Source organism: Marinobacter sp. SS21, assembly GCF_028369065.1.
In the GTDB taxonomy this organism is placed as follows: Bacteria; Pseudomonadota; Gammaproteobacteria; order Pseudomonadales; family Oleiphilaceae; genus Marinobacter.
Window position 1 is genome coordinate 173,015 of record NZ_JAQNDA010000007.1, and the last position, 85,074, is coordinate 258,088.

The window sequence follows — 85,074 nt, forward strand, 5'->3', positions numbered from 1 at the left end:
GGAACCGCTGATTGACGCCCCGGGCCTTAACGCTTTCAGGTTCACTGTAGACCCCACCACCGGGAGCGCCAATGGGTCCTTGGGTGGTGAAACATCCTCCCTTGGTCGTACACGGCCAAGGTTGGTCAGGCCAACGAAACAGGGCCGCAAACGCGGCCCCGATCACTCTGCTTACATCAGCGAACGCTGTGCCGACTTAGCCAGCATCAGTTGCCCGCTACCCGGTCGCTGGGCAGCTTGAAGGTCCAGACCATGCCACCCTGGTTGAAGTCCTTGACCACACGGGCCACTTCGCCGCCCCACAGCGGAACCGCGCCACCCCATCCGGAGGCAACGGAGACATACTGCTCACCGTCCATCTCCCAGGTGATGGGCGTGCCGACGACACCGGAACCGGTGTTGAAGCGGTACAATTCTTCGCCGGTTTTGGCATCGAACGCCTTCAGGTAGCCTTCCGGAGTACCGGTGAACACCAGATCACCGGCGGTGGTCATGACCCCGCCCCACAGCGGCGCGCGGTTCTCATGGCGCCAGACCTCTTCTCCGGTCTTGGGATCGATGGCCCGCAGTACGCCGATGTAATCGTCGTTGACTGGCCTGATGGTGAACCCGGCACCGAGGTAGGCGGCGCCTTTCTTGTAAGACACCGGCTCGTTCCAGATGTCCATCGCCCACTCGTTGGAGGGCACGTAGAACAGACCGGTTTCCTGGTTGAACGCCATCGGCATCCAGTTCTTGCCGCCCAGGAACGAGGGCTGGGCCAGTACCGGCTCGCCTTTGTCGGCGGAGACGTCGGCCGGGTTGCCCGGACGGCCGCCGTCGGCATAGATCGGCCGGCCATTGTCGTCCAGGCCCTCGGCCCAGGTGATCTTGTCAACGAACGGGAAGCCGCGAATAAAGTCGCCGGTCTCCCGGTTCAACACGTAGAAAAAGCCGTTACGGTCGGCGGTGGCCGCCGCATGAACGACATCGCCGTCGTCTTCGTAGTCGAACGAGATCAGCTCGTTGACGCCGTCGTAATCCCAGCCGTCATGAGGCGTGGTCTGGAAGTGCCATTTGATGCTGCCGTCATTGGGGTCGATGGCCAGACGGGAGGAGGAGAACAGGTTGTCGCCCGGACGCAGATGCGAATTCCAGGGCGCCGGGTTGCCGGTGCCGAAGAACAGACTGTCGGTGACCGGGTCGTAAGTGCCACCCAGCCAGGTGGCGGCGCCGCCGGTCTTCCACAGGTCACCCGGCCAGGTGCGACCGGCTTCGCCACCGGAAATGCCGTTCTCAATGGCTTCGCCGTCTTTATAGACATAGCCCATGTGGCCTTCCACGGTCGGCCGGGTCCACAGGATCTCGCCGGTGTTGGGGTCATAGGCCTCAACCTTGCCGACGATACCGAACTCACCACCGGAGACGCCGGTGATCAGCTTGCCATTGACGATGATCGGCGCAGCGGTGATGGAATAACCGGCCTGGTAATCCGCCACTTTCTTGATCCACACCACCTTGCCGGTGTCCTTGTTCAGGGCCACCAGCTTGGCGTCCAGGGTACCGAAGATGACTTTGTCGTCATACAGCGCCACGCCCCGGTTGATCACGTCACAGCAGGGCATGATGCCGTCCGGCAGCCGGGCGTCGTACTGCCACAGTTCCTCGCCGGTCTTGGCATCGATGGCGTAGACCCGGGAATAGGAGGCGGAGACGTACATTACGCCGTCCTTGACCATGGGCTGGGATTCCTGCCCCCGCATTTTCTCGCCGCCGAAGGCGAAGGCCCAGGCCGGCTGCAGGTTGCGGACGTTGTCGGTGTTCAGCGTATCCAGGGTGCTGAAGCGCTGGCCTTGCAGACCCATGCCGTAACTGACCACGTCATCGGTGGTCATATGATCATTCATGATGTCCTCGTCGGTGACTGCGTTAGCCCCGTACGAGACTGCCAGCGCCAGGGCGCTGGCAGTAAACTGCATACCGATCCGATTCGATCTCATGGTTGCGCTCTCCAATTCTCTTGTTGTCAGTTTCAGCAACGAACCGGGAAGTTTTCCCGCCTCTGCCCCAGATTCTTGGGGGAAGCGCCTCCAGCAACAATTACCCCCCAGCACTGGTTTTCTCATCACTTGGTAGTACGACCCCGACCCGCCGCGGCCAGCGGGAATAAATCCAGGTAACTCACTGTTCCGACAACAGCTCCAGCGCCGCCTTCTCATAGCGGGGATAGAGGTGCGTGGTGGTACGGATCAGCTCGTAGCGGCTGCCGGCAATGGCCTGGAAGCGATCCGGCAGCGGCAGGTTCATCACCTCGCTCGGGCTCAACCCCCTGGAGGCCGCCGCCATCAGTGTCTGGTACAGCAAGGTCAGGTAATCGCTCATCTGGCGGAACGCGGAGTCGTCGGCCAGCACCGGGCCATGACCGGGCACCACCAGGGTGTAGGGCAACTCCGCCAGCGCCACCAGTTCCTGCGCCCAGATCATCAACCCAGGACTCTGGGGCGTGGTCAGGGCGCGGTTATAGAACAGCATGTCGGAGGCAAACAGCACCCCGGTGGTTTCATCAAACACCACCAGATCGGAACCGGTATGGCCGCTGTATTCCAGTAACCGCAACCGGTGCCCGCCCACTGTCAGCACGCCGGGTTCGAGGGTATGACGCGGCACCACCACCTCGGTCCCGCGCATCCAGTCCCCCACCAGCCGGTACAGGTTGTCGGCAAAGGCCTCGCCTTCGCGGGCCAGCGCCTGGCGGCCCTGCGCCAGCATGTACAGGGTGTCCGGGTCGAAGGCCTGATTGCCGAACACATGGTCCGGATGATGGTGGGTGAGCAGGACATGGCTGATGGGCTCATTGGTGGTCCTGGCAATCAGCTCGCGTAAGGCCTCGCCATACAGTCGCGACGGCCCGGTATCGATCACCACCACGCCGGCACCGGTGGCGATAAAGGCGACATTCACGATGTTGCCGCCGTTGTCACGGGAGAAGTTGCCGGTGCTGCCTTCCACCACCCAGGTGTCGGCCGCCACCGGCGTCGCCTCCAGCTGGTAGCGCAGTTCGGCGGCCTGAGTACCCAGCGCCCAGCCCAACAGCCCCAACCAGAGCCACAGCCAGCCCAGAATTCGACGACTCATGATTCCGCCCCCGACGCTTCGCCCAGACGCCGCTCAAACACGTTGCCGTTGTTGTCCCGCATCCACAGCACCGTGTACGGCGGCTGCTGTTCCAGCTCGAACACGAACATCGGATTCTCGGCGGCGGACTGGGACAGGGTCATGGTCAGCAGCGGCGCATCGCCGCCCGGCCCGGTCAGGCGGACGGACTCGATGTGGAAGGCCGGCACATCCCCCACCATGCCGGAGTCCATCGGGTGCATGACGCTGAATTTGTAGCGCACCCCCGGCAGCCGCGCAAAGGCGCCGCCATGAATAGTTCCGAAGTGTTGCTCCCAGTCCGGGTTGGCGCCGGTCAGGCTGGGGGCGGTACAGCCGCCGCCGGCGGCATCCACATAGGCGCTGCCGATGTGCCAGACGCCGTCGGCGTCACGCACCGCCGCGCGCACGGTGGTGGCCTGCTGGACGCGAAAATTGAGGGACACCAGGCGAGCCTGGGTTGCCCCCGGCGTCAGGGTAAACAGATGGGGAATGGGGTTGAGGTCAACCCAGGTGATGATCTGTTGCACCGGCCCGGGGTAGGCGGACAGGTCGAGGGTCAGCGGCACCTGGGCAGAGTCTTCGGCAAATGGCGGCACCACCAGCTGTACCCGCTCATCATGGACCACCCGGCTGCCCTCCCCCAGGTAGCGGCTCAGGTTGTACTCCCACATGGGTGAGCCGAACGGGTCCTGTGGCACCGCCGCCAGCACCGGCGCCGCCATCAGCCCACACAGCATCCACACCAATCTCCCCATGACGTTACCCTCCCGTGGTTACATTGATGGTTTCGTTGACGGTGTCGTTGAGGATTTCCTGATAGAAGCCCGGCATGGTGTAACGCAGGCCATAACGGTCGAAAATCGCCGCCAGCTCACCGTTGCGCACCATGCGGTCGACAATGGCCTCGATGGCGTAACCCAGCTGACGGTGGGTGTGCTTGACCGCCATACCGACATCCCAAACCTGCTTGCTGATGCCGGGAAACCCGTTGCTCGCTGGCCGGAAGCCGTGTTCACCGCGCTGGGCCAGGGCGTAGTCGATTTCCGCCCGCATCCCCATCACCGCGCTGACATCACCGGCCACCATGGCGCCAAAGGCGTCGGAGACGTTGCGGTAGTGGTGGGTCTGGTCCCGCAGCCGCCCACGAAAAGCGGAGGTCAGGTAGGTATCCGGCAGTGTGTCGATCTCGACGCCGATGGGGTGATACTGGAACACCGCCATGGTCTGGACGGCATCAAGATCCTCGGGATCGAAGGCGATCTGCCACTGCTCCTGCTGGTAGGGCCCGAACAACACCACCTGCTCGTTGATCACCTCACCGGTGGAATCGCGCATGTAGGCATAGACCTTGTCGTAGGGCACCCGCAACATCACATCCGCCACCCGGGTGCGGGCCAGATAGTGGCCCTTCCAGACGTTGTTGCGCAGATCGTCTTCCAGGGTTTCGTCCGGCACCACCCAGTGCACGCGGAACTCCACCCCCAATTCCGCGGCGATACGACGACCCAGCTCGATATCGACGCCGGCCGGCTCGCCCTCCCGCAGGAACGAGTACGGCGGAAAGTTCTCGTACACGCCGACGTTGAGGTAGCCAGACTCGATCACGATGTCATAACTGCGCTCCGCCGGCCGATTGAGCACCAACTCGGCCCACACGGCGCCGCTGAACAAAACCAGGACGACAACCGTCAACCAACGCATGCTTGTCATACCAATCCCTCCGCCGGGTGGCGCGATGGCCAGTGCCAGGCCGGATTACTCCGGCTTCGGCAGCGATTCCAGATAGCTACGGATGGACCAGATCGCGGTCTGGTTCAGGCTGTTCTTGAACGACGGCATGCCCCGCTCGGTGCCGTTCATGACCCGGTTGATGAAGTACTCATCGTCCCACTCGGTCAGCTCCCGCAGATCCGGGGTCAGACCACCGGACATGGCTTCGATACCGTGGCAGCCGGCGCAGTTGCCGGCATAGCCACTCTGACCGACTTCGATGGCCTTGGCGTTCAGCCCACCATACTCATTGCCATCGCGGAACGGATTTTCCATCAGCGCATCGGTACCGAGATCCGGCAGGGCTCCAGTGTCCACCGGCTGCGGGGTCACATTACCATGCCCCCAGACCACGCTGGCGCCCGCCAGCAGGCCCACAGCAACCAGTGCCTTGAGAGAAGAAGAAACTGCCATAGCGTCGTACCTCTGTTGTTATCCACTTGCCAGGTGCCGCCGCAATGGACACCACCAGCTATCTGTGTCCAGTCTAAAAAGCCAGCACGGCGGTTCGAATCCCACTTTGGAGGCTTAGGAGTAGTTCCTTAGTAGTAGATCCAGAGGCATAACGTCGGCGCAGGGTTTGGCTTTTCGTTCTTTAGTACATAGTGATTGGTACTTTGTGAATATTTCCGGTGCCGGGACCGTTCTTTAAGCTCAAAAGAGAGTCGAGAACCCAATAAGGATGCTCCATGCGCACAACGATCCGCCTCCTGTTGCCCATTCTCCTGGCCATCATGCTTGGATTGTTCCTGTCGTCCGGGGCACAGGCCGCCGGCCTGGCCGTTCAAATCGGCTACATCCAGTGGTCGCCAGACCAGGGTCCGGTGCTGTCCAACGTGATCCCGGAGCCTGCGGATGCCGGCTTGCGCGGCGCCGAGTTGGCCATCGACGACAACAACACCACCGGCAGGTTTCTGGGCCAGACCTTCTCCCTGGACAGCGTCATCGCCGAGTCGGAGGAGCAGGCCCTGGCAGCCCTGGAACGCCAGTTGGCGGCGGGTATTGAACTGTTCGTGCTGCGGGTACCGGCGACCACCCTGACCGCCCTGGCGGATAAGGCCGGACCCGGGGTGCTGCTGTTCAACGCCGGCGCCCGCGACGACGCCCTGCGCACCGGTGATTGCCGGCCCCAGCTGCTGCACACCATCCCCAGCTACGCCATGCTCACCGACGCCCTGGCGCAATGGCTGAACCAGCGCCGCTGGCAGGACCTGCTGATGATCACCGGTCCCACCGAGGCAGACCAGCAGTGGGCCGACGCTTTCCGCCGCGCCAGCCAACGGTTCGGTTTGAACCTCGTCGCCGTCAAACCCTGGACCTTCGACGCCGACCTGCGTCGCACCGCCGCTCGCGAGCTGCCGCTGTTTACCCAGACCGACGACGAGTACGACGCCGTGGTGGTGGCCGATGTCCGCGGCGACTTCGGCGAATTCGTGCCCTTCAACACCTGGCTGCCGCGTCCGGTGGTGGGCACCCAGGGCATGACGCCGGAAGCCTGGCACCGGGTGGTGGAAAGCTGGGGCGCCGCCCAGCTGCAGAACCGCTTCCGCGAACTGGCCCAGCGCGACATGACCAGCGAGGATTACGCCGCCTGGGCGGCGGTGCGTTCGGTGGGGACCGCGGTGACCCGGCTCAACAGCGCCGACGCCGCCCAGGTGCGGGATTTCCTGTTCTCCGACAACTTCCAGCTAGCCGCCTTCAAGGGCCGCAAGCTCAGCTATCGCCCCTGGAACGGCCAGTTGCGCCAACCCATCCCGCTGGTACACCCCCGCGGCTTGGTGGCCCAGGCACCCGTCGAGGGTTTCCTGCACCCCCGCACCGACATGGACACGCTGGGGTTCGATCAGCCCGAGAGTCAATGTCGGATCCACTGATGCCGATGACATCCATCGTTCACCCACGGCCACCGCGCCGCCACAGAACAACAAGGAGCACACCATGAAAACTCTCTTCAACACCACAGCCCTGGCGGCGATGATCGGCCTGTCGGCCCCGGCGGCGGCCAGCCTGGCCTACGTCTCCAATGAGAAGGACAACTCCATTTCGGTGATCGACACCGAGACCCTGGCGGTGGTGGAAACCATCGAGGTGGGCCAGCGCCCCCGGGGCATCCTGCTGTCCAAGGACTACAGTAAGCTGTACATCTGCGCCAGCGACGACGACACCGTGCAGATCCTGGATCTGGCCAGCCGTCGTATCATCGACACCCTGCCCTCCGGCGAAGACCCGGAGCAGTTCTCGCTGCACCCCAACAACCGCCACCTCTACATCGCCAACGAGGACGACGCCATCGTCACCGTGGTGGACGTGGACACCAAAGACGTATTGGCACAGATCGACGTGGGCGTGGAGCCGGAAGGCATGGCGGTGAGCCCGGACGGCCGGTGGGCGGTGAACACCAGTGAGACCTCCAGCATGCTGCACTGGATCGACACCACCGACTTCCAGATCAAGAAGAACCTCGTGGTGGGCCAGCGCCCGCGGCATGTGGAGTTCAGCGACGACAGCAAGATCGCCTGGGCGTCGGCGGAAATTGGCGGCACCGTACACATCATCGACGTCGACAGCCTGGAGGAGATCAAGCAACTCACCTTCAGCATTCGCGGCGTCAACCAGGACAAGGTGCAGCCGGTGGGCATCGAACTCACCTCCGACGGCAAGTACGCCTTCGTCGCCCTGGGGCCGGCCAACCACGTCGCGGTGGTGGATGCCCAGACCTACGAGGTGCTGGACTACCTGCTGGTGGGCAGCCGGGTGTGGCAGCTGGATCTCAACAAAGACGAAAGCCAGCTCTACACCACCAACGGCGTCTCCGGTGATGTCTCGGTGATCGATGTGGAAGAGCTGAAGGTGATCAAGTCCATCAAGGTCGGACGCTACCCCTGGGGCGTCGTGATCGATCCCACCTCATGACCCTGACGGCCCGCAACCTCAGTTTCCGCTATGGCCGTCAGCCGGTGCTGTCCGAGGTCAGCTTCGAGCTGGCCCCGGGGGGCTTCCATGCGCTGCTGGGGCCCAACGGCGCCGGCAAGTCGACGCTGTTCGGATTGCTGACCCGGTTGCTGGCGATCCAGTGCGGCGACGTGCTGCTGGACGGCCGCTCGCTCAAGCGGCACCCCGCCGCAGCGCTGCGCCAGCTCGGCGTGGTGTTCCAGCAAAACGCCCTCGACCTGGACCTGACCGTGCGGCAGAACCTGATGTATCACGCCGGCCTGCACGGCCTGTCGTTGCGCCAGGCGCGACGGCTGTGCGATCAGGAGCTGGAGCGCTTTGGCCTGCTGGCGCGGGCCGGCGATGCAGTGCGCCTGCTCAACGGCGGCCACCGGCGGCGGGTGGAAATTGCCCGTGCGCTGCTGCATCAACCCAGCCTGCTGTTGCTGGACGAGCCCACCGTCGGCCTCGACGTGCCCAGCCGCCAGGCGCTGAACCAACACGTTCGTAGCCTGTGCCGCGATCGCGGCCTGACGGTGCTCTGGGCCACCCACCTGATCGAAGAGGTGGACAGCAATGACCCTGTGTTGATCCTGCATCGGGGCCAGCTGCTGGCCAACGGCGAGGGCCACGCCCTGTGCCAGGCCGAAGGCACCGCCACCCTTGCCGAAACCTTCCAGGCCCTGACCGGGGAGACCACGTCATGACACCGAGCCAATACCTCAACTGCTTCCTCGCCGTGCAGGCGCGGGAATGGCAGCGGTTCTGGCAGCAGCGCACCCGCTTCGCCAGCGCCCTGGTGCGACCGCTGTTGTGGCTGCTGGTGTTCGCCGCCGGCTTCCGCGCCGTGCTCGGCATCTCCATCATCGCGCCCTACCAGACCTACATCACCTACGAAACCTACATAGTCCCGGGACTGTGCGGCATGATCGTGCTGTTCAACAGCATGCAGGGGGCGCTGTCGATGGTCTATGACCGGGAGCTGGGCAGCATGCGGGTGCTGCTGATGAGCCCGCTGCCGCGACCGTTCCTGCTGATCACCAAGCTGCTGGCGATGGGACTGGTGGCCATCGGCCAGGTCTATGTCTTCCTGCTGATCGCCCGGCTGATCGATGTGGAAACGCCGGCCTGGGGCTACCTGGCGGTACTGCCCGCGCTGATGTTGACGGCGCTGATGCTGGGGGCCCTGGGCCTGCTGATCGCCACCTGGGTCAAACAGCTGGAGAATTTTGCCGGGGTGATGAACTTCGTGATCTTCCCCATGTTCTTCCTGTCGTCGGCGCTTTACCCACTGTGGAAGATGCAGGAAGCCTCGCCCTGGTTGTACTGGCTGTGCCAGGTCAACCCCTTCACCCACGCGGTGGAAACCATCCGCTTTGCGCTCTACCTGCAGTGGAACACCGAGGCCTACGCCATCACCGCCGGCGTCAGTTTGGTGCTGGCGACGCTGGCCACCGCCGCCTTCCGCCCCCAACGCACCCGCATCCTGGGCACCCGCCGCTGACGGCAGTAAAACCCATTTAATGGGGAACCTCGATGCGGGCGACATCCTGCCAGCCTCGAGGCTTGCCGGGTCAGCTCGACCGGCCACTGAGGCACCACAGCCCTGTAGGATGCGGTGAGCGCAGCGAACCGCATCATTGGCGGCGGTTCACCGGGCCGGGCCTTGATGCGGTTCGCTTTGCTCACCGCATCCTACCAATGAGGCGGCGCCACACGGCAATGAACCCCGTTTAATGGGGGAACCTTGGGCGCTGGCGACAGCGTCCCGGCCGCCCGCCTCTCCCGGGCCAACTGGGCCGGCCACTGAGGCACCACAGCCCTGTAGGATGTGGTGAGCGCAGCGAACCGCATCGTTGGCGGCGGTTCACCGGGCCGGGCCTTGATGCGGTTCGCTTTGCTCACCGCATCCTACCAATGAGGCGGCGCCACACGGCAATGAACCCCGTTTAATGGGGAACCTTGGGCGCTGGCGACAGCGTCCCGGCCGCCCGCCTCTCCCGGGCCAACTGGGCCGGCCACTGAGGCACCACAGCCCTGTAGGATGCGGTGAGCGCAGCGAACCGCATCGTTGGCGGCGGTTATCCGGGGCTGGGCCTTGATGCGGTTCGCTTTGCTCACCGCATCCTACCAATGAGGCGGCGCCACACGGCAATGAACCCCGTTTAATGGGGAACCTTGGGCGCTGGCGACAGCGTCCCGGCCGTCAGGCTTTCCCGGGTCAGTTGGGCTGGCCGGCCACTGAGGTACCACAGCTGGTTCGCCAGCTGGTGGGCGTCGCGGGCATCGTGGGTGACGCAGATCATCGCCATCTGGGGCCGCCGGTCCAGTAGCCCACAGATCAGCTGACGCAACTCATCCGCCCGGGGCCGGTCGAGGGAGGCGAAGGGCTCGTCCAGCAGCAGCACATCCGGTACCACCGCCAGGCAGCGCGCCAGGGCAGCGCGCCGGGCCATGCCCAGGGACAGCTGATCGGGGCGGTAGTGGCCGTAGCCGGTCAGGCCCACCTTAGCCAGCAGCTGGGCGGACCGCTCCCGGTTGGCGCCAACCAGCGCAAGGTTCTGGAACAGCGTACGCCAGGGCAACAGCCGGTGTTCCTGGAACAGGTAGCCCAGGCGCAAGCCCGCTTGCAGCCGGACCGCCTCGGGCGGCACCTGGGGATCGAGACCAACCAGGGCATTGAGTAGGGTGGTTTTACCCACGCCAGACGCCCCCAGCAGACAGATCCGGTCACCCGGCTTCACCGTCGCCCGCACCTGCCCCAGAATGGGGTGGCCACCGCCCGGCCATGGCATCGACACCTCAAGCACCGGACACCTCCGTGCGGCGCCAGCGCGACGCCCGTCGTTCGATCGGTTGCAGCAGCCCCAGTTCAATCAGTTGGACCACCGCAATGAACGCCAGGCTGTAAGCCAGGATGGTGGCGACATCGAACACCTGAAACGCCATGTGGAGCTGAAAGCCAATACCCTCGGAGCGACCCAGCAACTCCACCACCAGCACAATTTTCCAGATCAGCGCCAGCCCGCCCCGAGTCGCCGCCATGAGGTAGGGAAACAGTTGCGGCGTCCACACGTGCCAGCAGCGCTGCCAGCCGGAAAAGCGGTAGACCCGGGCCATCTGCTCCAGTTTGCCATCCAGGCTGCGGGCGCCTTCGCGCACGGTCACCGCCACGTTGGGAACCTTGTTGATCACCACCGCCAGAATGGCGGCCGGCTCCACCAGGCCCAGCCACACATACAGCAGGATGATAGTGACCAGCGCCGGTAAATTGAGGAACAGCACCAGCACCGGGTCAAGCACTGCGTTGGCCAGCGCCGATCGCCCCATCCACACCCCCAGCAGTGTACCCAGTGCCATCGCCAGCAGAAAACTCACCACCACCCGATAGAGGGTCACCCCCAGATGGCGCCACAGTTCGCCGGAGCCCGCCGCCTCAGCCAAGGTGGCCAGCACCGCCAGCGGCGACGGCAGCAACGTCGACTGCAGTAACACCGCCACCCCCGCCCACAGGGCAATCAACACCGGCAGCGCGATCCAGTAGGCCCAACGTGGCGGCGCGCCCCGGGTCATGGCTCGGCCCGGTAGAACAACCCGGCGTCGATCAGCCGGTGGCGGTCGGTCCCCACCAGGGTCAGCAACCGCTGCAGGTCCGCAATGCGGTCATCGTCGAGGAACGGCGGGATACCGTCCACGAAGCCGGTGCGCAGCTCGCGGAAGGTATTGTCGTCGGGATCCCGCATCAACAACCGCAGCGGCGACCAATAGGCCAGTTCGGTGGCCAGCTCCTGTTTGGCCTCGGTCAGTGCCAGCGCGAAGCGCTGCAACAGCTCTGGCCGGTCCGCCACCCAGCTTTCATCGAACACGTAGCCCAGCACCGGCAGGTCACGCCGCAACGACAGCTCGCCCAACAGCTCCGATAACCGGATCGCCGATCGCATCTCGCCCGCCCCGCGCAGGCGGGCGGCAAAGTGCCAGTAGGTCACGATGGCGTCGAGTTGGCCCCGCTTCAGGGCTTGGCTCAAGAGCGGGGGCGCGGCATACTGCACGCGGGCACCGGACAGGTCCACGCCCCGTTGCCGGGCAACCCGCTGCAACAGGATCCAGCCCTTGCTGTCGGCCCCACCCGCGACTCCGATGCGCTTGCCGGCCAAGTCCGCCAGGGTGGTGATGGCTGAATCCGCGGGCACCACCACATCACCAATATGGGATGAAAACGGCAGATAGACGTAGCGCGTGCCGGCCTCGAACCGGGACTGCACCCACAGCAGGTCCGCCACCGCGCCATCGACGGTGCCACTACTGAGCGCCAGCCGCGAGGCCGGCAGGTTGGCCACCAGGCGCAGGTCCAGATCAAAGCCGTGCGACGCATCCAGCCGTCGACGCTGCAGGTGGTCCAGCTCCCAGTGGGCGGTGCCAAATTGCAGGACACTGAGCGACAAGGTGGGTAGCGGGTCGGCCTTGGTGGCGACCGGCGCCAGCAGGCCCAGACTGCCGAGCCACAGCGCCAGGGCCGCCAGTACCCTCCAACAGGGGCTGCGACAGGGGCTGCAATGTACAAGCCGATCAATGGTATACATAGCTTCACGATACGAAGCACCGGCAGGCGCTAGAATAGTACTTTAGTGCTTCTTTTTTGCTGCGATGGTCTCATTCAACCCAAGACGGTGTTCACGTCTAATGGGATCAGCACAATAATAAAGGTGCCGCTGAATGACTCTGGATTATCTCTGGAGTTCAGCGGCCCCTAAACAGAGGTTTTTCAATATGGTCAGGCAACTGATCGGTCTCGCGTTCTTATCCCTGGGCGTTGGCGCAACCGCCGAGTCAACCGTCGCACCCTTGCCGGAATCCCAGGAGGCGCTGTTTTCCGACGATGGCTATCGCATCGACCGCTACCGCAGCCCGACCCCGGCCAGGGCCGTGGGTGCGGAAACCGTGTCCACCGAAGGCATGCAGGCTTTACTCCAGCGAGAACCGGCGCTGGTGCTGATCGACGTCATCAACCTGGATTACCGCGCCGACCGTTTCCTGCAAACCGAGCCCCACCTTTCACTGCCGTCCGCGGTCTGGCTACCGAATACCGGCCGTGGCCGCCTCGATGACGCCTGGCACAAGTACCTGATCAACAACGCCCTGGAGCTGACTCGCCACAACCGCAATCACCCGGTGGCGGTGCTGTGCAAATCCGACTGCTGGCTGTCCTGGAATGCGGTCAAGCGCCTGGCCGAGGCCGGTTTCCGCAATCTCTACTGGTACAAGGAGGGGGTCGATGGCTGGGCCAATGCCGGCTTGCCGATGCCGCCCGCCACGCCGGTCAGGCCGCGGTTTCATTCCGAATCATCGAGTGATTTGTGAGGTAACACCATGCTGACTGATGCCGACAATAGCAGCCCACGTAAAACGGGCTATGATGAGGTTGACGACACGCCTCAAACCAGCCCACAACAGGGAACCGACGCCATGGAATCTGCCTACAAGATTCTCATTGCCGACGACCACCCGCTGTTTCGCGAGGCCATCAGCAATGTGATTGCATCCGGTTTCAGTGGCAGCGAGATTCTGGAAACCGAGGATCTGGATACCGCCCTGGAGCTCACTCGCGAACACGACGACCTGGACCTGATCCTGCTGGACCTCAACATGCCCGGCATGCACGGGCTCAACGGTCTGATCTCGCTGCGCAACGAAGCCCCCACCATTCCGGTGGTGATCGTCTCCGCGGAGGAGGACAAACAGGTGGTGTTGCAGGCGATTACCTACGGTGCCGTCGGCTTTATCACCAAGTCGTCACCCCGCGAACAGATGACCGAGGCGATTACCCAGATCCTCAACGGCAACGTCTACCTGCCCTCCGACATCATTCGCACCAGCAAAGAATCCACTCGCCGCCACCGCCACGAAGACAACCCGATCTCACCGGAACTGCTCAACTCGCTGACCCGGCGCCAACTGCTGGTACTGGAACGCATGGCCAAGGGCGAGTCCAACAAACAGATTGCCTACAACCTCAACATCGCCGAAACCACGGTCAAGGCCCACGTCTCCGCCATCCTGCGCAAACTGGGGGTTCACAACCGGGTCCAGGCCATTCTCTCCGCTGGCGACGTGGATTTCAGCCAGTACCTGAAGCGTTGAGGCGCTGCGTTTCCTCAGGTCGCGCGGTATACCGCCGGCCTGACGTCAGACCTTGGCCCGCGGCGTCAACCAGTCGCCCGCCAGTCAGCTTCCCAGACTTCGCCCTCCCCGCGGCCTCCCCCTTTACAGGGGCGACAGCAGGTGATGGAGCGCGGATCGCAATTTCAGTGGCTTGACCGGCTTGTTCATCAGCAGGTAGCCGCGGTCGCGAATATCCTTCTTGAGCTCATTGGTGTAATTGGCGGTGATCATAAGGACCGGCACGATCTGGTGTCGCACCCGGTTAATGGCGGCCACCGCGTCCACGCCGGTCTCGTCGTTGTCGAGGTGGTAGTCCACCAGGATCAGGTCCACCGGGGCTGACACCAGGTCGACCCGGGCTTGCAGGTCCACCAGCGACACCGCCGTGAGCACCCGGCAACCCCAACCCTCCAGCAGGGTCTTCATGCCGTTGCAAATGGTCTGGTCATTGTCGATCACCCAGACCCGGGCGCCCCCCAAGCCATCGGCCGGCGGCTGGTGGACACTATCGTCCTGGTCCACACGGACTGGCAGTGTTCCCAACGGCACCCTGACGCTGAACACCGAGCCCCGCCCCTCCACCGACTCCACGGTGATCTCGTGCCCGAGGATGCGGGCAATCTTGTCCACAATCGCCAAGCCCAACCCCAAACCCTTGTCCGCCTGCCTGCCGACAGGTTGTATCCGTTTGAACTCCTGAAAGATTTCCGTGAGCTTGTCGTGCGGTACGCCGGGCCCGGTATCCCACACCTGCAACAGCACGTGGTTGCGCTGGCGGCGGCAGCCCAACAGGATCCGGCCCCGGCCGGTGTAGCGAATGGCGTTGGTGAGGAAGTTGCGCAGGATGCGGGCCAGCAACTGGGAATCGGAACTCACCACCGCCGAGGACGCCACGAAGTCCAGCTGCAAGCCTTCGGACATCGCCATCTGGCGGAACTCCCGGGCGATGTTGTTGAGCAGGTCGCGCAAATCGAAGGCGGTGACGTCCGGCTGAATCACCCCGGCATCCAGCTTGGAGATATCCACCAGGGTACCCAGCAGGTTCTCGACATCGTCCAGGGAGTGACTCACCGAGCGCACCAGGCTCTCCGCTTTCAGCCCGAACGACTGCTCCAGCAGGGCGCTGGTAAACAGGCGCGCGGCATTCAGTGGCTGCAGCAGGTCGTGGCTGACCGCCGCCAGGAACTTGGTCTTGGACAGGTTAGCCCGTTCCGCCTCCAGCTTGGCGTCCCGCAGCCGCGCCTCCACCGCCGCGCGTTCGCTGATTTCCAGGCGCAGCTTGTTGTTGAGCCCGGTCAGCGCCGCAGTACGCTCCTTCACCCGTCGCTCCAGGTTGTCGTAGGCCTGCTCCAGGGCCAGGGCGGTACGTCGGCGATCGGTGATGTCGCGAATCAGCACGAAGAAGCCGACCACCTCGCCACGGGCGTCCCGGTTGGGCACATAGGAGCGCAGCATGTAATGCAGTGAGCCCTGACGGTCCGCTTCCTCCAGCTCGAAGTTGACACTTTCCCCGGCCAGCGCCTGGCGTACCTGCGGCATCAGCCGATCGTACAGCGCCGGATCGTGCACCTCCGCCAGCGCCAGCCCCAACAGTGACTCGCGGCCGTTGCCGTACCAGGCCTCATACACCTTGTTGCAGAACTGGACGGTGAGGTCGGCGCCGACGTAGGCGATCAACGCGGGCACATGGTCGGTCACCACCCGAATCCAGCGCTCGCTCTGCTCCAGGGTTTCAGCGTAACGATAGCGTTCGGTAATGTCGGTGTAGGTATTGACGAAGCCGCCGTCGGGCATCAGGTGGGTCTTGATTTCGATGACGGTGCCGTCGGTTCGGCGGTGCACCTGCTCGACAAACTGCAGCCGGTCGCGGGCGCCGGTGTCCGGATGCAACAGCGGCAGATCGGAACCCGCCATCAATTCCATCAGACAGCGCTCGGTGGAAACGTGCCCCGGCGGCAGGCCGGTGAGCCGCAGGAACTGATCGTTCCAGATTTCGGGCTTGCCATCGGGGTTGACCAGCACCACCCCTTGGGACAGGTTGTCGACGGTGGCCTGCAGCAAGCGGGATTTATCCGCCAGCGCCTGCTCCCGGCGGGCGGTCTCGGAGTTCTTGACGTCAGTGATGTCGGAGTACAGCACCACCAAGCCGCCTTCACGGGTGGCGCGCTCGGTCATCTGTACCCAGCGCTGGTTGGACAGCAGGAACACCGAGCCCTCCGCGTCCGGATCGGTGTGCTCCTCGACGATGAGACCGGAGGTCAATGCCTTGGCGCGCACCTGCTCGATGGTGTCACCCGGGCGGGCACCGGCGTCGGTATTGCGCCAGTAGCTGTTGAAGCGGCTGTTACTGAGGATCAGCCGATGATCCTGGTCGAACAGCACGAAACCGTCAGCGATGCTCTCAATGGCATCCACCAGCCGCTGGCGGGTGGTTTCCGCCTCTTCCCGGGCTCGGTTCACCGCCTTGTTGCTCGCCTTCAGCTCTTCCATGGCCCGGTTCAGCGCCTCGGTCCGCTCCCGCACCTGTTCCGCCAGGATCACCGAATGCTCGAAGGCGGCATAGGGGTCCGGCTTGTGGGCAACGCCCGACTCCACCCGCTGGATCAGGGCGTCACGAATCTTGCGCAGGCGCTCATTTTCCGCCTCCAGCGTGGCGATGCGCTGATCCTTTGCCGACAACAGCGCAGTCTCAGCGGGGCTGTGGGACGCATTCAGGCTGGCCAATGACTACCCCCGTAAAGGTCTGATTGATGTGCATGCCGTCGAACTGTTCGCCGTAGGAATTGAAACCGATCACCCGGTGTCGCTGCAGGAACTGCGATACCTCCTGGTCGATGCCCGCCAGCTCCGCCTCCAGCCGGCGCAGAAAGCAGTCGCAGCCGATCGTTACCAGGGGCGGCCCCACCACCGCTTCGGCGGTCTGGAGCTGAACTTCCAGGCTGCGTTGCAGTGATTCCGGTTTCATGGCGGTCATGACAATGCCGGTTTCCACCGCGCAATAGAAGGTCAGACTGCGGTCCGGATTGACCCGCTGGACCGAGCGAATGAAATAGTGGCCACCGATGCGCACTGCCATCGGGCGCAGGGCAAAGGTGCGCCGGTCCAGCTCCTCCACCGTGACGCCGGCAATCCGGGCGTAAGCATCCGCAGCCGGTTCGGCATTGAGTTCGTAGACCGTGCGGCTGTCACTGTCGGCGGCGGTCACCACCAGCTTGTCATCCCGGGCTGCCATGTGGTGGGTGGAGAAAACCCGAAAATCCAGCGGCGTATTGACCAGCATCACAATCGCGGCCCGATTGTAGAACCGGCCCTTGTAGTAAACGTGGGTGTTGGTCAGCCGCTCGTCGTCACCGGCGGAGCCGCCAAACTGGGGAATGGTGCCCAGGGCTGCGTTGAGAGTGGCCAGCACCAGCTCCTCGCGACTGGACAGGCCGTCCAATAGGGTAATCGCGAAGGTGTTGCCTTTTACCGGCGCCAGCTGGGCGTCGCGGCAGGTCGCCAACAGCTGGTCGATGCAGCGCTGGGCGTCTTCGAGGCTGAATTGTTCCAGCTCCTGGATCAGCGCACAGTCAATGGCAAAGTAGCGACGATCGAAGCCGATGGCGGTGATGCAGCCGCGGCCGTAGCCGTCCGGGGTAATTTCACCGGCGGAGGTGCAGCCGCAGACCACTACCTGGGGAAACACCTGCTCCAACGCTGGCCCCAGACGCACCAGGTCGTATTCCGCGGAGCAGAAGAACAGCACACAGCCGAGGTGATCCTGATGCAGACTCTGGCCCAGCTGCCGCGCGGCCGTTACCGCGTCCCGCTCATGGGTACTGGCCACTGTCACAGCAGCGGGAGATAGGGCAGGCATCATCGGGGTGGGCTCCGGCTTTAACTGGCTCTCCACCGATTTTACGGCACCCCGCGACGACGCCAATTCGACTTCAGTACTTTTTATCGGCGCACCAAATCTATCGTAGGTCATTGATTGATAAGCCTCCATAATGAAAGCTGTCTAGGCACGCATGGCCGACTCGGCGGCAAGCCAGCACTTTAGTCGCAGACCGGCCCAGGCACGAGCCGGTCTGGATAGGGGCTTTCCGCCGGTCGCGCCGGCGAGGGTCGCCCGAAAGGTTAGAACATCACTACGGCACCCAGCGCGAGGGTGTCCGTCTCGGAGACGGCGGCCCCGGTGCTACGGCTGTTGTCTTCATACATGTTGTACTCAGCCACCAGCTTGAGGTTGCTGTTAACGTCATGGAAGAAAGCGATGGTGGTGTTTTCGGTTTCCAGGTCCAGAATCTCGGCATCGGTTTCACCGTAGGACAGCACCAGCTTGTTGGCGCCAAAGGCGTAGGAGCCCTGCACCAGATAGCCGTCCGCATCGTCTTCGGTCAGCGGGCCATTGACGATCAATACCGGGTTATCGCCCTCGGAGGTAAAGCCGGAAGCGGTCAGGGTCAGCCCCGCCACAGAGGCACGCAAACCGTAGCCAAGGCCGGTGGTGGTGACATCGTCGCCGGTGGCCACGGCTTCGGATTTCTGGTGACGGCCATTGACCCAGCCGGTCAAGGCCACACCGCCGAGATCGGCACTGTAGGTTGCTTCCGCCTCAAAACGCGGCGCAGACTGCTCATCCCCGGCGCCGGTTGCCGTGTTCGCGGGATCCAGCATAGCCAGCGCCAGGTTCAGGCCACCCAGGTCCGGCGAGCGGTAGGTAATCTGGGCACTGGGTGTCGGGTACGGATAGCCGGTGCGGATGTTACCGAAGGACACGCCACCGGGAGCACCCGGTGAGCCGAAGCCCAGCAGAATTTCGTCCAGGAAGATGTTGGAGCGGGCGTACAGACCAAAATCCTTACCGATCAACACCTGACCAAAGCCGCCGTCGACCGTGGCGTAGAACTGGCGCACGTCAATCGCGGTATCCGTCGGCGAATCCAGGCTGTCATTGATGGTGGTCCAGAACGAAGACCGCCCGCCCAGGGTCAGGTCACCGACTTCCTTGCTGAAGTTAAAGCCGATGGTGTTGGGCAGGAAGCCCATTTTAACGCGGGAATTCTGGGTGTCCGCCAGCTTGTCATCCCGGTTGACGTAGAAGGCGTTGAAGTAGCCATCCACGGATACTGAGGTGCCTTCCTTGCTGTAGACTTCCACAGCTGCGTTAGCCGATGCGCTCAAGCCAGCCGCTGCGGCAAGTGCCAAAGCCAGCCCTGACTTTTTGAAGTTGTTGTTGTTCATGCTTCCCCCGATTGGTTTTGTCTGGGATACAGGATTCACCGGTTACAGCGGGAGGCAGTCCCCCGCCCGTGATTCACTGAGGTCCAGGAAGTCCGGGAATCGTCCCCAGACATCCCTGGTTGCCTGGGGTTCATCATCAAGCAGTCCCGGAACGGGGAATATTCGTCGAGAGGGGTGGTTTTATGGTTATTTAGGAGGCGGGGGAATCAGGACTTTGGAATTACGACCCGAACCGGGCATCGCATCCGGTGCCGGCGGCAACAACAGCAACAGCAACAGCAACAGCAACAGCAACAGCAACAGCAACAGCAACAGCAACAGCAACAGCAACAGCAACAGCAAGGGTGACGCGGCGGGCTAGTCCAGTAAGGCTTCCAGCTCGCTCAGGCAGTCCTGGAGGAAGGCCTCCGGCTCGGCGAGAATGGCCTCGTCCGCCACCACCCCGAATTGCACCTGCCCGGCGTAGCTGACCACACTGATGCCCAGCCCGATGTTGCCTGCCTGGGGCACCCAGAACATTTGCTGGCGAATTCGACAGCCGGCCAGATAGCGCGGTTCCTGGGTTCCGGGCACGTTGGACACCACCGCGCTGGCCTTACGGTACATCAGCTCGGCAATGGACTGACGCCAGCTGGCCGGCAACAGGGAGGCGGTTCCCGTCAGTCCCCAGGAAATTCCCGGCTGCCAGCTTCGTTTCAGCCGACGGGTTTCGTGCTTGACCCGGAAGAGTCGTTCCAGGGAGCTGTCTCCATCCACCGGCAGCGGCACAAATACCGTGCCGAAATAATTACCCAGCTCCCCCGGCTGCGGCCGAACATCCGCTGGCAACCGTTCGCGGATATTGACCGGAACCGCGGCGTGCAGAATGGCGTCGTCGAGGTCGGTGACGCCATCGGACAGCCGTACCCGCACCGCCGAGGCCACACAGCTCAGCAGCACATCGTTGACGGTGCAGCCGGTACGTTCCGCGGCGCTGCGAAATCGGTCCAGCGCCACCGGTTCGGTCCAGGCACAGCCGCGCCGACCCAGCAACGGCTGTTTGAGGGGGGACGGCGAGTCCTCCGGCTCCACCAGGAACTGACTAATTTCATTAACCAACCGAGCACCCTGCAAGGCCAGGCGTTCGACCGGATGACGCGGTGCCTTATCCGGATGGACCCCGTCGCGGGCATCCAGCTCGCCACTGCCGACGGCCTGAAGCCAGCCTCCGGCGGCACGGCGCCAGCGTCCGAGATCGGCCTCCTCCCGCGCGCCATAGATCACCGGCGCCTGCTGCGGCGACGGCGGGCACACCCGCTCGAACACCCCCAGCAGCGAGAGGCCGTCGGCATAGCAGTGGTGAATTCGCAACAACAGCGCCGCGCCGCCCTCGGCGTCCGGCACCAACCAGAATTTCCAGCGCGGCCGATAGTCCGGGAGTGGCTCGTTGAGCCGAGCAGAGACCCATTGCCGCAATTCCAGGGCGGAGAGCCGCCCGTCCACCACACTCAGATGATGACTGAGCTCGAAGGTGGGATCGAGCTCCCACCACCACCCCGGCGCCCGCGCCACCGGCAGGTAGCGGAACCGCTCCCAGGCCAGCCAATAGTGCTGTAGAAACTCACGCAGGCGGCTCTCGGTCAGCTCCTCCACCCGCAGCATGACCGTAATGGTCATGGGATTGTCTGGGCGTTCGAGTGCCAGCCAGGCTGAATCCATTGGCAGTAAGAGATGCGATTCCTCGTGACTCAACGGCTGACGACCCCAGGATAGTGGTAGAGAAAAATCAAACAGCCCGGCATTGTGCCAGACAACCTGAGCTGGCTCCACAACGTCTCTGGCATCACGGATTTACAAAAATTTACATCCACCCTCTATACTCGTAGGAACGGATACTTAAAGGTATAAGGGAGACTTGATTGGCTCTGGCACAGCAAAACTTTTGTAATCTGCGCCAATACAACAGGTGAGCAGGCAAGATAAAACAAGCGCACTTGCTGAAATAAATTCTAATAAAGCGCAGAACAACTGCTGGTGGGAGAACGGTTATGAAAGCGAGCCACGTTCGCAAACTGATCAAACCGATTGAAGGCACCTATTCCGAAATGTTTTCCGGCCGGGTCTACCGGGTGGGCAAAGGTGCGGTGTCGGTCCGCAACCACAGCGGCAAGGCGGAGCAAACCGTCATTGGTGTCCACGGCTTCCTGGAGAACCACTGCTACTTCACCCAGGCCTATGAGGCGCCCACCACCGAACTGATCCTGCTCACTTGCTGCAACTACCATATCCCGGTCAACGGTGTGACCCCGGAAACCCCCGACTGGGAGGTGCCGATCAAGCATCTGGAAGCCACCATCGAGTACGATGCCTGCATCCTGATCCAGGCGCTGACCAATCTGCCGTCGACCGACAACATCCGAGTCCACGGTCACTCCCGTGGTGGCGCAGTCATTTTGGAGGCCGTCAGGCAGCGCCCGGAACTGTTCGAAAACGTCGAAGTGGTGCTGGAAGCGCCGGTACTGCCCCAGGGCAGACTGCACGCCCTGGTCACCACCTTGCTGGAACCGGTCAGTCATGGAATGTGGCCCTGGTTGATTCGCCTGATCGACAGCGCGCCATCTTCGGCCTACGGCCAAACCTTCTTCGGCAAGATGAATCCACGTAAGAAAGTGCTGCTGAGCCGATTGTTCACCGCCACCAAGGATCACCTGACCCTGGTGCGCAACATCGAGAACATCATGGACTGGATGGAGCGTACCGATACCTCCGTCTACCAGCACGTGCGCCACGGCACCTTCCTGATTTCACAGGTGGATCGAATCCTCGACCGGGGCGCCATGATCAACAGCGCCCGTCAGAGCCCCACCACCATGCGCATTGTCGAAACCAACGCCCCCAGCCACTTCATCACTCTGGACAGTGACGAGTGGGTACCGGGCTTTGAGACTCTGCCGGCGGCCGCCCAGCTCTGAATCGGCCTGCATTACCCAGCGGACTCCGGTAGACTGGCGACTCCAATCGCCAGCGCCGGAATCCGGCTCGCCCCGACATGTATCGCGACCGTCTCGTCAACACCCCTGTTCACAGCGACAACGCCCGCCAGCTCCAGCAACGACTGTTGGCGTACCACGACTTCCGACGCCGCAAGTCCGACCACCCGTTAGTGTCCCAGCTCGAGCCGCTGGGCCAATGGCAGGCCGAGCGCCTGAAGCACACCCATCAGGATCTATACTGCCATCCGGGCTACCACGACGGCCTCAACTTCCTGCTCACCGACCTGTACGCACCGGCCGGCCTGACCCGCCGGGACGACAACATCGACCGCATCTTTCCGAAAATGGTGAAATGGTTGCCCGACCCGGTGCTGGCGACGTTCGCGGGCCTGGTGGAACTGAACCTGATCACCCAACAGCTGGATCTGGCCCTGGCCGAGACCCTGGCGCGGCTCGGGCATCCGCTGTCGTCACTGACCGAGAGCCAGTATTGCGAGGCCTACCGCCATGCCGCCAACCCCGTCGAACGGCAGCGCCAAATCGAGCTGGTGTCGTCGGTGGGGCGCCAGCTCGACCGATACGTCCGCAACCGCACGCTGGGATGGCTGCTGAGCATGACCCGGGGCGCGGCCGAAATGGCCGATCTGGCGGATCTGCACGATTTCCTGCACCGGGGCTATCGGGCATTCCGGGCAATGGACGACGTCGACACCCTGATCGATCAGCTGGTGCATCGGGAACGGCGGGTGCTGGTGCGAATACTCGACGCCCATCCAACCCCGTTCCAGTTGACGGCGGAGCCGGTTCAGCCCTGAGTCAGCTGGTCCAGCTGACGGTGAATCTCCTGCTCGATGCGGTTCTTGAAGGGCCGCAGCAACAGGCTGAGTTCCAGATGGACGTGAATGTCCTGGGGCGTGATATCAAGCTGGCCCTTGACGCCGCTGCGCTTGAAACGCATCACATCGCCATCCCACTGGTAATGGACATCAAATTGCTTGGACAGATCCTGGGCCAGGGTTTCGGCGGCCTGGCGCGCATGCTCATGATCGAGGGAATGGGAACGGTGTACGTCAATGACAGCCATGAAGTAATCGGTCTCTGTAAATTTGGAATTTTGCAATTTTAGAATTTTGCAATTTTAGAATTTTGATAGTTTAAGGGGCCAATTCGCTTGTAGCCACCCCCCTAACCGTTAGAATACGGGGTTCAGATTTTGACAGGACATGCGCCATGACCCAACAACCGCCGTCGCCCGATCAGGAAAGCAGCGCCCCCGGCCAGGACGACACCACCCATTTCGGCTACAGCTCCGTGCCCAGGGACCAGAAGGCCGGACAGGTTGCCGAAGTGTTCCACTCCGTGGCCGGCAAGTACGACCTGATGAACGACCTGATGTCCATGGGCATCCATCGCCTCTGGAAACGGTTCACCATCGAGCTGAGCGGCGTCCGCCCGGGCCATCGGGTGCTGGACATCGCCGGCGGTACCGGCGACCTGACCATGAAATTCTCGGATCTGGTCGGCCCTTCGGGACAGGTGGTCCTGGCAGACATCAATGCCTCCATGCTGCAGGTTGGCCGCAGTCGACTGATCGACCGCGGCTATGCCGGCAACATCGAGTATGTCCAGGCCGATGCCGAGCGGCTGCCGTTCCCGGACAATCATTTCAACGCCGTCAGCATTGCCTTCGGGCTGCGCAACGTCACCGACAAGGACCAGGCACTGCGGGACATGACCCGCGTACTCAAGCCCGGCGGCAAGCTGATGGTGCTGGAGTTTTCCAAGCCCACCAACCCCCTGCTGAGCAAAATCTACGACAATTATTCGTTCAACGCGCTGCCGCTGATGGGGCAGCTGATTGCCGGTGATTCCGCCAGCTACCAGTACCTGGCGGAATCGATCCGCATGCACCCGGATCAGGAAACCCTGAAGGCCATGATGGATGCCGCCGGTCTGGTGAACACCAAGTACCACAACATGACCGGCGGCATCGTCGCCCTGCACGTGGGAATAAAGCCCTGATGTTTCCCGGCCCTACCCTGCAGGCGGCGGTTTCCGGCGTGATCGAGAGCGCGCTGAACCAGGCTCTGGCCCTGGACCCTGCAGGCCAGCAGGCGCTACTGGCCGCCTTGGCCGGGCCGGTCCAGTTCCGCATGACCGCGCCCCTGGCCCTGGCCCTGCACTTACAATCCCAGGGGGAGCAGATCCAGGTTGGCAGCGAGCCCCTCGAGACCCCGGCATTGGACATCAGCGGACGCCCATTAGCGTTCGTTGCCCTCGCCTTGGGTGACGACAAGGTCTTTCAGGAAGGCCGGCTGACGGTCGCCGGCGACATGGCCCAGGCACACCAGCTGCAGCGTGCGCTGGCACGACTCAATCCGGACTGGGAAGCGGCCCTCGCGCGGCATGTGGGGGACGTACCGGCCCACTTCTTGGGGCGCCGACTGCGCAACGCGGCCAAATGGAGCCGACAGGCCTCGACCACCCTTCACGCCAATATTGAAGAATACGTCCACGAGGAAAGCGGCACCTTGCCCGGCAAGCGGGAACTGGAGGCCACCTTCGCCGACATCGACGACCTCAATTTGCGGACCGAACGGCTATCTGCCCGTTTGGAACAGCTGGAAACACGGCTGGAGCCCACCCGCCACCACACACCGGAGTAACAGTGACGCGCCTGCAACGCCTGATTCGCATTGCCTGGGTCTTCTGCCGCTATCGGCTGGACACCTTTCTGCCCCTGGCAGAGTTGCCCGCCCCCCTGAAGGTTTTCTTTCTCCTGGCGCCCTGGCACCTGTTCCCTCAGCCCAAGCTGAGTCGGGGCGACCGGCTGCGGCTGGCGCTGGAAGAACTCGGACCGGTGTTCGTCAAATTCGGCCAGATTCTGTCCACCCGCCGCGACCTGCTGCCCGACGACATGGCCGAGTCCCTGCGCTACCTGCAGGACCGGGTACCGCCCTTCCCGGGCGCCCAGGCCCAGGCCATCATCGAGCGCTCACTGGGCGCGCCGGTGGACGACTGTTTCGCGGAATTCAGCCAGCAGCCGATGGCGTCGGCCTCGGTGGCCCAGGTTCATGCCGCCACCCTGGCCAATGGCCAGCGGGTGGTGGTCAAGGTGATCCGACCCGGCATCGAGAAGGTGATCCGCCAGGATCTGGCGCTGATGTACCTGATGGCCGGGCTATTGGAGCGCTACTGGTCCGAAGGCCAACGCCTGCATCCGGTGGAGGTGGTGGCCGATTACGACGCCACCATTCACGACGAACTCGACCTGCAACGTGAGGCCGCCAACGCCAGTCAGCTGCGCCGCAACTTCGAGGGCTCCGATCTCATCTATATCCCCGCCATTGACTGGGACTACACCCGCAACGAGGTGCTGGTGATGGAGCGCATCCACGGCATACCGGTGGCGGATGTCGAGGCCCTCAACGCGGCCGGCGTCAACATGAAGGTGCTGGCGGAAAAGGGCGTGGAAATCTTCTTCACCCAGGTCTTTCGCGACAGTTTTTTCCACGCCGACATGCACCCCGGCAACATCTTCGTGGACGCCAGCAACCCTCAGGACCCGAAGTACATTGCCATCGACTTCGGTATCGTCGGCACGCTGGCGCCGGACGATCAGAGCTACCTGGCCCGCAATCTGCTCGCCTTCTTCCGTCGCGACTACCGCCAGGTGGCCGAGCTGCATATCCAGTCCGGCTGGGTCCCGCCCCACACCCGGGTCAACGAGTTCGAGGCCGCCATCCGCACGGTGTGCGAACCGATCTTCGAAAAACCGCTGAAGGACATCTCGTTCGGCCACTTTCTGCTGCGGCTGTTCCAGACCGCCCGCCGCTTCAACATGGAAGTGCAGCCGCAACTGGTGCTGTTGCAGAAAACCCTGCTCAACGTTGAAGGTCTCGGCCGCCAGCTCTATCCGGACCTGGACCTATGGAACACGGCGCAACCGTTCCTGGAGCACTGGATGCGCCAACGCATCGGCCCCAGCGGCATGATCAAGGCGCTGCAATCACATCTGCCGGCGTGGATCGAGCAATCGCCGGACATGCCGCAACTGGTCCACGATGCCCTGCTGCAGATACGCAACAGCGGCGCCACGGCCCAGCCCAATAGCGATACACTGGAACAGATCAAGGCCCAGCAGGCCAGTCACGACCGCCGCTGGCGCCGCACCCTGGGGGCCCTGGCGCTGGCCGGAGGGGCCTGGCTCAGCATGGAGCACAATCTGACCGAGCTGGCCGCCAGCGTGCCGCCCTACGGTTGGGGCCTGCTGGCGGCCGCAGCCTGGCTGGTGGCCCGGGGGGGCCGCTGAGTCGCTGCAATTCATCATACGGGGTTCACAGAAATGCAAAACTCTTCACCTAATGTCGACCAGCCGGAGTGGTTGAACGAAGTTACCTTCAACGCCGACGGCCTGGTTCCGGCCATCGCCCAGGATGCCGTCAGCGGCGATATCCTGATGATGGCGTGGATGAACCCGCAGTCGCTGGCGCTCACCGCCAGCGAAGGCAAGGCGGTGTACTGGTCCCGTTCGCGGGGCAAGCTGTGGCGCAAGGGCGAATCCTCTGGCCATGAGCAGCTGGTGTCCGAGATCCGCTTCGACTGCGACGCCGATGTCATTCTGCTGAAGGTGGAACAACGGGGCGGGATCGCCTGTCACACCGGTCGCCGCAGCTGTTTCTACCGGAAACTGGAAAACGGCCGCTGGGTCAGCGTTGATCCGGTATTGCAGGATCCAGAACAAATTTACGGTTCCAAACAGGGAGATTGAGGCATGAGCGAAGTATTGGCACAGTTGGCACAGGTGCTGGATGCACGTAAACAGGCCGACCCGGATACCTCCTACGTCGCCAGCCTGCACGCCAAGGGCCTGAACAAGATCCTCGAGAAGGTGGGCGAGGAATGCACCGAGACCCTGCTGGCGGCCAAAGACGCCGAACACTCCGGCGACACCAGCAGCCTGGTCTATGAGACTGCGGACCTGTGGTTTCACTGCCTGGTGATGCTGTCGCGGCTGGGGCTGGGACCGGACGACATTCTCAACGAACTGGCCCGCCGTTTCGACCTGTCCGGCCTGGAAGAAAAGGCCTCTCGAGGCGAGTGATTCGGCGCCCCCGCTTCCCGGTTTCCGAATTGCAAGCCGAGTGGCGTACAATGGGCAAACTATCAGCATAGTGAGCGAGGACCCTCATCATGGGTATCAGTATTTGGCAGTTACTCATCGTACTCGGCATCGTGGTATTACTGTTCGGAACCAAGAAACTGCGCAACATCGGCAGCGACCTGGGCGGTGCCATTCGCGGCTTCAAGAAATCCATGAATGACGACGAAGCCGACCACAAGGACAGCCCCAAGCCCGTCGACGACCAGTCCGACCGCTCCGCATACCAGGCCCGATCCAACGATAAGGCCAACGAGAAGCACCACGGCTGAGTCTGGCTTGAATGTTTGATATTGGCTTCCTTGAGCTCCTGATCTGTGGCGTGATCGCGCTGCTGGTGCTGGGCCCCGAACGGCTGCCGACGGCCGCACGCACGGCCGGACGGTGGGTAGGTAATGCCCGTCGCCTGGCCAGCCAGTTCTCCACCGAACTGGACCGCCAGCTCAAGGCCGAGGAACTGCGCGAGCAACTTAGAAAAGCCGGTGATGTCGGTCTGGATGATGTCGAGCAGACGGTCCGTGACGCGCTGAACGAGGCCAAGAAATTCGAACATTTGGTGGTGAAAGACCCGGCTTCCCCGCGCCCACCGCCAGCGACGCCAGGGAAATCGCCCGCCGCCACGCCGACACCGCAGCCGCCACCATCCCCATCAGCAGTCGCGGGCAGCGATCCGCAGCCCCCGACATCGCCCCAGGACAGCGCCACGGAACACCGCTCATGAGCTCCACCCACCCCGGCCAACCACCGACGGGCAGTGCCGATGGCCCGCAGGATATGACGCTGATCGAACATCTGCTTGAGCTGCGCAACCGACTGCTGAAAATGGTGTTGGCGGTACTGCTCTGTTTCCTGGCCCTGTACCCGTTCGCCAACGACCTCTACCTGCTGCTGTCACAACCGCTGCGGGAACTGCTGCCGGTGGGCCAGACCATGATCGCCACCGACATCACCTCACCGTTCTTCGCGCCCCTCAAGCTGGCGCTGGTGCTGGCGGTGTTCGCGGCCATCCCGGTCATCCTCTACCAGCTCTGGAGCTTTATCGCCCCGGGCCTGTACGCCCATGAAAAGCGGCTGGCGTTTCCACTGCTGGCCACGTCGGTGGTGCTGTTTTACCTGGGTGCCAGCTTCGCTTACTTTGTGGTGTTTCCGCTGGTGTTCGGCTTCTTCACCGCCATTGGCCCGGAAGGCATCGTTGAGCTGCCAGACATCAGCAGTTACCTGAACTTCGTGCTGAAGATGTTCTTCGCCTTCGGCGTCGCCTTTGAAATTCCGATCGCCACCATTTTGCTGATCCTCTCCGGCGCCACCACGCCCGCCGATCTGGCCGCCAAGCGTCCCTACATCGTGGTGGGCTGCTTCATCATCGGCATGCTGCTCACCCCCCCGGACGTCATCTCCCAGACCCTGCTGGCCCTGCCCATGTGGCTGCTGTTTGAACTGGGCATCCTGTTCGGCCGCCTGGCCCAACGTCGCCCCGAAGAGCCGTCCGGCCAGGGTAGCCAGGGCGAATGAACCTGGCGCTGCTGCACGACAGCGATTTCATTGATCACGACCGGGTTCGCCTGACTGGGCGGCGCTTTGCGCACCTGGCCGGCATCCTCAAGGTGGAGCTGGGAGACCAGATTCCGGTGGGCCAGGTCAACGGCGATATCGGGGTCGGCCGCCTGGAGCGACTCGACAACGACAGCGCCGAACTGCGCGTGACACTGGACACGCCACCGCCGGCACCGCTGGCCCTGAGCCTGGTGCTGGCCATGCCACGGCCAAAGATGTTCCGGCGGGTGCTGCAGACCGTCTCGGCCCTGGGGGTCAAGGATATCTGGGTGATCAACGCCTATAAGGTGGAAAAGAGCTTCTGGCAGACGCCTTGGCTGGCGGACGAAGCGCTCAGCGAAAACCTGAGCCTGGGCCTGGAGCAGGCCCGGGACACCCTGATGCCGCAAGTACACCTGCGCAAACGCTTCAAACCCTTTGTGGAGGATGAACTGCCCGCGCTGCTGCAGGCCCGCCCCGGTATCGTAGCCCACCCCGGCACCAGCACGCCCTGCCCGAGCCACATCAACCGGCCGGCCACCTTGTGCATCGGTCCGGAGGGCGGCTTTACGGCCTACGAAGTGGACAAGCTGGTGGCCGCCGGCTGCCAGGCGGTGCATCTGGGCTCCCGGATTCTGCGGGTGGAAACCGCGGTACCGGTATTGATTGGGCGCCTGTACGACAGCTGCGCTAACTGAGTGCCAGCGCAGCCGCCTGGGGCGAAGATCGTCAGACCCCTTTGAGCGTCTTCCAGCCACGGCCCAGCAGGGTCACCACAGCCACCACAACGGCGCCGGCAAGAACGCCCACGACGCCATCCGCCAGCACCGGACCCAACACCGCCATCACCCCGCCCAGCGACTCCGTGAGCTGGTGGATCTGGTGGTACAGTGGCGGTACGCCATGGGCGATGATGCCCCCACCCACCAGGAACATGGCAGCGGTCCCGAGAATCGACAACCCCTTCATCAGGTACGGCGCCAGCCAGAGGATGCCCCGCCCCGTAGCCTGCTGGAGTGATGACCACCAGCCCAGGCCCGGACGCCGGCTGAGATAAAGGCCGCCGTCGTCCAACTTCACGATGCCCGCCACCAGGCCGTAAACGCCCAAGGTAATTAACACTGCCACCACCGACAGCACCAGGAACTGCATACCAATGGGCTGGTCGGCGACGGTGCCCAGAGTGATGGCAATGATTTCCGCCGACAGGATAAAGTCGGTGCGCACCGCACCACGAACCTTGTCCTGCTCCAGCGCCAGCAAGTCCCGCTCTGGATCCTGTAACGCCTGCTTCAACTCCTGCCGATGGCTCTCGTCCTCGGCAGCGGAATGCAGCCACTTATGGGCGAGCTTTTCGAAGCCTTCGTAACACAGAAAGGCACCGCCGAGCATCAGCAGCGGCGTTACCAGCCAGGGCACAAAAAAACTGATGGCCAGGGCAGCGGGCACCAAGACCAGCTTGTTCCGAAATGAGCCCTTGGCCACCGCCCAGACCACCGGAATTTCCCGCGCCGGTCGCACGCCGGCAACCTGCTGGGCATTGAGTGCGAGATCGTCCCCCAGCACCCCTGCGGTTTTCTGTGTGGCGACCTTGGTCATGGAGGCGACATCGTCGAGGATGGTGGCAATGTCATCAATCAGGGCGAGAAGACTGGCTGCAGCCATGTGGTTTCCTTGTCTTGCCGGTTGTGGTGATTAATCAGTGATGAAGGCCCATGGCCTCGGCGGCGATGCGCTGCTTCAGTGGGCCGGCCCGATCCAGCCAGCGCATGCCGGTGTTGCGGAGCCAGCGCAGCGGCAGTTCGTCACGGGCAAACAGCTGTTTGAAGCCCTCCATGGCCGCCATCATGGTGAGGTTATCGCCCTTGCGGCGACGCTGGTAACGCGCCAGCACCAAAGCGTCGCTGGCTGCCAGACCGTTACGCCGGGCTTGCGCCAGTTCGTCCAGCAGTACCCGGACGTCGCTGTAACCCAGGTTTGCGCCCTGACCCGCCAGCGGGTGGATCGTGTGGGCGGCGTCCCCCACCAGGACAAAGTGATCGCCAACGTAATCCTTGGCGTGCCGCTGACGCAGCGGAAACGCCGAGCGCCTGGACACCGCCTCGATAGCGCCCAGCTGTCGCTCGATCGCCGCCTCCAGCGCCTGGGTGAAGTCGGCATCGTTCAGGGTCAGCAGCCGTTTCGCCTCCAGGGTGTCCTGGGACCAGACGATGGAACAGAAATGGTCGTCACCGGCCTCGCCGCTCGCCAGCGGCAGGAAGGCCAACGGGCCGGTTGGCGAGAAGCGCTGCCAGGCGGTACGCTGATGACTTTGCGCGGTGCGCACGGTACAGACAATGGCTTGCTGATCGTAATCCCATTCCCGGGTGGGCAGGCCCGCCCATTGTCGCAGCCGGGAGTTGGCGCCATCCGCGGCCACCACCAGTGACGCGGTCAGACTGCGACCATCAGCCAACGTCAGGGTGCGGCCCTGGGGTGTTGCCGCCATGGCGGTGACCTGGACGCCATCCAGCACGGTGACGGGGCTGTCGGCCAGAGCCTGGAACAAGGCCCGGACCAGGATTCGGTTCTCCACAATGGTCCCCAGCTCCGGCACGTGCAGCTCATGGGCGTCGAAGTGGATTCGACCGGTGCCGTCACCGTCCCAGACGGTCATGCCTTGGTAATTGCAGTGGCGTTCCCTGGCCACACTGGACCAGACACCGAGCGCATCCAACACGCCTTTGCTGGCCGCTGAGATGGCACTCACCCGGGGTTCGTAATCATCGACCGAGGTCACCGCCTCGGGAGCGGCGGTTATCGCCGCCAACTGGCCGGCTTCCACCAGACCCACCAGCCAGCCCTGACGGGCCAGCCCCAGGGCCAGGGCGCTGCCGGTCATGCCCCCCCCCACCACCAAGATGTCGAAATGGCCCGACTCAGTCATCACGGTTCCTCGCCTGCTGCGGTTCGTTAGGGAAGGCCGGCCGCCGCGCGCCGAGCCCCATCGCACTGCGGGCAAACATGCGTTTAACGCCAGGCAATAGGTCCAGCCCCACCAAGCCGGCATCGCGGGCCAGCGCCAGAGCCGGCTGACGATCACCGAAAATGCGAATCAGGGAATCGGAAAACCGGACGGTTTGCTGCCAATCCCGACGGTGGTGCGCCTGGTAGCGGCCAAGCAGGGCCAGATCCCCCAGGGCCAAGCCTTGGGCCAGCCCCTGCTGGAACTGCTCCACCAGCGCCATGATGCCCCGCAAGGCGAGGTTGAAGCCCTGCCCCGCCACCGGATGCAGAGTGTGGGCGGCGTTACCGATCAGCACCACGCCGGGACGAATCGCTTCGTCCACCGTCGACAGCGCCAAGGGGTAGTGATTACACTGGCCAATCTGGTTAATCCGCCCCAGTCGCCAGCCAAACCGCTGCTGGAGACGCCGGCACTGATCGGCGGCATCCAATGCCAGTACCTGCTCGAGATCGGCTTGTGCCAGGGTCCAGACCAGAGCGCTGGTATTGCCGGCACCGGCGCCCCCCTGGGGCAACAACGCCATGGGCCCGGCCGGGGTGAAACGCTCGTACGCCGTGAAGCCATGACTCTGGCCGGTCGACACGTTGGCAATCAGCGCATGCTGATCGTAACCGCTGTGGGCAACCCGAAATCCCAGCCGCTCGCGCAGTCCAGATCGACCACCATCGGCGATGACCAGACACTGGGCGGTCAGGTGCTCGAGACTATCGCCCTCAGCCACCGCCACCGAGACGCCATCCCGCCAGCGGCTGACATCCCGAACCTGGGCCGGCGCCCGCCAACTCACCTGGGGGCAGTCCCGCAGCGCTGCCATCAGGCACAGGCCCAGCCAGCGGTTATCCACCACATAGCCGAGGGCTTCCTGGCCGTGCTCGCTGGCTGCCAGCCGGGTGGCACCAAACCGGCCCCGATCGGAGACATGGATGTGACGAATGGGTGTCGCTTGTGCCGACAGCCGAGGCCACAGTCCCAGCTGCTCGTAGATCAGCCGGGAGCCCCAGGCCAGGGCGGTGGAGCGGGCATCAAAACTGGGCTGGTAGTGGTCCGGTAACGGCTCCCGGGACAGAGGAAAGGCCTCGACCACGGTCACTCGCAGCTGAGGCACGGCCCGGGCCAGCGCCAGCGCCAGCGTCGCCCCGGCCAGTCCGCCGCCGGCGATGACAAGATCGGTATCCAGCTTTTGTTCGCTCAGGCTCACGGTTACCCTGCCATTAACGCTTCAATCTCGGCGACGGTTTTGGGGACACCGTCGGTCAACACCCGGCAGCCATCGCGGGTCACCACCACGTCGTCTTCGATCCGGATACCCAGGCCACGCCACCGTGGCTCCACCTCGGTGTTGTCCGGAGCCACGTACAGCCCCGGCTCCACCGTCAGCGCCATACCCGGCTCCAGTACCCGCCAGGCATCCCCCACCTTGTAGTCTCCGACATCGTGGACATCGAGCCCCAACCAGTGACCGGTCCGGTGCATGTAGAACGGCTTATAGGCCTCCGTGTCGAGCACCTGTGCCAGCGTGCCACGCAACAGCCCCAGGTCAATCAGCCCCTGGCACAACACCTCGAGGGCCGCCTCATGGGGATGGTTCCAGTGATTGCCGGGACGCACGGCGTCAATCGCAGCCACCTGGGCCGCCAGCACCACCTCGTACAGCGCCTTCTGGTCCTCACTGAACTTGCCGTTGACCGGGAAGGTGCGGGTGATATCGGCGGCGTAACACTCCACCTCACAACCGGCATCAATCAGCACCAGATCGCCGTCCTTGAGCGGCGCCGAGTTGTCGATGTAGTGCAGGATGCAGCCGTTGGCGCCGCCGCCGACAATGGATGGGTAGGCAGTGGCGCGGGCGCCGTGATCCATAAACGTATGAACCAGCTCCGCCTCCAGGTTGTACTCGCTGCCGCCACGGCGGGCGCGTTGCATGGCACGACGGTGGGCTTCGGCACTAATTTCGCCAGCCCGGGCCATGGCCTTGATCTCATTGGCACTCTTGTACAGCCGCAGGTCGTGCAGCTGATGCTCCAGGGCAACAAATTCACCCGGCGGCTGAGCCCCGGAGCGAACCTTGCTGCGAATGAGTTTGACCCAGTCCATCACCTGGGCATCGAAGGTGTGATCTTTGCCCAGCGGGTAATACACCCGGCTACGGCCTTCGATCATCCCGGGCAGGATGTCATCGATGTCTGAAATCGGGAAGGCATCATCGAGGCCAAACCGCTCGATGGCCCCTTCCGGCCCCACCAGGAAGCCGTCCCACAGCTCTTTTTCCGGATTCCGCTCCTTGCAGAACAGCACCGACTCGCCGTGATCCCGCCCCGGGATCAGCACCAGCACCGCATCGGGCTCACCGAATCCGGTCAGGTACTGGAAGTCGCTGTCCTGCCGGAAGGGGTGCAACACATCGCGGTTACGCACCCGCTCGGAGGCCGCCGGCAGTATGGCAATGCTGTCCGGAGCCATCCGCTCCATCAGCTTGCGGCGACGCTCGGCAAATTCTTTCATGGGGATGTAGACGGTCATATCAACGTTCCGGGCTTTGCAGGCGTTCAGTGGACGGTCTCGGAGGCCGGGGGTTCTGGCGGATTATACTCAGTAAAGACCGCCAGTGCGCCCAGGCGCACGTACTCGGTAATCTCCAGCAGCTGGGTTTCGCTGTCCTCGCCGTCCTCGCTGTCGTCCTCGGCGTCCGACACCTGGCTGATGGCGACCAGATCCTCGATCAACTCACGAATCTCCGAGGGTGCCGCTCCCAGTGCCGCCCCGGCCTGCAACGCCAACCCCTCGAGAAAGCCGCGAATCCAGGAGGAAAGCGCCTGCAAACGCTGCTCCAGGGCATAGTCGTCATCGGGCAACAACGGCTGGAAACTCATATCGGCGGCCTTAAGCCCGTCAAGGGTACCGGCATAGGCCGCCCCCATGAACGACGCCAGCTCGGCGGATTCGTCAGCGGCAGTTTCAGCCAGCCCCATGTGCTCACACACCAGAGCCAGCCACTCCGGTTCCGCCAAGCGACCACCGGCAGCCAAACGACCACAGAGTACCCCGTGCAGTTCGGACGGATGGCTGAAGGCCTGGTGGGCGGTGAATAGATTGGCCCAACACTCAAAGGCCTGGGACTTGTCGATATCGGGAACAGACATCTAATGCGGTCTTCCTGTGGTGATGCTTGGGGTGACTATCGTAGCACTGAGCGAGGCTGAAGACATCGCCGCATACAGTGCCTTGCCGGTTTCAATACCACTTGACCCGGGCCGCCCGGCACGTTAATTATGTTATAACATATCATAAATATTCGGAGTCGAAGCATGCCCTCCCGCTTCCCACGCCGCCTGGCGACCAACCTGATCAGCACACTGGCATTGTCGACCACCCCCGCGCTGGCCGGCGACAATCCGGGCGCCCACCAGCACGGCCAGGCCGTCCTTCAGGCTGCGGTGGAGGGGCAGACCATTGAGGTCATGCTGAGCTCGCCCGCATTCAACCTGCTGGGGTTTGAATACTCACCCCGGTCGAAGGAAGAGCACAGCCAGCAGGATCAGGTTCGGGCCTGGTTGTCGTCCACGCCCTTGCTCAGCCTGACAAGTGCTAACTGCCAGGTCACCGCCGGCCAGGTCGTTTTACATGATGACGGCACAACCGGGGAGCATGAGCATGAGCATGAGCATGAGCATGAGCATGAGCATGAGCATGAGCATGAGGAACATGGTGACGAACACGATGCAACAACGCACCGGGACATCGAAGTAAACCAGACCATTCGCTGCGATCGCCCGATTGCAGGTCAGGACATCAGCTCACCCATACTTGAGCAGTTTTCCAACCTGGAAGAACTGCGGGTGGAATGGCTCAGCGAACACGGCCAGGGGAGCCATCACCTGTCACCCGGCAACCCCACTCTGAAGCTAACGCCCTAATACTGGTAAAGTTCCACATGTTCCGCCTCGACCGCGTAGGAGGCCGAGGCAATGTCATTCTCGGTACGCTCGATTTCCAGCGTACCCTTCACCCATACCGGCTCGTACAGCACGTCCAGCTTTAAACCGTCGGGATAGGTAACGTGAATGATTTGGTTGGGGGGAGGTGGCGGCACATGAATGCAGGCACCGTAATATGGCACCAGGAAAAACTCCAGGATGCGCATGTCCTGGGTCGTCTTAAGCGGCACCACAAAACCGGGAATCTTGCCCGCAACACCATCCATCTCGGGAACTGTGCGCCCGGTCATGATTTCGTCCGGCAGGGAGGCGGGCCCGTCCCCCTGGTGCTCAACTTCGGGCAGGTTCTCCAACAGCGCGACATCCGTGGCGGGCATCAGTTCGAGCCAGTCGATTTCACGCCCGCCGGTCTCCGCCCGGACGGCCATCGGTGCGGCCAGACCTATCCCAACCACAACCCAAGCCAACATCCCCATACGCTTCACCATGTAACGACCAGACCTTTATAAACGTGGACAAGCCATCATACTCCAACAATGACCCAACCAACATGACGCATACCTCGCCATCGACCACACCGCCACCGTCCGCCATCCAGTGTCGGGGACTCACATTTCACTGGAATCCCCAGGCCCCCGCCATTCACTACCCGGACATCACCCTCCCCCAGGGACATCATCTGTTTCTAAGGGGGCCCAGCGGCAGTGGCAAGAGCACTCTGTTGGGCCTTATTTGTGGTCTATCGCCGCTGCAACAGGGTCAACTCACGCTGCTGGGACAAGATGCCCGCCAGCTCTCACGGGGACGATTTGACCGATTACGGGCCGATCAGCTTGGGGTAATTTTTCAACAGTTCAACCTGGTCCCCTATCTGAGCCCCCTGGCCAACACACTGCTGCCTTGCCGGTTATCGGCCCGGCGTCGATTACGCACCGCCCCCTCGGCACGGAAAGAGGCCGAGGCATTGCTCGAGGCCCTCACCATCCCACCACGTCACTGGCACCACCCCATCAACGAACTGAGCGTCGGCCAGCAGCAGCGCGTGGCCGCGGCACGAGCCCTGATCGGATCACCGGGACTGATTCTCGCCGACGAACCCACATCAGCCCTGGACACAGACAATCGCGACCGTTTTATCCAGATCCTGCTGAACCAGGCCAATGCCCGCCAAACCTCAGTGCTGTTTGTTAGCCACGATGAGGCCCTGGCGCAACACTTCCCCAATCAACTGACCCTCGGAGCCCCCCAATGAACCTTCGTCTGGCACTGTCGCTGGCCCTGGCCAGCATTTGGCATAGGCGGGGCATTCTGGCGCTGGTCACCCTGACTCTGACTCTCAGCATTGTGCTGCTATTGGGCGTGCAATATTTACGTACCGAGGTCCGTCAGTCATTCACCAGCACCATCTCCGGTACCGACCTGATCGTTGGAGCCCGTGGCGGGCAACTCAACCTACTGCTGTACTCGGTTTTCCACCTCGGCAACGCCACCAACAACATCCACTGGTCGACCTACGAGAAGCTGCGGCAAATGGACTCCGTGGACTGGCTGGTTCCCCTATCGCTTGGCGACAGCTACCGGGGCTATCGGGTGGTGGGCACCGATTCAGGCTTTCTGAAACACTATCGCCATGGTAACGACCGTCCGCTCCAACTGGTTTCCGGCGACTGGTTTGATGACGTCTTCGATGTGGTCCTGGGGGCCAACGTCGCCCGCGAGTTCCACCACCAACTCGGCGAAGAGCTGGTTCTTGCCCATGGCGGCGGAGCCACCAGCTTCCTGAGACACGATCAGACTCCCTTTCGGGTCAGCGGCATCCTGGCGCCTACCGGCACGCCGGTGGATCGGGCCGTCTATGTCAGCCTGGAAGGGCTGGAAGCCATCCATGCCGGCTGGGAATCCGGCGTGCCCCGCCCAGGGCGCACACTGTCTAAGGATCAGGCACGACAACTGAACCTGGCGCCCCAAGCCATCACCGCCGTTCTGCTGGGCGCGGAACGCAAGGTGCTCACCTTTCGTCTTCAACGCCAGCTCAATGAATATGAAGATGAACCGCTCACCGCGATCCTACCGGGCATTGCACTGAGCGAGCTGTGGCGCATTATGGGGCAGTTCGAACGCGCGCTGCTGGCAATTACCGGCTTCGTGGTGATAACCAGCCTGGTTGGACTGGCAGCGGTGTTACTGACTCTTCAGGTGCACCGGCAGCAGGAAATCGCCATTCTGCGAGCCACCGGCGCCTCCCCAATCCTGATCGCCCTGCTGTACGTCATTGAGTGCACCGCGCTCGCCACACTTGCCAGCCTGCTGGCGGTGCTAGTGGGCGTCGCGCTGATCGCCGCAGCCGGCCCCTGGCTTGTGGACCATTATGGACTGCACCTGCAACTCCGCCCGCTGGACTCAAGTGAATGGCTGATGCTGGCCGGTGTCCCGCTGGCCGCCGCCCTGGTTGGCCTGATTCCTGCCGTCCGAGCCTGGTGGAACAGCCGAAGGCAGCATTTTGGGACGACTTCCACGGAATGACATCCCTGTAAATTGACCAGCTTACAGTCCACACTTATAGTTAGTTCCATTCATCACAGTTACTGGACACGTCATGGATCAGTCCGAATTGCAGGCATTAGCGGACAAGCTGGACCGGCTGGTGGAACATTGCAGAAAGCTGGAGCAAGACAACGCGACCATGCGCCAGTTGCAGGACGACTGGAACCGGGAACGCGCCCAGCTCATCCAGAAGAACGATCTTGCCAAAAACAAGATTGAAGCCATGATTGGCCGTCTCAGGGCCTTGGAGCAACACTGATGTCCGAACAGCCGACGACCGTAGAAGTCAAAATTCTCGACAAGGAATACCTGGTGGCGTGCCCGGAAGACGCCCGCCGCGCCCTGGAGCAGGCGGCCCAACACCTGGACCGCAAGATGCGGGAGATCCGAGCCAGCGGTAAAGTATTCGGCACCGAGCGCATCGCGGTTATGGCCGCCCTGAATATCACCCATGAATTGCTGCAGCAGGACACCATGTCCACTGCGGCCGCCAGCATTCTGCAAGCCATGGACAACACGCTGAACCAGGCCTTGGACCAGCGCGAACAAAACTAGACAATTTCGGGTTTGCATTCGGCCCCCGGGGTGGCTCTATAATAGGCCAACTTCCTGGGTTGTTCGCTGGTCGGATACGTCCTCGAGCCGATGCGCAATACCCAGGTGGCTACTTCAGGGCATTGTGAGCATGTCCCCCGCGGGGGAAAGCCTAATCTGCCACAGCGGCCACCAACCTTGGACCTTGGGTTCAAGGGCCACATCCGATAACGGCAACCCGGGAAGCTTTTTAACCCCATGCACATCCCACCCATCGCCCCGTTCGAACCCCATCCGGAGCGGTCGTCCCGCGCTCACATCCGCAGCGCATTAAGAAATCGTCGACGCTCCCTGACTGCGGCCGAACAAAGGTCGGCGGCTAAGCGACTGTCGGTATTGCTGATGACCAGCCCATCGCTATACCGCGCCCGCCACATCGGCATTTACCTGCCCAACGACGGCGAAATCGACCCGGGCCCGTTCATTGCGGCGGCACGAGATCGGGGCGTGCAGTTCTACCTGCCCATCCTGCACCCGTACCAACATGGCCGCATGCTGTTTGGCCACTATTCGCCCCACAGCCGGCTCGTCAACAATCGGTTTGGCATTCCCGAGCCGTCACTGGCCCATGAGCGCATTCGACCGGCCTGGTCTCTGGACGCAGTGCTGCTGCCTTTGGTGGGTTTCGATCTTGAGGGCGGTCGTTTGGGGATGGGAGGAGGCTTTTACGATCGCACCTTCGCCTTTGTACGGCGCACGCCGAGGCTGGCCCCCAAGTTGATCGGGTTGGCCCATGAGATCCAGCGTGTGGTGAGGCTGCCTATCGAACCCTGGGACATACCACTGCAGGGCATCGTCACGGACCACCGTCGTTACCGGGTATAGCCCATTATCTGAGCAGCCTGAGCGCCGCGACTGGCGTCTTTCTCGGACGCCTGCAACGAAGTAATACCGGTGACCGCCAAACCGATGGCAAAAATCACGACTATGGCCCGAATGGTGTCAGGCTTGCGTTGCATGGTGCGCAGTCTCCGGTGACGATCAACAAAATCAAAAAGCTATTAAACTTTCGCAGAATTCACCGGAAGACTACCACGCAGCCGAAGATTTACAATTTTCAAGGAATTAACATTTTTTAATATAGCCTCCACTAGCGGCGGCTATTGCCCGCGCCAAGGAACAGGCGATAGGCCTCGTTGTTGGTAACGTCCTGGTAGCGGAATCCGATCTTGTCCAGCATGGCACGAAACGCCTCCACCTCCCCATCATCCACCTGAGCCCCCATCAAGACCCGACTGTAGGCGGCACCGTGGTTGCGATAGTGAAACATCGAGATGTTCCAGCGGGTCCCCAACGACATCAGGAACTTCATCAATGCCCCGGGACGCTCGGGAAACTCAAACTGGAACACCTTCTCGTTGCCGACGGTGGGCGCATGCCCCCCTACCATATGACGAATATGCTGCTTGGCCAGGTCGCTATCGGTCAGGTCCGTGACCGGATAACCCGCTTCGCGTAATTCCTGCACCAACTCATCGCGCCCAAGCCCGCCATGCTGAATCTGGATACCGACAAAAATGCAGGCATCCTCTTCATCGGAGTATCGGTAGTTGAACTCGGTGATGCTGCGTTTGTGCAGGGCGTTGATGAACGACTTGAACGAACCGGGACGCTCGGGAATGGTCACCGCGAGGATCGCCTCCCGCTTCTCGCCGATCTCGGTGCGTTCGGAGATATAGCGCAGCCGATCGAAATTCATATTGGCACCACTGAGCACGCCCGCCAGGTTTTCACCCTGCAACTGCTCCCGCTCGATGTACTTCTTGATGCCCGCCACGGACAGCGCGCCCGCCGGCTCGGCGATGGAGCGGGTGTCGTCAAAAATATCCTTGATGGCGGCACAGATTTCATCGGTGGAAACTGTCACCACCTCATCCACCAGATCCTTGCAGATATCCCAGGTATGCTGACCGATCTGGCGTACCGCCACACCATCGGCAAAGATGCCCACCTCATCCAGCACCACCCGCTCACCGGCTTGCAGGGCCGCCTGCAGGCAGTTCGAATCCTCGGGCTCGACCCCGATCACCTTGATCTCCGGGCGCAAGTACTTGATATAGGCCGCCATGCCTGCGACCAGCCCGCCGCCCCCGACCGGAATAAACACCGCATGCAGCGGCTGGGTGAACTGCCACATCATTTCCATGGCCACCGTTCCCTGTCCGGCAATGACATCGGGGTCGTCGTAGGGCGGGATATAGGTCAGCCCATGCTTGGCCACCAGCTCTGCGGCGTGGGCCGCCGCCTCGTCAAAAGCGTCGCCCTTGAGCACCACCTTGGCGCCGTGATTGCGGACCGAGCGTACCTTGATGTCCGGGGTGGTCTGCGGCATCACGATGACCGCCTTGATACCCAACTTTTTGGCAGCCAAGGCCACGCCTTGGGCATGATTGCCCGCCGAGGCACAGATCACACCGCAATGCTTCTGCTCATCGGACAACTGGGCAATCCGGTTATAGGCGCCGCGAATCTTGAAGGAGAACACCGGCTGCAAGTCTTCCCGCTTGAGGAAAATCTGGTTGTCGAAGCGTCGGGACAGATTGCGGGCTTCGGTCAGTGGCGTTTCGTTGGCCACATCGTAGACGCGGGCATCCAGAATTTTTTTGATGTAGCGTTGCGGCATGGTGCATGGGTTCCATTGTCAGACCAGGACGTCTCCCCTTCAGCCGGTGCGGCGCACGCACGACCCGAGGAGCAAAAACCCACAGTGTAGAAAGTTTGCCGGGGTGTCGTCTATAACCGATGCAGACAGGCCGCTATAATATGGCCAAAATCATCCACAAGCCCTCAGCCTCACGCTTCACCGGAGCCCACAATGGATCAGGACCAACTCAAGCACGCCGTCGCCAAGGCCGCACTGGATTACATTGCCCCCCGCCTGGCGAGCGACAGCATCATTGGTGTCGGTACCGGCAGTACCGCCAATTTTTTCATCGACCTGCTGGCCAACATCCGGACCGACTTCGATGGCGCCGTGGCCAGCTCCGAAGCCACCGCCGAACGACTAAGGTCCCATGGTATCCCGGTCTACGATCTGAACACTGTCGGCATCCTCGAGTTCTACATTGACGGTGCCGATGAGACCAATGAGCACCTGGAGCTCATCAAGGGCGGCGGTGGCGCCCTCACCCGGGAGAAGATCGTGGCGGCCGTCGCCCATACCTTCATCTGTATCGCTGACGAAAGCAAGAAAGTCGGCGTGCTCGGCAAGTTTCCTCTACCCGTGGAAGTCCTTCCCATGGCCCGAAGCCACGTCGGCCGGGAAATTGTCAAGCTTGGCGGCGACCCGGTCTACCGGGAAGGCGTCGTCACCGACAACGGCAACATCATCATCGACATCCATAACCTGGACATTTCCCGACCCATCCAGCTTGAAGAGCAGCTTAACCAAATTGTCGGCGTCGTCACGAATGGCCTGTTCGCGCGGCGTCCGGCCGATCTGCTGCTGCTGGGCACCCCAAACGGTGTCGAGAGCGTTCCTCGCCCGGGAATTTGACCCCCTCAGACTAACCAAGCGCTTGCTTGGTATTCACACTTCAGCCACACTGCCCTTTGCGATGTCCAAGCAGAGGGAGTGTGTCGTGACCAGCCATTTCACCGAAACCCACGAGCAGGTTCGCCTGAGCGTACGCAAATTCATTGCCACCCACGTACGACCCCACATCGACGACTGGGAGGAAGCCGGCGAGTTCCCCCGCGACCTCTACCGCAAGGCAGGCGACGCAGGCCTTCTCGGCATCGGCTTCCCGGAGGCCCTGGGCGGCTCCTGTGAGGGCGATGTCTTTATGAAGGTCGCGGTGTCGGAGGAACTGATGCGATCCACCTCCGGCGGCCTGGTGGCGAGCCTGGGCTCATTGGACATCGGCTTGCCGCCCGTGGCGAAATGGGCGCAACCCGCGGTTCGACAACAGGTCGTTCCGGAGGTTCTCAGGGGCGACAAGATCGCCGCGCTGGCAATCACCGAACCTAATGGCGGCTCTGATGTTGCCAACCTCAAGACCCGAGCGGTACGCGACGGCGATCATTATGTGGTGAATGGCAGCAAAACCTTTATCACCAGCGGACATCGCGCCGACTACTATACGGTTGCCGTACGCACCGGCTCCGATGGACACGGCGGCATCAGCCTGTTGCTGATTGACCGGGACACGCCGGGCTTTTCCCGGGGCAACAAACTGCGCAAGATGGGCTGGTGGGCCAGCGACACCGCCGAACTGTTCTTTGAGGACTGCCGGGTGCCCGCCGATCGCCTGATTGGCGCCGAGAACACGGGTTTTATCGCGATCATGAGCAACTTCCTCCAGGAACGCCTGATGCTGACCATCATGGCCTACATGACCGCACAGATTGCGCTCGAGGAGTCATTGGCCTACTCGCGCCAGCGCAACGCCTTTGGTCGCCCCATCTCAGCGTTTCAGGTCAACCGCCACAAACTCGTCGACATGGCCACCCAGGTTGACGTCGCACGGCAATACGCCTACCACTGCGCCGCCCTGATGGCAGCGGGCCGAACCCCCATCAAGGAAGTTGCCATGGCGAAGAATTTCGCGGTGGAGGTCTGTGAAAAGGTTACCCGCGAGGCGGTGCAGTTGCACGGCGGCATGGGCTACATGCGAGAGTCCGTGGTCGAGCGCCTGTACCGGGACGCCAAAATCCTGTCGATTGGCGGCGGCACCGATGAAATCATGAAAGAGCTGATCGCCAAGCAGATGAAACTTTGAAACCATCCGGCGCGGCAAGCGTCAGCCTTGCCGCACGGATAAACCTACCTTGGTTTAGTTTCGATATGTCCGGGATACACGTATAATTGCGCCACCTTTCCAATGCAGTCTATTCACCCGGAACAAGGATCCATCATGAACTTTGATCACATCCCTGCTGGCAAAAACCCGCCCGAAGACATCTACGTAGCCATAGAAATCCCGGCCAACAGCTCCCCGGTTAAATACGAACTCGACAAAGACATGGGCGCGTTGCTGGTCGACCGCTTCATGGCCACCCCGATGTTCTACCCGGCCAACTACGGCTTCATTCCCCACACCCTGGCTGACGACGGCGACCCACTCGACGTCTTGGTCGTTACGCCTTACCCGGTACAGGCCGGTTCGGTAATTCGCTGCCGCCCGGTGGGCATCCTCAATATGGAAGACGAAGCCGGTGGCGATGCCAAGCTGGTCGCAGTCCCGCACGACAAGCTGACCAAGTCCTACACAGACATTCAGGACATCAACGATTTGCCGCAACTGCTGCGCGACCAAATCCAGCACTTCTTCGAGAACTACAAGACGTTGGAACCCGGTAAGTGGGTCAAGGTCCAAGGCTGGGACAACGCGGAAGCGGCTCGCAAGGCCGTAGAAGCCTCGGTAGCAGCCTACAAGGGCTAAGCCCAGGCCAGGGCCCGGCGTATTCCGGGCCCCTACCGCCAATCGGACAAAAAAAAGCCGGTGACCCTAAGGGCACCGGCTTTTTTTAGGCTCGAAGCCGAGGAATTAATCCTCGTCTTCAGCCACCTCTTCCGCCTCGATATCCAGAGGACGGCCAACCAGCTCGACGAATGCCATAGGAGCATTGTCGCCGGCCCGGAAACCGCACTTAAGGATACGCAGGTAACCACCTGGGCGCTCGGAATAACGGGGACCCAGCTCATCAAACAGCTTGGCAACCGCAGCATCGTTACGCAGGCGCGAGAACGCCAGACGACGATTTGCTACCGAATCATTCTTGGAAAGCGTGATCAATGGCTCGGCTACCCGACGAAGCTCTTTGGCTTTCGGGAGCGTCGTTTTGATCAGCTCATGTTCAACCAGTGACGCGGCCATGTTACGAAACATGGCTTTGCGATGCGCACTGGTCCTGTTGAACTTACGACCACTCTTACGATGACGCATTGCTCTGATTCCTTACCTTAAACTACCAATTCGGCGATTAACCGCCCAGAACCCGGTCGTCGCCACGAAGGCTCGCCGGCGGCCAGTTATCAAGACGCATCCCCAAAGACAGGCCACGGGAGGCCAGTACGTCTTTGATTTCGGTCAGCGACTTTTTACCCAGGTTAGGCGTCTTCAGCAGCTCGACTTCGGTCCGCTGAATTAGATCGCCGATGTAGTAAATATTTTCTGCCTTCAAGCAGTTAGCTGAACGCACTGTTAATTCAAGATCATCTACCGGACGCAGGAGAATCGGATCAATTTCTTCCTCTTCCTCCACACGCTCTGGCTCTTTTTCATGATCGAAATCAACAAACACTGCCAGCTGCTGCTGGAGAATGGTGGCCGCCCGACGGATAGCTTCCTCCGGATCGATCGTGCCATTGGTCTCCAGATCAATAACCAGCTTGTCCAGGTCCGTACGCTGCTCTACACGGGCACTTTCGACCGCGTAGGCGACCCGACGAACCGGGCTGTATGTCGCATCCAGCTGCAGACGCCCGATCGCGCGAGTTTCGTCTTCATCCAAACCACGCTGATCAGCAGCTTCGTAACCGCGGCCGCGAACAATCTTCAGACGCATGTTCATTTCACCCTTGTCGCTCAGGTGACAAATGACATGATCGGGATTCGCGATCTCAACATTGTGATCCAGCTTGATATCGCCAGCAGTGACCGGACCAGGACCTTTCTTGCTGAGGGTCAACTCAACTTCGTCCCGATCTTCCATCTTGACGGCCACGCCTTTGAGATTCAGAAGAATCTCAATGACATCTTCCTGAACACCCTCGATTGCGCTGTACTCATGCAGTACACCGTCGATCTGCGCCTCGGTAATGGCGCAGCCCGGCATTGAGGACAACAGGATCCGACGCAGAGCACTGCCCAGGGTGTGACCGAAGCCCCGCTCTAGCGGCTCCAGAGTAACCTTGGCACGCGTGGTACTGGATTCCTTTACGTCAATGGTACGAGGTGTCAATAACTCATGTACTGAACGCTGCATAGACGCCCCTATCTGCTCTCGTTGCTAACTGGACTTTACTTCGAGTAAAGCTCGACGATGAGGTTCTCATTGATGTCGGCCGGCAGTTCAGTACGCTCAGGTACTGACTTGTAAACGCCTGACATCTTGCTGCCGTCGACCTCTACCCAGCCCACCGGCGCGCGACCAGCGGACAGTTCCAGCGCGCCTTTAACACGCAGCTGGTTCTTGGCCTTTTCGCGAACGCTCACGACGTCACCCGGCTTAACCTGATAAGACGGAATGTTAACCAGCTTATCGTTTACCAGGATCGCCTTGTGAGAGACGAGCTGACGGGATTCCGCACGGGTTGAACCAAACCCCATGCGGTAAACTACGTTGTCCAGACGACCTTCGAGGAGTTGCAACAGGTTTTCGCCTGTAGCCCCTTTACGACGGGCGGCCTCGGAGTAGTAGTTACGGAATTGCTTCTCCAGTACGCCGTAGATACGACGAACCTTCTGTTTTTCACGCAGCTGAACTCCGTATTCAGACAGCCGGCCGCGACGGGCGCCGTGCATGCCTGGCGGAGTCTCGATGTTGCACTTGGAATCGAGTGCACGAGCGCCGCTCTTCAGAAAAAGATCTGTCCCTTCTCGACGAGACAGTTTACATTTTGGACCTATGTAACGTGCCATACTTCACTGTCTCCTGTCTTAAACGCGGCGCTTCTTGGGCGGACGACAGCCGTTATGAGGAATCGGCGTGACATCAGTGATGTTGGTGATCTTGTAGCCACACGCGTTCAGCGCGCGAACTGCAGATTCCCGTCCGGGCCCAGGACCCTTAACCTCTACATCCAGGTTTTTAAGGCCGTATTCAGCAGCCGCGTTACCGGCTCTTTCAGCTGCTACCTGCGCAGCAAAAGGTGTACTCTTACGTGACCCGCGGAAACCGGAGCCACCAGCGGTAGCCCAAGACAGGACGTTGCCCTGACGATCAGAAATGGTCACGATGGTGTTGTTGAAGGAAGCGTGGATGTGCGCGACGCCATCAACAACCGTCTTTTTCACCTTTTTACGGGTACGTGTACCTGGCTTTGCCATGTTTGCCTACCTGTTACTTGCGAATCGGTTTGCGAGGACCTTTACGGGTGCGAGCGTTGGTCTTCGTGCGCTGGCCACGGACGGGCAGTCCATGACGATGACGCAGACCACGGAAGCAGCCGAGATCCTTCAAACGCTTAATGTTCATCTGAACTTCACGACGCAGATCGCCTTCGACAGTCAGCTTGCCCACTTCGGTACGAAGTGCTTCAACCTGATCATCGCTGAGGTCTTTGACCTTGACGTCCGGCTGTACGCCGGCTGCATCGCAAAGCTTTTGGGCTGCTGTCCGACCGACTCCAAAAATGTAAGTCAGTGAGATAACAGCATGTTTGTTGTCGGGTATATTGACACCGGCTATACGTGCCATCCAAATTACTCCGCGTTCAAAGCTTTGCTGTGTGAATTTTCCGCCACAAAAAGGGCGCGAAATAATAGCGCCTGACCATAAAAAGATCAAGCGCCATCATTCCGAACCCCATTGCGTTGTCAGAAGCAGACTCTTTCGAATCAACCCTGGCGCTGCTTGTGGCGAGGCTCCGAGCAAATGACTCGTACTGAGCCATTGCGACGAATTACTTTGCAGTTACGGCAAATTTTCTTTACCGAAGCGCGTACTTTCATTGTCGACTCCAGTTTTCAACGGGAACGGCGTCAACCGTTCCGACCATAGCCCTTGAGATTGGACTTTTTCATCAGTGATTCATACTGATGAGACATCAGATGCGATTGCACCTGAGCCATAAAGTCCATCACGACGACTACAACAATCAGCAGTGAGGTGCCACCCAGATAGAAAGGCACATTCCCGGCCACCATCAGAAACTGAGGGAACAGGGATACCGCTGCAATGTACATTGCACCAAACAGCGTGAGACGCGTCAGAACACCATCGATGTACTTGGCAGTCTGATCGCCCGGCCGGATACCCGGTATGAACGCACCTGAACGCTTCAGGTTGTCTGCCACTTCTTTCGGGTTATACATCAACGCCGTGTAGAAGAAACAGAAGAACACAACCGCGGCTGCGAACAGGATGATATACAGCGGCTGGCTTGGTGCCAAGGCCTGCGAAATATCACCCAGCCATTCCATACCCTCGCCCTGACCAAACCACTGACCCAGCGACGCTGGAAACAGCAGAATGGAAGATGCAAAGATCGGCGGGATCACCCCGGCCATGTTGACCTTCAATGGCAGGTGACTGGACTGCTGGGCAAAGACCCGTCGTCCCTGTTGCCGTTTGGCATAGTTAATGGTCAGGCGACGCTGACCCCGCTCCATAAAGACAACGAACCCGACGACCGCCACAGCCAACACCGCGATGCCAAGCACCACCAACAGACTCATTTCACCGTTGCGAGCCTGCTCAAGGGTCTGGCCGATGGCGCCGGGCAAGCCAGCCACGATGCCAGCGAAGATCAGCAACGATATTCCGTTGCCGACGCCGCGCTCGGTGATCTGCTCACCCAGCCACATCATGAACACCGCGCCACTCACAAACGAGATAACGGCGACAAAGTGGAAACTGAAGCTGTCGTTGAAGGTAACGCCCTGAGAGGCCAGGCCCACAGAAATACCGAGGCCCTGAACCAGCGCGAGGATAACGGTACCGTATCGGGTGTACTGACTGATCTTCCGACGCCCCGCTTCACCTTCCTTCTTCAGCTGCTCAAGCTGCGGACTAACCGCAGTCATGAGCTGCATGATGATGGAGGCCGAGATGTACGGCATGATCCCCAGGGCGAAGATACTCATCCGCTCAAGTGCACCACCGGAGAACATATTGAACAGACTCAGGATGGTTCCCTGGTTCTGATCAAACAGCGCCGCCAGACGATCGGGATTGATCCCCGGAACTGGAATATGGGCACCTATTCGGTACACCAAAAGTGCCAGAAACACAAACCAGAGCCGCGAACGCAGCTCTGCCAGTCCTTTTCCCGCGCCCGCAGGCAATGATGCTGTCTTGGCCATTTAGTCCTCGACTCGCCTTAGTCCTCGACTTTTCCGCCCGCGGCTGCGATAGCTTCGCGAGCGCCTTTGGTCACCTTCAGACCTTTGACGGTCACCGGACGAGTGAGCTCGCCGGACAAGATAACCTTCGCTTCGCGGATTTCTTCGCGAATGATGTCAGCCTTCTTCAGCGCTGCGAGATCAGCCACATCACCTTCAACCTTTGCCAATTCGTTGAGACGAATCTCAGCGACGTAACGCTGTTGACGTGAAGTGAAGCCGAACTTCGGCAGACGACGGGCCAACGGCTGCTGGCCGCCCTCGAATCCGGGTGCGACGCTGCCACCAGAACGGGCTTTCAAACCCTTGTGTCCACGACCGGCGGTTTTACCGAGACCGCTACCGATACCGCGACCGACGCGCTTGGCGTTCGGACGTGAACCGGGTTCTGGGCTAAGTTCGTTCAAACGCATCTTAGTTCTCCTCCACCCGAACCAGGTAGTTCACCTTGTTGATCATGCCGCGAACGGAAGGCGTGTCTTCCACTTCTACGGTATGACCGATTTTGCGAAGACCCAGGCCCTTCACACACAGTTTGTGCTTGGGCTGACAGCTGATCGGGCTGCGGGTCAGTGTAACCTTGATCTTTTTAGCATTCGCCATGACTTCAACCCAGAATATCTTCCACGGTCTTGCCGCGCTTGGCTGCGATATCTTCAGGCGCTTGCATGGCCTGGAGACCCTTGATAGTGGAACGGACAACGTTGACCGGATTGGTCGACCCGTAACACTTGGACAGTACGTTCTGAACACCGGCTACTTCCAGCACTGCGCGCATCGCGCCACCGGCGATAATACCAGTACCCTCAGAGGCTGGCTGCATGTATACCTTGGAGCCGCCGTGAACGGCCTTCACCGGGTATTGCAGGGTGTTGCCGTCCAATGCGACGTCCACCATATTCTTACGAGCCGCTTCCATGGCCTTCTGGATCGCAACCGGCACCTCACGGGCCTTGCCACGACCAAAACCAACGCGACCCTTGCCATCACCAACCACAGTCAGGGCGGTGAAAGCGAAGATACGACCACCTTTAACAACCTTGGCAACGCGGTTGACCTGAACCAGCTTTTCCTGGAGCTCAGGCGCCTTCTGTTCGTTAACGCTCATCTTCTCCACCTCTTAGAATTGCAAGCCAGCTTCGCGAGCCGCGTCGGCAAGTGCCTGAACCCGGCCGTGATAACGGTAACCGGAACGGTCAAAGGCAACCTTCTCTACGCCAGCAGCCTTGGCTCGCTCAGCGATCAGCTGACCAACCTTCTTGGCGGCGTCGACGTTACCGGTAGCGCCTTGGCGCAGTTCCTTGTCCAGTGTGGAGGCAGTGGCCAGAACCTTGCTGCCGTCTGCAGTGGTGACCTGGGCGTACATGTGCCGCGGTGTACGATGTACACACAGACGGCTGGTACCCAGCTCACGAATCTTCATACGCACCTTACGTGCGCGACGCAGTCTTTCGATATTCGCGCTCATAGTCCCGCCTTATTTCTTCTTGGCTTCTTTGCGTCGTACATGCTCATCCGCATAACGTACACCTTTGCCCTTGTAGGGCTCGGGCGGACGGTAAGCGCGGATTTCCGCAGCGACCTGACCAACCTGTTGCTTATCGATCCCGCGGATAACGACTTCCGTCTGCGACGGAGTTTCAGCGGTGATCCCCTCGGGCAGCTCATACTCGACCGGGTGAGAGAAACCCAGAGTCAGGTTGAGCTTTTTGCCCTGCGCCTGGGCACGATAACCAACGCCCACAAGCTGGAGTTTACGCTCGAAGCCCGCAGACACACCGGTCACCATGTTGTTGACCAGTGCACGAGTGGTACCTGCGAGAGCGCGGGACTGCTTGGCGCCATCACGGGCAGCAAAGCGCAGGACGTTCTCTTCCTGCGTAACTTCTACTGCCTGATGTACGTTGAATTGGAGCGCTCCCTTGGAGCCCTTCACATTGATTTCCTGTCCGTTCAGCTTAACCTCAACACCGGAAGGCAGCACGACAGGATTATTGGCAACCCTGGACATGTGTATCTCCTAGAATACGGTGCAGATGACTTCGCCACCCACGCCAGCAGCACGTGCGGCGCGGTCGGTCATAACGCCTTTGGACGTAGACACGATGGCAACCCCTAAACCGCCGGCAACTTTCGGCAGTTCCCCAGCGCCCTTGTACTGACGCAGACTCGGACGGCTGACCCGCTGAATCTCTTCGATAACCGGCTTACCGCCGAAGTATTTCAGAGTGATGGTCAGCTCAGGCTTGGCATCGGCTGAAACGGAAAAGTCTTCAACGTAACCCTCGTCCTTCAGGACCTGGGCCACGGAGACCTTAAACTTGGAAGATGGCATGGCCACGTCGGCCTTCTGTGCCATCTGTGCATTACGAATACGAGTAATCATATCCGCAAGCGTGTCTTGCATGCTCATTGGTATGAGGCTCCTGATCTTTTTAGTTGTGCAGCGGCTTGCCGCACCGCTTACCAACGGGCACCTTCACCTTACGGGAAGGCGCCTACCTTACCAGCTTGACTTGGTCAGACCCGGGACATCGCCGCGCATCCCGGTCTCACGCAGTTTAATGCGTGAAAGCTGGAACTTGCGCAGAACGCCATGGGGACGACCGGTAACCTGGCAGCGGTTACGCAGGCGCGCTGGGCTCGCGTTACGAGGAAGCTGTTGCAGCTTCATCTGAGCGTCCCAACGGTCTTCGTCGCTGGTATTCGGGTTCTTGATAATTGCCTTGAGCTCGGCGCGCTTGACTGCATACTTAGCCACAGTCTTTTCGCGCTTGAGCTCGCGGTTTTTCATGGAAACCTTAGCCATTACACGGATTCCTTATTTCTTGAACGGAAAGCCAAAGGCTTTCAACAGTTCGCGACCTTCATCATCGGTACCGGCAGAGGTGGTGATGGTGATATCCAGCCCGCGGATCTTGTCGACCTTGTCGTACTCGATCTCAGGGAAGATGATCTGCTCACGAACACCCATGCTATAGTTACCGCGACCGTCGAATGACTTGGGGTTCAGACCACGGAAGTCACGAACGCGAGGAATCGCGATGTGAACCAAACGGTCGAAGAAGTCCCACATGCGCTCGCCGCGCAGCGTCACTTTACAGCCAATCGGCCACCCTTCACGGATTTTGAAGCCCGCAACGGATTTGCGCGCCTTGGTAACAACAACTTTTTGGCCGGTCAGAGCTTCGAGGTCTGCCACGGCATTTTCAATCAGCTTTTTGTCACCAACCGCTTCGCCAACACCCATATTCAGGGTGATCTTTTCGATACGCGGCACCTGCATTACGTTCTTGTAGCCGAACTCTTGCTGCAGGGCGGGTACCACTTCCTTACTGTACTGCTCTTTCATATTAAGCATCGTAACCACCACCGCTTACTGGTTATCGACAGCTTCGTTCGTGGACTTGAAGATCCGCACCTTGGCGCCGTCTTCCTTGATCTGGAAGCCTACGCGATCGGCCTTGCCGGTCTGCGGATTAAAAATAGCCACGTTTGAAGCCTGGATAGGTGCTTCTTTCTCGACGATTCCACCTGGAGTGCCGAGCATCGGGTTGGGCTTGGTGTGTTTCTTGATCATATTGATGCCAGAAACAACGAGACGGCCATCATCCTGAACCTTCAGGACTTTACCACGTTTGCCCTTGTCTTTCCCGGTGGTGACGATCACTTCGTCATCGCGTTTGATCTTTTTCATAACCGGCCTCTAGTCCTTACAGTACTTCGGGTGCCAGTGAAATAATTTTCATGAACTTTTCATTACGCAGTTCACGGGTAACCGGTCCGAAGATACGGGTACCAATCGGTGCGTCCTGATTGTTCAGAAGTACAGCCGCGTTTCCGTCAAAACGGATCAGCGACCCGTCGGGACGACGCACACCTTTACGGGTACGTACCACGACAGCGTTCAGGACCTGGCCTTTCTTCACCTTACCGCGGGGGATGGCTTCCTTAACGGTCACCTTGATGATATCTCCCACGCTGGCATAACGCCGATGTGAACCGCCCAGGACCTTGATGCACTGAACTTGACGTGCACCGCTGTTGTCCGCGACTTCAAGCATTGTTTGAGTCTGAATCATGGTTGTTCTCCAGCAGAAACCACTTTGCCGTTACGACAAGACTCACCGTCCGGGCGAGTTACACCTTGGATGCACGTTCGGTGACTTCTACCAGGGCCCAGCTCTTGGTCTTGGAGACCGGACGGGTTTCCTGGATGGTTACGATGTCGCCGATGTTGCACTGATTGCTCTCATCGTGAGCGTGTACTTTGGTTGAACGCTTCACGTACTTGCCGTACAGCGGGTGCTTAACCCGACGTTCAACCAGAACCACGATGGACTTCTCCATCTTGTTGCTCACGACCTTGCCGCTCAGGGTTCTGGCAGTTTTGGTAGCTTCGGTCATGTTACTGTCCTGCCTTTTCATTCAAAACTGTTTTGACGCGAGCAATGTCACGCTTCACCTTGCCGACCAAGTGAGACTGATTCAGCTGACCTGTCGCCTTGCGCATGCGCAGGTTGAACTGCTCTTTCAGCAGGTCGATCAGCTCGTTGTTCAGCTCCTCGACTGATTTTTCACGCAGCTCTGTTGCTTTCATCACATCACTGTCCTCGTAACAAAGGTGGTCGACACAGGCAGTTTAGCGGCGGCCAGAGTAAAGGCCTCGCGCGCAACGTCCTCGGCAACACCTTCCATCTCGTACAGCATCTTGCCGGGCTGAATCTCAGCCACCCAGTACTCGACAGAACCCTTACCTTTACCCATCCGTACTTCAAGCGGCTTGCCGGTGATCGGCTTGTCCGGGAAAACCCGAATCCAGATCTTTCCGCCCCGCTTGATCCGACGAGTCATGGTCCGACGTGCCGCCTCAATCTGGCGTGCAGTTATACGGCCACGGCTGGTCGCTTTCAATCCGTACTCACCGAAGCTCACCTTGTTACCGCGGTGCGCTAGACCCGAGTTACGGCCTTTCATTACCTTGCGAAATTTGGTGCGTTTTGGCTGCAGCATACGAGTGCCCCTTTACTTAGAACCTTTCTTGCGAGAGGCATTCTTGTCGGCACGGACCTGCTCCATACCACCAAGAATCTCGCCCTTGAAGATCCATACCTTAACGCCGATAACGCCGTAGGTGGTGTGCGCTTCATAAGTCGCGTAATCAATATCTGCACGCAGAGTGTGCAGCGGAACACGACCTTCGCGATACCACTCGGAACGGGCGATTTCAGCACCCCCAAGACGGCCACCGACCTGGATCTTGATACCCTTTGCGCCTTGACGCATTGCGTTCTGAACCGCGCGCTTCATGGCACGACGGAACATGACACGACGCTCCAGCTGACCAGCAACATTCTGGGCAACCAGGCGGGCATCCAGATCCGGCTTGCGGACCTCTTCGATGTTGATGTGAACAGGCACACCCATCATGCCGCTAACTTCGCGACGCAGACGGTCAACATCTTCACCCTTCTTACCGATAACAATACCGGGACGGGCAGTATGGATCGTGATGCGTGCGTTCTGAGCAGGGCGCTCGATCACAATCTTGCTGACAGACGCCTTTTCCAGACGCTTGTCGAGGAATTCGCGAACCTGAATGTCGTTCAGCAGGTTTTTCGCGTATTCCTTTTTCTCGGCATACCAGACTGAGTTGTGCTCTTTGATCACACCCAGGCGAATGCCGGTTGGATTTACTTTATGACCCATCTGAGCATCTCCTACTTGTCGGCGACCTTGACGGTGATATGACAGGTGCGCTTGAAAATACGGTCAGCGCGCCCCTTGGCTCGAGCCTTGATTCGCTTGAGCGTCGGACCTTCATCCACCATGATGGTGGAAACCCGCAGATCATCTACGTCCAGACCTTCGTTGTGCTCAGCATTGGCAATCGCAGACTCAAGAGCTTTCTTGATAACTACGGCCGCCTTTTTTGGGCTGAAAGTCAGAATGTTCAGGGCGTCCTCAACAGCCTTGCCGCGTACCTGGTCAGCCACAAGACGTGCTTTCTGAGCAGAGAGGCGAGCGCCCTTGTACTTAGCCGCTACTTCCATTTCTATTCCCCTCACAATCAGCGTTTAGCTTTCTTGTCGGCTGCATGGCCACGGTAGGTCCGCGTTGCCGCGAACTCACCCAGCTTATGACCGACCATGTCTTCGGTGACATAGACAGGCACGTGTTGCTTGCCGTTATGGACTGCAATGGTCAGGCCTACCATCTCCGGGAAGATTGTTGACCGGCGGGACCAGGTTTTGATCGGCCGCTTGTCGTTAGCTTCCAGAGCTGCCTCGACCTTCTTCAACAGATGCAGGTCTATAAAAGGACCTTTCTTCAAAGAACGTGGCACAGCATTTACCTCTATGTAGTCGTTTACTTGGCCGAACGACGACGTACGATCATTTTGTCAGTACGCTTGTTCTTACGAGTTTTATGCCCTTTGGTCGGCACACCCCAAGGAGTTACAGGGTGACGTCCACCAGAGGTACGCCCTTCACCACCACCGTGTGGGTGGTCAACTGGGTTCATAGCAACACCACGCACTGTCGGCCGCTTGCCACGCCAACGTGATGCACCCGCTTTACCAAGCTGCTTGAGGCTGTGCTCGCTGTTGGAAACTTCACCCAACGTTGCGCGACACTCAACAAGCACCTTACGCATTTCACCTGAGCGCAGGCGGAGGGTGGCGTAAGCACCTTCACGCGCTACCAGCTGTACGGATGCGCCCGCGGAGCGAGCCAGCTGAGCACCTTTGCCAGGCTTGAGTTCGACGCAGTGAATGACGGAACCGACCGGAATGTTCCGGATTGGCAACGTGCTACCCACCTTAATCGGCGCGTCGACGCCGGAACGCACTTGATCCCCTACACTGACACCTTTGGGAGCGATGATGTAACGACGCTCGCCATCGGCATACTTCAGGAGCGCAATGTGCGCGGAGCGGTTAGGATCGTATTCCAGGCGCTCAATAGTCGCCGGAATGCCATCTTTGGTCCGCTTGAAATCAATGACGCGGTAATGGCGCTTATGACCACCACCAATGTGACGGGTAGTGATGCGACCAAAATGGTTACGACCACCCGACTTGCTCTGCGATTCGACCAACGGTTCGTAAGGGCGCCCTTTGTACAGGTCCGGGTTGTAGATCTTTACAACGTGACGGCGGCCAGCAGATGTTGGTTTGGTTTTGACGATCGGCATATTACGACCCCTTTACCTTATTCCACATCCAGAAAATCGATGTCCTGACCTTCCGCAAGCTTTACATAAGCCTTACGGATGTCATTACGCTTGCCGAAACCGCGGACAGTACGCTTGAGCTTACCTTTACGGTTCAGAACCTGAACACCTTCGACAGTGACGTTGAACAACTGCTCAACGGCTTTCTTGATCTCCGGCTTGGTGGCATCAGGGGCAACGCGAAACACCACCTGACCACGCTCTGCTGCCAGAGACGCTTTCTCTGATACGTGCGGTCCCAGAAGAACCTTGTAAATACGCTCCTGATTCATCCCAGCATCTCCTCAATCTTCTTCAGAGCCGGAACGGTAACCACAACCTTGTCGAATGCCACCAGACTAACCGGATCAAGACCAGCCACGTCACGAACGTCGACGTGTGGAACATTGCGGGAAGCCAGGTGCAGGTTCTGCTCAACACTCTCGGCCAGGATCAGAGCATTGCTAACACCCAGATCCTTGAGCTTTGCATTGAAGGCTTTGGTCTTGGGGGATTCGACCGCAATCTCATCCACCACGACCAGACGCTCCTGACGAACCAACTCGGAAAAGATGGAACGCATGGCTGCGCGATACATCTTACGGTTGATCTTCTGCTCGTAGCTCTGAGGCTTGGCAGCGAACGTCACACCACCAGAACGCCACAGCGGACTGCGAATGGTGCCCGCACGAGCTCGACCAGTACCCTTCTGACGCCACGGCTTCTTACCACCACCGCTGACTTCTGAACGGGTCTTCTGAGCCCGGGTACCCTGCCGACCACCTGACAGATAGGCAGTAACAACCTGGTGAACCAGCGACTCGTTAAATTCTTTGGCGAATGTAGCATCGGAAACCGAGATTCCCTTGCCACTACCTGTAATAGTCAATTCCATCGCACCGCTCCTCAGGCTTTAACTGCAGGCTTGATGACAACGTTGCCGCCGGTAGCACCAGGCACAGCACCACGGATCAACAGCAAATTGCGCTCAGCATCGACACGGACGACCTGCAGGTTCTGCACAGTGACCTGCGCGTTACCCATCTGTCCGGCCATCTTCTTGCCTTTGAAAACCCGGCCCGGAGTCTGGTTCTGACCAATAGAACCAGGAGCACGGTGAGACAGCGAGTTACCGTGAGTCGCGTCCTGCATGGTGAAGTTCCAGCGCTTTACACCGCCCTGAAACCCCTTACCCTTGGACTGCCCGGTGGCATCTACAATCTGGCCATCTGCAAAGATGGAAGCAGTAATCTCGCCTCCGGCAGCCAGATCTTCACCTTCGCCGTCCGCGAGACGGAATTCCCACAGACCACGACCAGCCTCGACACCCGCCTTAGCGAAGTGACCTGCTGCACCCTTGGTGACACGGGAGGAACGACGCGTACCGACGGTTACCTGAACCGCACGATAGCCATCGCTTTCGAGAGTTTTGAGTTGGGTAATGCGATTGGGCTCAACCTCAATTACCGTAACGGGCAGCGACTGCCCATCTTCCGTAAAAATACGGGTCATACCGGCCTTGCGACCGACAACACCAATTGCCATGTTTCACCTCTTCAGTGTACGGGGCTCTCACCCTCTATGGCCTTATGACAGTTACACAGACTAATACCGGGCGGTATTAGCCGAGGCTGATCTGAACGTCTACACCTGCCGCCAGGTCCAACTTCATCAGAGCATCCACTGTCTTCTCCGTCGGCTCAACAATGTCGAGCAAACGCTTGTGGGTACGAATCTCGTACTGATCGCGCGCATCCTTGTTGACATGCGGAGAAATCAGTACGGTAAACTTTTCCTTCCGCGTCGGCAGAGGGATGGGTCCACGCACCTGGGCGCCGGTCCGCTTAGCGGTATCGACGATCTCCTGCGTAGACTGGTCGATCAGGCGATAATCAAACGCCTTCAACCGAATTCGAATCTTTTGGCTTTGCATGATGCACCAAACTCCACTCGTAGCAGCTAATTTTTAGCCGACCTTCAAAAAAAGGAGCCGCATTGTATGCAGAATACCCAACCATGTCAAGCGACACGCCGGCCGCGACACAGAGGGGCAATTCCGTTCCCAGCGATGAAAAAGGGGGCTGCGACGCAGCCCCCTTTCCGCAATCGAAAGAGTCGCTAATTACTCTACGATCTTGGAAACAACGCCGGCGCCGACGGTACGACCGCCTTCACGGATGGCGAAGCGCAAACCTTCTTCCATCGCGATCGGAGCGATCAGCGTCACGTCCATCTTGACGTTGTCGCCCGGCATTACCATTTCAACACCTTCCGGCAGCTCACAGGAACCGGTCACGTCAGTGGTCCGGAAGTAGAACTGCGGACGGTAGCCCTTGAAGAACGGAGTGTGACGACCACCCTCTTCCTTGCTCAGGACATACACTTCGCACTCGAACTTGGTGTGCGGCTTGATGGAGCCCGGCACACACAGTACCTGACCACGCTCAACGTCGTCACGCTTGGTACCACGCAGCAGAACACCAACGTTCTCACCAGCACGACCTTCGTCGAGCAGCTTGCGGAACATTTCAACACCGGTACAGGTAGTGGACTGAGTATCGCGAATACCAACGATCTCAACAGTATCACCAACCTTGACGATGCCGCGCTCAACACGACCGGTAACTACGGTACCACGACCGGAGATGGAGAAGACGTCCTCGATCGGCATCAGGAACGGCTGATCGATGGCACGCTCCGGCTCGGGGATGTAGTCATCCAGAGCCTCTACCAGCTTCTTAACAGCGGTAGTACCCATCTCGTTGTCGTCTTTACCTTCCAGCGCCATCAGCGCGGAACCGGTGATGATCGGAGTGTCGTCACCCGGGAAGTCGTAGGTGCTCAGCAGGTCACGAACTTCCATCTCGACCAGCTCCAGCAGCTCCTCATCATCAACCATGTCCGCCTTGTTCAGGAACACAACGATGAAAGGAACGCCAACCTGACGGGACAGCAGGATGTGCTCGCGAGTCTGCGGCATTGGGCCGTCAGCCGCGGAACACACCAGGATCGCGCCGTCCATCTGGGCCGCACCGGTGATCATGTTCTTGACGTAGTCAGCGTGACCCGGGCAGTCAACGTGAGCGTAGTGACGAATCGGAGAATCGTACTCAACGTGAGAGGTTGCGATGGTGATACCACGCGCCTTCTCTTCCGGAGCATTGTCGATCTGATCGAACGCACGAACGTCGCCACTTCCCCAGATTTCAGAGCAAACCCGAGTCAGAGCGGCGGTCAGAGTGGTTTTACCATGGTCAACGTGACCGATGGTGCCCACATTGACGTGGGGTTTACTGCGTTCAAATTTTTCTTTAGACACGGTTACACCTCTTCCTGTTTCTTAAGTCCTGGGATCAACCCTTTTTAATGATCGCTTCGGCAATGTTCGAAGGAGCTTCCATGTAGCGAGAGAACTCCATCGCATAAGATGCCCGACCCTGCGTCGCAGAGCGCAGATCGGTGGCATAACCGAACATCTCCGACAACGGAACCTCGGCACGAACAATCTTGCCCGCTGGGCTCTCGTCCATCCCCTGAACCAGACCGCGACGACGGTTCAGGTCACCAACAACGTCACCCATGTACTCTTCAGGGGTAACGACCTCGACCTTCATGATCGGCTCCAGCAACGCCGGATTGGCCTGCAGAGCACCCTGTTTCATCGCCATGGAACCCGCGATCTTGAACGCCATTTCGTTGGAGTCCACGTCGTGATAGGAACCATCGTACAGGGTCGCCTTGATACCCAGCAGCGGATAGCCGGCCAGACAGCCGTTCTGCATCTGCTCCTCGATACCCTGCTGAACCGCCGGGATGTATTCCTTGGGAACCACACCACCTACGATTTCATTCACGAAGATGAAGTTGTCGGCATCGTCATCCAACGGCAGCGGCTCAAGCTTGACCTTGACGTGACCATACTGACCACGACCACCAGACTGACGAACAAACTTGCCTTCAATGTCGACCGCCTGACGAATGCACTCACGGTAGGCCACCTGCGGCTTGCCAATGTTGGCTTCAACCTTGAACTCACGGCGCATCCGGTCAACGATGATATCCAGATGAAGCTCACCCATACCGGAAATAATGGTCTGACCGGACTCTTCGTCGGTGCGCACACGGAAGGACGGATCCTCCTGCGCCAGCTTGCCCAGAGCAATACCCATTTTTTCCTGGTCAGCTTTGGACTTGGGCTCGACCGCAACCGAAATTACCGGCTCCGGGAACTCCATCCGCTCCAGAACGATCTTGTGATCCTCATCACACAGGGTGTCACCGGTGGTCACGCTCTTCAGACCAATCGCCGCGGCGATATCACCAGCCAGCACTTCTTTGATCTCCTGACGATCCTTGGAGTGCATCTGCACCATACGGCCAACGCGCTCTCTCTTCCCCTTAACGGAGTTAAAGACCGCAGAACCGCTTTCCAGCTTACCGGAGTAAACCCGGAAGAACGTCAGAGTACCCACAAACGGGTCGGTCGCGATCTTGAATGCCAGGGCCGCAAACGGCGCTTCGTCGTCAACCGGACGGGTTTCCTCGGTGCCTTCGTCATCAACTTCACCGCGGATGGCCTTAACTTCATCCGGAGCCGGCAGGTATTCAACAACCGCATCCAGGACCGCCTGCACACCCTTGTTCTTGAATGCAGAACCACAGGTAGCCAGCACGATTTCATTGGCCAAAGTACGAGCGCGAAGACCTTGCTTGATCTCTTCGGTGGTCAGCTCACCACCCTCGAGATACTTCTCCATGAACTCGTCATTGGCTTCCGCCGCCGCCTCGACCATCTGCTCGCGGTACATTTCGCACTCGTCGACCATGTCAGCCGGGATGTCCTTCAGCTCGTAGGTCATCCCGGAGTCGGCTTCGTTCCAGAAGATGGCCTTCATACGAATGAGGTCCACCACGCCCTGGAACTCTTCTTCCGCACCGATGGGCAGCTGAATAGGTACAGGTGTCGCGCCCAGACGCTCTTTGATCTGGTCAACAACACGCAGGAAATTCGCACCGGCGCGGTCCATCTTGTTGACGAACACCATGCGAGGCACTTCGTACTTGTTTGCCTGACGCCATACCGTCTCGGACTGAGGTTCAACACCGGAAGATCCACAGAACACCACAACCGCGCCATCCAGCACCCGCAACGAGCGCTCTACTTCGATGGTGAAGTCAACGTGTCCCGGGGTGTCAATGATGTTGACACGATGCTCCGGAAACTGCTGATCCATACCGCTCCAGAAACAGGTAGTCGCCGCAGAGGTGATGGTAATACCACGCTCCTGCTCCTGCTCCATCCAGTCCATGGTGGCGGCGCCATCATGAACCTCACCAATTTTGTGAGAAAGCCCGGTGTAGAACAGCACCCGCTCGGTCGTGGTGGTCTTGCCCGCATCAACGTGCGCACAAATCCCGATATTTCTGTATCGCTTGATAGGAGTCTTGCGTGCCACTGTATAAACCTCGGCTGATTAGAAACGGAAGTGGGAGAACGCCTTGTTGGCTTCTGCCATGCGGTGAACATCTTCGCGCTTCTTGACAGCGGCGCCCTTGCTCTCAACGGCGTCGAGGATTTCCCCGGCCAGACGCTGAGCCATGGACTTTTCACCACGCTTCCGTGAGAATTCAACGAGCCAGCGCATCGCCAGCGCGTTCTGACGGGAAGGCCGCACTTCTACAGGCACCTGGTAGGTCGCACCACCAACACGACGGGACTTAACCTCGACCATCGGCTGGATGTTTTCCAGTGCCTTCTCGAACATCTCGATCGGCTCTTCTTTAGACTTTTCGGCAACAATATCAAGCGCGCCATACACAATGCGCTCAGCCACTGACTTCTTGCCACTTTCCATCACATGGTTAATGAACTTGGCCAGACGCTGGCTACCGAACTTGGGATCAGGAATAATTTCCCGTTTAGCTGCAACTCTTCTTCTAGGCATCGATAAGCCCTCAATAAACAAAAGGTCTTCAGGAACCCCTGAGATAGCACATGCTACTCAGCCTTACTCTTACCGTTTCACATATCACCATCCGACATGGCAACGATAAAAGACACCCGCGAGGGACATCAGGACTTGGGTCGTTTAGCACCGTACTTGGAGCGGCCCTGCTTACGGTTCTGTACACCCTGGGTGTCCAGTGTTCCGCGAACAGTGTGATAGCGCACACCCGGAAGGTCTTTTACTCGACCGCCACGGATCAGCACAACACTGTGCTCCTGAAGGTTGTGACCTTCACCACCAATGTAAGAGGAAACCTCGTAGCCGTTGGTCAGACGAACACGACACACTTTACGCAGTGCTGAGTTCGGCTTCTTCGGCGTAGTGGTGTACACACGGGTACACACGCCACGGCGCTGCGGGCAGGCCTGGAGCGCAGGTACGTCACTCTTGGCCACCTTGCGTTTACGAGGCTTACGTACCAACTGGTTAATCGTTGCCATGTAAGCAAACTCCAATAAACCGGATCAATGAAACTTACCCCCGACAAACGGGGGTAAAATTTAAGGGACGCAAGTTTAAGCCTGCGCCCCCTGTCAGTCAAGATGACTGATTCCTTTTTAACCAACTCCCGATCCGTAAAAACCGGGGGTTAGCGATTGAGCTCCGCGCTCAGCGCTTCAACCACATCTTCTGCGGTGACGCCCTGCTCTTCCAGATCGCGCTTGCGTCGGCGCTCGGTGTGGTAGGCCAGGCCGGTACCGGCCGGGATCAGACGACCCACGACCACGTTTTCCTTCAAGCCGCGCAGGTAATCACGCTTGCCGGTCACCGCTCCCTCGGTGAGGACTCGCGTGGTTTCCTGGAACGAAGCCGCAGAAATGAAGGACTCAGTTGCCAGAGACGCCTTGGTGATACCCAACAATAGGCGCTCACACTTGGCTGGCTCTTTGTCTTCCGCTTCTGCCTTTTCGTTAGCTTCGATGAACTGGTTGTATTCGACCTGATCACCGGAGAGCAGCTCGGTGTCACCCGGATTGGTGATTTCCACCTTGCGCAGCATCTGTCGAACGATAACCTCAATGTGTTTATCGTTGATGACTACGCCTTGCAGGCGGTAAACGTCCTGGATCTCGTTGGTGATGTATTTCGCCAGCTCGACCACACCCAACAGGCGCAGGATGTCGTGCGGGTTGGACGGACCGTCCGAGATTACTTCACCTTTCTCTACGGTTTCACCTTCGAACACGTTGAGCTGACGCCACTTCGGAATCAGCACCTCGTACGGGTCACCGTCTTTCGGCGTGATCACCAGGCGTTTCTTGCCCTTGGTTTCCTTGCCGAAGGATACGGTGCCGGTGATTTCCGCCAGGATCGACGGCTCTTTCGGACGACGAGCCTCGAACAAGTCGGCAACCCGCGGCAGACCACCGGTAATATCCCGGGTCTTCGAGCTTTCCTGCGGGATCCGCGCCACCACGTCACCCAACTCGACCTTGCCGCCATCACTCAAGGTGATCAGAGCGTTGGCCGGGAGGAAGTACTGTGCCGGCGATCCGCCAGGCAGAACCACTTCTTCACCAGCCTCGTCGAGCACCTGAACCATCGGACGAATGTCCTTACCGGCTGCTGGACGCTCTTTCGGGTCGATGACCTGGACCGTCGACAGCCCAGTCAATTCGTCAGTCTGGGTGCGTACGGTGATGCCCTGGTCCATGCCGACAAATTTGGCGGTACCAGCACCTTCGGCGATGATCGGGTGGGTATGCGGATCCCATTTGGCAACCACGACGCCCGCTTCAACCACATCGCCCTGCTTAACAGACAGTACAGCACCGTAAGGCAACTTGTACCACTCCCGCTCACGCCCCTGCTCATCCGCAATGGCCAGCGCGGAAGAACGGGACACCACCACCAGGCTGCCGTCTTTCTTTTCGATCGACTTCAGATTGTGCAGACGAACGGTACCACCGTGCTTCACCTGAATGTTATCGACCGCTGACGCCCGGCTTGCCGCCCCCCCGATGTGGAAGGTACGCATGGTCAGCTGGGTACCCGGCTCACCGATGGACTGAGCCGCAATGACACCAACCGCCTCGCCAACGTTGACCAGATGACCGCGAGCCAAGTCACGACCGTAACACTTGGAACAAACCCCGTGCTTGGTGTCACAGGTGATCGCAGAGCGTACCCAGATTTCATCCACACCGGCACGCTCGACCATTTCGATGGTCTTTTCGTCGAGCAGGGTACCGGCCGAAACAACCGCATTTTCCTTATCGGTCGGTGTAAACACGTCACGGGCGGTAACCCGACCGAGGACCCGGTCACCCAGCGGAACCACTACGTCGCCACCCTCGATGTGCGGCGTCATCAGCAGGCCTTCGTCAGTGCCACAGTCGTTCTCGGTAACCACCAGATCCTGAGAAACGTCAACCAGACGACGAGTCAGGTAACCGGAGTTTGCGGTCTTCAGAGCGGTATCCGCCAGACCCTTACGAGCACCGTGGGTGGAGATGAAGTACTGCAGTACGTTCAGACCTTCACGGAAGTTGGCGGTAATGGGGGTTTCAATGATGGATCCGTCCGGCTTGGCCATCAGGCCCCGCATACCCGCCAACTGACGGATCTGGGCCGCAGAACCCCGGGCGCCGGAATCCGCCATCATGTAGACCGAGTTGAACGATTCCTGGGTCAGCAGTTCACCGTCGTCACCCTTCACCGGCTTGCCGTCGGCGCCAAGCACCTGCTCTTGCGCCAGGCGCTCCATCATGGCCTTTGAGACCTTGTCGTTGGCCCGGGACCAGATATCGATGACCTTGTTGTACTTCTCGCCCTGGGTCAACAGACCGGACGCGTACTGGGACTCTATTTCCTTCACTTCGTCTTCCGCCGCTTCGACCATTTCGTACTTCTCGGGCGGAATCTCGAAATCGTTCACACCAATCGAGGTGCCAGACACCGTCGCGTAGTGGAAACCGGTATACATCAACTGGTCCGCGAAGATGACCGACTCCTTCAGACCGACGGTGCGGTAGCACACATTGATCAGATTGGAGATCGCTTTCTTGACCATGGGCTTATTGACGATGTCGAACGGCATCCCGTCAGGGACAATGTCAAACAGCAGCGCACGACCGACGGTGGTCTCCACCAGGCTGGCCTTTTCGGTGCTGACGCCGCTTTCGTCGACCGCGACCTCTTTGATCCGAACCTTAATCCTGGCCTGCAGGTCGACCTTGCCGGCACCGTAGGCGCGATGAACTTCCTTGGTGTCCGCAAAGACCATGCCTTCGCCAAGCGCGTTCTTGCGCTCACGAGTCATGTAGTACAGGCCCAATACCACGTCCTGGGACGGCACGATGATCGGTTCGCCGTTGGCCGGAGACAGCACGTTATTGGTGGACATCATCAGCGCACGGGCTTCGAGCTGGGCTTCCAGGGTCAGCGGTACGTGTACCGCCATCTGGTCACCGTCAAAGTCGGCGTTATAGGCCGCACATACCAGTGGGTGCAGCTGAATGGCCTTACCTTCGATCAGTACTGGCTCGAACGCCTGGATACCCAGACGGTGCAGGGTCGGTGCCCGGTTCAGCATGATGGGGTGTTCACGAATGACTTCGTCCAGAATGTCCCAGACGACCGCCTCTTCGCGTTCAACCATCTTCTTGGCGGCCTTAATGGTGGTGGCCAGGCCGCGATGCTCGAGTTTGGCAAAGATGAACGGTTTGAACAGCTCCAGCGCCATCTTCTTCGGCAAACCGCACTGATGCAGACGCAGGTAAGGACCAACTACGATGACCGAACGACCAGAGTAGTCAACACGCTTACCCAGCAGGTTCTGGCGGAAGCGGCCCTGCTTACCCTTGATCATGTCGGCCAGGGATTTCAGCGGGCGCTTGTTGGTACCGGTAATGGCACGACCCCGACGACCGTTATCCAGCAGTGCGTCGACCGCCTCCTGCAGCATCCGCTTCTCGTTGCGGACAATGATGTCCGGTGCATTGAGTTCGAGCAGACGCTTGAGACGGTTGTTCCGGTTGATCACCCGGCGATACAGATCGTTCAGGTCTGACGTCGCGAACCGGCCACCGTCCAGCGGCACCAGCGGGCGAAGATCGGGCGGCAGGACCGGCAGTACGGTCATGATCATGTCGCCGGGACGATTGCCGGAATGATGGAACGCCTCAAGAATTTTCAGGCGCTTGCTGAATTTCTTGATCTTGGTTTCGGAGTTGGTCTGGGGAATTTCTTCCCGCAGGGTTTCAATCTCAGCGGCCAGATCGATATCTTCCAGCAACGCCTTGACCGCTTCGGCGCCCATCTTGGCGTCGAATTCGTCGCCAAATTCCTCCAGTGCCTCGTAGTACTGCTCATCGTTCAGCAGCTGGCCGCGCTCGAGGGTGGTCATGCCGGGGTCGATCACGATGAACGACTCAAAATACAGCACCCGCTCAATGTCACGCAGGGTCATGTCCAGCATCAAACCGATGCGGGACGGCAACGACTTGAGGAACCAGATATGCGCTACCGGACTGGCCAGTTCAATGTGGCCCATACGCTCACGACGCACGTTGGCCAGCGCCACTTCGACGCCACATTTTTCACAGATAACACCGCGATGCTTCAGTCGCTTGTACTTACCGCACAAGCACTCATAGTCCTTGATCGGGCCGAAGATCTTGGCACAGAACAGACCATCACGCTCGGGCTTGAACGTACGGTAGTTGATAGTCTCAGGCTTCTTCACCTCACCAAAAGACCATGAGCGAATCATGTCAGGAGACGCCAGACCGATACGGATGGCGTCAAACTCCTGCTTTTGGTTCTGGCTCTTGAGAAGATTCAGCAAATCTTTCATCAGTAACAGCTCCGGATGGCGTTAATCTCGGGCGGGCACATCGTGTGCCCGCTCACGCTGCCAAAAAACAATTCGGCTCAGTCGGATTCCAGCTCGATGTCGATACCCAGCGAGCGGATTTCCTTGACAAGAACGTTGAAGGATTCAGGCATACCCGGCTCCATTCGGTGGTCGCCATCAACAATGTTCTTGTACATCTTGGTTCGACCGTTGACGTCGTCAGACTTAACAGTGAGCATCTCCTGCAGCGTATAGGCCGCACCGTAGGCTTCCAGTGCCCACACTTCCATCTCACCGAAACGCTGACCACCGAACTGCGCCTTACCACCCAACGGCTGCTGGGTGACCAGACTGTAGGACCCGGTAGAACGCGCGTGCATCTTGTCGTCGATCAGGTGGTTCAGCTTCAGCATGTACATGTAGCCGACTGTGACCGGACGATCGAAGGCATCGCCGGTACGGCCGTCGTACAGAGTAATCTGACCGCTGGTATCCATATCGGCCAACTCAAGCATGCGCTTGACCTCGGCTTCCTTGGCACCATCGAAAACGGCTGTTGCCATTGGCACACCGCCACGCAGGTTGTCGGCGAGTTCGAGAATCTCAACATCGGACAGGCTATCCAGATTCACCGGAGATACCTTGTCACTATGATTATAGATCTCACTCAGCAGTTCGCGAATTTCCACGACCTTGCGCTGCGCCTCAAGCATGGCGTTGATCTTGTGGCCCAGCCCTTTGGCGGCTGCACCCAGATGGGTTTCAAGCACCTGACCGACGTTCATCCGTGACGGTACACCCAGCGGGTTCAACACCACGTCGACCGGATTACCCTGCTCGTCGTAGGGCATGTCTTCCACCGGCTTGACCGCAGAGATAACCCCCTTGTTACCGTGACGGCCGGCCATCTTGTCACCCGGCTGGATACGCCGCTTGATGGCCAGGTACACCTTGACGATCTTGAGGACGCCCGGCGCCAGGTCATCACCCTGCTGCAGCTTACGCTTCTTGTCCTCGAACCGCTCCTCGTGCTCTTTCTGACGGTCTTCCAGGCCCTGCTCGGACTTCTCCAGCAGCTCATTGAGCGCTTCGTCCTTCAAGCGCAGCTTGAACCAATCCGCCCGCGGCAATTCGGCCAGGTAGGATGCCTCGAGGCTGGCGCCTTTCTTCAAGCCCGGGCCGCTATTCACTTCCTGCCCCTGGAGCGCGCTCATCAGACGCTCGTAGGTAGCACCTTCAACAATGCGGTACTCGTCCTTCAGGTCCTTGCGATACTTGTCCAACTGCTCTTTTTCGATGGACAGGGCGCGCTGGTCTTTCTCGATGCCATCGCGGGTGAAGACCTGGACGTCGATAACGGTACCACGGGTACCGGTGGAAACCCGGGCCGAGGTGTCTTTAACGTCAGAGGCCTTCTCGCCAAAGATCGCGCGCAGCAGCTTCTCTTCCGGCGTCAGTTGGGTTTCACCCTTCGGCGTCACCTTACCGACCAGGATATCTCCGGGTCCGACTTCGGCCCCGATGTAGACAATGCCGGATTCGTCCAGCTTGGACAGGGCACTCTCGCCGACGTTCGGAATATCCGCTGTGATCTCCTCGCTGCCAAGCTTGGTATCACGAGCCACACAGGTCAGTTCCTGGATGTGGATGGTGGTGAAGCGGTCTTCCTGCACAACTTTCTCGGAAACCAGGATGGAATCCTCGAAGTTGTAGCCGTTCCACGGCATGAACGCGATCCGCATGTTCTGCCCCAGCGCCAGCTCACCGAGGTCGACGGATGGGCCGTCAGCCAGCACGTCGCCGCGGGCGATGACATCGCCCTGCTTGACGATGGAACGTTGGTTGATGCAGGTATTCTGGTTTGAGCGGGTGTACTTGGTGAGGTTATAGATATCCACACCAGCATCACCAGCTTCGGTTTCAGCATCGTTCACCCGAACCACGATCCGCGCTGCATCGACACTCTCGATAACACCGCCTCGGCGGGCCGTTACACAAACCCCCGAATCCTGTGCCACGATACGCTCAATCCCGGTGCCCACCAGCGGCTTATCGGCACGCAGGGTCGGCACGGCCTGACGCTGCATGTTCGCTCCCATCAGGGCGCGGTTGGCGTCATCGTGCTCAAGGAACGGGATCAGCGACGCGGCCACGGAAACAACCTGGCGCGGCGACACGTCCATGAAGGTCACGTTTTCCGGAGGCGTAACGGTAAATTCGTTCAGATGACGAACGGTGACCAGCTCATCGCTCAGGCGACCATTCTCATCAACCGCTGCGCTTGCCTGGGCGATGACGTAGTTACTTTCTTCAATCGCTGACAGGTAGGCGATTTCGTCGGTAACCAAACCATCGACAACCTTGCGATACGGGCTCTCAAGGAAGCCATACGAGTTGGTCCGGGCGTAAGTCGCCAGCGAGTTGATCAAACCGATGTTCGGACCTTCAGGTGTTTCGATTGGACACACACGACCGTAGTGAGTCGGGTGTACGTCGCGAACCTCGAACCCGGCACGTTCGCGGGTCAGACCACCAGGCCCAAGCGCCGACACACGGCGTTTATGGGTCACTTCGGACAACGGGTTGTTCTGATCCATGAACTGGGACAGCTGGCTCGAGCCAAAGAATTCCTTGACCGCTGCCGCTACAGGCTTGGCATTGATCAGGTCCTGGGGCATCAGGCCTTCGCTCTCCGCCAGGCTCAGACGCTCGCGCACTGCACGCTCAACACGAACCAGGCCGACCCGGAACTGGTTCTCGGCCATTTCGCCGACTGAACGAATGCGGCGGTTACCCAGGTTGTCGATATCGTCGACGTTGCCCTGTCCGTTACGGATATTGATCAGGGTTTTAAGAACGTCAATGATGTCGTCATTAGTCAGGATGCCAGGACCGGTGCTCTCGTCCCGACCCAGACGGCGATTCAGCTTCATGCGGCCAACGCCGGACAGGTCGTAGCGTTCGTCGGAGAAGAACAGGTTATTGAACAGGTTCTCGGCAGACTCCTTGGTCGGCGGCTCCCCTGGACGCATCATGCGATAGATCTCGACCAGTGCCTCGAGCTGGCTCCGGGTCGGATCAATGCGCAAGGTATCGGACATGAACGGTCCGCAATCGAGATCGTTGGTGTACAGGGTCTCGAGCTCGGTGACACCCGCATCCAGCAGCGTCTGCAGGATTTCATCGGTAATCTCGCTGTTGCACTCAACCAGCACTTCGCCGGTCTTGGTGTCAACCATGTCGTGAGCGATCACCCGACCATTGAGGTACGCAGACGGTACTTCGAGTTCGGTAATGCCAGATTTCTCAAGCTGGCGAATGTGACGGGCGGTAACCCGGCGACCTTCTTCGACGATGACACTGCCGTCGCTGTCTTTGATGTCAAAGGTCGCAATATCACCCCGCAAGCGGCTGGGAACCAGCTCGAGCTTGCATTCTTCGGCACCAATAGAAAACTTACTGGTATCAAAGAACATTTCCAGCATTTCCTGGGATTGGAAGCCCAGGGCGCGCAGCAAAATGGTGGCCGGCAGCTTACGACGACGGTCAATCCGGACAAACACGGCATCTTTCGGATCAAACTCGAAGTCGAGCCAGGAACCACGATAAGGAATCACCCGCGCGGAATAAAGCAGCTTGCCGGAGGAGTGTGTCTTGCCCTTGTCGTGGTCGAAGAACACGCCCGGTGAACGGTGCAGCTGGGAAACAATTACACGCTCGGTACCGTTAACGATAAAGGTACCGTTTTCAGTCATCAGGGGCATTTCGCCCATGTAGACTTCTTGTTCCTTGATGTCTTTGATCGCCTTGTTGGACGACTCTTTGTCATAAATGATCAGACGTACTTTAACCCGCAGCGGCGCTGCGTACGTCACGCCCCGAAGCTGGCATTCCTTGACGTCAAAGACTGGCTCACCAATACGGTAGCTCACGTATTCGAGCGCCGCATTGCCAGAATAACTGACAATCGGGAATACGGATTTGAACGCTGCATGCAAACCAGTTTCCTGGCGTACGTCGGCAGCAGCTTCCATTTGGAGGAAATCCCGATAGGAATCGAGCTGAATAGACAGCAAATAGGGGACATCCATCACGGAAGGCAATTTACTAAAGTCTTTGCGAATCCGCTTTTTCTCAGTATAGGAGTAAGTCATCTGCATTCCCCAGCTTTAGACCTGATACCTGGTATCAAGAAGCAATTATTGGTTTGCTTCGGGGCCGAGTTGCTCGGCATACTGCGCCGTCTTGAACAAGACTCTGGCTGTAGGTTATAGAGGCTGTAGCCCAAAATTTTTTTCACTGCAAGCTCTATAGCATATACAACAGAAAAAGGCCGGTGGCCCAAGGCCACCAGCCCGTCCATGCCTAATGCACGGTAGCGTTCAGAAGCCCGCTATTACTTGAGCTCAACAGAAGCGCCTGCTTCCTCAAGCTTCTTCTTGGCTTCTTCAGCTTCGTCTTTGGCAGCAGCTTCCTTGATGGTGGAAGGCGCGCCGTCGACCATTTCCTTCGCTTCTTTCAGACCCAGACCGGTCAGCTCACGAACAGCCTTGATAACGTTAACTTTCTTGTCGCCAGTAGCGGTCAGAACAACGTCAAATTCGGTCTTTTCTTCAGCAGCGGCGGCTTCGCCAGCAGCGACCGGAGCAGCGGCAACGGCGGCAGCGGCAGATACGCCGAACTTTTCTTCCATAGCTTCAACCAGCGCAACAACGTCCATTACGCTCATTTCGGCGATTGCATTCAAAATGTCTTCGTTAGACAGAGCCATGACTTTCTCCCAAAAAAAATAAAATGGTGTTCAACAGAATCAAGCAGCTTCTTGCTTCTGGTCGCGAACTGCCGCTACAGCACGGGTTACCTTGGACGGGAATTCGTTCAGGGTACGTGCAAGCTTGGTAATCGGTGCCTGTGTGACGGCTGCCAGCATCGTCAACGCCTCGTGGCGTGTCGGGAGCTTGGCGAGGCGGTCGATCTGATCCGCGCCCATCAGCTCACCGCCGACAGCCAGACCCTTGATCTCGAAAGCCTCTTCCTCTTTGGCAAAATCCTTCAGCAGCCGTGCAGCCGCGCCAGGATCTTCCATAGAGAACGCCAGAATAGTCGGACCGACCAGTGCTTCTTCGATGCACTCGAACTCAGTACCCTTGATTGCCAGTTTCGCCAGGTTGTTGCGAACAACTTTCAGACGAACATTTTCGGCACGGGCCTTCGCTCGCAGAGCCGTCATGTCACCGGAAGTGACACCACGGTAATCGGCCAATACGACAGACAGAGCACCACCGGCAGTCTCGTTGACTTCAGCGACGATCGCCTTCTTGTCTTCGAGTCTAATTGCCACTGGATTTCTCCTCGATTTCGCCGGATTTTGTCCGGCAAACCCATCATTGCCCGGGAAGCCTTTCACGGCCGATCGTAACCGGCTGCAATTGGCTCCCTTACGGGCGCCCTAACGGTGTTTGGGTTCAGAGAGAACGTCTTCACACCGTCTGCGCAGGCGTTGCTTTAACCCTTGCACTCACACTTCCGGCGAGTTCTGGGGCCTGCGGTCTTTGACAGCCTTGGCTTCCGCCCAGACTACAAAGTAACTATCGATAAACAGCGGATCAGATGTTCAGACCGCTTTGATCGATAGCCAGACCAGGACCCATGGTTGACGACAGGGTCACCTTCTTCAGGTAGACACCTTTCGCCGACGCAGGCTTGGCCTTTTTCAGGTCTGCCAGCAGCGCTTCAAGGTTTTCCTTGATTGCTTCGGCAGAGAATTCTGCATTCCCCATCGGGGCGTGGATAATACCGTTCTTGTCGGTCCGGTAACGAACCTGACCCGCCTTGGCGTTCTTAACGGCAGTTTCCACGTCTGGGGTTACGGTACCGACCTTGGGGTTCGGCATCAGGCCGCGGGGGCCCAGGATCTGGCCCAGCTGACCGACAACACGCATCGCATCAGGAGTGGCAATGACGACGTCGAAGTCCATGTTGCCTTTCTTGACTTCCTCAGCCAGGTCATCCATACCAACGATATCGGCGCCAGCCGCAGTCGCCTTCTCGGCGTTTGCACCCTGGGTGAACACGGCAACACGTACAGTCTTGCCAGTGCCATTGGGCAGCACGGTGCTGCTCCGAACGACCTGGTCAGATTTACGCGCGTCTACGCCGAGGTTCACAGCGACATCGATGGATTCGTTGAATTTCACTCCCTGACCCAGCTCAACCAGCAGAGCCACTGCCTCGTCGACAGAGTAAGAACGGCCAGCTTCAACTTTCTCACGGATCAGCTTTTGACGCTTGCTCAGCTTCGCCATCTTACAGGCCCTCCACGTTCAGGCCCATGCTGCGGGCAGTTCCAGCGATCGTACGGACGGCTGCATCGAGATCCGCTGCGGTCATGTCCGGCTCTTTGGTCTTGGCAATTTCTTCCAGCTGAGCGCGGGTAACTGTGCCAACCTTTTCAGTATTGGGACGACCAGAACCACTCTTGATGCCGGCTGCTTTCTTCAGCAAAACGGCGGCAGGCGGAGTCTTGGTAATAAACGTAAAGCTGCGATCGCTATAAACTGTGATAACGGTGGGAATTGGCAGACCAGGCTCCATGCCTTGGGTCTTGGCGTTGAACGCCTTACAGAATTCCATGATGTTTACACCGTGCTGACCCAGGGCCGGACCAACTGGGGGACTCGGGTTGGCCTGACCGGCAGCAACCTGAAGCTTGATGTACGCTTCAATTTTCTTTGCCATGATTCACTCCTCTGGGTTCGAACGCCTCTCGGCTCCCCGATTAAAAAAACACAAACAGCAGACACAAAAAGCCCGCGACACCATCGTGCGCGAGCTTTCATTTCTAGGGTTGCCGATCAGTCTTTCTCGACCTGCCCAAACTCCAGCTCAACCGGAGTGGAACGCCCGAAAATCAGAACAGCAACCTTGACCCGACTCTTGTCGTAGTCCACTTCTTCGACCACGCCATTGAAGTCAGCGAACGGACCTTCAATAACACGGACAATCTCACCCGGCTCAAACAGCGTCTTCGGCTTCGGCTTATCGACACCGCTCTCGACACGATTAAGAATCGCCTCAGCCTCGCGCTCGGTGATTGGGGCCGGCTTTTCTTTGGTCCCACCGATAAAGCCAAGCACACGCGGCGTATTTTTGACCAGGTGCCAGCTAGCGTCGTTCATTTCCATCTGAACCAACACATAGCCCGGATAGAACTTACGCTCGCTCTTGCGCTTCTTGCCCTCACGCATTTCGACAACTTCTTCGGTTGGCACCAAAATGTCGCCAAAGTCGTCTTCCATGCTATTGAGCGCCACACGCTCTTTCAGAGTGCGCATCACATGCTTTTCGAAGCCCGAATAAGCATGAACAACATACCAGCGCTTAGCCATTGCCCACTCCTGTTACCCTATAAAACCGGAGACCAGAAAGCTGATCAGCGAATCCATACCCCAAAGCAGCAAGGCAACCACCAGAACAAACACCACCACAATGACCGTGGTTTGGACCAGTTCCGGCCGGGTCGGCCAAACAACCTTGCGAATCTCGACCCGCGCTTCTTTCAGCAGGGCAGCGAAACGCCGTCCACGATCAGTCTGCAGGGCGACAAAAGTCGCCACCAAACCAAGCGCAACGAGAGCCAAGACACGATACAGCAATGACTCAGCATTAAAATACTGATTACCCACTACACCAGCGGCAATCAGAACGAAAACAACCAGCCACTTCATCGCATCGAAGCGACCGGTTGAACTGTCGGCTCTTGACTCCATAGGAATCAGCTTATGTATCCGATTTTGAATAAATGGCAGGCCAGGAGGGAATCGAACCCCCAACCTGCGGTTTTGGAGACCGCTGCTCTGCCAATTGAGCTACTGGCCTGCACCGAAAACTCAGTGCAAATTACTCGACAATCTTGGAAACAACGCCGGCGCCGACGGTACGACCGCCTTCACGGATGGCGAAGCGCAAACCTTCTTCCATCGCGATCGGAGCGATCAGCGTCACGTCCATCTTGACGTTGTCGCCCGGCATTACCATTTCAACGCCTTCCGGCAGCTCACAGGAACCGGTCACGTCAGTGGTCCGGAAGTAGAACTGCGGGCGGTAGCCCTTGAAGAACGGAGTGTGACGACCACCCTCTTCCTTGCTCAGGACATACACTTCGCACTCGAACTTGGTGTGCGGCTTGATGGAGCCCGGTACACACAGAACCTGCCCACGCTCAACGTCGTCACGCTTGGTACCACGCAGCAGAACACCAACGTTCTCACCAGCACGACCTTCGTCGAGCAGCTTGCGGAACATTTCAACACCGGTACAGGTAGTGGACTGAGTATCGCGAATACCCACGATCTCAACAGTATCACCAACCTTGACGATGCCGCGCTCAACACGACCGGTAACTACGGTACCACGACCGGAGATGGAGAAGACGTCCTCGATCGGCATCAGGAACGGCTGATCGATGGCACGCTCCGGCTCGGGGATGTAGTCATCCAGAGCCTCTACCAGCTTCTTAACAGCGGTAGTACCCATCTCGTTGTCGTCTTTACCTTCCAGCGCCATCAGCGCGGAACCGGTGATGATCGGAGTGTCGTCACCCGGGAAGTCGTAAGTGCTCAGCAGGTCACGAACTTCCATCTCGACCAGCTCCAGCAGCTCCTCATCATCAACCATGTCCGCCTTGTTCAGGAACACAACGATGAAAGGAACGCCAACCTGACGGGACAGCAGGATGTGCTCGCGAGTCTGCGGCATTGGGCCGTCAGCCGCGGAACACACCAGGATCGCGCCGTCCATCTGGGCCGCACCGGTGATCATGTTCTTGACGTAGTCAGCGTGACCCGGGCAGTCAACGTGAGCGTAGTGACGAATCGGAGAATCGTACTCAACGTGAGAGGTTGCGATGGTGATACCACGCGCCTTCTCTTCCGGAGCATTGTCGATCTGATCGAACGCACGAACGTCGCCACTTCCCCAGATTTCAGAGCAAACCCGAGTCAGAGCGGCGGTCAGAGTGGTTTTACCATGGTCAACGTGACCGATGGTGCCCACGTTGACATGAGGCTTACTACGCTCAAACTTTTCTTTAGACATTCGACCAATCCCCCTAATCAACCAGGATCAAAACGTTGACCAGACAAAAAATGGAGCTCATGACCGGAATTGAACCGGTGACCTCATCCTTACCAAGGATGTGCTCTACCGACTGAGCTACATGAGCATTAACACTGCAAATTGGAGCGGGCAGCGGGAATCGAACCCGCGTCATCAGCTTGGAAGGCTGAGGTAATAGCCACTATACGATGCCCGCAAGCAATTAGTGGTGGAGGGGGCAGGATTCGAACCTGCGAAGGCGAAGCCGTCAGATTTACAGTCTGATCCCTTTGGCCACTCGGGAACCCCTCCCAAATACAGCCTCGATTTCGCGAAGCCGCTTAAAACTTAAAGTGGAGCTGGCGGACGGAATCGAACCCCCGACCTGCTGATTACAAGTCAGCTGCTCTACCAACTGAGCTACGCCAGCTCACATTCGCCTCGTCAGCGAGGGCGGTATACTACGGACTTTTCTCAGCGGTTGCAACACCTTCGCAACTTTTGATTTCAATTGATTCAAATTGGCGCCCGAGCTCCGCCATATCAGCCGCAAGTTCCGGAGAATCCGGGCTATAGGCCGCCTCAAAAACGAGCGCGTAGCTTAGCTGATTTCTGGGGAAGAATGCCAGCTCTGCGTTCAGATTCTCTGCTTTTCTTTGCGCCAACACCCTCTCGGCCGCCGTGCGCGACTCAAACAGGCCCAACGAGATGGCATGCTTTTGTGGGCCTTCGGTCACTAGGTAGGAATCGATCCCCCGCCGTTGCACATACCGAAATAGTGTTAAGGCCTCCTCGACTGAGGCCTGAGGGGGGACAATAACCCAGTGAAGCGGCGCCAGAGGCCGCTCCAGCGAAGCTACTTTGATATCTAGACCTGGACGCGCCAAACCGAGCGCGGCTTTCTGCTCCTGGGCCAGTTCTGGCGATTCGAACCAACCAACTGCAAAGCAAAGCCGTGACGGCTCCGGAGAAGTGGCGGCCACCGTCGCTGGCTCGGGGACGGCGTCCGACTTCGAGTCCGATGCCTGCGGGACAAGTGACAATTCTTCGACCAGCTGCAGTTCAGCAACCCTCGGCAGCCGGCCATCCACTTCCGCGGGCTCAGGATTCGGATCGGGGTAAGACTGCAAATACCACCACACCCCTAGATTGACCGCAATCAACAAGAACACCAGCCATCTCATGACCCAAACGACTCCTCGACAATGGCAACCAGCCCGGCTAGCACCAAGTCCGGCACGTGATCGGCTTCCAGGCCGGCATCCATTAATTCCAAGGCATCGCCCCCGGTCACAAAAACCTTTTCAAGGCCCCGAGCATCTGCCTCCGCAGCCATTTGTTGCGCCATTCCCCGCCACAGCCAGCGTAAGCCGTGGTGAACGCATTCGGTTGTGGATGCACCCGGCGCCAGGCCCTCGGTCAGTACGGCGCCAAATCCAATGCGAGCCGCATCCTGGCGGAGCGACCTCAGCATCATCCGCTTCCCCGGCAAGATGTAGCCCCCAAGATGCTCGCCTTGCTGACTGACGAAGTCGATGGTAATCGCACTGCCCGCATCCACCACAGCGAACGAGGAGCGACAACGTAGCCAGGCCCCATAAAGCGCATGCCAGCGGTCAACCCCCATGGTTTGCGGATCGGCATAAACGCAACGAAGCGCGCCGCGCCGGGATTCGGTCCAGAAGAACTGCACCGGAACCTGGGTAATCTCGCCCAACCGCTCGCACAGACTCGCCCGCTTTGCCTCTGAGGCCACTGTGGACACGGCGACTGCGGCGATTGAGGCAGCCAGCGGACGCAAGGGCCGGAACAAGCCGAGTTCATCGAGAGCCCCAGCGCCGCTCAGAGTGACACCGCTTTCACCCCTAAGCTGCCATTTAACTCGGCTATTCCCCATGTCGACCAACAGCTTCACGACGCCGCCCGCAAACTGATTTCTCCAGCTCTCACAGCAGTCACGGCGCCATCAGCCAGCTCAATGAGGTAACTACCATCCGCATCGAGCCCCCGACCAAGACCGGCCAACTGGCCCTGAGACGATGATAACGAACGCCCGAAAAACAGGTCCCGCCGCTGCCAGCGCTCCCGGAAAGCGGAAAATCCCCGACTGGAAAATTCCTCACAAGCAGCCAACACCGACGCAATGACGGCAGCGGCCACCTCATTTCGCGACCAGGAACGTTCCGGTGCCTCCTTGGCCAGACTCGTCCACGCCTGATCCACCTCAGGCGCCTCAGCCATATGGACATTGAGCCCAATCCCGGCGACTACCTGGATCCGCCCTTCCTCCAACTCGCCTTGCAATTCCACCAGGATTCCCGCTAATTTTCGCCCATCGAGAAAAACGTCGTTTGGCCACTTGAGCTGCACATCAGCCAGGCCGAGATGCTCCAATGCTTCGGCCAGGGCCACCCCGAACACCAGGCTCAATCCATCCAGGGCGGAAAAGCCCCCACCAAATTCCAGCCCCAGACTGAGGTATAGGTTCTGTCCTGCGGGACTCTGCCAGGCACGCCCACGCCGGCCCCGCCCGGCGGACTGGCTGTCGGCGATGCAGATTGGAACGATGCCGGGCCTTTGTTCCGCCCGCATCACCGCCGCGTTGGTGGAATCGATGCTATCGAACACCGAGAGACTTAAGCGATCGCCCCCCCTCTCGGCAAGCCCAGCCAAAATGGCTCGACCATCGAGCAGGTCTACACTTTCCGCCAATCGGTAGCCCTTGCCGCGAATGGTTTCTATCCGGACGCCCTGATCGATGGCCCGCCTTATCTGTTTCCACACAGCAGTACGGCTAACGCCCAACTGATGAGCCAGAGACTCGCCCGAATGAATCCCGCCATCGGACAAAAGCCCGACAAGGATCTTGGTTTTCATGAATGATTGCGCCTGAGGGTAAAAGAATTGCCAAAGCCGGATTAAACAACAGCAGGAAGGAAAAGACAAAAAGCGGGCTAAGCCCGCGGCGGAATCCTCGACAGCGAGAGGTCTCGGGCCGCCGCCTTGAATCAGGGGATAGGCGTCGCTGTGAGGTTCGCCCGAATATCGAAATTTTGCAGCTTGACTCCGTAAATAGCGGTTTGAGCGCCTCCAGACGGATGGACAAGGTCGATGGAACTAATATCCAACTCCTTGAACTGGCTTTGGGCCTGAACCGCAAATCCCAGCGGTCGATTCTCGATGTCTGCCGCGGTGGGCACCGCGACATAGCGATAGCCGGCGGGTTGGGAAGAATCCATAATCTTCTCGTCACCCCTGGCACCGTCAACACCCTGAGAATCAGGACCATCAGTCTTCTTTACAACACGGGCCTGGTAGATATCTACCGCGATGCCAGTTTGAATGCCAAAGGTATTGTCATCGACACCATCGTTGTCAAAATCGCCGCCATCACTGGTGTAGATGTCGTTCAACACCAATTTCATCCCACTGTCATTGATTGGGCGGCCAGCACCATCGAGCTGCCGATTGGCCTCCCATGTAATGGCGTTCCTGCGAGTGTCATCGACGGCGCTGGCGAGAATCTGCTTAATGCTGACACTGACACCTTGCTCGCCGCGGTCCTGCCAATCCCCCCCGGATGCGACGCAGGCGGCGGCATCTGCGCCGAGCCCACCGGAACAAACGACACCCGCGCCGCCTGGCGATATGACCATGGAGCTGCCAGTTTCGTATGACTGCAGCACGAATCGACCGAAGCTTTGACCCGATGCCTTGTCGCCAACTTTCAGGTTGCCCACGTCCATCGTGCTCCAAACCTCGCCCTTGACGATCGCCAGCCCCTCATTGGTCACATCCACCGTCATGTCACGGACGTGAAGGTCGTAATCGAGGTCGGTTACCCAGATTCCCTGCTGGGCAATTTCACCACCACCGTTATCGTAAGGAGATGCGATCAGGGCGGCACTGCCATTGCGAATCTGGATATCAGAGTTGATGGTCAGTCCCTCACCACTGGCCCCACCGGCACCCAGCGTGATGTGGCCATCGAGCTCGAATTCATAGGCCGGATAGAACCCGAGGGCCAGGAGCAGTTCGGTCCCGCCCTGAAGCGGAGCGTCTTCGTCACCCACTCTAAGACCGTTTATCCGGTAACCGCCGCTTAGCCCTTCAAAGCCGATACGCAAGCCGTCAAAAAAACGGGTACCGTTTAACGTTTCGTCCCGCGTTACATTTACCGTGACATCACCCCGCCCCCAGGACTGCAGGCCACTAAAGATCACCCGCCGACCGTCTTCGGCATAACTCAGACTCGCCTCAGGCAGGCTCCACTGGGCAGCCAATCGCAACCCCTGGGGACCGGCAGCCTGATGCCCTCCGCCCTGAAGGTAAAGCGCGTTGGTATACGACTCACCAGCAAAGACGTGATCCTGAAACAGGAAACTGATATTGACGGATCCAAGGCTGGCGGCTGAGCCCCCCAGTTCGATGCGATCTACGTTAAGCTCGCCCGACAGCGAGCCGGTGGTCAACGCCAACGCCTCACGCCCCAACCAGTCAGAGGCAACATCGATACGCAGGTCATCGATGGCGTAATGACCGGTAATCCCCTTCAATGCGAGCGCGATACCGTCATCAAGGTAGATAAAGTTGGCACTGTTAATCACCGCACTGTGGTCAATTCGGAACCCCTCGCCGGACCTGCCGCCCCCGCCAATGGTGGTCTGCGAAGACAGATCAAAGTCACCACTGATACTGCCGTAACTTGGCAACAACAACCCCGAACCGACGTCCGTACTGACACCGTGGTTCAGCGGATTGCTGCTATAACGGATGGCGCCGATAGTGAGGTCACCGGTTATGGAGGGCGCCGTGAAAAGCAAGCCGCCGGCCACCGCGTCCATCGTAACGCCAGGGGTATGCAAGCTCATCGACACGTCGTCTAGAAACACCTCATTGCCATTCGTCCGGTAACCAATACGCCCGTCGGACATCGTCCAAGAGGAGTCGAAAGTGTAGCCATCGGCGCTAAGCGTACCACCTGGGGACAAGGTCAAACTGCCTTGCAAGCTGTGGTCGAAAAACATGCCGCCCATGCTGAGCTCCGAGGCCCCGTCCAGGATCACGTCGGAGAACTCAATGCGCCGCTGGTCCACCAGGTAATCCAAATTTAGGTGACCCTGACTGTCAATATCGATTTCGATCTTATGAAAGGCGCCCTTCCCGGGCTGCGTCACCGATCCGATACGTAGATTTTCCAGGTGAATGCCACTGCCATCATCAAAATAGGAAAGCCGGTTCATGTTGGCGTTCAACTCCAACTCCAGCGTGATGCCAGTCTGACCGCTTATAGAACCCATGACAGCATCATCCAGGCGCTGCAATTCTGCCGAGGCGGGCGAACCTAGCGCCGAAGCCAACCCAACTAAGAGCCCGCAGGTTAATAATCGAAGTTCGTTTGCAGCCATCGCCTAGGTCCTTCTATGGATTCCCGGTTGGAAACACCAGCAGATTGCCTTCCAGAGTGACATCGCCCTGCATCTCAATGGAAAACAGATCGGTTTGCTGAAAGCCCGGGTCTGTCGGGCGAGCCATGTTGCTAGCGGCCAATTTAAACTGGACATCGTGGTAACGGACCACGTTGGGAAGCCCCAGCTCGATCACATCCCGATTGAACAGCTCTCCGTCCCCTCCGAAGCCCGAATCGATATGTCTTACCCGAAGGGTTAAACCTTCAAAGGAAAAACTGCCCCGAATATCATCGAGCACAAACCAACCTCCATCCTCTCTCAGGCGATAGGCCAGTCGTGCGCCGCATTTCTTGCCGGCTTCCCCACACGCGCCAAAGTAGCTGTTCTGAATCGGCCCACCCACTTCATTTATACTCACATCCCCGGACAGGTAGATACCACCCTGACCAGAAACCCGCGCCAAATCACCATCGCCCAACCGGGAAAGCTCAGCCGCAGCAGGCTTCGCCGCCGCAGCCAACAGAGGTAGCAGAATCATTAACCAGCGATTTGGATTCCGTGCCTTCATTGCGCAAAATCCTTGGTTTGAATTCTGAGATATTGGATGAGCATGCCATCAACCCGAGTAGCACCGTAATTTCGGTCACCAACGGAAAGGTCGCCGATCATCAGGTTACTGCGGTAGTCGGGGTTGCTGTAGTAGTCGTTGTAAAACTGCCAGGTGGCAGGATCACTGCTGGCCTGCTGACCATCGGAGCCAATCGTGCCGGGCGCCGGTTTGGGGATTGCCTGGACTTCAGCGACGAAATTACCGCTGCCATCGACATCCAGGAACATTGGCTGCAACTCATTGCCCAGAGCCAACTCCAGGGCAAAGTCCGACATAACGATGCGGGAGCCGCACTCGGAACCGTCCAGGCTACAGGCATTAATAGATAATTCGGGCGAATAGAAATTGAGCTTAAACTGCCCAACCAGCTGACGCCGCTGGTCATCGCCCCACAGCCGCAGGTAACTGCCGTCAATGACCGCACTTTGGGCATGAATGTTGAAATTCGCGGACTGATTCGATCCCACGGTGATATTCAACTGCAAGCCAAGATCGGGCCGCTCGCCGGCGAATTCGGCCGTCATTGGACGACTGCCACAAGTTCCGCTACCCAGGACCGCAACCCCCGAGAGGCAGTCGTAGCCCTCCGCCTGAGGCACCTGGGTTGGCGCAGCAATATTGAGCACCGCCTTGTCGGTGACTCCGATGCTGTTACCATCGATCACGTCGATGGTGAATGGGTTGACCAGTCTGCCAAGGTTCACCGGATTGAGGTTGGCGCCGTAATTACTGCTGCTCCCCGCTATGTAGAGCTTGTTGACGACAATCTCAACGTCCTGGCCATCGGAGCTCTTGATTCCACCGATCTTGAAGACCTGACCGTTATCGATATCCGTGCCATGAGCGAACTTAAAGTCTTCTAGCACAATACCGATGCCCGTACCTTCGACTTCGGAAAGCTCGGACTCCGTTAAACTGGTCATTTCGCCACTGGCAAAACCTGACAGGCCCAACAATATGGAACCTGCCAAGGCAGAAAGCAGCCGGATTGGTACGAGATCACTCATCCTATGTGCCCCATCGCTCACGCCCCTCAGAAGAGGCCTCTTCCTCGATCGATGTATTCGGTCCGGTATCGATCGATGCCTTCCAGCGCCTCGCCCAGGCTGAACTCAACCGCCCCGGCAGGGATGTTAAAGAATCCGCCAGAGGTGGCCCGAATATAATCCGCAGCGCTCGGGTTGGTCTTGGAAACATCCTTAAGCCAATCCAGATCTCGGGTCTGGAACGACAGGAACAGTCCAGACTCAGGCGCCACGATCCTACGCTCGCCGTCCACTTCCTCGATGCTGCCTATGGGGAGGCTCTCGAAGTTGGTTAATGGAAAACAGGCATCGATGCCCAGCACCTGGCATTCATCAGCGATGATGTGCACATCGCCACGCCCGCAAAATCCAAGAAAACAACTTGCCGTGGTTTCGATCTGGGAAGAACTGAACGCGCCGGCAAACTGAATCAGTGTATTGGTGGCACCGTCCACGTCCTCAACTATAAAGCGCTCGCCATTGGGCACCCCGGCGTGGGTTGCCCGCACTGGATCCAGCTCGCCCAGCCGCGGGTCCCCATCCTCTCCAAACACCAGCCTGGCCTTGCTTCGAATGGCGTTGCTTCCCACCAGGTATGGCGCCAGGGCGACGATGATGTTGTCAAACAGGTTTCCGTTGGAACTGGCGGATTCCAGGTCCTCGCCGGTGGCCTTGATATTGACGTTCACGTCGCCGGTAAGATTCTGGATATTGCCGGACAAGATTCCCATGGCGTCGCCGAAGCCGAGGCGCACACCTGTCACTTCGTTGGTATCCTCGTCGAACGCAAACTCAAGAAACGGGTTGCTGATCGAAAACGGAACGATCTCGCCTTCGGAATAGGCGGTCCCATCCGCCTTGCGCTGCCTGGCTGCGTCCGGATTGGCAGCGAAATAGGCCTGATTATTAATATAGCCAAGGGCGAAATCGTTGATCAGAACGTCGGACGAGCCGGCAAGTTCACCTTCGCGCTCGTAACGCCCCAGTTCCAACGTGTCCACTCCGGTCTGAATATCAATATCCATACCCAGGTTGACCCGGGTATACACGGTGTTCTCCACGGGGTCGGGATGGGAGTTTCGATCAATGGAAATAAAAGCCTGCCCGGTCACCTCAGACATAGCTTCATCCGAAATCGGACGTAATTCCGACTGGGCAACATTGGCCCAAACTGGAACAGTCAACCCAACGAGCCAGGCTCTGTAATTCATGCTGACATCTCACGCTAGGCCGCCATCGACGGCAACCTTTGTTGTCTTTATTCATTATGCTGACTGTCCCTGAAGTGCTGGCAGTTGTTTTAATTAGTTTGGCCAGTTCTTGATCAGTCTAAACCTGTTTATCACGAGCCACTGTGCGCGTCGTCATAGATTGGGTATTTTCTGACAAGTTTTTACATCAGCGGTCATGAAGTGACGGATATCGGTCATATAAGGCCTGAGCGCCTGAAGGGGATGCCGGGTACGCCGAAGCAATAAAGGCCATAAACAAGCCTGCAAGTGGCCAATCCGTGAACGGAAAAGATACTTCGAAACGGACCCAGGCCAGAGCCGCGGAAAGCCCAGACTGTTTTGCTGAGCCAATAAAAAAACCCAGCATCGTAGGATGCTGGGGTTTGGTATTAAGAGCCTGACGATGACCTACATTGCTCAGGCCTAGCGGCCTTCGGCCCTGCGGGCCCGTCGTCGCGCCGCTCCGACGTCCTGCGCCTGCCGCTGGCAGGCTGGTCGCATGGAGCCGGGGTAGTGACAGAGACCCACGTATCCAAAATAAAAAAGCCCCGGCAGCTTTCGCTGTCGGGGCTGTTTTATTTAGGAGCCTGACGATGACCTACTCTCGCATGGGCAGAAGCCACACTACCATCGGCGCAGGACTGTTTCACTTCTGAGTTCGGGATGGGATCAGGTGGTTCCAGACCGCTATGGTCGTCAGAC

96 protein-coding genes, 5 tRNA genes, 1 rRNA gene and 1 other RNA gene are annotated in these 85,074 nt (G+C 59.4%); 28 read left to right on the forward strand and 75 right to left on the reverse strand.

Annotated features, from left to right (window positions below; all coding sequences use genetic code 11):
* Positions 1–206: 206 nt before the first annotated feature.
* From N6L25_RS11330 to pedF, 5 genes are all read right to left on the reverse strand, one after another.
* Entirely contained in the window at positions 207–1,979 is a 1,773-nt protein-coding gene (locus N6L25_RS11330) for a PQQ-dependent methanol/ethanol family dehydrogenase (protein ID WP_271980298.1), read from the reverse strand.
* Between the two features lie 181 nt (positions 1,980–2,160).
* On the reverse strand, positions 2,161–3,114 hold the full coding sequence (locus N6L25_RS11335; RefSeq protein ID WP_271980301.1) for a quinoprotein relay system zinc metallohydrolase 1: 954 nt from the start codon (positions 3,112–3,114) through the stop codon (positions 2,161–2,163).
* Positions 3,111–3,890: a quinoprotein dehydrogenase-associated SoxYZ-like carrier gene (locus N6L25_RS11340; protein WP_271980303.1), complete on the reverse strand. Its 780-nt coding sequence runs from the start codon at positions 3,888–3,890 to the stop codon at positions 3,111–3,113. The genes N6L25_RS11335 and N6L25_RS11340 overlap by 4 nt, the downstream gene beginning before the upstream one ends.
* A gap of 4 nt (positions 3,891–3,894) precedes the next feature.
* Positions 3,895–4,845 carry a substrate-binding periplasmic protein gene (locus tag N6L25_RS11345; protein ID WP_442915232.1) on the reverse strand — a complete coding sequence of 317 codons (951 nt, stop codon included), beginning with the start codon at positions 4,843–4,845 and terminating at the stop codon, positions 3,895–3,897.
* 45 nt (positions 4,846–4,890) lie between these two features.
* Positions 4,891–5,319 (reverse strand): cytochrome c-550 PedF, encoded by a 429-nt coding sequence (gene pedF, locus N6L25_RS11350; protein WP_271980304.1) that lies wholly within the window; start codon positions 5,317–5,319, stop codon positions 4,891–4,893.
* A 275-nt stretch (positions 5,320–5,594) separates the two neighbouring features.
* On the opposite strand from pedF, the gene N6L25_RS11355 reads away from it, so the two are divergent.
* The 4 genes from N6L25_RS11355 (at position 5,595) to N6L25_RS11370 (ending at position 9,340) form a co-directional block, all read left to right on the forward strand.
* Complete coding sequence (locus tag N6L25_RS11355; RefSeq protein ID WP_442915233.1) at positions 5,595–6,779, forward strand: ABC transporter substrate-binding protein; 1,185 nt, start codon at positions 5,595–5,597, stop codon at positions 6,777–6,779.
* A gap of 64 nt (positions 6,780–6,843) precedes the next feature.
* Positions 6,844–7,818 (forward strand): YVTN family beta-propeller repeat protein, encoded by a 975-nt coding sequence (locus tag N6L25_RS11360; RefSeq protein WP_271980306.1) that lies wholly within the window; start codon positions 6,844–6,846, stop codon positions 7,816–7,818.
* The gene (locus tag N6L25_RS11365; protein WP_271980308.1) at positions 7,815–8,543 is read left to right on the forward strand and encodes an ATP-binding cassette domain-containing protein; all 729 of its coding nucleotides are present in this window, start codon (positions 7,815–7,817) and stop codon (positions 8,541–8,543) included. The genes N6L25_RS11360 and N6L25_RS11365 overlap by 4 nt, the downstream gene beginning before the upstream one ends.
* A complete protein-coding gene (locus N6L25_RS11370; protein WP_271980310.1) occupies positions 8,540–9,340 on the forward strand; it encodes an ABC transporter permease in 801 nt (266 codons plus the stop codon). Before N6L25_RS11365 ends, N6L25_RS11370 begins: the two co-directional genes overlap by 4 nt.
* Positions 9,341–10,001: 661 nt before the next feature.
* Here N6L25_RS11370 and N6L25_RS11375 read toward each other — a convergent pair.
* From N6L25_RS11375 to N6L25_RS11385, 3 genes are read right to left on the reverse strand one after another with little or no spacing between them, the layout of a single operon-like run.
* Entirely contained in the window at positions 10,002–10,646 is a 645-nt protein-coding gene (locus N6L25_RS11375) for an ATP-binding cassette domain-containing protein (RefSeq protein WP_271980312.1), read from the reverse strand.
* Positions 10,639–11,409, reverse strand: a complete 771-nt coding sequence (locus N6L25_RS11380; protein WP_271980314.1) for an ABC transporter permease — start codon at positions 11,407–11,409, stop codon at positions 10,639–10,641. The genes N6L25_RS11375 and N6L25_RS11380 overlap by 8 nt, the downstream gene beginning before the upstream one ends.
* Complete coding sequence (locus N6L25_RS11385) at positions 11,406–12,416, reverse strand: ABC transporter substrate-binding protein (RefSeq protein ID WP_271980316.1); 1,011 nt, start codon at positions 12,414–12,416, stop codon at positions 11,406–11,408. Before N6L25_RS11385 ends, N6L25_RS11380 begins: the two co-directional genes overlap by 4 nt.
* Positions 12,417–12,603: 187 nt before the next feature.
* Here N6L25_RS11385 and N6L25_RS11390 point away from each other — a divergent pair, with 187 nt between their 5' ends.
* Together N6L25_RS11390 and N6L25_RS11395 are read left to right on the forward strand one after the other, a co-directional pair.
* On the forward strand, positions 12,604–13,194 hold the full coding sequence (locus N6L25_RS11390) for a rhodanese-like domain-containing protein (protein ID WP_271980318.1): 591 nt from the start codon (positions 12,604–12,606) through the stop codon (positions 13,192–13,194).
* 105 nt (positions 13,195–13,299) lie between these two features.
* Complete coding sequence (locus N6L25_RS11395; RefSeq protein WP_271980518.1) at positions 13,300–13,974, forward strand: response regulator; 675 nt, start codon at positions 13,300–13,302, stop codon at positions 13,972–13,974.
* Positions 13,975–14,097: 123 nt separating this feature from the next.
* Here N6L25_RS11395 and N6L25_RS11400 read toward each other — a convergent pair whose 3' ends face one another.
* From N6L25_RS11400 to N6L25_RS11410, 3 genes are all read right to left on the reverse strand, one after another.
* On the reverse strand, positions 14,098–16,710 hold the full coding sequence (locus N6L25_RS11400; protein ID WP_271980521.1) for a NahK/ErcS family hybrid sensor histidine kinase/response regulator: 2,613 nt from the start codon (positions 16,708–16,710) through the stop codon (positions 14,098–14,100).
* On the reverse strand, positions 16,685–17,851 hold the full coding sequence (gene nosP, locus N6L25_RS11405; RefSeq protein WP_442915236.1) for a nitric oxide-sensing protein NosP: 1,167 nt from the start codon (positions 17,849–17,851) through the stop codon (positions 16,685–16,687). Before nosP ends, N6L25_RS11400 begins: the two co-directional genes overlap by 26 nt.
* Before the next feature lie 263 nt (positions 17,852–18,114).
* On the reverse strand, positions 18,115–19,221 hold the full coding sequence (locus N6L25_RS11410; RefSeq protein WP_271980322.1) for a porin: 1,107 nt from the start codon (positions 19,219–19,221) through the stop codon (positions 18,115–18,117).
* 214 nt (positions 19,222–19,435) lie between these two features.
* Here N6L25_RS11410 and N6L25_RS11415 point away from each other — a divergent pair, with 214 nt between their 5' ends.
* Complete coding sequence (locus N6L25_RS11415; RefSeq protein ID WP_271980324.1) at positions 19,436–19,582, forward strand: hypothetical protein; 147 nt, start codon at positions 19,436–19,438, stop codon at positions 19,580–19,582.
* Here the strand turns inward: N6L25_RS11415 and N6L25_RS11420 are convergent.
* The gene (locus N6L25_RS11420; protein WP_271980525.1) at positions 19,579–20,952 is read right to left on the reverse strand and encodes a WS/DGAT domain-containing protein; all 1,374 of its coding nucleotides are present in this window, start codon (positions 20,950–20,952) and stop codon (positions 19,579–19,581) included. The two genes, N6L25_RS11415 and N6L25_RS11420, sit on opposite strands and share 4 nt — an antisense overlap.
* A 296-nt stretch (positions 20,953–21,248) precedes the next feature.
* Here N6L25_RS11420 and N6L25_RS11425 point away from each other — a divergent pair, with 296 nt between their 5' ends.
* The gene (locus N6L25_RS11425; RefSeq protein ID WP_271980327.1) at positions 21,249–22,172 is read left to right on the forward strand and encodes an alpha/beta hydrolase; all 924 of its coding nucleotides are present in this window, start codon (positions 21,249–21,251) and stop codon (positions 22,170–22,172) included.
* 77 nt (positions 22,173–22,249) lie between these two features.
* Positions 22,250–23,008, forward strand: a complete 759-nt coding sequence (locus N6L25_RS11430) for an FFLEELY motif protein (RefSeq protein ID WP_271980330.1) — start codon at positions 22,250–22,252, stop codon at positions 23,006–23,008.
* On the opposite strand, the gene N6L25_RS11435 is transcribed toward N6L25_RS11430, so the two are convergent.
* On the reverse strand, positions 22,999–23,277 hold the full coding sequence (locus tag N6L25_RS11435; protein ID WP_271980332.1) for a polyhydroxyalkanoic acid system family protein: 279 nt from the start codon (positions 23,275–23,277) through the stop codon (positions 22,999–23,001). The two genes, N6L25_RS11430 and N6L25_RS11435, sit on opposite strands and share 10 nt — an antisense overlap.
* A gap of 146 nt (positions 23,278–23,423) precedes the next feature.
* Here N6L25_RS11435 and ubiE point away from each other — a divergent pair, with 146 nt between their 5' ends.
* From ubiE to N6L25_RS11480, 9 genes are all read left to right on the forward strand, one after another.
* The gene (gene ubiE, locus N6L25_RS11440; protein WP_271980335.1) at positions 23,424–24,215 is read left to right on the forward strand and encodes a bifunctional demethylmenaquinone methyltransferase/2-methoxy-6-polyprenyl-1,4-benzoquinol methylase UbiE; all 792 of its coding nucleotides are present in this window, start codon (positions 23,424–23,426) and stop codon (positions 24,213–24,215) included.
* The gene (locus N6L25_RS11445) at positions 24,215–24,859 is read left to right on the forward strand and encodes a ubiquinone biosynthesis accessory factor UbiJ (protein ID WP_271980336.1); all 645 of its coding nucleotides are present in this window, start codon (positions 24,215–24,217) and stop codon (positions 24,857–24,859) included. Before ubiE ends, N6L25_RS11445 begins: the two co-directional genes overlap by 1 nt.
* A gap of 2 nt (positions 24,860–24,861) precedes the next feature.
* Positions 24,862–26,505, forward strand: coding sequence for a ubiquinone biosynthesis regulatory protein kinase UbiB (gene ubiB, locus N6L25_RS11450; RefSeq protein ID WP_271980339.1), 1,644 nt, complete (start codon positions 24,862–24,864; stop codon positions 26,503–26,505).
* A 33-nt stretch (positions 26,506–26,538) separates the two neighbouring features.
* The gene (gene hisI, locus N6L25_RS11455; RefSeq protein ID WP_271980341.1) at positions 26,539–26,964 is read left to right on the forward strand and encodes a phosphoribosyl-AMP cyclohydrolase; all 426 of its coding nucleotides are present in this window, start codon (positions 26,539–26,541) and stop codon (positions 26,962–26,964) included.
* Between the two features lie 3 nt (positions 26,965–26,967).
* Positions 26,968–27,297, forward strand: a complete 330-nt coding sequence (locus tag N6L25_RS11460; protein WP_271980343.1) for a phosphoribosyl-ATP diphosphatase — start codon at positions 26,968–26,970, stop codon at positions 27,295–27,297.
* A gap of 89 nt (positions 27,298–27,386) precedes the next feature.
* A complete protein-coding gene (gene tatA / locus N6L25_RS11465; RefSeq protein ID WP_442915234.1) occupies positions 27,387–27,626 on the forward strand; it encodes a Sec-independent protein translocase subunit TatA in 240 nt (79 codons plus the stop codon).
* 11 nt (positions 27,627–27,637) lie between these two features.
* Positions 27,638–28,075, forward strand: coding sequence for a Sec-independent protein translocase protein TatB (gene tatB, locus N6L25_RS11470; protein WP_271980345.1), 438 nt, complete (start codon positions 27,638–27,640; stop codon positions 28,073–28,075).
* The gene (gene tatC / locus N6L25_RS11475) at positions 28,072–28,866 is read left to right on the forward strand and encodes a twin-arginine translocase subunit TatC (RefSeq protein WP_271980347.1); all 795 of its coding nucleotides are present in this window, start codon (positions 28,072–28,074) and stop codon (positions 28,864–28,866) included. Before tatB ends, tatC begins: the two co-directional genes overlap by 4 nt.
* Positions 28,863–29,585: a 16S rRNA (uracil(1498)-N(3))-methyltransferase gene (locus tag N6L25_RS11480; protein WP_271980349.1), complete on the forward strand. Its 723-nt coding sequence runs from the start codon at positions 28,863–28,865 to the stop codon at positions 29,583–29,585. The genes tatC and N6L25_RS11480 overlap by 4 nt, the downstream gene beginning before the upstream one ends.
* A gap of 31 nt (positions 29,586–29,616) precedes the next feature.
* Here N6L25_RS11480 and N6L25_RS11485 read toward each other — a convergent pair whose 3' ends face one another.
* The 5 genes from N6L25_RS11485 to N6L25_RS11505 are packed head-to-tail and all read right to left on the reverse strand — an operon-like array spanning position 29,617 to position 35,034.
* On the reverse strand, positions 29,617–30,552 hold the full coding sequence (locus tag N6L25_RS11485; protein ID WP_271980351.1) for a DUF808 domain-containing protein: 936 nt from the start codon (positions 30,550–30,552) through the stop codon (positions 29,617–29,619).
* 34 nt (positions 30,553–30,586) lie between these two features.
* Complete coding sequence (locus N6L25_RS11490; protein WP_271980353.1) at positions 30,587–31,813, reverse strand: UbiH/UbiF/VisC/COQ6 family ubiquinone biosynthesis hydroxylase; 1,227 nt, start codon at positions 31,811–31,813, stop codon at positions 30,587–30,589.
* Positions 31,806–33,086: a 2-octaprenyl-6-methoxyphenyl hydroxylase gene (gene ubiH, locus N6L25_RS11495; protein ID WP_271980530.1), complete on the reverse strand. Its 1,281-nt coding sequence runs from the start codon at positions 33,084–33,086 to the stop codon at positions 31,806–31,808. Before ubiH ends, N6L25_RS11490 begins: the two co-directional genes overlap by 8 nt.
* An 8-nt stretch (positions 33,087–33,094) precedes the next feature.
* Positions 33,095–34,414, reverse strand: a complete 1,320-nt coding sequence (gene pepP, locus N6L25_RS11500; protein ID WP_271980355.1) for a Xaa-Pro aminopeptidase — start codon at positions 34,412–34,414, stop codon at positions 33,095–33,097.
* A gap of 26 nt (positions 34,415–34,440) precedes the next feature.
* Positions 34,441–35,034: a UPF0149 family protein gene (locus N6L25_RS11505; protein WP_271980357.1), complete on the reverse strand. Its 594-nt coding sequence runs from the start codon at positions 35,032–35,034 to the stop codon at positions 34,441–34,443.
* A 165-nt stretch (positions 35,035–35,199) separates the two neighbouring features.
* Here N6L25_RS11505 and N6L25_RS11510 point away from each other — a divergent pair, with 165 nt between their 5' ends.
* Positions 35,200–35,808, forward strand: coding sequence for a ZrgA family zinc uptake protein (locus tag N6L25_RS11510; RefSeq protein ID WP_271980359.1), 609 nt, complete (start codon positions 35,200–35,202; stop codon positions 35,806–35,808).
* On the opposite strand, the gene N6L25_RS11515 is transcribed toward N6L25_RS11510, so the two are convergent.
* A complete protein-coding gene (locus N6L25_RS11515) occupies positions 35,805–36,317 on the reverse strand; it encodes a DUF3299 domain-containing protein (protein ID WP_442915235.1) in 513 nt (170 codons plus the stop codon). The two genes, N6L25_RS11510 and N6L25_RS11515, sit on opposite strands and share 4 nt — an antisense overlap.
* A 62-nt stretch (positions 36,318–36,379) precedes the next feature.
* On the opposite strand from N6L25_RS11515, the gene N6L25_RS11520 reads away from it, so the two are divergent.
* The 6 genes from N6L25_RS11520 (at position 36,380) to N6L25_RS11545 (ending at position 39,792) form a co-directional block, all read left to right on the forward strand.
* The gene (locus N6L25_RS11520) at positions 36,380–37,081 is read left to right on the forward strand and encodes an ABC transporter ATP-binding protein (RefSeq protein ID WP_271980361.1); all 702 of its coding nucleotides are present in this window, start codon (positions 36,380–36,382) and stop codon (positions 37,079–37,081) included.
* On the forward strand, positions 37,078–38,352 hold the full coding sequence (locus N6L25_RS11525) for an ABC transporter permease (protein ID WP_271980363.1): 1,275 nt from the start codon (positions 37,078–37,080) through the stop codon (positions 38,350–38,352). Before N6L25_RS11520 ends, N6L25_RS11525 begins: the two co-directional genes overlap by 4 nt.
* 73 nt (positions 38,353–38,425) lie before the next feature.
* Positions 38,426–38,632, forward strand: a complete 207-nt coding sequence (locus N6L25_RS11530; RefSeq protein WP_271980365.1) for a TIGR02449 family protein — start codon at positions 38,426–38,428, stop codon at positions 38,630–38,632.
* Complete coding sequence (locus N6L25_RS11535) at positions 38,632–38,928, forward strand: cell division protein ZapA (RefSeq protein ID WP_271980367.1); 297 nt, start codon at positions 38,632–38,634, stop codon at positions 38,926–38,928. The genes N6L25_RS11530 and N6L25_RS11535 overlap by 1 nt, the downstream gene beginning before the upstream one ends.
* A 48-nt stretch (positions 38,929–38,976) precedes the next feature.
* A non-coding RNA gene (ssrS, locus tag N6L25_RS11540) (6S RNA) lies at positions 38,977–39,156 on the forward strand.
* Between the two features lie 9 nt (positions 39,157–39,165).
* Complete coding sequence (locus N6L25_RS11545; RefSeq protein WP_271980370.1) at positions 39,166–39,792, forward strand: 5-formyltetrahydrofolate cyclo-ligase; 627 nt, start codon at positions 39,166–39,168, stop codon at positions 39,790–39,792.
* Here the strand turns inward: N6L25_RS11545 and N6L25_RS11550 are convergent.
* Entirely contained in the window at positions 39,780–39,926 is a 147-nt protein-coding gene (locus tag N6L25_RS11550) for a hypothetical protein (protein ID WP_271980372.1), read from the reverse strand. The genes N6L25_RS11545 and N6L25_RS11550 overlap by 13 nt on opposite strands.
* A gap of 131 nt (positions 39,927–40,057) precedes the next feature.
* Positions 40,058–41,590 (reverse strand): threonine ammonia-lyase, biosynthetic, encoded by a 1,533-nt coding sequence (gene ilvA / locus N6L25_RS11555; protein ID WP_271980374.1) that lies wholly within the window; start codon positions 41,588–41,590, stop codon positions 40,058–40,060.
* A 192-nt stretch (positions 41,591–41,782) separates the two neighbouring features.
* Between ilvA and rpiA the strand changes: the two genes are divergently transcribed.
* The 3 genes from rpiA to ppa all read left to right on the forward strand — a co-directional run bounded on the left by rpiA (position 41,783) and on the right by ppa (position 44,351).
* On the forward strand, positions 41,783–42,463 hold the full coding sequence (gene rpiA, locus N6L25_RS11560) for a ribose-5-phosphate isomerase RpiA (protein WP_271980376.1): 681 nt from the start codon (positions 41,783–41,785) through the stop codon (positions 42,461–42,463).
* Positions 42,464–42,524: 61 nt separating this feature from the next.
* Positions 42,525–43,688 carry an acyl-CoA dehydrogenase family protein gene (locus tag N6L25_RS11565; protein ID WP_271980378.1) on the forward strand — a complete coding sequence of 388 codons (1,164 nt, stop codon included), beginning with the start codon at positions 42,525–42,527 and terminating at the stop codon, positions 43,686–43,688.
* A gap of 135 nt (positions 43,689–43,823) precedes the next feature.
* A complete protein-coding gene (gene ppa / locus N6L25_RS11570; RefSeq protein WP_271980380.1) occupies positions 43,824–44,351 on the forward strand; it encodes an inorganic diphosphatase in 528 nt (175 codons plus the stop codon).
* A gap of 105 nt (positions 44,352–44,456) precedes the next feature.
* On the opposite strand, the gene rplQ is transcribed toward ppa, so the two are convergent.
* The 54 genes from rplQ to rrf all read right to left on the reverse strand — a co-directional run bounded on the left by rplQ (position 44,457) and on the right by rrf (position 85,073).
* Positions 44,457–44,855 carry a 50S ribosomal protein L17 gene (gene rplQ / locus N6L25_RS11575; RefSeq protein ID WP_271980382.1) on the reverse strand — a complete coding sequence of 133 codons (399 nt, stop codon included), beginning with the start codon at positions 44,853–44,855 and terminating at the stop codon, positions 44,457–44,459.
* 37 nt (positions 44,856–44,892) lie between these two features.
* On the reverse strand, positions 44,893–45,897 hold the full coding sequence (locus N6L25_RS11580; RefSeq protein WP_271980384.1) for a DNA-directed RNA polymerase subunit alpha: 1,005 nt from the start codon (positions 45,895–45,897) through the stop codon (positions 44,893–44,895).
* A gap of 35 nt (positions 45,898–45,932) precedes the next feature.
* The gene (gene rpsD, locus N6L25_RS11585; RefSeq protein WP_271980386.1) at positions 45,933–46,553 is read right to left on the reverse strand and encodes a 30S ribosomal protein S4; all 621 of its coding nucleotides are present in this window, start codon (positions 46,551–46,553) and stop codon (positions 45,933–45,935) included.
* An 18-nt stretch (positions 46,554–46,571) separates the two neighbouring features.
* The gene (gene rpsK / locus N6L25_RS11590; protein ID WP_271980388.1) at positions 46,572–46,961 is read right to left on the reverse strand and encodes a 30S ribosomal protein S11; all 390 of its coding nucleotides are present in this window, start codon (positions 46,959–46,961) and stop codon (positions 46,572–46,574) included.
* A 13-nt stretch (positions 46,962–46,974) separates the two neighbouring features.
* Positions 46,975–47,331: a 30S ribosomal protein S13 gene (gene rpsM, locus N6L25_RS11595; RefSeq protein WP_271980390.1), complete on the reverse strand. Its 357-nt coding sequence runs from the start codon at positions 47,329–47,331 to the stop codon at positions 46,975–46,977.
* Between the two features lie 140 nt (positions 47,332–47,471).
* Entirely contained in the window at positions 47,472–47,585 is a 114-nt protein-coding gene (gene rpmJ / locus N6L25_RS11600; RefSeq protein WP_008174902.1) for a 50S ribosomal protein L36, read from the reverse strand.
* Positions 47,586–47,615: 30 nt separating this feature from the next.
* On the reverse strand, positions 47,616–48,938 hold the full coding sequence (secY, locus tag N6L25_RS11605; RefSeq protein ID WP_271980405.1) for a preprotein translocase subunit SecY: 1,323 nt from the start codon (positions 48,936–48,938) through the stop codon (positions 47,616–47,618).
* Positions 48,939–48,955: 17 nt separating this feature from the next.
* The gene (rplO, locus tag N6L25_RS11610) at positions 48,956–49,390 is read right to left on the reverse strand and encodes a 50S ribosomal protein L15 (protein WP_271980407.1); all 435 of its coding nucleotides are present in this window, start codon (positions 49,388–49,390) and stop codon (positions 48,956–48,958) included.
* 1 nt (position 49,391) lies between these two features.
* Positions 49,392–49,580 (reverse strand): 50S ribosomal protein L30, encoded by a 189-nt coding sequence (gene rpmD, locus N6L25_RS11615; protein ID WP_092025490.1) that lies wholly within the window; start codon positions 49,578–49,580, stop codon positions 49,392–49,394.
* Between the two features lie 4 nt (positions 49,581–49,584).
* Positions 49,585–50,085: a 30S ribosomal protein S5 gene (gene rpsE / locus N6L25_RS11620; protein ID WP_271980411.1), complete on the reverse strand. Its 501-nt coding sequence runs from the start codon at positions 50,083–50,085 to the stop codon at positions 49,585–49,587.
* A 12-nt stretch (positions 50,086–50,097) separates the two neighbouring features.
* Complete coding sequence (gene rplR / locus N6L25_RS11625) at positions 50,098–50,445, reverse strand: 50S ribosomal protein L18 (RefSeq protein WP_271980413.1); 348 nt, start codon at positions 50,443–50,445, stop codon at positions 50,098–50,100.
* 9 nt (positions 50,446–50,454) lie between these two features.
* A complete protein-coding gene (gene rplF, locus N6L25_RS11630) occupies positions 50,455–50,988 on the reverse strand; it encodes a 50S ribosomal protein L6 (protein WP_271980415.1) in 534 nt (177 codons plus the stop codon).
* Between the two features lie 9 nt (positions 50,989–50,997).
* Positions 50,998–51,390 carry a 30S ribosomal protein S8 gene (gene rpsH, locus N6L25_RS11635; RefSeq protein WP_271980417.1) on the reverse strand — a complete coding sequence of 131 codons (393 nt, stop codon included), beginning with the start codon at positions 51,388–51,390 and terminating at the stop codon, positions 50,998–51,000.
* A gap of 90 nt (positions 51,391–51,480) precedes the next feature.
* Positions 51,481–51,786 carry a 30S ribosomal protein S14 gene (gene rpsN / locus N6L25_RS11640; protein ID WP_271980420.1) on the reverse strand — a complete coding sequence of 102 codons (306 nt, stop codon included), beginning with the start codon at positions 51,784–51,786 and terminating at the stop codon, positions 51,481–51,483.
* Between the two features lie 12 nt (positions 51,787–51,798).
* The gene (gene rplE, locus N6L25_RS11645; RefSeq protein ID WP_271980422.1) at positions 51,799–52,338 is read right to left on the reverse strand and encodes a 50S ribosomal protein L5; all 540 of its coding nucleotides are present in this window, start codon (positions 52,336–52,338) and stop codon (positions 51,799–51,801) included.
* Positions 52,339–52,353: 15 nt separating this feature from the next.
* The gene (gene rplX / locus N6L25_RS11650; RefSeq protein WP_271980424.1) at positions 52,354–52,674 is read right to left on the reverse strand and encodes a 50S ribosomal protein L24; all 321 of its coding nucleotides are present in this window, start codon (positions 52,672–52,674) and stop codon (positions 52,354–52,356) included.
* 16 nt (positions 52,675–52,690) lie between these two features.
* Positions 52,691–53,059: a 50S ribosomal protein L14 gene (rplN, locus tag N6L25_RS11655; RefSeq protein WP_091814959.1), complete on the reverse strand. Its 369-nt coding sequence runs from the start codon at positions 53,057–53,059 to the stop codon at positions 52,691–52,693.
* A gap of 58 nt (positions 53,060–53,117) precedes the next feature.
* Positions 53,118–53,384, reverse strand: coding sequence for a 30S ribosomal protein S17 (rpsQ, locus tag N6L25_RS11660; RefSeq protein ID WP_271980430.1), 267 nt, complete (start codon positions 53,382–53,384; stop codon positions 53,118–53,120).
* A 1-nt stretch (position 53,385) separates the two neighbouring features.
* Positions 53,386–53,577, reverse strand: coding sequence for a 50S ribosomal protein L29 (gene rpmC, locus N6L25_RS11665; protein WP_271980432.1), 192 nt, complete (start codon positions 53,575–53,577; stop codon positions 53,386–53,388).
* Positions 53,577–53,990 (reverse strand): 50S ribosomal protein L16, encoded by a 414-nt coding sequence (gene rplP, locus N6L25_RS11670; protein WP_271980434.1) that lies wholly within the window; start codon positions 53,988–53,990, stop codon positions 53,577–53,579. The genes rpmC and rplP overlap by 1 nt, the downstream gene beginning before the upstream one ends.
* 12 nt (positions 53,991–54,002) lie before the next feature.
* Positions 54,003–54,686: a 30S ribosomal protein S3 gene (gene rpsC / locus N6L25_RS11675; RefSeq protein WP_271980436.1), complete on the reverse strand. Its 684-nt coding sequence runs from the start codon at positions 54,684–54,686 to the stop codon at positions 54,003–54,005.
* An 11-nt stretch (positions 54,687–54,697) separates the two neighbouring features.
* Complete coding sequence (gene rplV / locus N6L25_RS11680; protein ID WP_227172528.1) at positions 54,698–55,030, reverse strand: 50S ribosomal protein L22; 333 nt, start codon at positions 55,028–55,030, stop codon at positions 54,698–54,700.
* A gap of 17 nt (positions 55,031–55,047) precedes the next feature.
* Positions 55,048–55,323 (reverse strand): 30S ribosomal protein S19, encoded by a 276-nt coding sequence (gene rpsS, locus N6L25_RS11685; RefSeq protein WP_058089997.1) that lies wholly within the window; start codon positions 55,321–55,323, stop codon positions 55,048–55,050.
* A gap of 23 nt (positions 55,324–55,346) precedes the next feature.
* Positions 55,347–56,174, reverse strand: coding sequence for a 50S ribosomal protein L2 (rplB, locus tag N6L25_RS11690; protein WP_271980441.1), 828 nt, complete (start codon positions 56,172–56,174; stop codon positions 55,347–55,349).
* Between the two features lie 17 nt (positions 56,175–56,191).
* The gene (gene rplW / locus N6L25_RS11695) at positions 56,192–56,485 is read right to left on the reverse strand and encodes a 50S ribosomal protein L23 (RefSeq protein ID WP_064230339.1); all 294 of its coding nucleotides are present in this window, start codon (positions 56,483–56,485) and stop codon (positions 56,192–56,194) included.
* Positions 56,482–57,087 (reverse strand): 50S ribosomal protein L4, encoded by a 606-nt coding sequence (rplD, locus tag N6L25_RS11700; RefSeq protein WP_271980447.1) that lies wholly within the window; start codon positions 57,085–57,087, stop codon positions 56,482–56,484. The genes rplW and rplD overlap by 4 nt, the downstream gene beginning before the upstream one ends.
* Positions 57,088–57,098: 11 nt before the next feature.
* Positions 57,099–57,737, reverse strand: coding sequence for a 50S ribosomal protein L3 (gene rplC, locus N6L25_RS11705; RefSeq protein ID WP_271980449.1), 639 nt, complete (start codon positions 57,735–57,737; stop codon positions 57,099–57,101).
* 76 nt (positions 57,738–57,813) lie between these two features.
* On the reverse strand, positions 57,814–58,125 hold the full coding sequence (rpsJ, locus tag N6L25_RS11710; RefSeq protein ID WP_271980451.1) for a 30S ribosomal protein S10: 312 nt from the start codon (positions 58,123–58,125) through the stop codon (positions 57,814–57,816).
* A 189-nt stretch (positions 58,126–58,314) separates the two neighbouring features.
* Entirely contained in the window at positions 58,315–59,511 is a 1,197-nt protein-coding gene (tuf, locus tag N6L25_RS11715; protein ID WP_271980452.1) for an elongation factor Tu, read from the reverse strand.
* 34 nt (positions 59,512–59,545) lie between these two features.
* Complete coding sequence (gene fusA / locus N6L25_RS11720) at positions 59,546–61,648, reverse strand: elongation factor G (RefSeq protein WP_271980454.1); 2,103 nt, start codon at positions 61,646–61,648, stop codon at positions 59,546–59,548.
* A gap of 18 nt (positions 61,649–61,666) precedes the next feature.
* Positions 61,667–62,137 (reverse strand): 30S ribosomal protein S7, encoded by a 471-nt coding sequence (rpsG, locus tag N6L25_RS11725; protein WP_271980456.1) that lies wholly within the window; start codon positions 62,135–62,137, stop codon positions 61,667–61,669.
* Between the two features lie 128 nt (positions 62,138–62,265).
* A complete protein-coding gene (rpsL, locus tag N6L25_RS11730) occupies positions 62,266–62,640 on the reverse strand; it encodes a 30S ribosomal protein S12 (RefSeq protein ID WP_008174844.1) in 375 nt (124 codons plus the stop codon).
* Between the two features lie 149 nt (positions 62,641–62,789).
* Positions 62,790–66,998, reverse strand: a complete 4,209-nt coding sequence (gene rpoC / locus N6L25_RS11735) for a DNA-directed RNA polymerase subunit beta' (RefSeq protein ID WP_271980462.1) — start codon at positions 66,996–66,998, stop codon at positions 62,790–62,792.
* Between the two features lie 77 nt (positions 66,999–67,075).
* Positions 67,076–71,152: a DNA-directed RNA polymerase subunit beta gene (gene rpoB, locus N6L25_RS11740; RefSeq protein WP_271980464.1), complete on the reverse strand. Its 4,077-nt coding sequence runs from the start codon at positions 71,150–71,152 to the stop codon at positions 67,076–67,078.
* A 242-nt stretch (positions 71,153–71,394) separates the two neighbouring features.
* Entirely contained in the window at positions 71,395–71,769 is a 375-nt protein-coding gene (rplL, locus tag N6L25_RS11745; RefSeq protein ID WP_271980466.1) for a 50S ribosomal protein L7/L12, read from the reverse strand.
* A gap of 39 nt (positions 71,770–71,808) precedes the next feature.
* Positions 71,809–72,339, reverse strand: coding sequence for a 50S ribosomal protein L10 (gene rplJ / locus N6L25_RS11750; protein ID WP_271980468.1), 531 nt, complete (start codon positions 72,337–72,339; stop codon positions 71,809–71,811).
* 265 nt (positions 72,340–72,604) lie between these two features.
* Entirely contained in the window at positions 72,605–73,303 is a 699-nt protein-coding gene (gene rplA / locus N6L25_RS11755) for a 50S ribosomal protein L1 (RefSeq protein ID WP_271980472.1), read from the reverse strand.
* A 1-nt stretch (position 73,304) separates the two neighbouring features.
* Entirely contained in the window at positions 73,305–73,736 is a 432-nt protein-coding gene (gene rplK, locus N6L25_RS11760; protein WP_149601820.1) for a 50S ribosomal protein L11, read from the reverse strand.
* Positions 73,737–73,852: 116 nt separating this feature from the next.
* Entirely contained in the window at positions 73,853–74,386 is a 534-nt protein-coding gene (nusG, locus tag N6L25_RS11765; RefSeq protein WP_271980475.1) for a transcription termination/antitermination protein NusG, read from the reverse strand.
* Between the two features lie 12 nt (positions 74,387–74,398).
* The gene (secE, locus tag N6L25_RS11770) at positions 74,399–74,767 is read right to left on the reverse strand and encodes a preprotein translocase subunit SecE (protein WP_271980477.1); all 369 of its coding nucleotides are present in this window, start codon (positions 74,765–74,767) and stop codon (positions 74,399–74,401) included.
* A 33-nt stretch (positions 74,768–74,800) separates the two neighbouring features.
* Positions 74,801–74,876 (reverse strand) — tRNA-Trp (locus tag N6L25_RS11775).
* Between the two features lie 21 nt (positions 74,877–74,897).
* Positions 74,898–76,094: an elongation factor Tu gene (tuf, locus tag N6L25_RS11780; RefSeq protein WP_271980452.1), complete on the reverse strand. Its 1,197-nt coding sequence runs from the start codon at positions 76,092–76,094 to the stop codon at positions 74,898–74,900.
* Between the two features lie 51 nt (positions 76,095–76,145).
* Positions 76,146–76,221: transfer RNA gene (locus N6L25_RS11785), tRNA-Thr, on the reverse strand.
* A 15-nt stretch (positions 76,222–76,236) separates the two neighbouring features.
* A tRNA-Gly gene (locus N6L25_RS11790) sits at positions 76,237–76,311 on the reverse strand.
* Positions 76,312–76,321: 10 nt separating this feature from the next.
* Positions 76,322–76,406, reverse strand: a tRNA-Tyr gene (locus N6L25_RS11795).
* Positions 76,407–76,448: 42 nt separating this feature from the next.
* Positions 76,449–76,524, reverse strand: a tRNA-Thr gene (locus tag N6L25_RS11800).
* A 31-nt stretch (positions 76,525–76,555) separates the two neighbouring features.
* Complete coding sequence (locus tag N6L25_RS11805) at positions 76,556–77,278, reverse strand: hypothetical protein (RefSeq protein WP_271980479.1); 723 nt, start codon at positions 77,276–77,278, stop codon at positions 76,556–76,558.
* Positions 77,275–78,009, reverse strand: coding sequence for a type III pantothenate kinase (locus N6L25_RS11810; protein ID WP_271980481.1), 735 nt, complete (start codon positions 78,007–78,009; stop codon positions 77,275–77,277). The genes N6L25_RS11805 and N6L25_RS11810 overlap by 4 nt, the downstream gene beginning before the upstream one ends.
* On the reverse strand, positions 78,006–78,971 hold the full coding sequence (locus N6L25_RS11815) for a biotin--[acetyl-CoA-carboxylase] ligase (protein WP_271980484.1): 966 nt from the start codon (positions 78,969–78,971) through the stop codon (positions 78,006–78,008). The genes N6L25_RS11810 and N6L25_RS11815 overlap by 4 nt, the downstream gene beginning before the upstream one ends.
* A 131-nt stretch (positions 78,972–79,102) precedes the next feature.
* The gene (locus N6L25_RS11820) at positions 79,103–81,502 is read right to left on the reverse strand and encodes a DUF6160 family protein (protein ID WP_271980486.1); all 2,400 of its coding nucleotides are present in this window, start codon (positions 81,500–81,502) and stop codon (positions 79,103–79,105) included.
* Between the two features lie 13 nt (positions 81,503–81,515).
* The gene (locus tag N6L25_RS11825; RefSeq protein ID WP_442915237.1) at positions 81,516–82,043 is read right to left on the reverse strand and encodes a hypothetical protein; all 528 of its coding nucleotides are present in this window, start codon (positions 82,041–82,043) and stop codon (positions 81,516–81,518) included.
* Between the two features lie 26 nt (positions 82,044–82,069).
* Entirely contained in the window at positions 82,070–83,038 is a 969-nt protein-coding gene (locus tag N6L25_RS11830; RefSeq protein WP_271980491.1) for a hypothetical protein, read from the reverse strand.
* Positions 83,039–83,148: 110 nt separating this feature from the next.
* On the reverse strand, positions 83,149–84,261 hold the full coding sequence (locus N6L25_RS11835; RefSeq protein WP_271980493.1) for a hypothetical protein: 1,113 nt from the start codon (positions 84,259–84,261) through the stop codon (positions 83,149–83,151).
* 696 nt (positions 84,262–84,957) lie between these two features.
* A 5S ribosomal RNA gene (gene rrf / locus N6L25_RS11840) occupies positions 84,958–85,073 on the reverse strand.
* Between the last annotated feature and the right edge of the window lies 1 nt (position 85,074).

What these genes read in the sequence shown, in the direction of transcription:
- rpiA (WP_271980376.1), top strand. Translation starts at nt 41,783, where the DNA reads ATGGATCAGGACCAACTCAAGCACGCCGTCGCCAAGGCCGCACTGGAT.
- rpsN (WP_271980420.1), bottom strand. Translation starts at nt 51,786, where the DNA reads ATGGCTAAGGTTTCCATGAAAAACCGCGAGCTCAAGCGCGAAAAGACT.
- rplF (WP_271980415.1), bottom strand. Translation starts at nt 50,988, where the DNA reads ATGTCCAGGGTTGCCAATAATCCTGTCGTGCTGCCTTCCGGTGTTGAG.
- N6L25_RS11815 (WP_271980484.1), bottom strand. Translation starts at nt 78,971, where the DNA reads ATGAAAACCAAGATCCTTGTCGGGCTTTTGTCCGATGGCGGGATTCAT.
- N6L25_RS11360 (WP_271980306.1), top strand. Translation starts at nt 6,844, where the DNA reads ATGAAAACTCTCTTCAACACCACAGCCCTGGCGGCGATGATCGGCCTG.
- rplD (WP_271980447.1), bottom strand. Translation starts at nt 57,087, where the DNA reads ATGGAATTGACTATTACAGGTAGTGGCAAGGGAATCTCGGTTTCCGAT.
- N6L25_RS11395 (WP_271980518.1), top strand. Translation starts at nt 13,300, where the DNA reads ATGGAATCTGCCTACAAGATTCTCATTGCCGACGACCACCCGCTGTTT.
- pepP (WP_271980355.1), bottom strand. Translation starts at nt 34,414, where the DNA reads ATGACCGTCTACATCCCCATGAAAGAATTTGCCGAGCGTCGCCGCAAG.
- ilvA (WP_271980374.1), bottom strand. Translation starts at nt 41,590, where the DNA reads ATGCCGCAACGCTACATCAAAAAAATTCTGGATGCCCGCGTCTACGAT.
- N6L25_RS11485 (WP_271980351.1), bottom strand. Translation starts at nt 30,552, where the DNA reads ATGGCTGCAGCCAGTCTTCTCGCCCTGATTGATGACATTGCCACCATC.
- N6L25_RS11370 (WP_271980310.1), top strand. Translation starts at nt 8,540, where the DNA reads ATGACACCGAGCCAATACCTCAACTGCTTCCTCGCCGTGCAGGCGCGG.
- rplK (WP_149601820.1), bottom strand. Translation starts at nt 73,736, where the DNA reads ATGGCAAAGAAAATTGAAGCGTACATCAAGCTTCAGGTTGCTGCCGGT.
- tuf (WP_271980452.1), bottom strand. Translation starts at nt 76,094, where the DNA reads ATGTCTAAAGAAAAGTTTGAGCGTAGTAAGCCTCATGTCAACGTGGGC.
- rplE (WP_271980422.1), bottom strand. Translation starts at nt 52,338, where the DNA reads ATGCTTAATATGAAAGAGCAGTACAGTAAGGAAGTGGTACCCGCCCTG.
- N6L25_RS11460 (WP_271980343.1), top strand. Translation starts at nt 26,968, where the DNA reads ATGAGCGAAGTATTGGCACAGTTGGCACAGGTGCTGGATGCACGTAAA.
- rplX (WP_271980424.1), bottom strand. Translation starts at nt 52,674, where the DNA reads ATGAAAAAGATCAAACGCGATGACGAAGTGATCGTCACCACCGGGAAA.
- rplR (WP_271980413.1), bottom strand. Translation starts at nt 50,445, where the DNA reads ATGAGCGCGAATATCGAAAGACTGCGTCGCGCACGTAAGGTGCGTATG.
- N6L25_RS11825 (WP_442915237.1), bottom strand. Translation starts at nt 82,043, where the DNA reads ATGATTCTGCTACCTCTGTTGGCTGCGGCGGCGAAGCCTGCTGCGGCT.
- N6L25_RS11820 (WP_271980486.1), bottom strand. Translation starts at nt 81,502, where the DNA reads ATGGCTGCAAACGAACTTCGATTATTAACCTGCGGGCTCTTAGTTGGG.
- rplB (WP_271980441.1), bottom strand. Translation starts at nt 56,174, where the DNA reads ATGCCGATCGTCAAAACCAAACCAACATCTGCTGGCCGCCGTCACGTT.
- rpsC (WP_271980436.1), bottom strand. Translation starts at nt 54,686, where the DNA reads ATGGGTCATAAAGTAAATCCAACCGGCATTCGCCTGGGTGTGATCAAA.
- rpsH (WP_271980417.1), bottom strand. Translation starts at nt 51,390, where the DNA reads ATGAGCATGCAAGACACGCTTGCGGATATGATTACTCGTATTCGTAAT.
- N6L25_RS11490 (WP_271980353.1), bottom strand. Translation starts at nt 31,813, where the DNA reads ATGACTGAGTCGGGCCATTTCGACATCTTGGTGGTGGGGGGGGGCATG.
- N6L25_RS11530 (WP_271980365.1), top strand. Translation starts at nt 38,426, where the DNA reads ATGGATCAGTCCGAATTGCAGGCATTAGCGGACAAGCTGGACCGGCTG.
- rplV (WP_227172528.1), bottom strand. Translation starts at nt 55,030, where the DNA reads ATGGAAGTAGCGGCTAAGTACAAGGGCGCTCGCCTCTCTGCTCAGAAA.
- N6L25_RS11535 (WP_271980367.1), top strand. Translation starts at nt 38,632, where the DNA reads ATGTCCGAACAGCCGACGACCGTAGAAGTCAAAATTCTCGACAAGGAA.
- tatB (WP_271980345.1), top strand. Translation starts at nt 27,638, where the DNA reads ATGTTTGATATTGGCTTCCTTGAGCTCCTGATCTGTGGCGTGATCGCG.
- N6L25_RS11835 (WP_271980493.1), bottom strand. Translation starts at nt 84,261, where the DNA reads ATGTCTGAGGTGACCGGGCAGGCTTTTATTTCCATTGATCGAAACTCC.
- N6L25_RS11480 (WP_271980349.1), top strand. Translation starts at nt 28,863, where the DNA reads ATGAACCTGGCGCTGCTGCACGACAGCGATTTCATTGATCACGACCGG.
- rpsM (WP_271980390.1), bottom strand. Translation starts at nt 47,331, where the DNA reads ATGGCACGTATAGCCGGTGTCAATATACCCGACAACAAACATGCTGTT.
- N6L25_RS11520 (WP_271980361.1), top strand. Translation starts at nt 36,380, where the DNA reads ATGACGCATACCTCGCCATCGACCACACCGCCACCGTCCGCCATCCAG.
- hisI (WP_271980341.1), top strand. Translation starts at nt 26,539, where the DNA reads ATGCAAAACTCTTCACCTAATGTCGACCAGCCGGAGTGGTTGAACGAA.
- N6L25_RS11435 (WP_271980332.1), bottom strand. Translation starts at nt 23,277, where the DNA reads ATGGCTGTCATTGACGTACACCGTTCCCATTCCCTCGATCATGAGCAT.
- N6L25_RS11505 (WP_271980357.1), bottom strand. Translation starts at nt 35,034, where the DNA reads ATGTCTGTTCCCGATATCGACAAGTCCCAGGCCTTTGAGTGTTGGGCC.
- tatC (WP_271980347.1), top strand. Translation starts at nt 28,072, where the DNA reads ATGAGCTCCACCCACCCCGGCCAACCACCGACGGGCAGTGCCGATGGC.
- rpsJ (WP_271980451.1), bottom strand. Translation starts at nt 58,125, where the DNA reads ATGCAAAGCCAAAAGATTCGAATTCGGTTGAAGGCGTTTGATTATCGC.
- N6L25_RS11565 (WP_271980378.1), top strand. Translation starts at nt 42,525, where the DNA reads ATGTCCAAGCAGAGGGAGTGTGTCGTGACCAGCCATTTCACCGAAACC.
- N6L25_RS11410 (WP_271980322.1), bottom strand. Translation starts at nt 19,221, where the DNA reads ATGAACAACAACAACTTCAAAAAGTCAGGGCTGGCTTTGGCACTTGCC.
- N6L25_RS11510 (WP_271980359.1), top strand. Translation starts at nt 35,200, where the DNA reads ATGCCCTCCCGCTTCCCACGCCGCCTGGCGACCAACCTGATCAGCACA.
- N6L25_RS11330 (WP_271980298.1), bottom strand. Translation starts at nt 1,979, where the DNA reads ATGAGATCGAATCGGATCGGTATGCAGTTTACTGCCAGCGCCCTGGCG.
- N6L25_RS11425 (WP_271980327.1), top strand. Translation starts at nt 21,249, where the DNA reads ATGAAAGCGAGCCACGTTCGCAAACTGATCAAACCGATTGAAGGCACC.
- rplO (WP_271980407.1), bottom strand. Translation starts at nt 49,390, where the DNA reads ATGCGTTTGAACGAACTTAGCCCAGAACCCGGTTCACGTCCGAACGCC.
- secE (WP_271980477.1), bottom strand. Translation starts at nt 74,767, where the DNA reads ATGGAGTCAAGAGCCGACAGTTCAACCGGTCGCTTCGATGCGATGAAG.
- rplW (WP_064230339.1), bottom strand. Translation starts at nt 56,485, where the DNA reads ATGAATCAGGAGCGTATTTACAAGGTTCTTCTGGGACCGCACGTATCA.
- nusG (WP_271980475.1), bottom strand. Translation starts at nt 74,386, where the DNA reads ATGGCTAAGCGCTGGTATGTTGTTCATGCTTATTCGGGCTTCGAAAAG.
- tatA (WP_442915234.1), top strand. Translation starts at nt 27,387, where the DNA reads ATGGGTATCAGTATTTGGCAGTTACTCATCGTACTCGGCATCGTGGTA.
- rpsK (WP_271980388.1), bottom strand. Translation starts at nt 46,961, where the DNA reads ATGGCAAAGCCAGGTACACGTACCCGTAAAAAGGTGAAAAAGACGGTT.
- N6L25_RS11445 (WP_271980336.1), top strand. Translation starts at nt 24,215, where the DNA reads ATGTTTCCCGGCCCTACCCTGCAGGCGGCGGTTTCCGGCGTGATCGAG.
- rpsL (WP_008174844.1), bottom strand. Translation starts at nt 62,640, where the DNA reads ATGGCAACGATTAACCAGTTGGTACGTAAGCCTCGTAAACGCAAGGTG.
- N6L25_RS11550 (WP_271980372.1), bottom strand. Translation starts at nt 39,926, where the DNA reads ATGCAACGCAAGCCTGACACCATTCGGGCCATAGTCGTGATTTTTGCC.
- rpsE (WP_271980411.1), bottom strand. Translation starts at nt 50,085, where the DNA reads ATGAGCGTTAACGAACAGAAGGCGCCTGAGCTCCAGGAAAAGCTGGTT.
- N6L25_RS11515 (WP_442915235.1), bottom strand. Translation starts at nt 36,317, where the DNA reads ATGGTGAAGCGTATGGGGATGTTGGCTTGGGTTGTGGTTGGGATAGGT.
- N6L25_RS11380 (WP_271980314.1), bottom strand. Translation starts at nt 11,409, where the DNA reads ATGACCCGGGGCGCGCCGCCACGTTGGGCCTACTGGATCGCGCTGCCG.
- N6L25_RS11345 (WP_442915232.1), bottom strand. Translation starts at nt 4,845, where the DNA reads ATGACAAGCATGCGTTGGTTGACGGTTGTCGTCCTGGTTTTGTTCAGC.
- N6L25_RS11365 (WP_271980308.1), top strand. Translation starts at nt 7,815, where the DNA reads ATGACCCTGACGGCCCGCAACCTCAGTTTCCGCTATGGCCGTCAGCCG.
- rplP (WP_271980434.1), bottom strand. Translation starts at nt 53,990, where the DNA reads ATGCTGCAGCCAAAACGCACCAAATTTCGCAAGGTAATGAAAGGCCGT.
- nosP (WP_442915236.1), bottom strand. Translation starts at nt 17,851, where the DNA reads ATGCCTGCCCTATCTCCCGCTGCTGTGACAGTGGCCAGTACCCATGAG.
- rpmD (WP_092025490.1), bottom strand. Translation starts at nt 49,580, where the DNA reads ATGGCGAATGCTAAAAAGATCAAGGTTACACTGACCCGCAGCCCGATC.
- N6L25_RS11525 (WP_271980363.1), top strand. Translation starts at nt 37,078, where the DNA reads ATGAACCTTCGTCTGGCACTGTCGCTGGCCCTGGCCAGCATTTGGCAT.
- N6L25_RS11335 (WP_271980301.1), bottom strand. Translation starts at nt 3,114, where the DNA reads ATGAGTCGTCGAATTCTGGGCTGGCTGTGGCTCTGGTTGGGGCTGTTG.
- rpmC (WP_271980432.1), bottom strand. Translation starts at nt 53,577, where the DNA reads ATGAAAGCAACAGAGCTGCGTGAAAAATCAGTCGAGGAGCTGAACAAC.
- N6L25_RS11385 (WP_271980316.1), bottom strand. Translation starts at nt 12,416, where the DNA reads ATGTATACCATTGATCGGCTTGTACATTGCAGCCCCTGTCGCAGCCCC.
- rpoC (WP_271980462.1), bottom strand. Translation starts at nt 66,998, where the DNA reads ATGAAAGATTTGCTGAATCTTCTCAAGAGCCAGAACCAAAAGCAGGAG.
- pedF (WP_271980304.1), bottom strand. Translation starts at nt 5,319, where the DNA reads ATGGCAGTTTCTTCTTCTCTCAAGGCACTGGTTGCTGTGGGCCTGCTG.
- N6L25_RS11430 (WP_271980330.1), top strand. Translation starts at nt 22,250, where the DNA reads ATGTATCGCGACCGTCTCGTCAACACCCCTGTTCACAGCGACAACGCC.
- N6L25_RS11340 (WP_271980303.1), bottom strand. Translation starts at nt 3,890, where the DNA reads ATGGGGAGATTGGTGTGGATGCTGTGTGGGCTGATGGCGGCGCCGGTG.
- N6L25_RS11830 (WP_271980491.1), bottom strand. Translation starts at nt 83,038, where the DNA reads ATGACCAGTTTAACGGAGTCCGAGCTTTCCGAAGTCGAAGGTACGGGC.
- N6L25_RS11805 (WP_271980479.1), bottom strand. Translation starts at nt 77,278, where the DNA reads ATGAGATGGCTGGTGTTCTTGTTGATTGCGGTCAATCTAGGGGTGTGG.
- N6L25_RS11355 (WP_442915233.1), top strand. Translation starts at nt 5,595, where the DNA reads ATGCGCACAACGATCCGCCTCCTGTTGCCCATTCTCCTGGCCATCATG.
- N6L25_RS11580 (WP_271980384.1), bottom strand. Translation starts at nt 45,897, where the DNA reads ATGCAGCGTTCAGTACATGAGTTATTGACACCTCGTACCATTGACGTA.
- rpoB (WP_271980464.1), bottom strand. Translation starts at nt 71,152, where the DNA reads ATGACTTACTCCTATACTGAGAAAAAGCGGATTCGCAAAGACTTTAGT.
- ubiE (WP_271980335.1), top strand. Translation starts at nt 23,424, where the DNA reads ATGACCCAACAACCGCCGTCGCCCGATCAGGAAAGCAGCGCCCCCGGC.
- rplQ (WP_271980382.1), bottom strand. Translation starts at nt 44,855, where the DNA reads ATGCGTCATCGTAAGAGTGGTCGTAAGTTCAACAGGACCAGTGCGCAT.
- rplN (WP_091814959.1), bottom strand. Translation starts at nt 53,059, where the DNA reads ATGATTCAGACTCAAACAATGCTTGAAGTCGCGGACAACAGCGGTGCA.
- N6L25_RS11545 (WP_271980370.1), top strand. Translation starts at nt 39,166, where the DNA reads ATGCACATCCCACCCATCGCCCCGTTCGAACCCCATCCGGAGCGGTCG.
- rpmJ (WP_008174902.1), bottom strand. Translation starts at nt 47,585, where the DNA reads ATGAAAGTACGCGCTTCGGTAAAGAAAATTTGCCGTAACTGCAAAGTA.
- rpsD (WP_271980386.1), bottom strand. Translation starts at nt 46,553, where the DNA reads ATGGCACGTTACATAGGTCCAAAATGTAAACTGTCTCGTCGAGAAGGG.
- rpsQ (WP_271980430.1), bottom strand. Translation starts at nt 53,384, where the DNA reads ATGACCGAAGCTACCAAAACTGCCAGAACCCTGAGCGGCAAGGTCGTG.
- rplL (WP_271980466.1), bottom strand. Translation starts at nt 71,769, where the DNA reads ATGGCTCTGTCTAACGAAGACATTTTGAATGCAATCGCCGAAATGAGC.
- rplA (WP_271980472.1), bottom strand. Translation starts at nt 73,303, where the DNA reads ATGGCGAAGCTGAGCAAGCGTCAAAAGCTGATCCGTGAGAAAGTTGAA.
- rpsG (WP_271980456.1), bottom strand. Translation starts at nt 62,137, where the DNA reads ATGCCTAGAAGAAGAGTTGCAGCTAAACGGGAAATTATTCCTGATCCC.
- ppa (WP_271980380.1), top strand. Translation starts at nt 43,824, where the DNA reads ATGAACTTTGATCACATCCCTGCTGGCAAAAACCCGCCCGAAGACATC.
- secY (WP_271980405.1), bottom strand. Translation starts at nt 48,938, where the DNA reads ATGGCCAAGACAGCATCATTGCCTGCGGGCGCGGGAAAAGGACTGGCA.
- N6L25_RS11390 (WP_271980318.1), top strand. Translation starts at nt 12,604, where the DNA reads ATGGTCAGGCAACTGATCGGTCTCGCGTTCTTATCCCTGGGCGTTGGC.
- rplC (WP_271980449.1), bottom strand. Translation starts at nt 57,737, where the DNA reads ATGGCAATTGGTGTTGTCGGTCGCAAGGCCGGTATGACCCGTATTTTT.